The organism is Shewanella corallii (assembly GCF_023349125.1).
GTDB lineage: Bacteria > Pseudomonadota > Gammaproteobacteria > Enterobacterales > Shewanellaceae > Shewanella > Shewanella corallii.
Map to the genome: position 1 here is coordinate 461,372 of NZ_JAKIKT010000002.1, position 115,343 is coordinate 576,714.

Below are 115,343 nucleotides of genomic sequence, written 5' to 3' on the forward strand. Positions count from 1 at the left end.
AATAATCTTGTCACCGGGAATATAAGCAACAGAGGCTTTGCCATCTATGGTGATGAAGTGATGCTCACAGGTACTGGTCACGCTGATGTCAGTCACCCTAACCATCTCCTCCACCTGCATCTTGTTGTCTATGTCGGTGATCTTGGGGAAATTGCGGTAGTCGAGGCCGGAAAATATCTCGTCGACGTACATTTTGGCAATACGATGGGGGGTTTCACACAGACTGTCGTCCTCCAGATCCAGCCCCAGAGTGGAGACCACGTCAGTCATCAGAGTTTTGATCCTCTGGTACTTGTCTGCATTGGTCATGCTGTTTTGCTTTAAAGGGGTTTCCAACCCCTTGGCCAACAGCGCTTCCTGGACAGCTTTGGCCTCGGGGGCCAACTCATTTGGGTTCAATGATGTTTTACTCATCTGTTCTCCCGTTTCAAGCTTCTTTGTCCGCACGGCGACTTTCCAGTGTCAGCGACACCGAGTCAGCAAACCTAAGGGCGTGGGGTTTGTCCACTGTGACTCTTGCCAGGGTCACGCTGGGATGCTCACCGGCAATCGCCAGCAAATCAGCCACAAGCTTTTCCAGCAATTTAAATCGTCCCTCTTCCACATGCTGAATCACCTTCTTGGTGATGGTTTTGTAATTGAGGGCATCGACAACATTGTCTGTCTGAAATGATTTGTCAGCCGGATAGTGGATTTCCATATTGATCACCACGTCCTGCTGTTTCTTTTGCTCTTCTGGATTGAATCCTATGAATGTACGAAGTCTGAGATTGGTTACCCTGATGATGGCGTGGCTGAGTGACATAGAAGCAGTTGGTTTTGTCATTTGTAATACTCCTGCAATACGTCCGGCAGGACACAGAGGATCAGCGTTGCGCGACCTTTCATTCCCTGATGTCACTGATTGAACAAAAAATATCCGGCACAGTTCTAAGATCCGAAAGCCTTCCCCATAACGTATATGTCATTACCCGCAAATGTCCAATATTTAGCAATTTTATGACAGAAAGCACAGCGACTCACCACGACAGCAATCAAAGCGAATCGATACTGGGTTATGCCGGTTTAATGCCCTTCGTATTGGCAATCATCTACTCACTGACAGGCGCCACCGAAGCGGTAAATATCTCCACTCAAGTGTTTGTCAGTTACAGCGCCATTATCCTCTCTTTTCTGTGTGGAGCCCTGTGGCACAAGGTGCGGGTGGCCAATTGGTCCCGACCACTTCTGCTGGTAACCAATATTCTTACCCTGCTTGGTTGGACGTGTCTGGCATTAAGCCCAACGCTGGCGCTGCTGGCTCTGGCACTTTGCTATGGACTGGTGCTGTTGATTGAGCAATGGGCTGACAGGGATGAAACTCAGCAGTACCTGGCGTTAAGGCGCAGGCTGACAGTAATTGTTGTTGGCCTGCACCTACTGTTTTTAATACTGACTTGAGTCAGAATCAATTTATCGCTCATCAGGGAGTAAACAATGGCTCAACTTATCCTGTTCTACGATGGTACCTGCCCACTGTGTGTCAATGAAATGCTGCAACTGCAGCAGGCAGATACCTTGGGCTGTATCCAGCTTGAAGATATATCTTCCCCGGATTTTGTGGCCCGCTTTCCCCAAATTGATCCTGTTGAAGCAAACCTGTTACTTCATGCCATGACACCCGACAACCGAATACTCCTGGGACTGGACGCTACCTGCGCTGCATGGGGGCTCACCGGGAAGCAGCCATGGCTTAGACTATTAAGGCTACCTTTGATTAAACCTGTCGCCGACCTGGGGTATCGTCTGTTTGCTCGCTACAGATATCAAATTTCCTGGGTGCTGACCGGTCAGCGTCGGGGGGAATGCGGTTCAGCAGCCTGTCAGCTTCGAAGGGGAAAGTGATATGAAAGCCCTGATCATCGGTGCCAACTCTGCCATAGGCTCCGCCTTCATGCATCAGTGGCTGCAAGCCTCTACCCAAAACACCTGCATCGCTGTCAGCAGACTGCCCCCCGCCCAGCTTTTGCCCGGCGGTAGTCAGTGGCAATCATGTGATTACTCAGAAGCCGGTATTATCGATTGCTGCGAGGAGCTCAGTGAGGCAGGTCCATTTGAGCGAGTTGTTATCTGTAACGGCCAATTACACAGTGATGAGCTGGCACCGGAAAAAAGGCTGGAAGAACTGTCGCTGTCAGCAATGACCAAGATAATGACCAGCAACACCATGATTCCCGCGCTGTTTGTCGCCAGGCTTTTACCCCTCCTCGATAAGAAAGCGGTCGTGGCCGTGCTCAGTGCCCGGGTTGGCAGTATAGGAGATAACCGCCTGGGGGGCTGGTACAGTTACCGTGCCTCCAAAGCAGCCCTTAATATGATGCTGCAAACCGCCGCGGTTGAGTATGCCCGGCGTAAACCCGGCGCCAAGCTAATGGCATTCCACCCGGGAACCACAGATTCTCCCCTGTCCCGTCCCTTTCAGACCAACGTCCCAGAGGGCAAGCTGTTCACTCCGGAATTTGTTGCAATGCAGCTGCATAAACTCATGTCCGGTCAACAGGCAGATGGCAAGCTGAGCTTTATCGATTGGGAGGGAAAAACCATTCCCTGGTAAATGAAGCAAGTGTAAAAAGGCACAAAAAAAGCGAAGGCATAACCTTCGCTTTTTGCACAACCAACCCAATGGTTACTTAACGAAATCAATACCCAACTGGATATCACCTTTCAGGGTGTCCAGCATGCCGTCACGGGCATTGGTTTCAAACTCACTGATTTCGCCGTAAGGCAGTACTTTCTCAACGCCGTTTTTACCCAGCAGAACTGGTTGAGCGAAGAACTCAGCGTGCTCACTGCCGCCATCGACATAGGCACACTCAACTACGTTGGCTTCACCCTGCAGGCCACGAACCAGAGACATACAGAAGCGGAATGCAGCCTGACCCATAGACAGGGTTGCGCTGCCGCCACCGGCCTTGGCTTCAACGACTTCGGTACCGGCATTCTGGATACGGTGAGTCAGTGATGCGACTTCTTCGTCGCTGAAGGTAACGCCTTCAATCTGAGACAGCAGAGGCAGAATGGTTACACCGCTGTGGCCGCCGATTACATTCAGCTTAACGTCTTCAACGTTCAGGCCTTTGGCTTCAGCGATAAAGGTTTCAGAGCGGATCACGTCCAGCGTGGTCACACCGAACAGACGGTTCTTGTCATAAACACCGGCTTTCTTCAGTACTTCAGCAGCAATCGCTACTGTGGTGTTAACCGGGTTGGTGATGACACCGACCAAAGCTTTTGGACAAACAACTGCAACCTTCTCAATAAGATTACGCACGATACCCGCATTGATGTTGAACAGGTCGCTGCGATCCATACCCGGCTTACGCGCTACACCGGCAGAGATAAGCACGACATCAGCGCCTTCCAGTGCTGGAGTCGGGTCTTCACCGGCGAATCCTTTTACTTCCACTGCAGTTGGGATGTGGCTCAAATCCACGGCAACGCCAGGTGTGACAGGTGCGATATCATACAGGGACAGTTTGGAGCCCGCAGGCAGTTGGGTTTTTAACAACAACGCCAGGGCCTGACCGATACCACCAGCAGCACCAAGTACAGCAACTTTCATAGTTATCTCCGTCTAAGCTGCGGATATATGTGACATACATCCAATTCCATGATGGCGCCACATTACTGTATCGTCACAAAAATTTCAATGAGACTTAAGCCGAATGCCTCCGGCTCAGAGCGGACCGAATTGCTGACACCCGTACACCGTAAAACCTGTGAAACATGCCCTGCAGTGAATTTTTATTCACTGAAAACGGCAATTTGTTGACATATATACGGCTGGTATTCACAATCTCACGGTCGAATGAATAAGATCGAAAAAATATATGACCACAAGCAAAAATCAGGATGAACTCATCAAAGTGTTCAAGGCCCTGCTCAAGGAAGAAAGGTTCGGTTCTCAAAGCGAGATTGTGACCGCACTGCAGGCTGAAGGCTTCAGCAATATCAATCAGTCAAAAGTTTCCCGCATGCTGAGCAAGTTTGGCGCCGTGCGTACCCGCAACGCCAAACAGGAAATGGTGTACTGCCTGCCAGCAGAGCTAGGCGTACCTACCGCCGGCAGCCCGGTTAAGAACCTGGTACTGGACGTTGACCACAACCAGGCCATGATCGTTGTTCGCACCAGCCCGGGTGCAGCTCAGCTTATCGCTCGCCTGCTGGATTCCATGGGCAAGCCAGAGGGGATCCTGGGGACTATTGCCGGTGACGATACCATCTTTATCTGTCCGGCCAGCGTAAAAGAAATTGATACCACGCTGGAAACGGTCAAAGATCTGTTCAACTACAATCAGTAGTATGAGTTCATAGAAAAAACGCGCCCGAAGGCGCGTTTTTTATACCTGTGAACAGGTTTAATCAGCGTATTTGAGCAAGTAATCCAGCGAAGGCGCGAAGAAAGAGGAGCCGGTCAGCGCCTTGGTGAAGTGCATCAGATGATCATGATTACCGGCACCATCGCCGTGTACCATAGATTCCAGCATCTTTTCAAAATGCAGTGATGTGCGGCAAACCGAGATAAACATCAGCCCCTGCTCACGGACGCTGCCAAACGGCATGCTCTGACGCAGAATTTCCATGGATGAGCCATCGGCATGCTTGAGGTTAACTCGCTTAATATGGCTAGTCAGCGGCTTGTCCTCTGACGCATATTCGATATTGTCCTGCTTGGTGCGGCCAATAATGTCTTCCTGCTTCTTGGTAGGCAGACGGTGCCACTTGCTCAGGTTATGGGCATACTTCTGCACATGCACATAACTGCCACCCACAAAGGTCACATCCTCTTCACCCACCAAGGCAACTTCCTGGCGATTGCGTCCCTTGGGATTCTCAGTACCATCAACAAAACCTGTCAGGTCTCTGTTATCCATAAAGCGGAAACCGCGCTCTTCATCAACCAGCTCAACCAAACCTTCCAGCATTTGCGCGACTTCATTAGCCACCAGATGAAGAATATCCAGACGGTCACAACGCAGATGAATAAACAGGTCAAACTCAATAGCAGGTGCATCGCGGTTGCCCGCTTCCATCGCCGGGAACGGCTTTAACTGAGCCGGACGTTCACCTGCGTACAGAGTGTCCCAATAGTTGGCGCCAATAGAAACAAAGCCGTTAAACGCACTGTCGGCATATTGATCGGACAACTCATGAATATATTGGGCAACATTGGCAAGACAGGGCCGCAACTGTTGTTCCACGCCATCATTGGCGTTGAACATCAGGTAAACACTGTGTAAGTTCCCTTCCGCGCAGACTCCAAGTTGTTCACGGGGCATAACCTGATTTTCCATTATTCTCTCACCTTGTGCATTTCATTTGTTTCGGCAACATTGGGAAGCAACTTTACCCCAAACGGCATACATACAGCACACTCAGGTGTAAAAGTGTGAGCCATACCCAATCAGCTGCAGAGTTTAGCGGCTGATCCCTGCCAAACCTCAATAACCAGACGCCTGACCATCTTTACGACTTTCAGACGCACCACGATAAACCCCGGTTTGCGGATCACGACCAATGGCCTGATAACCGCCAAATATTCCCACGCTGTCGCGGATGGTATGTCCCCGCTTTCCCAGTTCCCGACGGGTCTCCATGGGGAAGCCGGACTCCAGGCTGATATAGCCACCGTCAGTCATGGTTTTGCCTGTGGGCTGGGATGAGTTGGAATGAACAATACGGAGGGCGTCTCCCGCCTCCTGCAGGTTCATACCAAAGTCGATTAGGTTAATCATGATCTGAGCATGCATTTGTGGTTGTGTTGCTCCGCCCATCACCCCAAAGCTCAGCCAGGGTTGGCCATCTTTGGTCACAAATGCCGGAATAATTGTATGAAAAGGTCGTTTACCCGGCGCATAGGAGTTGGCTCTTCCCGGAGTTAAATCAAACAACTGCCCCCTGTCCTGCAGTACAAAGCCTAATCCCGGCGGTGTCATACCAGAGCCCATGCCCCGGTAATTGCTCTGGATAAGAGACACCATGTTGCCATAGCGGTCAGCAGTGGTCAGATAAACAGTATCACCATGTTCAAGGTTGGGATTGCCGGCATCAACGCTGTTGGCCGCTTTTTTAAGGTCAATCAGCTGCGCACGTTTGCGGTTGTACTCCTTTGAAATCAACTCCTGCACCGGAACATCAACGAAGTCGGGGTCAGCGTAAAACCTGGCCCTGTCGGCAAAGGCCAGCTTTTTGGCTTCCACAAACAGGTGCACATATTCAGGGCTGGTTTGCCCCATCGCAGCTAAATCATGGGGTTCAAGCATCTGCAATATTTGCTGGGCGGCGATCCCCTGACCATTTGGTGGCAGTTCCCAAAGATCGTAGCCACGGTAATTGACTGAGACAGGTTCAATCCACTCACTGGTATGAGCGGCCATATCTTCATAGGTCAGATAGCCATCCTGGGCACGCATATAGTCAGCAATAGTGCGAGCAATGTCGCCTTTGTAGAAGGCATGGCGGCCATCTGTGGCAATTTTCCGGTAAGTATTGGCAAGGGCGGGATTACGGAAGATTTCGCCGGTTTTGGGCGTAGCGCCCCCCGGCATATAAACGTCGGCAAAGCCATCATACTGAGCCAGCCTGTCGGCGTTCTTTTCAAAGTAATAAGCGATTAGCTCTGAAACAGGAAAGCCCTGCTCGCCATAGGAGATAGCCGGAGCCAGCAGGTCTTTCATCGGCAACTTGCCAAACTTGTTGTGGAGCTCAAACCAGCCGTCGACGGCACCGGGAACAGAGACAGGCAAAGGGCCGTAAGGAGGGAGATAATCAAGCCCTCTGGCTTGCAGTATCTCAAGCGTCAGGGATTTTGGGCTGCGACCTGAGGCGTTAAGGCCATAGAGTTGCTTGTCTTTGGCACTCCAGACAATGGCAAACAGATCGCCACCAATACCCGAACCCGTTGGCTCAACCAGTCCCAACATGGCATTGGCCGCTATGGCCGCATCTATGGCATTTCCGCCCTGCTTGAGAATATCCAGCGCCACCTGAGTCGCCAGCGGTTGACTGGTCGCCGCCATACCATTGGTGGCATAAATTTCAGAGCGGGTGGCAAAAGATTTCCCGGTTATCCTGTCCATCGCCCAGCCAGGTAAGGCCAGCAATAAAGCAAGCCATACCCCTCTCCTTATGATTGTTTTCATCGTCACTATCACTGTGCAATTTGTGCACTTTATAAGCTAACACAATGATGTAAAAACGAAACAAAAGGATGTAACAAGTCGACTTAAAAGATAACCAGAGGGTGCGCTTCGGCACGGATCTGCACTTTCTGCCCCGGCAACAACTGAGTTAACTGACTGCGGACTTCCAGTAACTGGGAGGCAATCTCCACCTGATAGTGACAGAAATTACCCAAAAAGCGTCTGTCACGAATCACGCCAGCGGCAGCATCATCCGGTTCCAGCGTCAACTGTTGGGGCCTGAGCAGCACTTCTCCGCTGTATTGAGAAGGCCAAGTCAATTCGCTGGTGCTGACAAGCTGGCCGAGCGGACTGTCAACATTGAAGCCATCAACCACCTGCACAGGCACGTAATTACCCCGTCCCAAAAAGTCGGCAACATAGCGTTCTGCAGGGCTGTAGTACAACTCTTCTGCGGTACCATGCTGGACGATCCGGCCCTCTTTGAATAGAGCCAGCTTATCGGCAAAGACAAAGGCTTCATCTTTACTGTGAGTCACAAACACCGCGCTCACCTTGCGGCTTTTAAGGATGGCGCGGATCTCCATCATCAACTCACCGCGAACCTGGCTGTCGATATTGGAGAAAGGTTCGTCGAGCAACAGCAACTTGGGTTTACAGGCAAGTGCTCTGGCAATCGAGACCCTTTGCTGCTGACCACCGGAAAGCTCATGGGGGTAACGTTTCTCGAGCCCTTCGAGTTTGACCAGAGTCAGCATCTCTTCCAGCAGTGCGCCACGGCGGAAGCTGTCTTTCTCTGTCACACCAAACAGGATATTGTCGGCCACTGTCAGGTGCGGGAACAGGGCATAATCCTGAAAGATCATTCCAACACCACGCTGCTCGCTGGGGGTAAAGTTCCCCTCGCCATTGAAGCACTGTCCCTGCACATGGATACAACCCGAGGAGACAGGCTGTAGTCCGGCAATGGCTCGAAGCAGAGTAGTTTTACCACAACCGCTGGGACCAAGCAGCGCCAGTATTTCTCCCTGTTCCATCTGTAAATCCAGTCCATCCAGAACCCGGACGCCCTGATACTCACTGTTAACTCCCGTGATGGATAATGCGGTCATACTTAATTTTCCTGCTCCAGCGAGCGGTTCAGATAGATCAAAGGCACCAAGCCTACCAAGACGATAACTATGGCCGCCAATGCACCATATTCCAACTGCTCATCAGACACATACTGAAAAACATAGGTGGCCAGATTCTCATAGCCAACAGGTCTCAGCAAGAGCGCTGCGGGCAACTCCTTCATAGCTTCGATAAACACCAGCAGCATACCGGCAAACAAGCCTTTTTTCAGCAATGGCAGGTGAACCCTGCTCAGCAGTCCCAAAGGCTTTTCTCCCATAGTTACTGCCGCCATATCCATGGAGGGGGAGATACGCTTATAGCTGCTCTCCAGGCTTCCTATGGCGATAGCTGAAAACCGAATACAGAAGGCAAACACCAACGCAAACAGGGTGCCGGTAAAAATCAAACCCGGCCCCCTCTGATCAAACAAAGCATATAGATCATTGACCCCAAAATCGGCCAGCGTAAGTGGTGCCAGTACGCCAATTGCCAGCACAGTCCCCGGCAGAGCATAGCCGAACGAGGCGAGTCTGGCAGGCAATGCATCCCTGTCGTCAGGACTGATCCTTTGGATAAACAGCAAGATCAGGGCTATCGCCATACAGAGCACACTGACCAAAGCTGACAATAACAGGCTATTAGCACTGTACTCGAAAAACTCAGGAGTCCAGCTGTATTCGAAATAGTCCAATGCATAATCCAGCAAGATACCAAAAGGCAGCAAAAACGCCAGCAACAACAGCAGGGCGCAATAGCCGGATGCAGCCAGAGACTTTACGCCAGCCAGCGCATATCGCTCCAAACCAGAGTGAAAACTGTTCTTCTGGTAAAGCTGCTGCTTACGGCGGGAGAAACGCTCCATCCCAATAAGAGCAAACACCACCAACAAAATAATCACCGACAACTTGGCCGCCGCACTCAGGCTGCCATGCCCAAGCCAGGTATCGTAAACCGCAGTAGTGAGTGTGGGCACCGCAAAATAGCTTACGGTAGCGAAGTCTGCCGCGGTTTCCATGGCGACAAGGGCTACGCCGACAGCCAGTGCGGGTCTTGCCATAGGCAGATTCAAGCGCCAGAAACTGCGCCATGGACTGCAGCCCATCACCCTGGCGGCATGAATAAGACTGGCAGACTGCTCCATAAATGCGGTGCGGGCCAGCAGGTAGATATAGGGAAACAGCACCAAAGCCAGCATCACTGCCGCGCCACCAAGGGATCTGACTTCGGGAAACCAGTAGTCGGCCGGTGACTGCCAACCAAACAGCTCTCTTAACGCCTTTTGAACCGGCCCGGCATAATCCAGCATGTCTGTGTAAACATAGGCCACGATATAAGCAGGCATCGCCAGTGGCAGCAACAGAGCCCATTGAAAAACGGATCTGCCGGGGAAGTCACAACGGGCTACCAACCAGGCAGCGGGTGTCGCCAGCAGCAAGGCACCAATGCTGACCAGCAAAATCAATAACAAACTGTTTTGAATATAGGTGGGCAGGACGGTTTCCATCAAATGACCGAAAACAGCCTGATCAGGCATTAAGGCCTGGATAACCAATGCGATAAATGGGGTGAACAGCAAGCCTGCCAGTGTGAAAGCAGATACAGACCAGCGTTTGGGAAGTCCGAGAATCATAATTGTTATTTACCTGGTACAGCCCGGCTCCAGAAGGAAACCGGACTGTACGCTAACAACAGGCAAATGGCAAAGGCCTCAGAGGTCGAACTGCACCTCATCCAGCAGTCTTACCGCTGCCTTATGGTTGTCTGCCAAAGCCTGAATCGCCAGTTTGTCAGCTTTGAATTTACCCCAGGATGCGACCAGTCCGGATAAAGGCACGCCAGCTTTAACCGGATACTCGTAGTTCACCTCAGCATAAGCGGCCTGCGCTTTATCGGAGGAGAGGAACTCCATCAGCTTGACGGCATCAGCTTTGTTGGGGGCGTGCTTGGTCAGCGCCATGCCAGACACGTTAATGTGTGAGCCACGGTTATCCTGGTTAGGGAAGTTGATCTCTACCGCCTCAGCCCAGGCAATCTGCTTGGGATCGTTAACCATCTTGCCCAGATAATAGCTGTTGCCGATGGCGATATCACACAGACCTTCTTTAACGGCTTTAACCTGAGCTCTGTCATTCCCCTGAGGGCGGCGGGCCAGATTGTCTTTTACCCCTTCCAGCCACTTCTTGGTTTCAGCTTCACCGTGATGAGCAATCATGGAAGCCACCAACGCTATGTTGTAAGGATGCTTACCGCTGCGGGTACAGATTTTGCCTTTAAACTCTGGCTTTCCCAGGTCTTCGTAGTCCAGATCCAGCTTGCCCAGGCGCTCTTTGGAGGAGTAAACGTTACGCACACGCATGGTCAGGGCGTACCAGTCATCTTCCGGTGAACGGAACTGAGCGGGGATGTTTTGTTCCAGCACCTCGCTGTCAACCGGGGCAACCAGGCCCTTGTCGACCAGCTCCTGAAGGCGGGAGAAGTCAGAGGTCAGAACAATATCGGCGGGAGAGAGTCGACCTTCGCGGGCGATACGCTCTGCCAAACCATCTTTGGCAAAAACCAACTCGACTTCAGTACCGGTTTGTTTGGTGAAGTCCTTAAGAATAGGTTCAATCAGAAACGGTTGACGATAGGAATAGACGGTCAGCTTATCTGCTGCCACTGCGGACCAGGAGATTACTCCAGCCAAACATACAACACCGGCTCTGGTCATCTGTTTTACCAACTTCATTCCCTGTTCTCCCTCATCAACTAAATATATTTCGGATGATTAATATAATGATAATAGTTATCAGTAGCGCTAAGAGTACAAAAACTTACTGATACCAGCAAGACGAATCCATCAAAAGCGGCCTCTATTGTATTCTTTTTGAACGAAGTTCCGGAGAGTAAAGCGGGCTATTCAGTTAACCCGCTGAAGCAGAATATAGTGGATTATGCAGGGCGGGTTTCCCTGAAAATTGATTCCTTACTGATATGGTTCAGCCAGAGCGCCGTAGCGGGAGCCAGGTTACGCCACTCAATGGAAGGATGGCGAAAGTCCAGATAGTCAAGCAAACATACCAGCGCGATACGCTCTGCGGTGATCTCATCACCATTGAGTAAGCCTGAGTGATCTATTTGACGCAGGCCCCTTAGCAGGGCTTGCTCAAAGCGTCCTTTCCAGAAGGGAGAGCTATTCCCCTCTTCCGCCCGCATTTGCTCCTGTCTGAGCGCCACCGCACTGTCCAGCATGCCTTTTAACATAGAGAACAGGCAGTGCCGGGACCAGTAACCATCTGCCGGAGCAAACAGTTGGCTCTGACCATATTCCACGTCCAGAAAACGGCAAATCACTTCAGAGTCATAGAGCGCACTGCCATCTGCCAGCATCAGACATGGCACCTTACCAAGGGGATTGGCCTCGACGAACTCCTCATCATTATCGAAAGGGTTGGTTGAGGTCAGTTGGATATGGTTCAACTGCAGCAGTTCTATCATCACCCTGACCATTCTGGCGTAGGGCGACGCATCTGAATAATAGAGTTTCATCAAAGCCACGACTCCCTCACCAATATTTTTCCATGGTGATCTGACCCGGGGCTCTGCGCAGATTCTTTGCCAGCCCCCTCTCCTGCAGTAGCTCCAGCGCTCCTGATACCATCCCTGGATTGCCGCAAATCATCACCTGACTGTCCTGTGCAGACAAGGTAACGCCTGCTTGCTGCTCGATACTGCCATCTGCGAGACCATCCGGAATACGGCATTCCAATGCCCCCGGCATCTGCTCCCGGGTAACACAGGCGACCAGTTCAAGCTGCCCATTATGCAGCTGGGCCAACTCCTGAAGTCGCTGCCAGTACGCCAGGTCCTCTTGCAATCGAACACCATAAACCAGAACGATACGCTTGAACCTTTGCCAGGGCTGCTCTGTTTCAAGCATAGAGACAAATGGCCCAACGGCAGTGCCGGTCGCCAGTAACCATAGATGCTGGCCCATATCTGCAGGGAGTTCATCCAAGGTCATAAAACCTGCGGCCTTGGTGGAGATTTCAATCTGATCGCCTGAGTTCAAATCGTGCAGCGACGGAGACAGTTGGCCATCCTCGACCCGTACTGCCAACACCTCCAAATACTCCGCGTCCGGCGCGTTGACCAGGGAGTAAGCTCTGGCAACACGCTTACCTTCACGCTCCTGACTGAGCTTGATAAATTGCCCTGCAATAAAAGGCTCAATATCTGCCGCCAATCTGAGGGTAAAGAGTTTGTCATTCCAATCGATGCGCTCAATCACGGTTGCGCTTGTCCACATTTTCCTGTCTCCGCACTGAACAGATGGTTTCAGCATAAGCCTTTAAACCTTAGACAAAAACCCTTTTATTGCATGGCTTTATTCAGGGTTAATCAAGTTTAAGGATTTAGTCACTGTGCAAGCGATAGCCAGGGGATGGCTTAAAATCGGCAATGTAGAGCAGGACAAAGACGGGATAAGTTGGATTTATCTGGTTCGCGGACATGAGTTCAGAGGCCAAATCGGGAAGCGCTGCCACTGCCGGCGATCACCAGACTCAAACTGGCATCCCATTCCAACTGCAGTTTTTGATGGGATAACTTGAGTTGTTCGGCCAGGCCGGGATGAGCGGCCATAGACTCTACCGCGCTGATAGCCTGACGATAGCCGGTATCCAGTGCCACCCCAAGTGCCATCACAGCCGACATATCACCATATCCCAAACTTCCCTGCTGGCGTACCTGTTCGAAGCCATATTGAAGAGCACTGGCAAACAGGGTGTCTGCAGAGTCTGGTGCAAATGCATATCTGGCTGCACGATTGCTAGCCGAGACAGACAGAGCCTCATCTACGGCCTGACGGATAGTGGCGAACGCCTGCATCCAGGGGGCGATTTGCGGCGGGGTTTCGCGACCGTCAACAGACTCACTGTCCTTCGATAGTAAGGAGCTTTCAGATGATGCTTTAGCGTCATTGAGGGTAACGGCAGCCTTAACATCTGATGATGTTATCCCTGTTAACATTGAAGCCCTCCTTACATTACCCACCAGTGATTAAGCGGTACTTAATATATCGGCCTGATAACGAGTTTCTCCAGCAAAAAATAAAACTGCGAAAAGCACCCCGAACAAGCCAGACACATCAGCGTAAAACTTTGGTAACAAACAAAATTAAATCAACCTTTTAGGTGAAATTGATTTGAAAGTAACCAGACAAGCCATTATGATTGACAGCGTTTCGTGCACGAGGTCACATTCTTCGTTTTTTTGCGACACCTCGACATTCAATTAGGAACACATGGAATATGAACGCCGTAGTATCAAATCCTCTCAGGGAGTCTTCCCAGAGCAGTTGCAAAAATTGCCGCCGCTTCACCGAGTTGGAAGGCGCACTTTTGTGTTACCGCGAGGGCAGCATCACCCCTCTTGAACCCAAAAAGCTTGAACTGTTCAAACCGGGAGCTGCCTGCGAAGCCTGGCAGGCAAACAAGCAAGCTCGCTGAGTAAAAACATTCCTGAATAATGAAACACCCCGCAACTGCGGGGTGTTTTGTATCTGTTGTCTCTACCAATAAAAAAGCCGCAGTCATCGGGGCATGATGACTGCGGAAAAGGATGAGAAGCAGATAAAATACACAGTTATAAAAGGTGGGGAAGCGAGTGTTCAGACCGTTCGCAAGCCGAGTGTGGTTTGCCTTGGTTAGATACCGCTTTGCTTATTCAGCCTCAACCACCAACATGCTCTATATCTATTGTCCCTGCCAATAAAAAAGCCGCAGCCATCGGGGCATGATGACTGCGGAAAAGGATCAGAAACAGATAAAATACACAGTTATAAAAGGTGGGGAAGCGAGTGTTCAGATCGTTCGCAAGCCGAGTGTGATTTGCCTTGATTGGATATCGCTTTGCTTATTCAACCTCAACCACCAACATGCTCTGTATCTATTGTCATGCGCAATAAAAAAGCCGCAGCCATCGGGGCATGATGACTGCGGAAAAGGATGAGAAGCAGATTAAAATACAAAAAGGGGGAAGCGAGTGTTCAGACAGGCTCAGGCAGGACTGACATATTGAACGCGGTATGGCTCGATTGTGCATTGCTGCGCATACCCAATGTCAATCCGCGGGTTGAAACCTTTACCCCGGCAATCAGCTGGGTGTAAACATCATTCAACATACCTTGTTCCAAACCACGAAATGCCAAAGTGCGGCGAACCGAATACCAGTCACTGTCCATCACTGACGACTGTCCTTCAACAGCCACTGTCAAAGCAATATTGTCCATATCAACCTCCCTGAATCACTCGGGACCCATTATTGAGGTTAGTTACTGAACACAAGCTGTACGGAAGTTATTCTCTTTCCCGGCTTTGATGCTGCATCTGCCATAGCCCGGCATAAACGCCACCAACAGCCAGTAGTTGCTGATGCTTACCCTGCTCGACAATCTGACCACCTTTAAGCACCAGAATCCTGTCTGCATCTACCACGGTAGACAAGCGGTGCGCGACAACCAGTGAAGTTCGCCTGGCTGAGACCTCTTTCATGGCGGTTAAAATGGCTTGTTCAGCACCACTGTCCAATGAAGAAGTCGCTTCATCGAATACCATCACCGGCGCCCCCTTCAGAATCGCTCTGGCGATGGAAACACGTTGCTTTTCACCGCCTGACAGCTTCATACCACGTTCACCAACCCGGGTTTCCAGCCCCTTGGGCAGCCGCTTAACCAGCTCCTCCAGATGGGCAAGTTGAACGGTTCGCCGTATATCTTCATCAGACGCTTCGGGTCTGCCATAACGAATATTCTCAAGCAGAGTATCGTTAAACAGCACGGTATCCTGAGGCACGATACCGAACTGCCTGCGCAGACTTTGCTGCTCCATCTGACGGATATCGACCCCGTCCAGTTGAATGCTTCCACCTGTGACATCGTAAAAGCGGAACAACAATTTAATTATCGTGGACTTACCACCGCCACTCTCCCCCACTATGGCGATCTTCTCGCCCGGCATCAGCTCGAAACTGACATTGTCGAGTATCTGCCGCTCACCATAGGCGAAGGAGACATTATCAAAAACCAGATGTCCCTTACCGGCGCTCGACTGAGGGTTGTCTGTATCCAGAATTTGGGGACGCTCATCAAGCAGCGAAAACAGGCGCTCTATATTGGCCAGCGCTCCACGGATCTCCCGGTACACGAACCCCAGGAAATTAAGGGGCATAAACAGCTGCATCATAAAGGCATTAACCAATACAAAATCACCTATGGTCATATCGCCGCTGATCACGTCCGATGCCGCCAGCCCCATCATCACTGTCATGGCTGAAGCTATGATAAAGGCCTGGCCTGCGTTCAATGCGAACAGAGACAAGCGATTATCACGCTTGGCCTTTTCCCATCGTCCCAGGGCTTCATCATACTGTTTAAACTCGTACTCTTCGTTGTTGAAGTACTTAACCGTTTCATAATTGAGCAGGCTGTCTATCGCCCGGGTATTACTGGTTGAGTCAGCAATTGCAGCTTCCCGGACATATCCGGTTCGCCATTCAGTGGCGATAACCGAGAACACCCCGTAGGCAGCGACTGCCACCAGGGTTACTGCAGCAAATACCCAGCCGTAGTTGTACCAGAAAATGCCCACTACCAGCCCAATCTCAAGCACAGTGGGAACAATATTAAACACCATAAAGCGCATCAGAAATGACACGCCGCTGCTGCCCCTCTCAATATCCCGGGAGAGACCACCGGTCTGCCGGTCAAGATGAAACCCTAAATCCAACGAGTGCAAATGTCGGAAGACATTCAGTCCCAATCGTCTGATGGCCCGCTCAGTCACCCGACCGAACAGGGTATCTCTGACCTCACCGATAATGGTGGAGAGAAATCTCAGTCCGCCATACGCCAGTACCAGAGCGATGGGGACTGCGACCGCCTGAAGTTTTTCCGAGTCCAGCGTATTAACCAGATCCTTGAGCACAAAAGGCATGGTGACACCGGCCAGTTTGGCCGCCAACAGGCAGAGCATCGCCAGCCCAACACGCAGCCGGTATTCCAGCAAATAGGGCCACAACAATCTCAGTACCTGCCAGTGCAGTCTGTCTGCGGGAGCGTTGTCCAGATATCGGGAGGGACGCATAAAACCTGCCTTTGATCAATACGATGGAATACTCAACTCAGGAGCATGATGCCAGATAGCCGGGGAAGGTGCGATAGCCTGTAGCAACCGCTTTTCAGCCACAATCCCAGGACAATGTCGAATATTGCACCAATTTTCATCACCTGGCAGCGCAAATCCCCTGTACCGCCTTGTAATAACTGGAGTTCAACAGTGAAATATTTCTCTTCTTTGGTATTATCTGGCGATTAATAATCTGATACCCTTCGGTGACGCCTGCATAACACAAGCAACTACAGGCGATAAAAATTAAAAAATCCTCTAATAACAAATTATGGTTGAAGGACGTTTTATGTTGGACTCCGCTAAGGTTCAATACCCACCGTTGCCGCTGCTAAAAACCTGGGTATGGATGATGATTGAATCTGATAACCCCGAAATTCGAGAAAAAGGTAAGAAAAATCTGATTGCCTCGTTCGGTAGCCTGGCAAAAGCCAATGAGTACATCTCCCAGCAGTTGAAAAGCGCTTAATACCTTTCCCCTTTAGAAGATAGGTTTAAGCCGCTCGCGCGCCTTTTAAACTCGCTGAATGATTTAATTCAAAGGCTGATTGATAAATTGAAAGAGGGGCCTTAGCCCCTCTTTTCTTTATCTGTATTATCCAGCCTGTTCTCTTCTGGCCAGAATGCTGGCATTTAAACCGGCCAGCAACTTTTCTGTGTCCGGCCAGCCGATACAGGCATCAGTAATGCTTTGCCCATAGGTCAAAGGCTGTCCGGGCTGATGATCCTGGCGCCCTTCCACCAGATGACTTTCCACCATCACCCCAAAGATTGACTGCTCACCCGACGCAATTTGGCTGCCAACATCCTCAGCCACCAGCATCTGACGCTGATACTGCTTGGAGCTGTTGGCATGGCTGAAATCAATCATCAGGTTTGGGTTGAGCCCAACGGTAGCCAGTTGTCCGGAGATCTGCTTCACGTGCTCAGCACTGTAGTTGGGCTCTCTGCCGCCGCGCAGAATAATGTGACAATCCGGGTTACCTTTGGTGGACACAATCGCCGAATGGCCGTATTTGGTCACAGACATAAAGTGATGGGGAGCAGCGGCTGCACCTATAGCATCTATGGCAATTTTAATCGTGCCGTCGGTGCCATTTTTAAATCCGACCGGACAGGAGAGACCGGACGCCAACTCTCTGTGCACCTGAGACTCAGTGGTTCTCGCCCCAATTGCACCCCAACACATAAGATCCGCCAGATACTGAGGGGTAATCATATCCAGAAACTCACCGGCGGTCGGCAGGCCAGCGTGATTCAGGTCCAGCAGTAACTTACGGGCTTTTCTCAACCCCTCATTCAGCTGGAAACTGCTATCCATGAAAGGATCATTGATTAACCCCTTCCAACCCACAGTGGTCCGTGGCTTTTCAAAATAAACCCGCATCACGATTTCCAGCTGGTCCTTATACTCCTCACGCAGTGCCAGCAGGCGCTCACCATATTCAAGAGCTGCTTTCGGGTCATGAATAGAGCAGGGACCGATCACCACCAACAGGCGGTCATCACGGCGGGAAAGGATATCTGATATCGCTTTGCGGGAGTTGAAAACCGTCGCAGAAGCCGCTTCCGAGGCAGGAAATCGTTCCAGAATGGCGACCGGGGGCAACAGCTCTTTGACTTCATTAATACGCACATCGTCATTCTGGTAATACATAGGGAACAGGTCTCCTTGGCCTCTTTATCATTAACAGCCAATTTAACGAGTCCCCCACCACAATGCAACGCAATCACTATTTATTTCAACATGAATCGATAACCAACTGTTTTTATTGATTTAATATTTTTGAAACAGTCAAGCTTCTCAGCATCTATATGCTGCGAACCGCATAGTTTTTCATCGCTTTAAGCTTATATTGGTACCTTTGCTTATCTTCTTCATCTGTCGCCAGTTTTATTGCCCGACTCATGTTGAACTCAGCTCTATCCCTGTCACCCAGCTGCCAATAAGACTTGGACAGGCCCAGAAAAAATTCGGGTTGATAGTCAGCCAGCTTCACCGCCCTCCTGTACCAATCCACCGCTTCGGAATAAGCTTTTCTGGTGTATGCCTCTTCCGCCATATCAAAGTAGTAGAACGGGTTACGGATACGGGCAAGCTCCAACTTTCTGTGAATTTGAGACCACTCCTCCAGCCTTCCCTGCTCGCCCAGCAAGAGTGCCAGATTGCTCATGGGGTTTAAGTGATCGCCCGGCAACGCCATGGCATACCGATAAACCCGTTCCGCCTCGTCATCCATGCCAGCCCTGCGATAAACAACCCCCAAAGTGTTAATGGCGGAGATAAAGTCAGGTTTGAATTGAAGGCTGGCTTTGATCAGGGCATAGGCTCTGTCCAGATCGCCGTTTACCAGAGCTTCTGCCGCCAGATTGTTGTAAAACATCGCGGTGACTGTACTGCGATTGATCCTGTGACTGGTATATCCCCGAATCGCCCTTTCCGGCAGGAAATCCACCAGTATTGAGCGGGAGGCAAAGGTCAGACTGGTGCTGCTCTCAGGGGCGTAGAGCTTGATATTGATGTGACCGTTAATCAGATAAAACTGCCCCCATTTATCCCAAATCGGCTGAACCTCCACCTCCTGATATTGCACCGGCACATTCAGTGTGTCGGCCAAAGCAGTGGTCAGCAGTACCAGGCTCAGGCAATTGCCCTCACGACGGGCATAGGTCTCGGTCGCTCCACGGGTCAGGTGATCTCTGTACTCAAAGCCGCCGTCACGTTCACGGATGAACTCGCTCAGCCACTCATGGGCATTGTGGCTACCCTTGTAACCGAGTTTATCCCGCTCATAACGACGCCGTACCTCGGACGCTACTGAAGGGGGGAGTTTGAATATAGTGTCTGCTGCGGGCAACACCTGTTCGGTATCAAAGTGTTGGTCCAGAAACAGGCTTTCCACCTGTGCCCGATAGACAGGTGTCTGGGCAGACTGACATCCTGCCAGCATCACAACTGTAAGCAGGGTAAATACGCGAAGCAGCATACTTCCTCCTCTGGGTCCACAGGACCGGTTGGAATGGGTATCCAGTGTTGCCGCCCGACGTTTTACCGCCAATAAGCTATGTTGACAGCCCTTGCAGAATAAAGGCCGAACAGCACCGATAAATTAAATTATGGTTCACTTTATCACCATATGCTGATCTGCCCGGATTTGAAATGTAATTAATCGTTATCAACCCGAACGGCTGGCTTGAAACGCTATAAAACCTGGTTCAGCGGTTTTTGGGGGCGGGGATACGTTGATATTGCAGCTTCTGTTGCAGCTCGGACGTTCTGGGCTGAGGGTATGGTCGATAGTACAAATCGCCGCAACGATAGTGTCTGTAGGGCTGAACCAGCAACACACATCCAAGGGGAAGCGATTCAATCAACTCAAGTTGCTGTTTTAGTCTTTGCTGCTCCTGCCATTCATGATCTGCCTTTTTGGCATCTCTGACAGCGAATGGGTCGAAAGGCTCTGTCTTGTCATGAACCTTAATATCACCGGCAAAAGCCTGGCATACCAGCATCCAGCTCAACAGCAATAACCCGGTTCTCATCACGACGCTCCGATCAGTATATCTGTTGGCAGCTTAGCACAAAAAAAGCAGGGACAAGCCCTGCTCAACTAACTTCTGATTGTTCGGTATCAGGCTGATTTTACCGATACAAACTCAGGGTAAGCATCGATACCACAGTCTGAAGCATCCATTCCCTGATACTCCTCTTCCTCGCTGACACGAATGCCCATGGTGTAGTTGAGTATCGCCCACACTACCAGTGAAGCACCGAATACCCAGGCAAAAATAACTCCCGCCCCGAGCAGCTGGGCGGCCACAGTAGCTTCAGGGTTCGACAGAGGCACCAGCATCAGTCCCAGGAAGCCCACTACACCATGCACTGATATTGCACCTACAGGGTCATCAATTTTGATGCGGTCAAACCCAACAATAGAGAACACCACCAGACCACCGGCGATCGCACCAATAGCAGCGGCCAGGCCGAGGGATGGCGACAGAGGGTCAGCAGTAATAGCGACCAGACCCGCCAGTGCACCATTCAGTATCATGGTGAGGTCAGCCTTGCCCCATGTCATCTTACATACCAGCAAAGAAGCGATGGCACCAAAGGCTGCAGCTGAATTGGTATTCACAAAGATCTTGGCAACTGATGAAGCGTTGTCGGCATCAGACACCATTAACTGAGAGCCACCGTTAAAGCCGAACCAGCCCATCCACAGGATAAAGGTGCCTAAAGTCGCCAGCGGCAGGTTGGAACCCGGAATGGGGTTAACCTGACCATTGGCAGCATATTTACCTTTGCGGGCTCCCAGCAGCAACACACCGGCAATAGCTGCCGCAGCGCCGGCCATATGCACAATGCCACTACCGGCAAAGTCAACAAAGCCAGCTTTGGACAGGAAGCCGCTGCCCCAGGTCCAGTAACCTTCTACCGGATAGATAAAGCCTGTCAGTACAACGCTAAATGCCAGAAAGGCCCACAGCTTCATACGCTCGGCGACGGCACCGGATACAATAGACATGGCTGTCGCCACAAACACCACCTGGAAGAAGAAATCAGACTCCAGCGCATGGTCGGCATCGCCCGACTGTGTGCCTATCAGCGCCCCCAAACTGGGCAACCAGCCCCCCTCGGTATTGTCTACATACATGATGTTGTAACCCACAATCAGGTACATGATGCAGGCAATTGAGTAAAGGCACACATTCTTGGTAAGAATTTCAGTGGTGTTCTTTGAGCGCACCAATCCGGCCTCCAACATGGCAAAACCAGCCGCCATCCACATCACCAGTGCACCTGAAATCAAAAAGTAAAATGTATCAAGGGCAAACCTCAGTTCAGTTACTGTCGCCCCAAGTTCTGTTAGCGTTTCCATCTTATTGCCCCCAATTTTTTATAATGCTTCAGTATCTGTTTCGCCGGTACGAATACGGATCGCCTGCTCCAGCTCAGTGACAAAAATTTTGCCGTCACCAATTTTGCCGGTACGGGCAGCTTCTGTTATGACCTCAAGCAGGTGGTCGAGGTGCTCATCCTTGGTCGCTATCTCCAGCTTCACCTTGGGCAGAAAATCTACCTGATATTCCGCTCCCCGATATAGCTCGGTATGCCCCTTCTGCCGACCAAAGCCTTTAACCTCTGTCACTGTCATGCCCTCAATGCCCAGACCTGCAATCGCTTCTCTGACGTCATCAAGTTTGAATGGCTTTATAATCGCGCTGACCAATTTCATCCCGCCCTCCGGTTTGTTCTCGTCCGTTGTTTGAGCAAGTGCGTTACAATCTTTAAGCCATAAATAAAATCAATTTATTAACAATAAGTTAAGCGAACACCACAACACCAGGCTGAATACAATTGCACCAAATTCGTGCATTTATGCACCATCAGGCATCAGGTTTTGCACTGGAAAATGACATGTAAACGCAGTAGTTTGGGGGCTGGTTGAATTAAGGGGGTGAAGAGATGTTGAAAGCAGAGGATTGCATACTGGCCATTGTGGATGTGCAGGGAAAACTGGCTCAGGTTGTCGACAACAGCGAAGCCCTCCACCAAAAATTGAGCACACTGATCCAGGGCGCTCAGTTATTTGAAATTCCCACACTATGGCTTGAGCAACTTCCCGAAAAACTGGGCCATACCACGCCGTCGCTGGCGGAGCTGCTTAGTCTGGAAAACCAGCCCATAGCCAAAGAGCACTTCAGTGGATGGCAGGCGGAAGGGTTCCGCCGCAGTCTTATCCAAAGTGGCCGCAAACAGGTTATCCTCGCCGGCATTGAAACCCATATCTGCGTGTATCAAACCTGCCGGGATCTGCTTGAGCAAGGCTATCAAGTTCATCTGGTATGTGACTGCGTCTCGTCCCGAGCGCCTGAAAACAAACAACTGGGAATTGAGATGATGCGGGATTATGGTGCCAGGCTGCAAAACGTTGAGTCATTGCTGTTTGAACTGCAGCATATCGCACAGGGAGACAGATTTCGGGCTCTGCTGAAACTGATAAAATAGCAGGCTCAAATCTGGATGACCGTGCTAAACTGCCGCCGTTTGACAATCCAGCATTGAGGAAATTGCGATGACCAGTGAACTGATCATTGAAGATATTCAGGAAGGCGAAGGCAAAGAAGCGGTAAAGGGTGCGCTGATCACTGTGCACTATGAAGGCTTCTTGCAGGACGGCACCAAGTTTGATTCTTCCCATGACAGAGGTCGCCCTCTGCAGGTGGTTATCGGCACAGGCCGGGTAATCAAAGGTTGGGATCAAGGCATGATGGGTATGAAAGTGGGTGGCAAGCGCAAGCTGTTTATTCCATCACATCTGGCCTATGGTGAGCGCCAGATGGGTGACAAAATCCCGGCCAATTCAGATTTGACCTTCGAAGTTGAAATGCTGGAAGTGCTGACCCGCGACGACTAGTCGTTTGGCTGGGCACAGGCTCTCAACTGATAGATTTAAACATACCGGCCTGAGTGCCGGTATTTTTATCTTCATTAATCAAACATAATCCGGCCCGCAGACAAACTCAGGCATGATAACAGTCAGGTTCATTGCTCTGGCTCGCTTTTTATGTCGGATAAACACCTTTCCCGGGGTATTTCATTTCTTTTCAGCAGGCTGCCTCCAGCTGAAACCTGGCTGCATGCCATCGTTATGTCAGCTGTGCTGCTGCAACTCCTCTCATCCTTCTTTATGCATGTCCATGTCGACACGCCATTGACCAAATTAACTCCAGTGGATTGGTACCATGTGTTTGCCGGATTGGGACTGCTGGTGTTGGCTCCTGTGTTTATGGCACTCTTGCTGAAAAGGCGTCACCTCAGGGATCTGTATCCCTGGTTATTTGGGCAATTTCAACAGCTCAAAACAGACCTTCGCATACTTAAAGGTCTGTCCCTGCCCGATGCTCAGCCCGGCGGGCTCGCCGCTTGCCTCGAAGGGCTGGGACTCCTAGCTCTGCTGCTGGCGGTATTCAGCGGCGCCTTCTGGTTAGCAGGCATAACCCTGGGCTGGCAGACTGCCCCAGACCTCCTCGGCCTGCATAAAGCTCTGGTTGGTCTGATTGAGGCCTATGTCTGGGGACACGGCGGTTTCGCCCTGCTTCACCTGCTTGTCTGGCGTCGTCACCACTGACACAAAACCCTTTTATCCTGAACTTAATAACGTTAATGTTCAGGGGTTACAGGAATGGAGTGTTATGGAAAAGTACGAACAACTATTGGTTTCATTGCGACGGGTGATCCGCGCAATCGACATCCACTCAAAACAGCTGAGCAAATTTGCCGGCCTGACCGGACCACAATTGATGGTGATAAACAAAATCTCTCAATTGGATGGCCCTATGGCAAAACAGGTTGCTGAAGAGATCAATCTGAGTCCTGCTACTGTAACCAATATTATCGACAGGCTGGAATCCCGGGAACTGGTGATTCGTGTTCGCAGTCAAACAGATAAGCGTAAAGTTCATCTGTATTTGAGTGAGCAGGGAAAAGAGTTGCATAAAGCTGCTCCCAAAGCCTTGCAGGAGCACTTTATCAAACGCTATCAGGCGCTGGAGGAGTGGGAGCAAAGCCAACTGCTGTCGGCCGTGGAGCGTATCGCTTATATGATGGACGCAGAAGACCTGGACGCAGCGCCAGTGCTGGTAGTAGGAAATATTCATTCTGTGGAAAATCAGGACAACGACAAAAACTCATCATCCTGACCCAGCTGGCGCTCACACCAAGCTCAATAGCGGGTGCTGAGTGCCTTACTCCACACATTCATACTTTCGATATTCCCGTTTATCAGGGCGTTGTTTATCAAGCGCCCCTGATACTGATACCCCTGGCAGGCAAAAGTCCGGTTTATGCCAATAGAGGCGGCGCGGGCTGTGGTGAAGGCCAACCTGAAACCTTCATCAACCAGCCGCTTTTCCATATAGTCCAGCAACAACCCCGCCAGGTGGTTACCTCGATACTCAGGCAAAGTCGCAAAATCAGCCATCTCCACCGCCAGATTTTTTGGGTCAAGCTCGGCTGATGCCAGCGCAATAATCCGACTTTGGTGCCTCACACCAAAATAGAGTACCCCTTCTTTCATACTGTTCCGTAAAAACCCGGCATCAGAAATAGGATAGGGATAGTCAGGGAAAATTCCCCGATATAAGTGCGCCATTTCATTGGCAAAGGCCGGAGTCATGGGTACCACCTGCCAGTCATTGGCAGCTCTGAAGGGCTTTAATTTGGCAATAGCTTGCTTTAGAGCCTTATCATTGTTGGCTTCTTTGGGGTCGAATCGACGGTCAGTATCCGGATAAGCCGCGAGAAACAGCGCATCTTCGTCAACCCCCAGGCCATGGGAACCAAAGTATCCGGGCAAGCTGGCTTCTTCCACAAAACCATGCTCAAAAAAGGGTTCAGCATCACTCTGCCTGACCCTGGCAATCACCTTGCCCAGGTGATGCTCGTCAGCCAACTCCTGCATTAAGTTTGGCATGGCGCTGGGGGAAGCCTTGCCCATAGACATGAGATAGACTCTGTCACTGTTAGGGCCATAATGTATCTTGGCCCCACTTAAGTCTCCAAGCTGGTCACATTGACGATTATTCAAAGAACACCCTTTCCTCTCTACACATACTAGCTATATTTTACCAATATTCACAAAGAGACTCTACTAAACATACCACTTAGACCAATTGAATTTTAGCTTCAACACCCTTTCCCAAATTGATAACCAAACACAAGCATGTTATAAAATGCAAAATAAAATTTCCAAGGAGCGGACATGAATAAATTTATTACATCATATGTAAGTGAGCTATATGTAGTCCTAATCGGAATAGGGCTAGCCAATGTGTTGTTCAATATCGAATTCTCATATACTAATATAATTCCATTACTTACAGCATGTCTTGTCACTTTATATATCTCTTTTTATTGGTGGGATTGGGTAAATCATATTGAAAGTAATTTCATTGAAACCATGTCAGAGTTCATTATAGATTTCCTAATCCTTATCTCACTATTTTTTCTATTCATAAACTATAACTCTCCAATACTACTAGCAACTAACTTGCTGTTAATTTCACTCTTGGATCTATTATGGGTTTTTCATTTCCAAATCCATAAAAAGAAACTAGACTTAAAATGGATCTCTAGAAAAATAATTGTTACCAGCATATTTTCTTTATTAGTGACTACGATTTTTTATTCACAGAATCAATTTGATGAGAAGTTACTCTCATTTATTGTAATGGGTGTTTCCATTATCGTTAAGAAAACTTTTTTCAAAGATATTGCTACCAATATTGACACTATAACCTTCAGAAAAGCGAGAAAGTCTGACACGAGAGAACTTCAGTTTATAGCTGCCGAATCAAAGCTATCCAATAACAACTCAGATTCATTCATTATTAACAATCCAGACTTCAGCATTCTAAACGACAACCAAAGCAGAATCATTGTTGCCGTAAAAGACAGAAAGATCTGCGGATATTTAATTATGGACGACTTTAAAGACATGGAATATGGAGAAGACCTAAATTATTTAATAGAAGATGAAATGGCCAGCATCAAAAGCCAGTCAACGATGATAATAGAACAAATAGCCGTAAAGAAAAGCCATCGTGGGCAAGGAATTGCTAAACATCTTATAAATCACGCGATACATCACTGTAGTAGTATAAACTTAGTATCGTTTGTAGCAATCGCCCCTCATAAAAATTCGCCATCTATTAACCTCCATGAAAAGTTGGGATTTGTAAGGATAGGTAAGTTTTCAAGTGACAATTTCAAAAGCATAGAAAATTACCAAAGCATTTTATACAGCTACAAGCGTTGTTAAATATAACTTTATAAGCTGTTTACGAATATCAACCTGTGTGGAAATCTATCAACCACGGTTTTCACACAAATCGATAGAGCTTTGATCGCAACAATATAGAAATCAAATCAACATTAGTATGTTCCAATCCAGAATGTCATTTTATTTACACCCTTATGCTCTACATAGCCACCTTATTTCTTATAAGTTCCTGTGTCAGTTCATCGTCCTGCTATCCAATACAGATCATCTAACTAAAGCAATATGCATATCATGCCTAGTTGTGCGTTATAAACAACTAGACTGATAGATTAACTAGACACAAGGGTTAACTCATTTTAACAACAGGTTTACACTCGGTGAAGGAAGCGAAGGGATAAGGAATCACAATGAAAGAGATACAGGATCTCACCAGCCTGCTCCGGGGGAAGACCCCGATTATTGTAGTGGAAACCCATGAAGAGCAGCGATTGCTGGAGTTGCTTAAACGGGTTGCCAGTTGCCTGTACAAGCCATTGTTCTGCTGGTCCATCACCACAGGACTGAGCCGGATAGACAGGGATATGGGTACCCAGAAATTCAACGCAGACCCAGGCGATCTGCTCAGGCATATCAAAACCACTGATCAAGAAGGTATTTATGTGCTGTGTGACTTTCACCCCTTCCTCAAAGACGCTCCCATCAATGTGCGGTTGATTAAAGAGATCGCCATGGAGTTCGAATCCAGCCGACAAACTCTGGTACTGGTCAGTCATGGAGTTGAGATCCCGCCAGAGTTTCAGCGTTACTGTGCCAGCTTTAGCCTGCGCCTGCCGGGCAGAAACCAGCTGGCCAACCTGATTGCTCAGGAGATTGCCGAAGTACAGAATCAGGGGATGCAATTGACGGTTGAGCCAGGCGCGGCAGAGCAGCTGGCCGATAACCTGCGAGGGGTTACTCTGGATGATGCCAGGCGTCTTATCCATAACGCCATTGTTGATGATGAGGCCCTGACCAAAGCGGATCTGGACAAGGTCAACCGTGCCAAGTTTCAGCTGATGAATATGGATGGCGTGCTCAGGTATGAGTATGACACCCGCAGCTTCGCGGACATTGCAGGCATGGATGCACTGAAGCACTGGCTCAAACTGCGAACTCCCGACGACAGCCGCGCGCAAAGAACAACCCAAAATGCGCTCACGCCCCCAAAGGGCATAATGCTGCTGGGAGTACAGGGGTGTGGCAAGAGTCTGGCAGCCAAAGCGGTCGCCGGGATTTGGCACCGTCCGTTACTCAGACTGGATATGGCGGCTCTATATAACAAATACATAGGCGAAACAGAAAAAAACCTGAAACAGGCATTGGAGCTGGCAGACCTTATGTCTCCCTGCGTACTCTGGGTGGATGAGATAGAGAAAGGGATTAGCGGTGGCAGCGGTGACGAAGGCACCTCCAAGCGTATTCTGGGTACCCTGCTGACCTGGATGGCAGAACGTAAGTCCGATGTATTTCTGGTCACTACCGCCAACGACATTCAGGCGTTGCCACCCGAGCTTATCCGTAAGGGCAGACTGGATGAGATCTTCTTCGTGGACTTGCCGGACAAAACCAGCAGAGAAAAGATTCTGTCGATTCACCTCAGTCGCCGCCGGATTTCACTGGAGCCATTTGATCTGCAGCAGTTGGCGATGGTCAGTGAGGGATTCAGTGGCGCCGAACTGGAACAGGTGGTGATCTCTGCACTCTATGCCAGCGCCAGTCAGGAGCAGGGCTTGAGTCAAAACAGCTTATTGGAAGAGCTGGCGGCCACCCGTCCTATTGCTGTGGTGATGGCCGAGAAAATTACTGCCTTGCGGCAATGGGCCAGCAATCGCGCTATTAATGCCCACACAGGCAGTTAATCTTCCCCAAAAAAAGACCCCGCACCTGGCGGGGTCTGGAACTGATACTGCTGACAATCAGCTTATTTGGGGGGCTTGTATCAGTTGCTTAACTCACAAACTTAATCAGTAAGTTGCTTCACGCTTCCTGGCTTCTTCATCCCACTTAGGTGTAATTTCCTTCAGGAACTTCTGCTTGTCTGCGTTCATCTTGTCCATATCCATACCCAGAACTTCCTGAGCCTTGGCCTTGGTAGAGATGTCAGGTACAGCTACCGGACCATTCACACCATGCTTGGCCAGTACATGAGCCAGTTTCACACGGGCATCGGCAGACTTGTCTACTGAAGTGCCCAGAATACGCAGAGCTTCTTCAGGAGCGTGAGCAGCAACACCATGGGAGGCAATTGCATAGTCCCAGCGCCATTGAGCGTGACGGATATCCTTCAGGATTGGCGCCATTTCAGCTTCAGTTGCACCCACTTCCCACGCCTTGGCGGCTTCAAAGTGCGCTTTAACCAGCTGTTGTTCAGCAGTCAGCTGCAGAGACTTAACCTTCTTCTGACGCTCTTTGGTGATGTCCATGATGAACTCTTTATCCTGGGTATGACAGCTGCCACAGGTTTCATCAAAGCGATCAAATGGGTTACCCACTTTGTGGTCGGTAAACTTACGGCCCTTCTCATTGGTCACACGTGGCATGTGGCAATCAGTACAGCTGACATTGTTCTTACCGTGTACACCCTGCATCCAGGTTTCATAACCAGGGTGCTGAGCTTTCAGCATAGGCGCCTTGGACAGAGCATGAGTCCAGTCAGCAAAGTCCAGTGCATCATAGTAGGCTTCCATATCTTCAACGGTAACGCCTTTATCCCACGGGAACTTCACCCAACCTTTACGGCCTTCGCCTTTCTCGAAGTAGTACTCTACGTGACACTGGGCACATACCATGGACTGCTTGTCCTTACGGGACGCCTTGTCGAATGGCATATCAATGGCTTCGAGTGCGCGCTCAGCAAATGGACGGGAGATACGCAGCTTTGGCGAACCTTTAACATGACAGTCACTACAACCGATGGAGTTAACGATTTCTGCACCACCGCTACCCAACTTACCAGCAAAGTAACCAGCTTCGCCCTGGTCTTCCATCAGACGAGGTACGTCAGGGCTCTTACAGCTCCAGCAGGCCATAGGCATAGGGCCATCGGTATCAGTCATTGGCGCGCCGGTACGCAGAGTATTACGCACGTCTGTAACTGCATAGATGTGACCACGGGCTTTGTTGTAGTCTTTGGCAAAGCCGTAACCGGCCCACAGGATCACCAGGTTTGGATCCTCAGCCAGCGCATCAACAACTTCTTTGCTTTCACTGGTGTCATGCCAAGTGGCATATTGATCTTTAAATCTGTCTTTGTAGACTTCGTTGCGCGGCTCAGTTTTGTCACTGGCCATGGCGCCTGCCGCCATAAAGCTGGCAGCAATCAGGGCACTTAATGCAAAGGTTTTTCCTGTCGCTGTTCTCATCACTCTCTTCTCCATCTCAGTGCAGGTTATTCGGTGCAACCCGCTTTCTCTGGAGTTAAAGTTAGAGCTGGTACAGGGGCAAAAATATACCCCCTTATAGGTATCCGGGGTAAAGTTTGCGTCAGATCAACATCTACGCAAGATTTAGATCACATTTTCTGCTTTTTCACGTTAAGCCGTAAGCACTTACTAATCCAGTAGATGTTAAATTGCGTGGTGATGAACGCGCAAAATCACAGAGAGAAACCATGAAACAAACCAGTTTGACCTCGACCATTTTGGGCGTGATGTTAGTGCTGATTCTACTGTCCAGCGGCCTTGCCAGTTTCGCGCTGGGCAATCTGGTCTACAGCCTTGGAGATAGTCGCGCGATTAATGCCTCAGGCTCTTTACGGATGCAAAGCTACCGTCTGATGTTCTACGCCAATTCAGGCAGCAAAGAGGCAGATAAGAAGATTCAACAATTTGAGGACACGCTCTACTCTGACGATCTTAAGCACGCAATCTCCTGGGCCGCCCCGGCAGCACTGGGCGCCCAGTACAGCCTGGCGGTGGACAAGTGGCAAACCATGAAACAGTTTATCCAGCAGGAAAACTCCCGCAGCTATGCCGCCTCCCTGAAAGACTTTGTCGACACCATAGATCTGCTGGTACTGGAGATGGAGCACCATGCCGAATTCAAACTTAAAGTGCTGGCCATCAGCCAACTTATCGGACTCGGCGTCATGCTGCTTATCGCTTTCATCGCGGTACGCTATACCCGTAAGCGTGTCGTACAACCACTGCAGCAGATGATGATATCAGCTGAAACCATCTCAAAGGGCCAGTTCGAGCTGGAAATGCCGAAGACAAATTACATAGAGCTCACCGCCCTGAGCGATGCCTTGCAAAGTACGGCCAGAGAACTGTCAGCGCTGTATCGCAATCTGGAGTCTCAGGTTGAAGATAAAACCCGGGAATTGAGTCAGGCTCACCTTGAACTTACCCTGATGTACGACAGCCTGTTGATGCTGCATACCCGTCCACTGGACAGGCAATTACTGTCAAAGCTGATGCAAAAACTGAGAGAAACTCAGCAATTTGATGCTGTTCGTCTGGTGCTTATCGATGAAGATGATTCAGAGGAGATCAGCGATGACAACGGCTGGCCAAGGATATCGGCACCAAGCGCCCGCTTTGCTGTCAGATATGACAATACTGAGCTGGGCTTTCTGGATATTAACACGACACATACGCCCAACCAGCCATTGCTTATCAACTACGCCATGATGCTGGCACGCTCCATTGTTATCCATAACAGTGGCGAGCAAAGACAGCAACTGGCCCTGATGGAGGAGCGAGGCATCATAGCCCGGGAGCTTCATGACTCTCTGGGTCAGCTGCTCTCCTTTCTCAAAATCCAGATAAGTCTGTTGAAAAAGTCACTCAACAAAGAGTGCCGCAGTGAAATCGTTGATGCCCAGATGAGTGAAATTAATGAGGGTATTAATACGGCTTACGCGCAGCTTAGAGAGCTGTTGGCTACCTTTCGACTGACTACCAAGGAGCCAAACCTGAAAAGAGCCATGGAGGCGATGCTGGAGCAGCTGCGTGGCCAGACTGAGATTGGCATCACTCTGGACTACAAGTTGCCGGGCACCCAATTGGGCGCCAACCAACATATTCACATCCTGCAACTGACCAGAGAGGCCACTCTTAACGCCATTAAGCATGCCAATGCCACTCAGATAGCGATAGTGTGTGAACCAGGTGATGATGGGCTGTTATATATCCATATTAGCGATAATGGCATAGGACTAGCCCATATTAGGGAGAGGGATCAACACTTTGGTATAGGCATCATGCATGAGCGTGCGAGCAAGCTAAGCGGTGTGGTAGAATTCACCGGCAATGCTGAAGGCGGAACCACCGTCAGCCTCAGTTTTCCACCCCAGGAGACCTCGCAATATGAGTAAACCATATTCCGTATTGGTCGTTGACGACCACCCGCTGCTGAGACGCGGCATTTGTCAATTGATAGCCTCTGATGAGGATTTTACCCTTTTCGGTGAAGCCGGAACCGGTTTGGATGCCTTGGCTGCGGTGGCAAATGAAGAGCCGGATATCGTACTCCTCGACTTGAATATGAAAGGTATGTCGGGTCTGGATACTCTGACGGCACTGCGTCAGGAGAGCGTCACGGCAAGGGTGGTAATCCTGACAGTTTCAGATGCAAAACAAGACGTTATCAGACTAATGAAAGCTGGAGCCGATGGTTACCTGCTCAAAGATACTGAGCCGGATTTACTGCTTGAGCAACTTAAGCAGGCCATGCAGGGACACAGAGTTATCAGTGATGAAGTGGCTGAGTTTCTTTATGACCTTAAGGCCAGCCAGGAAGAAAGCAGCTGGATAGATGCCCTCACTCCCAGAGAACTTCAGATTCTGCAGCATCTAGCCGAAGGCCTGAGTAACAGAGCGATATCCGAAGAGCTTCATATCAGCGAAGGCACGGTAAAAGTGCACGTTAAAAATCTGCTGAGAAAAGCTAACGCCAAGTCCAGAACCGAAATGGCAGTGCGCTATTTAAATCAATAATCTGCGCCTTTCTAATAATTAAGCGCTAAGACTTAAGAATTATATTTCTTTTGGGATCAAAAAAGGCAGCTGAAGCTGCCTTATTGAGGATATCTCTTTTGGGTGTACTTTAACTCCCCAGAAACTCCCGCCAACTTTCCAATACCTGCTGTAAGTCTTCCAGCCCACAATTGGCTATCGACTCTGCATCATAAAGATTCATAAACTCCTGCAGGTCATGATCCTCTTCAATTCCCAGCACATTGGCAGCCACCACGGCTTGTTCCTTGTCCATTTCCAGCGTGAGATCGCGCCCGACCAACTGATAATGTTCCAACTCACCGGCCTGTAGTTGGGCAATAGCCTGCAATACAGCACTCAGCTTTGCCTCATCTTTACCCAACTCTTCAGACAACCATCGACCCAGTGCCTCATGATCCATACTGAATAGTGCCAAAACCGAACCATCAAGCGAGTTACGACGAAATTCGTAATCCATTGGGAAACTCATTTATCTCCAGTCTTACCTTGGTCCGATTTTACCCCAAAGCCCCCGTCCTGCCTACGTTATGAAGTATCTATAATCTTCTGGCGGCCACATGTGCCAGGAGTTAATCTAACGAAATCTGCCGACTAAATAGTGAGTTATCCATGTCCAAGAGCTTCGTTATCAGTCTACTGATTAATCCCCAAACCGGGGCCGTTAATGAAGTGTCTCAGGATGAGATACAAAGCTGGCGTCCCGAGCAAGGGATCCTCTGGTTGCATATGAACTACCGCAACCCGGCTGCAAGGGATTGGCTGGCGCAGGCTGGATTACCTGCAACAGATACCCAGACGCTCCTCGACCATGACACCCGCCCCAGAGTAGAAGCATCGGCCGCACGGATCCTTATGACATTAAGAGGCATAAACCTTAACCCTGAAAGTGCTCCAGAGGATATGGTTGCTGTCAGGCTATACGCCGATAAGCAGCGCATCATCACCTCCAGCGACCGTAAGGTGAAATCCATTGGCGAGCTGGCTGAGCAGCTGTTGAAGGGAAACGGCCCAACAAGCCCGGGCACTTTTATATTGGAACTGTGTCACCGACTGACCCTGCGTAAGGTGAATCAGATAATGGATATGGAGGACAAACTGGCTGACCTTGAAGAGCAGGCCCTGCAGCAGTCTGACCATAATCTAAGGTTGAATCTTGGAGAGCTCAGACGCCAGGTGATTGCTGTCCGCCGCTATCTTGCGCCGCAAAAAGAGGCTTTTTTCAGTGTGATCAGTACCGCCAGCTTGATGAGCACAGAGGAGAGGTCCCGTATGCGGGAGATCTACAATACCCTGCTCAGAGTCATTGAGGATTTGGATGCAATTCGTGACCGTGCACTAGTGACCCAGGAGGAGTTGTCCAATCAATTAACTGAGCAGCTGAATAAGCGGCTGTACTTTCTATCTCTGGTCACAGCCATATTCCTGCCGCTGGGATTCCTCACCGGCCTGTTGGGCGTCAACATAGGCGGTATCCCAGGCACCAACGACCCCAAAGCCTTTACCTACTTCTCCATTGGCCTGGGTGTGCTGATAGTCATACAGATATTTCTGCTTTATAGCTTTCACTGGCTCAAAAAATAAAGGCGCCATCGGCGCCTTTATTTACACAATTCAGTAATCTGGATTACTGGGCAGCTTCAGCTGGCTGGTCAATACCCAGCAGCTCTACTTCAAATACCAGAGTAGAGTTGGCCGGAATAGTACCGGTATCACGCTCACCATAGGCCAGCTCAGATGGGATAACAAACTTGTACTTGGAGCCCACTGGCATCAGCTGTACACCCTCGGTCCAACCCGGGATAACACGGTTCAGCGGGAACTTAATTGACTCACCACGCTTGTAAGAAGAGTCGAACTCAGTGCCATCGATCAGGGTACCGCGATAGTTCACTTCCACAGTGTCGGTCGCCGCTGGCTTGTCACCGGTACCTGCAGTGATCACTTCATACTGCAGACCTGAGTCTGTGGTAGTAACACCTTCTTTCTTGGCATTCTCTTCGAGGAACTTCTTACCCTCTTCCAATGTCTTGGTTGCCAACTCCTGAGCCTGAGCAACACGCTTGTCATTCAGCTTCTTGTCCAGACCCTGCAGAACAGTTTGCATATCTTCTTCAGACAGCTGCATCTTGTTATCCAGGCCATCGGTAAAGCCCTCAATAATCAGCGCGCGGTCAACCGGCATACCCAGTTTTTCCTGCTCAGCGATCTGGCTTTGCATGTAAGCACCGAAAGAAGCACCAATGCTGTATGACTCTTTCTGTTCCGGGGTTGTCAGCGTAGTTGTTGCAGCGGCTTGCTCAGTCTGAGCAGTCTGTGCAGGAGCGTCTTTTGCTTGTTCTTGATTACATCCAGCCAGACCAGCAACTGCCAGTGCTACCAGTGAAAATTTGTATATTGCTTTCATCAATACTTCCTCAGCATCCATTTGCCGTTAAACTAATCAATATATCGATGTCGTGTTACTTCAAAATGGTCTCATTTATGATCTTATTTGAGCCACAACAACATTTTGAGGTAACGCGAGAATTTGCCACTTTACCCCAGTTAACACAGAGATACCAATGACAATCTGTTCATTCGTTGGTAAGGGTAGGGTGAGTTAACAGACACTCCTGTCAGGGAAAAGTTCGGAGTTTGTCCATGCAAAAGTTAGTTTTACTCCTGCTGTCGTTCAGTTTATTGCAGGCATGTCAGCCAAAACCAGAGGAAGTGGTGGAGCTGACCCAGGAGCCTCTGTACGCAGCCAGCCTCACCCGTAACGCCGAAGGCGTGCTCCTGAGTATGGCCAGTTCAGGCCTGGTTTATTGGGACATCACCAGTCAAAGTCCTATGTATCAGTGGCGTCATGGTGATGACAGCAGCAATATTATTGCCACCGCTGTGTCTGCAAACAGTCAGTTTGCCGTGTCGTTAAGCCGGGATTCAGTCGCGCTGTGGAGTATTGCGGACGGGCAATCCCGGGGTTGGTGGTCACTGCCGGCCTCAGGGCAAAGCGTGGCGGTTGCCGACAATGGTGCCCTGCTGGTCGGGCTGACCGATGGCAGTGTACTGTCGTTGGCCGCCAATCAGGACAAGCTGATTAAATACCTGGGCCATACCGAGAAGGTTAACAGCGTGGCTATTTCGGCTAATGGCAGTCTGGCACTGAGTGGTGGCAACGATAATATGGTGCACCTCTGGAATCCTTCCAGCGGGCAACCGGAGCAGAGTTGGCAACTGAACTCAAGAGTCGTTAAGGTAGCGCTCAGTGATGATGGCTTATTGGCATTTGCCAGTGACAGCACCAATGATGCCAGGATCTGGGATGCCGTCGACGGTGAACTAAAAAGCAAACTCAACATCAAAGTAAGACAAAAGACCTTCAGCGATGCCAGATTTGTTAAAGCCAACAGAGCTTTGCTGACAGGAACACCGGCGCGGGAAGTAATACTTTGGCGAACTGACAGCGGTAAAAAACTGGGCAATTGGCAGGTGGCTGTCACAAAGAAAGGGCAAATCAACAGTGCCGTTGTATACTCTGTCGCGATTAAAGGTATCAACCAGGTCGTCAGTGTCAGCAGCAATGGGCTGCTGGAAGCCTGGGACATGACATCCACAACGAGGTAACGGATGAACGACGCATTGCAAACCCAGCTTGATGAGCTGGAAACCCGTATCGCTTTTCAGGACGGGACGATTGAAGAGCTGAATATGGAATTGATCAAACTCAATGATCTGGTCGCCCGTCAGCAATATCAAATGCAATTGATAGTCGACAAGCTGCGCGCGATTGAGCCCAGCAATATGGCCAGCCAATCGGAAGAGACACCACCACCTCACTACTGATTTCAGGGAGAGTCATGGCATTGCAACCCATTGCAACAACCGGAGATGAGATTCTTGGCCAGCAGGCCGTCGCGGTAACTGTGTTTGACAGGCAATTGCATAACCTGGCTGATGACATGATGGACACTATGCTGGCTGCCAATGGTGTGGGTATTGCTGCGCCCCAGATTCACTACCCTCTGGCCATGTTTATTATGGCCTCCCGCCCCAACGACAGATATCCGGAGGCACCTTTAATGGAGCCACTGGTGCTGGTTAACCCAGAGCTTATTGGCGCATCGGTCGAGCTTGAAAGTAGTGAAGAAGGTTGTTTGTCAGTGCCCGGCAAGAGAGTCAATCTATTCAGGCACACCTGGGTGGATGCGCGTTATCAGGATCTTCAGGGGCAATGGCATCGCAGTAAGTTTGAGGGATTTGCCGCCAGAATCTTTCAACATGAGCTTGATCACCTTAAGGGCATTACTCTGTTGGAGCGGGCCAATGAGCCTGAATTACAGGCATGAAGTGGACAGCCATCAAGCACCTTTGCCTGGGGCTGTTAACCATGACTATGCTGGCTGGTTGTGCCGGCAGCAGCCTGTTTGTTAGTTATCCCAGTCAAATGGCGCCAGTGCGCCAGGCACTCAACTCCCAAAACCCAAAAGCTGTTCTGCCTGAGCTTCAGCAGGCTATTGATGGCCAGGATGGTTTGCTTTATGCCCAGGAGGCAGGCCGGGTCGCCCAGATAAGCGGCGACTTTAAGGCCAGTGAAAACTACTACCAACGCGCCATTGCTGACTATCAGCACTTCGATGACAAAGCTGTTATCAGTGCGTCAGAACTGGGCGCAACCGCCAGCAGCATACTGCTCAATGACAATGCTATTCCCTATGAAGGCCCGGCTTTCGAACGCATAATGCTGCATCAATATCAGGCGATGAACTATCTGTTTACCGGTGATTTTGAAGGCGCACTGGTGGAAGTCAGGCGGGCCAATGAACTGCAGGCAAGGGAGCAGAAAAAGTATAACTCTGAATCTGTGGTCCGGGATATCAATAACGGTCAGGTATCCGCGGAAATGCGCAGACTGGACGGTATGGCAGGTGGGGTGGAAAACTCCTTTCTTAATGCCTACAGCTATTATGTGACCGGACTTTTATATGAACTCCTTGGTCAACCCAATGATGCCTTTATCGACTATCGCAAGGCTGAGCGCCTGGCACCGGGTAATCCCTATCTGCAGCAGGATCTGGTTCGGCTGGCAAAACAGCTGCAGATGCCTCAATACCAGGACTTCAAAAAGCGTTGGGGGGAAGCAAAGCCGATACCCGCGTCAGACGGGCAACTGATCGTGCTGATTGAGCGAGGTCTGGTGCCGGGTAAAGAGAGCTTTACCGTGCCATTTACCATAGATGGTTATTGGCAGAGGGTCACCCTGCCCACCTATGCAGGACGAGGCGCTCCGGTGCGGGCGGCATCCATCTCGGGAACAGGCAAGCCCATCAAAGCAGCACCTTTGGCCAATATAGATGCCATGGCTATCAGAGCCCTTAAAGAACAAATGCCAGGTATTGTGCTGAGGCAAGCCGCCAGAGTGGCTGCAAAGGCCGAGATGAATCAGAAAGCCGGAGGCAGTAACAACCAGCGCCAGGATGACTTTGCCGGTGTCGCTATGCAACTGTTCAATCTAATCTCCGAGCAAGCCGACAGACGCAGCTGGCTGACCCTGCCACAACAGGCACAAATTGCACGGGAGTCGCTGGCTCCGGGGCAGTACCCACTGAAGTTGGACGCCAGTCACACCTATCAGGTGGATATCCAAAAGGGAAAAACCACCCTGGTTTGGGCAATCGACACTGGCAATGTGATCCGCTTTTATTCAATAATCATCTGAAATCATCTGATTTTACGAACCACAGGACTGAAGAATGAAACATGCAAAACTGATATTGGTACTGGCAGCAGTGGTCGGACTTTCCGCCTGTCAGTCCCGGGTAGAATATGGTGATGCCACCGCTGTTGAAACCGTTAATGAGAATTTTGGCTCCAGCGATCTGCAGGCCATCACAGCAAAAATGGTCGACAGTATGCTGACCTTCCCACCTGTGGTTGCCCTGACCGCCAATGAGCGTCCGGTTATTTTTGTAGACAGAATTAAAAACAAGACTTCTGAGCATATTGATACTGAGTCCGTAACCGACTCCATCAGCAACCAGTTGCTGCGCTCAGGTAAGTTCCGCTTTATCGATATGACCAAGGTGGATGCCGTTCGCAAGCAGCTGGATTACCAGAACAACTCCGGCATGGTTGACCCCTCCCACGCCATCAAGTTTGGTCGTCAGATTGGTGCCCAGTATATGCTGTACGGCAACCTGTCCAGCATAGTGAAGCAGGATGGCAGCACCAAGGATGTGTACTACAAGATGACGATGCGCCTGATGGATTTGGACACAGGTTTGATTGAGTGGTCTGACGAAAAAGAGATCCGCAAGACTAAATCCAAGTCTTTCCTCGGCCTCTGATAGCGGCTGCCAATCCATCCAACGCAACCATCCTTCGGGATGGTTGCCCTTATTACAAGAATAATAACGAATCATGCTCCGGCTGTTGTTGCTCCCCTGCCTGTTGGCACTCCTGTCACTGACCGCATGTCAGTCGACACAGAAATCCACTCCCACTCTTGATACGCCGGATGCCGCCAGAGCGGCAGCGCTCAGTCGTTCTTCACGTCTGTCTGACGTAAATTATCAGTACCAGCTGACACTGACTTCAGACGGCTTTAATGGCAAAGCCGATATCAGTTTTAGTTTGACAGAAGTGACAGCTCCGCTCTCTATCGATGCTGTGGGTATGCAGCTGAGCGGTGTCACCATCAATGGCAGCTATCTTTATCCTGACTATGACGGTAAACAACTGACCCTTTCCCCGGCATTGCTGCAAAGTGGCGAAAACCAATTGCAGCTGAGTTTCAGTGGCAACTATCAGACTGAGGGCAATGGCCTGATCAGCTATATTGATCCGCAGGATGGACAGCAATATCTCTATAGTCATTTTGAGCCAGATGGTGCCTCCCATCTGCTGCCCCTGTTTGACCAGCCGGATCTGCCCGCCCGGTTTACCCTTGAGGTAGTGACGCCCCCCCAGTGGCAAGTAATAGGAAACAGCCAGCCGCAAGCCTGTCACAACGAACAAACCGGGCATTGTGTAAAGTTCAGCACTCAGCCACAGCTGCCATTAAGCCCACATAACATGTCCCTGCACGCTGGCCCATTTGTACATTGGCAACGCCAGGGAGAACTGCCTCTGGGGCTATACGCCAGGCAGTCCCAACAGCATCTGGTGCAATCGGACATCTGGCTTGAGAAAACTCAGAGCAATCTGCAACAGCTTCAGCAAGTGTTGGATACCCCATTCCCATTCGCCAAATATGATCAGTTGTTGATGATGCAGGATGACAACAGCCTGTTCACCGAGCCACACAGTGGTGCGGCATCTGTGGCCTTTATCCGCAGCAGTGAGCCGGACAAAACACTGCTCAGGCAACAGCTGGCACGCCAGTGGTTTGGCAATATGGTCAGCATTGACTGGTGGCACAGCCGTTGGCTCTCTGATGCCATCAGTCTCTATCTGGCTGGCTCTGAAGCCAGCGCTATCGTCGGCAGTCAGGCGAGGGATTTGGCATATCAGACCGACGAGCTGCAGATGGGAGGCCATGCCGTTGGTGAGCCCGCCCACTATCTGTCGGGTGACCCGATTATCCGTACCAAGGCTGTAGCAGCACTGAAACAACTTGAGCTGCAAATCAGAAAAGACAAGCTGCTGCAGATAATGAAAGCATTCTTGCAGCAATACCAAGGCAAAGCCGCTGGGGCCGGGGCTTTTATCTCTATTGCACAGGCAACAGCAGGGGTAGATCTCAGCAAATGGAAACAGGATTTTATCGATACCCGCGGCGTGAACCGACTGCAGGCGAGAGTAGATTGCCGGGAAGGGGTTGTTGAGACTCTGACTCTGCAGCAATTACCCGATAGTCAGGGTAAGCTGCGCACTCAAAAGCTGATGCTCGGCCTGTATCACACAGATCGCAGTGGTGTTCATCTGGACAGACACATACCTGTGTTAATCCAAGGCCAATATACCCGGGTCGATGCAGCCGCTAACCTGGTTTGCCCGGACTTCATCTGGCCCAATGAAGAGGAGCAGGCTTATCTCAGGGTGATCCCGGATGAGCACAGCTTATCTGTATCTGGGATGAAGCTGGGCAGGATACACAACAAACAGACATCTCTTCTGCTGTGGCTTTCCATGTGGCAGTCACTGTTGTCCGGTGAGTTAAGCGCCGAGGATTACCTGGCCAAGGTCTTACTGAACGCTCCTGAGATGACGGATGCTGATACCAGTGAGTTGTTACAACAGCATTTGCTGGCGCTTAAGCAATATATTGCGGCCTCCAACTCAGACAACGCCTGGCTGATTGACGCCATGGCGCAGTTGAGTTTACAGCGGGCAATGGAAACCTCTGCATTCCCTGTCCTGCAGCAAAACTGGCTGGATACTTATATTCAACTGGCAAGAAGCCGGGAGGCACTGGACCATCTTCAGCAGTGGCTGGAGCATGTAAAGGGGCCACTACCGCCGCTGACCGAAGAGCAAAAATTTCGGGCTCTGCTGCAACTGACCCGCTATGACCATCCGGCAGCCAACAAAGAGATTCAAAAATTCAGAAAACGCCAACAACTCACAGAATTGCAAAGCCTGCAATTGAGAGCTATCAGCCCCAAGGCTTCTGAAAAACGGGCGTTGCTGGCAAAACTACCTTTACTCAGCGAGGCTAACAGGGAAGCAGTAATGTCGGTTTTATATCCGCCAGAGCAGCAACTGCTAAGCCAGGCCAGTGCCGATCAGAGACTGGCGTTAATTCAGGATGACTCGTTACCACTGGGAATGAGGGAGCAGATGGCAGCTAATCTGCCCTATCGTTCCTGTAATCAGGATTCAGCAGATAAGCTGCAACGCTTGAGTAAACAAAGCTCCCAGCGCGCTATCGCGGGATTGCTTGAGCGCCAGGCTTTATGGGTTGCCCAATGTGTCAGGATTAACCAATCTCTCTAGTTTTTTCTCTGCTTGATTTTTATGGGGTGAACTTCCGCTTTAGGCTTGTTCATCTCACCATACCTGTCACCCACCAGCTTCCAGTGGGTGTCAGGGAGTTTGAAAAAATAGAACCTTTGCTTGTTCGCATCGGTAACAAACCCCATACCGAAACGCGCAACTTCATAATGAATGTCGTTGACATAATTCGAGTTAAACCTTTGTCTGTCGGTTAACTCAAGAATATCCTGGCGACTGAGAAACACACCATCATCATAGTGGCCCACCCTGTCATAGAGCCACTGGGCAAAGTCCTTCGCACATTTCATTGTCACTCTCCCCTGCCACCGCGCCGGGACGAAACGGTGAGCTTTTGAATAGTGAATGATTGCGCAGAATTTTTATCTTGCCACACCTTGTCTCAGGACAATATTTGACTGCCTGAGACGGCACAATCTGCTTGAGCCCCGGTTGCCACAGATTTACCATGATACATCCTGATACACCCGGTGACTGCCTTTTTCTTTCCCTCACTGTTTGTCACTGGTTTCTCCAAGGAGGTCCCATGGACCAAACCGTTTTTGATTACCTCTGGCATATTGTCAGTACTTTCAGTGGCATGGTCTGGCAGATATATTGGCCACTGGCGTTCGGATTAATGCTCTCTTCCCTGCTCAGACACCTGTTACCCGTGGATAAGGTCGCACAACATCTGGGGCATACCAGCCCCAAAAGTCTGGCGCTCACTACTTTACTGGGCATGCTCTCCTCCTCCTGCTCTTATGCGGCCGCCTCTCTGTCGAAAACATTGATTGCCAAAAAAGCCAGCTTAAGCAATGCCATGGCCTTTTTAGTGGCCAGTACCAACCTGATCCTGGAAATGTTTATTGTGCTGGTAACACTGCTGGGGTGGCAGTTTTTATGGGGGGAAATAGCCGGAGGCATACTACTGATTATTCTGGTTGCAGTTTTGTTCCACTTCTTCCCCAAAAAACAGGAAACGGCGCTACGTAATAAACTGGCGGCGGAATCCAGCCCTATGCTCATGGCACATCACCATATGGATAGTCAGCCAGACAGTTCAGCAGCGCAACCCCAGGGTTCGACTCAGAAAGAATCGATGGAAATGCAATGCGGTATGGCCGATATGGATCAGGGTGAGCGCAAGGAAATGACCTGTAGCCAACAGGCTGATGCCGAGACCAAGCCGATGCAATGTGGCTCTCATGACACCGCATCGAAAGAGATGACCTGTGGCATGAGCGAGTCCGGCGAGATGCGCTGCGGGATGGCTGCAGGCGCCCCAACCGAAAAAGAATCCTTCTATGAAAAAATCAGTCGCAGCTCTGGCTACTTTCAAATGGACATCGCCATGATAGGCAAAGAGATCCTCATTGGCGTGGTCATCTCCTCCCTGCTGATTGCGCTGATTCCCGCTGATTGGTGGCGGCAACTGTTTATCTCCAGTGGCAATGCAATGCCAGCCATAGTGCACTCCCTGCTGGATGTGGTCATAGGTATTTTCGTGGCCGTGATTGCCTATGTCTGCTCAGTCGGAAATTTATTGCTGGCCGCCGCCCTTTGGCACGGCGGTATCTCATTCGGTGGCGTCATGGGCTTTATTCTGGCGGATGTGCTGACCATTCCCATGACCCGGGTTTATCGAAGCTATTATGGTAAACAGCCGGCACGCTGGATGGTCGGCCTGCTGTTTATCGGAATTTTGCTGACAGGTATCTTGCTGGATCTGACGCTGGGGCAGATGGATTGGAGCGCGTCCAAAGAGACACTCAGGACTCTGCATCAGTCAGGTTTTGGCTTGAATTTCACCACGGTGATGAACCTGATCTTTATCCCTCTGTCTATCTGGTATTACCGGCTGGGTAAAAAGACCAATGGGGCATCGGGCATGAGCATGTAACTTCATATAACCAGAGTATCGGCCTGAGGGTGATCCCTCGGGCCACTTGCTTGGTACTTATCATCTGTGTCATCCCCGAGTTGGAGCATCCCATGGAGTTACCCAAGCCCTTTATTAAAGCCGAGCAGGAGATGCAGCGCGCCGGTGTCTGGCCCGGTATTCTCTATCCTTTGATGAAACATCTGGGTGAGCCAATCCGGCCATTTCCCTACCGACCTTTTATTCTGAACCTGACCCAGACGGCGCTTTGGGTAACACTGGTATTTGCTCTGGTGATGTACTTTGGTTTCTGGCAACAGAAAGGCATTCCCCTGGCATTGGTGTTTATGGTGGCAGCCCAGGTCGGCATAGTTGCAGGTATTCTGGTGGGTCTCTATGGCGTGTTGCTGGCAAAAAGAAAAAAACTCAGCAGTTGGCAAAGCCTTTGTCAGCAAGACTCATCTGACTAACGACCTGTTGGTAAATAAGGTTATCGGCAAAAGCGTTTACTCCAATCCCGTGAACTCGAGTTAATGATAGTAGTTCTCATTTAAATCGGGCGTAGACTGTGTCCAATCTTCCTATTGTGACACGCCCCTGGATCCCTGATGTCAATGTTAGCCACGCCAAACTCTTCGCTGATTAACCCCGCTCTGGCGACGCCTTCTTTGCAGCGGCAACAGCCGACTGCCAAGCGCAGCAAAATGATGCTGCTGGGCCCGGCATTTATCGCAGCTATCGGCTATATCGACCCGGGTAACTTCGCCACCAATATCGAAGCGGGTTCCAGTTTTGGTTATCGCCTATTGTGGGTAGTGCTCTGGGCTAACCTGATGGCAATGTTCATCCAATATCTGTCGGCGAAACTGGGCATTGTCACAGGCAAAAACCTGGCGCAGCATCTGGGTGATAGATTGCCCCGCTGGGCGGTCGTGCCCTACTGGCTGCAGGCAGAATTGATTGCCATGGCCACAGATTTGGCTGAGTTTATCGGGGCGGCCGTGGGCTTTCAGTTGCTGTTGGGCGTTTCTCTGTTTGAAGGCGCTGTGATAACCGGCTTGCTGACGCTGGGCATATTACAGCTGCGGCGTTGGGGCCAAAAGCCAATTGAAGCCATCATTGGCGGCTTACTGCTTTTGGTCGCGGCTATCTATGTCGCTCAGCTCTTGTTGAGCCATCCTGCAGCGTCGGGCATGGCGGCAGGCTTGTTGGTTCCCGGGTTCGACAATGGTCATCAGGTGTACCTGGCTGCAGGCATACTGGGCGCAACAGTCATGCCTCATGTCATCTATCTGCACTCAGCCCTGTTTGAAGGGCAGCAGGGTCAATCAATCAGATCCCGGCTGCGCGCCAGCAAGCTGGATGTGTCTCTGGCCATGACGATTGCAGGCTTTGTGAACGTAGGGATTATCACCATGGCGGCCGCTGTGTTTCATTTCTCCGGTCATAGTGACATTGCCTCCATTGAGAACGCCTATATGACCTTAACGCCCATGCTGGGTAAGGGCGCTGCGCTACTGTTTGGGCTGTCGCTTATCGCCTCAGGCCTGTCCAGCTCAGTGGTAGGGACTTTGGCCGGTGAAGTGGTGATGCAGGGCTTTGTGCGCTTTAGTATTCCTGTGTGGGTCAGGCGTCTGGTGACCATGCTTCCCGCTTTTGTCGTGATAGCCATGGGCATAGACACCACCAAAATTCTGGTGATGAGTCAGGTGGTCCTCAGCTTTGGTATAGCTCTGGCTCTCGTTCCTCTGCTTAAGTTCACCGGCAACAAAGAGCTGATGGGCGGCTTTGCCAACACAAAACTGCTGAAGTGCACAGGTGTTGCCATAGTTCTTCTGGTGGTGGTGCTTAATGCTTACCTGCTGTTTACCCTGTTGCAGTAACGACTTTGTTTGATGCTGTGACGGTTTATAATGTCATTATAAATGCTCCGTAAATGTCTGGGTTAAGCGGCAATTGATGGGAAAAGTTACAACTCCTGGTGGAGTTTGGTATACTCCGCCGCCGCCCAGCGCCTGAAGGCAATCCGGGCAATCGGTTTCGCAACCATTTTTGCAATAATGGGATAAGTAGATGAATTTTGAATCCTTCAGTTTTGCCCCTGAGATCCTGCAAGCAGTATCTGAGTGTGGCTATAAAACCCTGACGCCAATTCAGCGCCAGGCGATCCCTGCCGTGCGCCGGGGTCAGGATGTGCTGGCCAGCGCCCAAACAGGCACAGGTAAAACAGCCGCCTTCTCCCTGCCTATCCTGCAGAAGATGGTCGAACAGCCAAAGCCTTTGGTCACAGGTCAGGTACGTGCGCTCATTCTTACGCCAACCCGTGAGCTGGCTGAGCAGATCGCCAATAATCTGAAAGCTTACAGCAAGTACCTGAAGCTCAATGTCCGCCTGATGACAGGTGGCAAGAGCGCCGATGCTCAGGCCCGTAAGCTTAAGCAGGGTACTGACTTCCTGGTGGCAACGCCGGGACGTCTGCTGGAGCAGCTGCAAGCCTGTAACCTGAGTCTGGCCAATATCGATTATCTGGTGATGGATGAAGCTGACCGTATGCTGGATATGGGCTTTATCAAAGATATTCAGCGTGTACTTCAGGTGTGCGCCAAAGATCGTCAAACTCTGATGTTCTCTGCAACCTTCTCAGGTGGTGTGCGTAAACTGGCAGACGAAATCATGCCACGTCATGAGGTGATCACTGCCGATAAGCGCAATACTGCTGCTGCCACAGTAAGCCAGGTCGTTTACCCGGTTGAGCAGCGCCGCAAGCGAGAACTGCTGTCTGAGCTGATTGGCCGCAAGAACTGGCACCAGGTACTGGTATTCTCAGCCACCCGTGAAGACTGTGAGCAGCTGGCCCGTGAACTCAACCTTGATGGTATTCCAACCGGCGTTATCCACAGTGAGAAGGCTCACGGTAACCGTCGCCGCGCCCTGAAAGAGTTTATGGAAGGTAAGCTCAGAGTATTGGTTTCCACCGAAGTCGCTGCCCGTGGTCTGGACATCCCGGATCTGGAATATGTAGTTAACTACGACCTGCCATTCCTGGCTGAAGACTATGTGCACCGTATTGGCCGTACCGGTCGTGCCGGTAAGTCCGGTGTCGCAATATCCTTCGTCAGCCGTGAAGAAGAGCGCATGTTGGCAGATATTGAAAAGCTGATCGGTCAGCGCATTAAGCGTATGACAGTGCCAGGCTATGAAGTGTCGCGCCGTGAGTCTCTGCTTAAGCACCTGCAGCGTCGCCGCTTCAGCAAAACACTGCGTGAAGATGAAGCTGTTGCCCAGATGGCTGCAGAAAAGAACATGTCCGGCCGTCGTGTGAAAGTAAAAGTGGGTTCTTCCGGCATCAAGCCAAAGAAACTCAAGTAACCGACCAAAGTGACTGTATATGAAAAAGCCTCCAACCGGAGGCTTTTTTACTTGCTGCAGGCCAGTGATGAATTCTGGTTATCGCATGTAATTCCAACACTGCCCTTCTGGCTGATTTGTGGTTCCTCATTCAGGGGGATAAACCGGGAAAACGCAACAACCCCAACCACACTGAGAAACACTATCCCCACCACCATATCAACCAGCGAAAAACCTTTAGCCATCCTTTAGCAACCTTTGCAACAAGCAAAAAACAGGAATCATATTACTGGTACTTGAGCCCAAGTCGAGAAATGGATTGCCAAATCGCAAAATTCAGATGGGAAAACCAACAAAGCGCGGCTTTTTAAAGCAGTAAACCATGAAGCCAACACCTGCACAGAGGCTTTCACTTCAAGATTCACTTATATTTGGCCGAAGCAAGTGCAACATACTCGCAACACATTAATAAACTGAGATAAAAAAACGCAGCCTGAGCTGCGTTTATCATTGGGTCGGTCAGGGGATAAGCAGCGACAGCCCAGGCTGATTGTTACCCGGATATATACGGTAAGCCTTGTGATGCTTAATCAAGGAGGCTTTCTTGTCACCGACACTCAGCAACAAACCATGCTGCAGCGCTGTTTCTGCCAGCATATTCTCTTCAGCGCGAATATAGAGTGTGATGGGCTTTATCAGCTCACCATCCGCAATATGGCCCTTAAACTCAGGCTCGGAAATAATCACACTGGGCAGGCCATCATTATCCAGTTTCAATTTGGCATCTATGGGAGTGTCTGTGATAACCAGAACGTCATCGGCTTTCAGCTGCTCAAGCCAGGCATTCAGGGCATCACCCAATGGCTTCCCGCCCTGTTCGACGGCGCCATACTGATGCTCAATTCGCTCCAATAACGCCTTAAGCTTAGCGCCGGCACCCAGACTGCGGCCATCACGCACCCAAATAGTCAGTTCATTAGCCAGACACTTGGGATAAGTACGCTTTTTCAGCGCTTCAGCCATCCAGTTACACATAAAGTGACTTTCCTGTGCAGCAGTGTGCGCCTTGCGAACCAGTGCGGAGTTGGAAAGTGCGCTCAGACCGTCACGAGCCATCGCCAAAATTGCTTGGTTGTAAGTCATAAAAAGGGGCAAAACCCATACAAGTTAGATCTGCCCCGATCTTATACCAACTTCTTTTAATAGTTGATCTGTTTCAGCAGGAGTTAGTTGTTTGGCAGCAACCCGGCTGCTGTCAGAATAAGCTCAGGCGCAGGCCGTACCTTAAAGTTCGGATTAACGTACTGGAAATGCACCAGTCCCTGCTTATCCAGCATATAGATAGCGGGGACAGGCAACACCAAACGTTTGTGACCATCCCGGTTGCTTCTCACCAGTGACTCCAGCGGCATGCGGCTCAGGTATCTGGCCGAGGTTTTCTCATCAGTAAAAAAGGCCAAACCAAAGGCCTGCGCAGCATCCAGATTGGCATCTGACAGCAGCATATAGTCCAGTTTGTTATCCCTGATGGATGCCTTGAGCTTTTCAGGGCTGTCAGGTGAAATTCCTATCAGTTGGAATCCCATCTCGAGTAGCCTGGGCTCAATTGCCTTCAGTTGCCCCATTTGTGCATTGCAGTATGGGCACCAGCCCCCCCGGTAGAAAAACAGTATGCTGGGCTTTTGGCTTACCAACGCCTTGAGATCCACCTTGTTGCCATCAATATCCCTCAGCGCCACATCAGGCAGGGTTTCACCATTAAGCAAGGGAGCAACAGAGACAGCATCAGGCGCGATCTCCGCTTTGGCGAGCATAGGCAGGCTCAAACTCAGCAGCAGGGAAGTAAGCAGGCTGGTTATCAGTTTATTTCTCATTTTCAGACTCTTCCTGAATCGCAAACAGTATTGTTCAGGGCAACAGACCTGCGGCGCGCTCGATTGCTTTCATCATAGCCCTGAAGATCTGGTGTGGGCCTGTCCATTTCTCTTTACCGGGTTTCATCATTTGCCCATTCAGCCCACTTCCCTCTGTGCTAGTATCCATCTAATCAGAAACTTACAGGGGACATTGTCGATGTCAGCTCAGTACCGCAAGTTACATGACCACTTCAAGCGCATCAGCCATTTCGAACATTTCAACAATCTGGGAGAGTGGGATCTCTGTACCATGATGCCTGACGGTGGCAGCGAAGGTCGCTCAGAAGCCATGGCAACCCTCTCCAGCCATATCCACGAAATGCGTACTGAGGATTGGCTGAGTGACAGCATCCAAAAGGCGATGCAAGAGTCTCTGCCCGCAGCGCAACAAGCCAATCTTGTGGAAATGCAGCGTCAGGTTTCCGAGGCCAGTCTGGTGCCAGCCAAATTAGTCGCCGCCAAGACCAAAGCGGCATTTGCCTGTGAACACGCCTGGCGCGAGCAACGTAAAAACAACGACTGGCAGGGGTTTGCCCCCAACCTAACCGGCGTGATTGAATTGGCCCGGGAAGAGGCACAGATCCGCGCTGAAGCTCTGGGAATTACTCCCTATGATGCACTGCTGGAAAAGTTTGAACCCGGCATGACCACGGATAAGCTGGAGCAACTGTTCGCGCCCCTGCGCAGTGAGTTGCCCGGGCTCATACAGCAGGTCGTCGACAAGCAGGCCGGTGAACCCAACACCTCACTGACTGGCAAGTTCGACACTGCCGCTCAGGAAGCCTTGAGTCGCAAGGTTATGGCCCTGCTGGACTTCGACTTTAATCAGGGACGTTTGGATGTCAGTTCACACCCCTTTTCCTGTGGCGTTCCAGGCGATATCCGTATCACCACCCGCTTTGACGAAGATGATTTCAGCTCGTCATTGATGAGCACAATACATGAGACAGGCCACGCCAGATATGAGCAGGGACTACCAACCGATTGGCAGGGACAACCCGCCGGGATGGCCCGCTCGATGGGGATGCACGAAAGTCAGAGTCTGTTTTACGAAATGCAGCTGGCCCGCAGCGAAGGTTTCCTTGGTTTGATCCGCAATGATATCAATCAGGCCTTTGGCAATGACTATTCACTGGAGCAGCTTAAACACAGTTTCACCCGGGTCAATCGCGGCCTGATTAGGGTGGACGCCGATGAAGTGACCTACCCCTGCCATATCCTGCTGCGCTTCGATGCCGAAAAAGCCCTGATTGACGGCTCACTGGCCGTGAAAGATCTGCCCGAATTCTGGAATGCCAATATGCAGCAGCTGCTTGGGCTGAATACTCAGGGCAATAATAAAGATGGCTGCATGCAGGATATTCACTGGACCCTGGGTGAGCTGGGTTACTTCCCTTCCTACACGCTCGGCGCCATGACAGCGGCACAAATTCGCTATGCCATGGAGAAACAGTTAGGCAGCCTGGATAAGCTGATGAGTAGCGGCCGCATTAAAGACATCTTCAACTGGTTGAGTGCCAACATCTGGTGCAAAGGCTCTTTGATGAGCACAGATGAATTGATGACCAGTGCGACAGGAGAGGTCCTCAAAGGTGAGTACCTGCTGACTCACCTGAAACAGAGATATCTTGGTTAAATACCCAAACAAAAAAGCGCAGTCGTATGCAACGGCTGTGCTTTTTAATGGATTCAAGGGAATTTAGCTCTCGCCTTCCTGCAATATTTTAGGAGACGAAGAACTTCCTCCATCTACTGGGGTTTCATCCATTTTCTGAATAATCTCCATCGCATCATCAGCCAGTGAGTTATTCCCATTCAAGAGGTCACCCAATTGCCCGGACTCTTTGTTGACCAGCCCAAGCTCTCTGAGCATTGCATCGACAACCGGCGCATTGGCTCTGTAATTTAAAGCTGCACTGGTAATTTGCTCAGCAATACCACTCTGTGAAGTTTGGTTGTCCCCTCCAGAGCTCAGAGTATTCCCTCCCGCACCGTATCCCTGGAGAATTTTGATGCCATCAATATTCTCTAAAGGCTTAACAGCACTTTCAACTATCTCAGGCAACACCTTCAAAATGGCGAGCGACTTCTGCAGCTCAATCTGTTCATCTCTCAACACGTTCTCAGCTTCATACAATGCCTGCTTACCTGCAGCATCAACCGCATAAATCTTCTCATCAGCCTCAGCCTTAAGCTTTTTGGCATCCGCGTCCGCCCTCGCTTCTGTCAAAATTGCTGCCGATCTGTCTTCAGCGGCACGCTTTTCAGCTTCAGCCTGAACGGTTACACCAACCGCTTCCCGCTCTGCTTCTTTACGGGCATCAATTACCTCGATCTCTTTACGGCGGTTTGCTTCTGCAACCTGACGAACTGTGATAACTGATTCTTCTTTTTCGACCTTGAGTTTCTCCGCCTCTGCTGCTTTCGCCCGGGCTGCAGACTCCTCTTCTGACTTGGCGGCTACTGCAATTTGCTTCTCCTGCTCAGCAACTTCGAGATCTCTGTGTTGCTGAATACGAGCCTGTTCAATTGCCTTACGCTTCTCAATTTCACGCGCTTCAACATCTTTGGTCTTTTCGATCTCAGCTGATTCAATCGCCCTTTCTTTGGCAATTTCAGCTTCCCGTTCTTCCCTCTCTTTCTGCTCTCTCTGCTTAGCTATCTCAGCTTTTTGCTCAGAGCGCTTAAATTCCAGCGCCTGCTGCTGAGCTAATTTGGCTTCTTCTTCGGATTTTTGAATATCCAGAGACTCTTTTTCTGCTTCCAGGTTTCGCATTTCAATTTTGACCCGGTTTTCCTGCTGAATATCGTTTGTCTCTTTACGCTTCTCTTCAATAATCTTCGCCAGTCTGGCTCGGCCTTCTGCATCAAATGCATTGTTTTCGTTGAAGAACTGTAGCTCTGTCTGATCGAATCCCGTCAAAGAAACCGATTCCAACTCCAGCCCGTTCTTTTCCAGATCATTGGCAACATTGTTCTGAACACGCTGAACAAAATCGGCTCTTTGCTCATGCATTTCAGTCATATTCATTTCAGCTGCAACGGCTCTGAGCACATCTACAAACTTGGACTCCATCAAACGCTTTAGCTCTTCTACCCTTATAGTTCGACTCCCCAGAGTCTGTGCAGCCATAGATATCCCCTCTGCATGGGGCGCTACACGCAAATAGAAGTCAGCCTTAACATCAACCCGCATTCTGTCCTTAGTGATCAAGGCATCTTTCTGAGTCTTCTCTACCTCGATTCTCAAGGTGTTCATGTTCACTGCGATGATTTCATGGAGCACAGGCAATACAATCGCGCCGCCGTCCTTGACCACTTTTTCACCGCCGAATCCTGTTCTTACGAACGCCATTTCTTTGGTTGCGCGGCGATATAGCTTGGCGAATATAATGCCAATAACAAACATGGCCAACAGAACCAGACCCGCTATGGTCAACACAAACGTCAACCCTGTTTCCTCCGGTAGAATATTTTCCATTTCTATTTACATCCTTTTTATCAGAGTTAATCAGACAGCGAATTTTCGAATCTCGCTGCAATCCATATGTTTCCGTCTTTTCTTAACAACACCACATCCGTTCCTTTGGCCAACTGATCGTCAGAATCCGGCTCTGCCAACACATAGTGCTTCTGTTGACTTTCATCCCTAACCACAACTTCAGCTGGCTTGCCGCGTGAAGCGGTCGCCAGCGTTACGGTTCCTACCGCTCCTTCCAGGGAGTCAATTGAGATCACCGAACTTTCATTCTTTGGCAGGAGCCGGGCCAGGGAGCTTCCCAAATACCTACAGCCCAGTAGCAGTCCAATCAAGGCCACGGGAATTGCCAACCAGGAGGGGAGTAAACCGCCTGTAACAGCGGCAGTAAGATAGTTCACAGCCAGGCCTGTAATGGCAAATGAAGAACTGGCCAGTACAAACCAAATCAATAAAGGGAGTCGATTAAGGCAGAGCCAACCGGTAATACCAGTAAAACCAGTGGCGCCATCTGAGTCTATATCCGAGTCAAGAGACAACAGGTCATCAAACAGGCCCGATAGGCTCAGTCCAGTGACCAGAGATAACAGCTCAATAAGCCCCAGTAGAATTACAATTGAAATTGCAACAGTAAATGGCAGATTGCCATCCAGAAGAAAAAAGCCAAGCATCACTCATCCTTGAAACCACTCAACCGAGGCAACCTTTATGCAACATTTGTCTTTTTTTGTCGAGTCGGACATAGCTACTATGGGCTACTCCCCCATCCGACAATTCGGTAATTACACGATATCTTCTCATCCTGAGTTAATTCACTGTACTTGCTCATTGCCACGGCTATAATCCGCGGCCAGGTTAACGATTATTCATCAGGGTATGCAGATCCGTTCTATTCAGGCTTCCGACTGGGAGGCCATTATGACCATTCAATCAGACACTTATCACGCATTTGAACCAGAGCCTCTGGAGGTTATGCAAAGTAAGTGGTTACTGTCACCCGAGTCCTGTCTGGTGGTCGAAGTTAACGGACATATTGTTGGCTATTGCCTGGCACATCCCTGGCAAGGCGAGCCGCCCTCCCTTAACCAGTCAGTCCCGGCGTCCATTCCTGCTGCCGACACCCTGTACCTGCACGATATGGCCTTCGCCGCAGCTGCCAGAGGCCTGGGGGCCGGCAAGATGGTGTTGGCCTGCCTGGTTGAGTACGCCAGAAGCCAGTCTCTGCCTAACCTGTCACTGGTGGCGGTTCAGGGCGCCAACGGCTACTGGGAAAAACAGGGCTTTGAGCACGCAGATACCACCAAGTGCCTGGGCACTTACTGTGATAATCCAAGCTATATGAGACTGGTGCTCTAATGTCACCGACGCTCACCACAATTGGCCTCTTATGTCTGTCCAATATGTTGATGCTGTTTGACTGGATCTGAAAACCATAAGCGCGGTGTACTTTATCTTTCGCAGTGAGTTCTAAATCAGGCACACCTAAACTCTCACTTTCGGGCCATGTTTGGGTATAATTGGCGCCGTTTAAGTCTATTTTGCAGTTTGTTTTAAGGAGCCATCATGGCACGTCAGGTTGCTTACACCTTCAAAGGTGAAGCCAAAGTTATTAATTTTGCCTACGACAAGTATCACGACATGTTTGAGGCCGCCGCCGCAGCCGAAGGCATTGACCTGACCCGCTTCCTGGCGATGGAGCAGCAGGTGGCCATGACCTCCAAAGGCAATAAGGCTGTGCGCGACTATCGTCTTAATGAATTTGCCCGTATGGGGTTCAAAGATATCCACTTTGTCCGCGAGGAAGAAGAGTAATTCCGTAAGAGGCAGGGATTGGGTACACTCCTCGGAGTAAAACCAATAAAAACAATAACAACAGGGATGATTTTATGCTGAATCCAGAACACGCCAATTTCCCCCGTGCCGGTTTCTTCCGCCGCATGGGTGCTATGGTTTATGACCTGATGCTGGCGGTGGCCGTGTACATTTTTGCAGGCGCCATCGGCTTTGGCATCTTTACCCTGCTGGTGAAAGCAGGCCTGGTGGGCATGCAGGGGCAGGAGCATATTTCCGATCTGCTTAACAACACCCCTTTGTATTCCGGCCTGTATCAGGTTTACCTGCTTATTTGTGTCGCCACCTTTTATGCTCTGTTCTGGAGCCGGGGTGGTCAAACACTGGGGATGCGTGCCTGGCGCCTTAAAGTCCAACACCCCAATGGTCAGAACATCAGTATCATTACCGCCTACGCCAGAGTTGTTTGGTCTCTGTTGGGACTGGGTAACATTGCCATTCTGATGTCAGGGGAAAAACTGGCACTGCAGGACAGCATGACCCGCTCAGAAGTCGTGGTACTGTCCAAAGAAGCCAATCAGATGCGTAACTGGCACGGCGCCTGATACCTCTTCTGGTTTACTTACTGCGGTAATAACCGGGCGGATAAGGCATATGGGCCTTGAATGCCTGAATAAAGGCGCTGCTGGACTCATATCCCAGCGCCTCTGCAATTTCACTGTTACTTTGATTGGCCCCCAACATCTTCAGCGCCATCATTACCCTGACTTTTTGTCTCCAGGCGGAAAACCCCATACCAAAAGCCTGATTGAACAATCGATTCAATGTCCGGCTCGATGCCCCTACCTGACTTCCCCACTCCTCCAGTGAATGGCTTAATCCCGGCTGCTGACACAGGGCATTCACGATAGGGGATAAGCGTTTGTCCTGAGCTTTGGGCAAAAACAGAGGGTTCTCCCTGGCGCTGTGCAATCTATCCACCAACACCATCAGCAATCGCTGATTCTCCTCACTCATGGCAAAATCGTCCTGCCAGCTAGTCACCTCACCCAATAAGGCCTGCAACAGACTGTCGACCTCCAATGCTTTGACCCTGGTGCCCAGCTTACTGCCCCACCCGGCATCGATATACAGACTCTGCAGCTGACCACCGTCCCTGCAGGTGACGCAGTGCTCTATTCCGGGCGGTACCCACAACGCCTGATGTCTGGGTACCACAAACTCCCCCTGCAGGGTCTGGATGGTTAATACCGTATTGTCGCTGTACATGAGTTGGCCAAAAACGTGAGTGTGGGGTAGAACCCGCTGCAACGGGTGCAGACGGACAACTCTGGGTTGCACAGGTCTGGACAGGTGTGCCGGGGATTGCGCTTGCTTGTCTCGCCAACTCATATTGTCTGAATAGATAAACTTATTGTCATAAATTCGATATTAAGACAACGGAGGTTCGGGGTAAACTGGGTCTATTCACAATCCAACAACATCACACCATGAGCAAATGGAAAACCCCCTACGGCTTTCTGGCAATTGCCACTGTCATCATGACCCTGAACTTTTCCGCCTGGAATGCCATGCTCAACAACTTCGCCATAGAGGTGGCCAGCTTCGATGGTGCCCAGATAGGCATTTTGCAGTCGCTGCGGGAAGTTCCGGGCTTCCTTGCCTTTACCGCCGTATTTGTGCTGCTGGTGGTTAAGGAACAAACCTTTGCCCTGTTGAGCCTGTGCCTGCTTTCTGTTGGCGTAGCACTGACCGGCTTCCTGCCCAGCATGTATGGGCTGTTTGCCACCACAGTGTTGATGTCAATTGGCTTTCACTACTTTGAAACTCTGAACCAATCACTGTCGCTGCAATGGTTTTCGCGGGCCGAAGCACCTGCCAAATTGGGCAAGCTGATGTCGGTTAAGTCCTTCTCTGCCCTGCTGGCTTTCAGCATGGTGTGGCTTGGATTTACCGCCTTTGATATCAGCTACAAGGCCATGTACCTGCTGGCCGGCAGTCTGGGCCTGCTGATGTGTCTGTATCTGGCCCTGATGATGCCCGCATTTCCCGAACGCACCCCGCAAAGGCGCAAACTGGTATTGCGCAAACGCTACAGCCTCTACTATCTGCTGACCTTCCTGTCAGGTGCCAGAAGACAGATTTTTATGGTGTTTGCCGGTTTCCTGATGGTGGAGAAGTTTGGCTACAGCGTGGCGGATATCACCGCTCTGTATATGCTCAATCATCTGGTGAACTTCTTTATTGCGCCGATGATTGGCCGCTGGATTGGCCGGGTGGGTGAGCAAAAAGCGCTGACCATAGAGTACTTGGGCCTCATAGTGGTGTTTGTTGGCTATGGCCTGGTCAACAATGCTGAGATGGCCGCCGCACTGTATGTGATTGACCATCTGTTCTTCGCCCTGTCGATTGCCATTAAAACCTACTTTCAGAAGATTGCCGATGAGGGGGATATCGCGGCTACCTCAGGTGTCAGTTTTACCATCAACCATATCGCAGCCGTTGTTATCCCGGCACTGTTTGGCTTGCTATGGCTAGTGAACCCCTCCTGGGTCTTTTATCTGGGCGCTTTGCTGGCATTGATGAGTCTGCTGGCCAGTCAGTTTATTAACCGGGATTTGGCTAAAGGACCATTGGAGCTTGCGGCAGAGCATTAGTGATTGAAAGTGGTGGGAACAGGTAAACAAAAGGCGCTCAATGAGCGCCTTCTTCATCAGAGAATGAGTTAATTAAAAGCGCCAGATCAATGAGGCTCTGATATCCCGGCCAGGATCCAGAGTTCCTTTAGCGACGATATTGTTTTCGCCGTAACTGGCGTGGTCGCGATACACCTTATCAAACAGATTATTGACTGCCAGATTGAGCTGCAGGCTCTCATTGGCCAGTGGCTGCCACTGCAGGTAGATATCATGCAGTGCATAGCCTGGCTTTTCCGGGTAGCCCTCAGCCACATCAGTCAGTCTCTCGGTAAAGCGTCCGGTGTAACCGGCCTGCAAATAATCGGAAAACGCCCAGCTCAAGTTAGCCACCCAATTGTCACCTGTGGCCGTCCCCAGGCTCTTACTGTCATCATTCAGGGGCTGATCGTTCAGCTCTGGCCTGACATGGCTGTAACCTATGCTGGCGCTCAACTGCTGCCAATCATAAACAGCGCGCAGGTGATAGCCCTTACTGTCCAGCTCCCCCACATTCATTAAGTATCTGTCACCACTACTGTCTGTCGAAATTTCCACGGCATTATCAATTTTGGTGCGATAAATCTGGGCCGACAGCCTCAGGTTCTGCCAACTGTAATCCACCCCAAGCTCAAGATTCTTCGCTTTTTCAGCTTCCCTGTCCGGGTGGCTGGAGGGGCCATCCAGACGGAAAATCTCCCTGACCATAGCGCCACGCAATGCCTCAGCATAACCCGCATAAACCTGGAGGTTGGTGAGCAACTGATAACTGGTCGAAATATTGGGACTAAAGCCGGAATGGCTCAGCTCTGTGCCCTTACTTTCGGTCAACTCGTAGTCGTCATAACGGCCACCGGCGCTTATCTGCCAGTCTGAAGTCAGCTGCCAATCGGCTTGCGTATAAAGCCCCATGACTCTGCCTTCGTCAGTGTCGCTGCCATAGGTTGGGCTCGATAAACTGCCCTCATCCTCGCGCCAGTCCACACCATAAGTCAGGATGACATCACCTATTTCACTGGCGTTACGAACATCCAAACCGGTACTGTCCACTTCACCCAGATAGTCTCCCCAGGGACCTTCAATATGCTCCAGCGACACATGGTTTTGGTACAGCACAGCATTCAACGCCAACAGGGGTGACTCAGTATCCAGGCTGTAGCCGATATGGCTGGTTCTGCGTTTCACTTCCTGGTTAATAGCCTGGTTTTTAAAGCTCTCTTGCCATTGAGGTCTGTGGTAACGGAATGCCTCATCGACTCGACTGTCAAATCCCACTTTAATCGTTTGAGAGTCACTGATATCGGCCACCAGCTTGGCAAAGCCAACATGCTCTTCAGACCCGGTGTGAGGCTGGGGAATGCCATTGCCATCCTCAAAATCATCGTGATCATTGTATTGATAGCTGGCCAGCACACCTATGTCGTCCGTGAGCAGTGCGGCGCCACTGATGCTGGTTTCCAGGCCATCGGTATTACTGAAGTAGGAGGCTTTAAGTGCTCCGGCAAAACGTTCGCCATCAGACACCATTGCAGCTGGCTCCTTAGTGGTAAAACGGATAGCGCCACCAAGCGCACCTGGGCCATTGGTCGCCCGTCCTGCTCCAGGAATCACCACCACAGATTGCAGCAGGTCGGCCTCCACGGCGATACGTCCCTGATGATGGTAAAGATAAGCAGGTTGCGGCACACCATCTATGGTGACATTCAGCAAGGTGTCTTCCAGCCCCCGCACATAAACCTTCTGGCTTACCGGGCTGCCGCCGCCGACATTGATCTCAGCATTTGAACTGAAAATATCACTCATGCTGTTGGCGATATCCCTTTCAATGGTATCTGAGTTAACCACCACCTCCGACGCCGATAGTGGCGTTCCCATGACCTCAATGACTTCCGGCGTCTGTTCTGCCATCACCGGTCCAGACAAAGCCAGGGTCACTCCCAGACTCAGGGCTGATCTTTTTGAACACCACATAAGCACATCCTTTTATACAAATGAAAACGATTCGCGATCGCATTATCAACATATGTATCTGGATGTAAAGCGTTTAGCTAAAATAGTCTTGTAGTCTGGCAACATACCAACAACGCAGGGTTATTAGTGCAGGCATGAAAAAGGCGCTCATTGAGCGCCTTTTATTGGAGTTTTCAGCCTGGGGTTACCGCCGGATAAAGTAGAGTGCCACCCCGGTAAACAGCAGGCTGGGCGCAATAGCGCCAATAGCCGGAGGCAGTTCATACACCATACTCATGGGGCCAAAAATCTCATTACAGATATAGAAACTGAAACCGGCAACCACGCCAAGCAAAACACGTGCGCCCATGGTCACCGTACGCAGCGGCCCAAACACAAATGACAGTGCTACCAGCATCATGACAGCGACAGTAATCGGCTGCATGATCTTGCGCCACAGCGCTAACTCATAGCGGCTCGGGTCCTGATTGTTGACCTTGAGGTAGTCCAGATAATCCACCAGCCCCTCAATAGACAGTGCTTCAGGCTTAATGGACACAATATTCAACTTATCCGGTGTCAGTGTTGAGTGCCATAGCTCGGTATCCAACTCCTCCATACTGACCTTATCCGGGGTGATCTCGGTATGAGTTACATTACGCATCTGCCAGGCATCATTCTGAAACACTGCAGATTCAGCATGGATAACATCGGTCAGGGTTTGGTCAGCGTCAAACTTATATTGAGTAATATTGCCCAGCTGATTCATATCAACCACTTCGCCAATATTCACAAACAGGTCGCCGTCTTTGGCCCAAATTCCCCTGTGGGATTGAATAAAACTGCCACCGGAAACCTGCTTGGCCTTCATATCAATGGCTTTCTGTTCAGCGACCGGTGCCCCCCATTCTCCCAGCGCCATCACCAGCAACATCAGCGGTACTGCGGTTTTCATCGCTGACATGGTGATTTGCAACCGTGACATACCGGATGCCTGCATCACCACCAACTCTGAGTTGGATGCCAGCATACCCATGCCGATCAAAGCTCCCAGCAGCACAGCCATAGGGAAGAACATTTCAATATCACGGGGCACCAGAAACAGCACATAAATGGCTGCGTCACCCATACCATAGGCACCACGTCCAACGTGTCTGAGCTGATCCACCCATTTGATGATGCCGGACAGGCCGGTCAGAACCAGCAGGCAAAGCGCAGAGGTACTGAGCAGGACACGCGCGATATACCAGTCAAGTATCTTCACGACGCCACCTTCTTGCGTTTGAAAAATCCGAACACCTTCATCCCAACAGGTCGCTCCTTGCCCAGTAGCATAAAGCCCATTATCAAGGCCGTTATATGTATCCACCACATGCCGAGGAAACCGGGAATCACCTCGTCCTCAAGTGCCTTACGCCCCGCCACCATCAGGCCGAAATAGCCCAGATACAGCAAGATAGCCGGCAGCATCTTGGCGAATTTCCCCTGACGCACGTTGACCCGGGACAGGGGCACAGCAATCAGAGTCAACAGGGGAATTGCAATGGGTATCGCCAAACGCCAGTGGAACTCAGCATTGGCTTCCGGGGTATCCAGCTTCATCAGTTCGCCGATTGGCAAGGCGGACATCTTACGGCGACGCTGGTCCACAGGCTGCTCTTTAATCTGCATGCCATAGCCACCAAAATCGATTATCTGGTAGTTCTTCGCCATGGGGGAGCCCTGATAGCGACTGCCATCAGTAAGTTCAAGATGCTGACTGCCTGAACTCTCTTCCACCACACGGCCATCTTTGGCAACGACAATATTGGTCATACCCGCCTGCTCATCCGGATCCGGCAGCTGGGCCACAAACACATTATTCAGGGTGTTGTCTTTGCCAATTTTCTCGACAAACAGCACGGCACGGCCATTGGGGCTGGTCTGGAATCGCCCCTGCACCAGCGCCGCCAATCCGGCGTCAGATTGAGCCTGTTCCAGCACCTGATTCTGCTTTTCTTCTGCCCAGGGCGCCACATAAACAGACAAATAGCCCGTTAGCAGCATGTTTGCCACCGCCAGTAACAGGGTCACCCGGGTGACATACCACTCACTGACACCAACGCCGTGAAATATCACCATTTCGTTTTCAGCGTACATTCGGCCATGGGCCAGCAGTATCCCTAAAAACAGGCTGAGGGGCAGTACCAAAACGGCCAGACTGGGCAAATTAAGCCCAAGCAGGGTCATCACTAATGAGGCGGGGAATTCTCCATCGGAGGCATCTGCCAGCACTCTCACGAAATGCTGACTGATAAAAATAGTTAACAGTACCAAAAGTACCGCGATTTGCGCCTTTAAAACTTCTCGAATCAGGTATCTAAATACAATCACAGGCTGAATCCGGTATCTAAACTTATCATTTTACTGGTAACAGACGGACTTTCATGTAAACTGTTTACTTTTGATAGTTTTCTGACCAGCTCCCACGGTAGCCGACAGGGTTTAAATGTCAAATGAAGCCTTCTACAGGGAGTTGAAGTTCCCGGAGAAATCTTCTGGAACGGGCCTAAAAAGGTAACCGCCAGGTGCAGGCCCCATCACTCAGTCAGGAAACTTAGCCAGACTGATTTTCCGCTCGCTGACTGACAGCGAACTGGCTTATCACATCATGGTTTGGCTAACAATCGGCAGACTCACCGCGCCGTGCCGAACGCAGGTACAAGGCGGTATTATCTAATAAATATAAAAATTTGTCTTTAAGAATCTAGGAGTGCTCATGGAGTTTAGCGTAAAGAGCGGAAGCCCCGAAAAACAACGCTCGGCCTGTATTGTGGTTGGAGTTTATGAGCCCCGGCGCTTATCAGGTATCGCCGAGCAGTTGGACAAAATCAGCGAAGGTTACATCAGCAATTTGCTGCGTCGCGGCGATTTGGAAGGGAAGCCGGGCCAGATGCTGCTTTTGCATCATGTACCAAATGTTCTCAGTGAGCGCGTACTACTGGTTGGTTGTGGTAAAGAGCGGGAACTGGACGAGCGCCAGTACAAGCAAATTATCGCCAAAACCATCAATACTCTGAACGAAACCGGCTCCATGGAAGCAGTCTGCTTCCTGACCGAACTGCACGTCAAAGGTCGCGATACCTATTGGAAGGTACGCCAGGCCGTCGAAACCACCAACGCCAGTCTGTACAGCTTTGACGCGCTGAAAACCCGCAAAGGCGAGCATCGTCGTCCACTGCGCAAACTGGTATTCAACGTTCCAACCCGTCGTGAACTCACCGTTGGCGAGCGCGCTATTGAGCAAGGTGAAGCGGTTTCTGCCGGTATCCACCTGTGTCGCGACGTGGCCAACATGCCACCGAATATCTGTAACCCGGCTTACCTGGCCTCTCAGGCCCGCCAAATGGGTGAACAGTATGACAAGCTGGACGTGACTACTGTCGGCGAAGAGCAGATGGCAGAACTGGGCATGAACTCTTATCTGGCTGTAGGCCGCGGCAGTGCCAATGAGTCCATCATGACAGTGATGCACTACAAGGGCTCTCTGAATGCCACTGAAAAGCCAATTGTACTGGTTGGTAAAGGTCTGACCTTCGACTCCGGCGGTATCTCCCTGAAGCCGGGTGAAGCCATGGATGAGATGAAGTACGACATGGGTGGCGCAGCCGGCGTTATCGGTACCATGAAGGCGATCTGTGAAATGGACCTGCCGGTGAATGTGATTGGCGTTTTGGCTGGCTGTGAAAACATGCCATCCGGCACCGCTTATCGTCCCGGTGACATTCTGACCACAATGTCAGGTCAGACAGTGGAAGTATTGAACACAGACGCCGAAGGCCGTTTGGTGCTGTGTGACGTGCTGACCTACGTTGAGCGTTTCGACCCTGAAGTGGTTGTTGATACTGCAACTCTAACCGGTGCCTGTGTGATTGCCCTAGGTAAACACGCCTCAGGTCTTTTCTCCGGTCACAACCCGCTGGCCCATGAACTGCTGAACGCAGGTGAGCAATCCGGTGACCGTGCATGGCGCATGCCACTGTGGGATGAGTATCAGGAGATGCTGGAAAGCCCATTTGCCGACATGACCAATCTAGGTGGTCGCCCTGCAGGTTCCATTACCGCAGCCTGCTTCCTGTCCCGCTTCACCAAGAAGTATCACTGGGCGCATATCGACGTTGCAGGTACAGCCTGGAATAGTGGTGCCAACAAAGGTTCAACCGGCCGTCCGGTACCTCTGCTGACTCAGTTTGTGATTAACCGCGCTGGCGTAGGTCACGACGAGTAATCACACTTGTCAGTACACAGAAAAGCGAAGCTCAGGCTTCGCTTTTTTATTGTCTGAACGATATGAACAGTTCAGTCACTGCGCCCTTTTACATACCTGGGCAAGCTATCTTCTATTCTGTGCCAATCAAGGGCGCTGCTGGTATAAATGTGATAATTGGGACTAACCGATTCCGGGTTATCCAACGAGGCAATACTTAGAGTCAGATAGTCAGGATACTCCGTATGCCGAAAGGTTAGGGTCGAGCCACACTCAGCACAAAACCCTCTTCGTACCGTGTCAGAAGAGGCAAACTCTTTCACCTGCCCTTTAAGCCATTGCACCTGCCCGACTTTGAAATCCATCCAGGCCGAAACCGGCGCGCCCGTTTGTTGCTGGCACAGGCGACAATGGCAGTAGTCTGCATCGAAAGGCTCCCCGTCAATGCAATAACGAATTGCCCCACATAAACAACCACCGGTTAATTGCAGCGTCATCATCATCTCCTTTAAACCTGATAAAGATTGCCTACTTTCGGACCATGCAAGGTTCATATGCTTTGGGATATGGTAAAAAACCAGTCATCCCAATGGTTTGAACATGACTTCCACCAAATACCTTTTGCTGCTGCCCTTTGTATTCTCAGGTAAAGCTTTCTGCGCTGAGATCCTGGAGTTTTATCCCAACTGTATACAGGAAGACAGTGTCACTGTGACCAAGAATAAACATCATTTCAAACCTCTTGCTACTGACGTCGATATCCGTGATTTAGACGAGATGAGCAATTTGCTGAATGAACTAACTCAAGAATCCGGGGCAAAGGGTTTTGAGGCTGTCATATTGACACGAGCAATCTCACTAAAAAAAGAGAGAAAAATAAGAGAGGCTGGAACCAAGTACAAAACCAGTGTGACGGCCAAGCTTGCAAATCTATGTTCAGATGACCGCAGCAATAGCGAGATGCCACTGGTTGTGAAGATTAACGACAGGAAAATTTACAACAATAACCTCGCTTCAGGCCTGATGTTTGAGATTAATCTGGAAGTTGACTTGAACAACTACCGGGCTCCAAAACCTGTCAGCCTGGATGTCACCGCCAATCAGGCATTTGGTATCCAACTGGGAACTGCGGAAGCCACTCTGTTGCAAACTCTGGGTGACCCGGATTATAAATTTGTACTGACTCAGGGAATCAGAAACCTATATGGCTACGGTAGAGGACTCTGGTTCCAGGTTGAACGCGGACAGGTCAATCAGATCCAATATGGCGGGGAGCTGCTCAGCGCAGACCTAAAGAATATGCTGCCGCCGGACTCTCCTTTCGACAGTCGGGGCTGGACCGTGAATGGCACACGGGCAGACAATCAAACGATTGAATCTTTGGATACAGTACTGGAAAGCTGGGAATTACAACAAGATAACAGCTGGCAGATTGTCGACGGAAATAACCGCTTAACCCTCAAAGTTGAAGCTTTTCACCCGGACGATATCAATACCCCCGAATACAAGGTGAAAGGCTTTACTCTGACCTACAAGGACAAAAAACAACGCAGGCACCAGCAAGGCCCGTTTTCCTGGAGTACAGACGGTTCACTAAAATGGTTTGAGCTACATAGGTTAACTGAAAATAACGCTATTCCAGCGCCCGATTTCAACTATGAACGAAATTATTTGCGGGATGCTCAAGGCCAGATCTGGTATTTGCTCAATGGCCACATCCTGATGGGCGTAGATGAAGGCCAGGTTTCCCACCTTAAGCTGCACCCCAACTGGCTGGTCAATCGCCAGCAGCAAGATATCAGCGCGTATCTTCAGGCTTTGGGACTTCCCGTCAACAAAGCTGAATTTTCAGAAGTCTACCCGGATTATCTGGATTACTACGACCGTTATGAGGCCTTCTCTGAGGGATTGGATATTGCCATACAATTTGACTCTGACAGCCCCACAGCATCCGTGGAAAGCGCCACCCTGAGTTTTTAGTGAGTGTTAAGCTCAGCCTTCCCGAAAAAAGCGTGGCAGCTTAAGCCACGCCAAACATCTCAACTGATAGAGTCAGCCCATAAACCTGTCTGCAAAGTTGCTGACATTGGAGACACTGGCACCCGCCATCAAAATGACAATGGCGGCGCCGATTGCGCTCAACCACACAGGATGCTGGTAGTTACCCACAATCTCTTTACGTCTGGCAGCCAGCAGCATAACTGCCAATACCAGGGGCAGAATGATGCTGTTAACCAAACCGGCCAGCATCAACAGAAATACCGGCATATTTACCAGCACAGTGCCAATACTGGTCACCAAAATAAAGCCTACACACCAGGCCTTTTCATTGCGGGCCACCACGGGAAACAGGGTTTTGACCAGAGAAACCGCCATATAGGAGTTACCCACTACCGAGGTAATGGAAGCCACAAACAGCACCAAACCGAAGATATGGTAGCCCAGACCACCGGCTCCGGCACGGAAGGCATCAGCAGCCGGGTTGGCACCATCCAATACGGCACCGGTCGCAATCACACCCAGCACAGCAAAGAACAATAACACCCGAATAATCACAGCAATGGAAATACCCGCCCAGGCCGCCTGCTTAATTGCGCCAACCTGCCCTTCCCCCTGCAGACCCACATCAACCAGACGCTGTGCACCCGTGTAATAACCGCCCACAGCGCCACCGACTATGGTCAGGGTTGGCAGCAACATGCTGGCATAGTCTGAGGGGAATACAGCAGCGGTAAAGGTTTGCTGCATAGGAGGCAGATTGGTCATGGCCACATAAGCGATCAGCAGAATCATCAGTAGCCCCAGATATCTGGCCATCTGATCCATACGTTTGGAAGCGTTGTGCATTAAAAACAGGGCGCTGCCCACCACCCCGGTAAACAAGGCGCCCCAGGTGGTATCTATCCCTGTCAGCACATTGAGTCCAAGCGCAGAACCACTGACATTGCCGAAGTTAAAGGCCACGGCTCCCAGCGCCAGCAAAGTACCAATCACATAGCCCAGCCCAGGTGCAATACGGTTGGCAATATCCTGAATTCGCAGGCCGGACACGCCGACAATACGCCACAGGTTCATCACAATACCAAAGGTGATAAAGGCAGAGATGAGCACCGGAAATGCCATATCCATCTTGTAGATATTGGTAAACACGGCAGTTTGCGTCAGAAACCCTGGGCCGACAGAGGTAGTCGCCATCAGGAAGGCAACGCTGAAAATCGCTTTACGTTGGAAATCGCGGTCTGTATCCGCCACAGAAGAAGCAGGATTTACAGATTTTGACAGGGAGGATACGGACATCAGAGGATCCAATTAGTTGTTCTTTCTACTTATAGAAACAGAAAAAACAACTGACCGGAGATCAGCTGTTTATCAAGCCGGTGACTCCGCAGGGCTTGAATTTCGGCGTATTCTAGTGACCAAGCCAGCCTGTGTCCAGCAGCTTTTTAAAGAGAAATCAGCTCAATAACCCGACAATCTCGGAAGTCACTATTTTTGTTAACCACCTCACCTTTATACCGACTGATTTAGCCCACAGCTCACAAAAAAGAGCGGCCTGAGCCGCCCTTTCAATCAAACCTGTTGGCTATATAGTCTCAGATTATTGAGCCCCAGCAATATAGGCATCCACCTGCTGCTCAAGTATCGCCAGTGGCATGGCGCCATTCTTCAGTACCACATCATGGAACGCCTTGATATCAAACTTATCGGCCAGTTGCTCCTGCGCCTTCTGTCTGAGTTCTATCAGTTTGAGCATACCTGTCTTATATGCTGTGGCCTGCCCCGGCATCACAATGTAACGCTCAACCTCTACCACCACATCAGACATGGCCATACCTGTATTGGCCGCCATATAGTCTATGGCCTCTTCCCGGGTCCAGCGCTTGTAATGCAAACCTGTGTCCACCACAAGGCGCACGGCACGAAACAACTCAGCCTGCAAACGACCCAGGTTATCCAGAGGATTTTGCTGGAAGCCGGCTTCCCAGGCCAATTGCTCTGAATACAGCGCCCAACCCTCAGAATAGACGGTAAAGGGCAGCATGGTTCTGAAGGTCGGCAGACCTTCCAACTCGCGCTGAATGCCTATCTGAAAGTGATGACCCGGTACAGCTTCGTGATACGCCAGGGTGCGCATGCCATATTTTGGCGTGGCCTTAATGTCATAAAGGTTGGCGTAGAAGATACCCGGCTTGGAACCATCCATCGATGGGCCGTTATAGTACGCACCCGGAGAGGTCTTCTCCTTAAACAGCGGGATACGTTTTACTTCTACTGGGGCTTTTGGCTTAACGGCAAACCAATCCCCCAATCCAGCATCTATCTCGGCAATCATGGCGGTGTAATCATCCAGGATCTGCTGACGCCCGGCATCGCTGTCTTCGTAATAGAACCTGTCATCTTCCGCCAGCTCTGCCATAGCGACTGTAAAACCTTCAGACACGTCATAACCTTCGGCTTTCAGAATACCCAACATCTGCGTCTGAATACGGGCAACTTCAGCTACACCAATATCGTGGATGGTAGCGGCGTCCATATCTGTGGTGGTGTGGTGCCTGAGCATATAGGCATAAAACTCATCACCATCGGGCAACTTCCAAACGCCATCGTCAGTAGTGGATTTAGGACGCAGCGCCGTGTAGTAATCAATAAAGCCCTGATAGGCAGGCCTGACATCAGATTCAAACACAGCTTTGGCCTGTGCCAGTATCTCATCCCTCTGCTCAGGGGTGATCTCATCCACTTCTGCCATTTTTTCCTGCAGCGAGCTATAGAGAATATTCTCCTCCACCGGCGTATCAATAAAGCCCTGCATTTCTGCCAGCACTTTATCTATCACAAAGGTGGGCGGAATAATCCCCAGTGACTCTCTGTGCTTAAGCCCTTCACCGATCTGGGCAAACTTCTCGTCCACCTTGCTCAGGCGGGCAACATAATCTTCAGCGTCTCTGAGCTCAGTGATCTGGTGCGCCGATTCCATAAAAGAGGGAAATCCACTTTGAACACCGAACAATTGATTCAATGGATAATTATGAAACTGCCACCTCTCGCCCTCGGCCATATCGTTAAGGAAAAACAACAAAATTGCCTTGGAGAGCTGCTGTGACTCAGTTAAATCCGCATCATCGTAAGACTCAAGGGTTATGATTTCCTGCTTAAGGTCTTCAAATCCCTGTTGCTGAGACGCCATTGAGGCATCATCCAGATCATCCTGATGGTATTTGATCCCCATAGGTTCCAGCATGCGAATCTGGCTCAGCATCTCTGGGCTGTCGAGAGCAAACTCTAAAAATACACGCTCAAAATAATGGTTAATACTGAATGGCTTAAACCAAATCAGGTTCACAACAAATAGAGTGATAACAGTCAATACAACAAGAAGTGACCATTTAAGGGTTTTTAGTATCATGGCGCACCCGTATGGTTGATAAATATCTGATTCAGAAAGATGACACAGGGCTTAGCAGATTAGAACCAAATAAGGTTAAATAAATGTAACCAGTCACTTGGGTGTTAGTACTCAGCAAGATTGGTAGCCCGAATGGCTTATACAATTTGAAGTGTAAAACTTACACAATGCCCGTTTGTTGTCATAGAGCTATCTGAAAGGGGTATCGGTCATGCGCCTATCATTGTTTACTCTCCTGTCATTGCTGACTATGTTGTTGATGTCAGGCTGCAACCCCAGACCTGATACCTATGTTGACTTCACTGCGGCCGTCGGCGACAACCAAACCTATCAGCTTTATTACGCTGAGCGGGAGTTTCTGGGAGAGCGGTCAGATTATCCGCAACTGAAAGACAGAGCGCATGGCGTAGTCACATACACTTTGACACAGCAAACGGCCGATACCCTGGTTTTCGAGGTATCCCCTCAGCTATTTCAAGCCCGGCTTCAGAGCACTTACCAGGCAATCAATACCCGTGATAATGAAGGGTTTGGTAAGGATCTTGGCGACTATTTCCTTGCAGGCTTTACCCTGACCTTGAGTAAACATACTGGCAAGGTACTGGAATTTGTCGCCAGGGGGCCAATGCCGGACCACCCGGATCTGACTGATATTGGACGAAAGCAGCTGGCAATCAATATCGACTTTGGCCATAAAATCCTGTCTGCCGTGCCCCTTCTCAATCACTCTGATGCAAATATCGACAAGGCGGCCAGATCAAGCCACTACCGTCCCAGTAGTGCAAGGGTCGTTGCCTACACGGATGACTATCTGGTGGTATCACAACAAAGACCAACGGGCTCCAGAATCTACTACCACTATGGAGAATGGCGGGTAAACAGGACTAACGGTTGGATACAGGCAAGCGCCAATATCAACCTTGAAGAGCTGGCCATGGGCCAGCGCAAAATCAGTACTCACATTACCGCCCCTATCAATGGCCCATCTATATTTCCGGGTTTTTTCCCCGATCAAGCGTTGGAAAGCCAGTTGCTCGACAGTGAGCCTGTGCCCGGTGACGACGCAACCGGGATGTCATCACTCAGCTTTGATCAGTTGCCTCATACCAAAGGGGTATGGGGCTCTAACCCATACTCCCAAAGAGAAAGCCTGCAGTTTGTACACGGATTCGCCTCCAGGCCATTGGTCGGTAGACTCACTCTCAGTGATGTAACGCCTTTGGATGAAAATTTGCAGCCACTGCCTTTGGAAACCATCGCCCTGCCAGCGAATGCAAACCGATTTTATGGCGGCATAATTCGTTCAGATACAGACCTGCTTACTCTCTCGAGGACGTCAGAAGATGCTTCCCAGAGTGTCGCTGGCTACCGCGCCAAGGCGACTTTCATCCCTGGGTCAGTGACAAGCCACAGCATAGATTTCGATGATCTGCTTGGTGATACAGAAAAGATTGAAAACACTCAGGTCAAACTGGATGAAGTGTATGGAAAGTACATTGTCACGATTCAGCAAACAGAAAATCAGGCGTTACAATTGCTGCAAACAGGGCTTAAGGGAAAGTACTTCGCCTTGCCCTCTCCACCTGAGGGTATGCCTAACTGGCTACCTTTCTGGGAGGGCGGCCTGATTGCAGGAGTCAGGACGACAGGCTTCGCGGGATTGAGGTACCAGATTGAATTTGATGAGCTGCCCAAGCAGCTGCACTTTGCCCATATCGACCTTGATAGCGGGCAGCAGGCTTCCAGCTCATCCAGGGAGCTGACCTTTATGCTAAACAGGAACTATCAGTATGAGCCTGACCTGCCCCCGATAAATAGAGAGCGCAGATTCTACAGCCAATATGGCAGGCTGACCCCACATCAAGCTGAACATCAGGCCACCAGTGTTGCCAAAATCCATCCCTACATTGATTACGACTATCTGGCCATGGATATGAGCACGCCGCTTGCCAGCATCTGTACGCCACAAATTGACGGTAAACCGGAACAAACTATCGAGCGGGTGTACGGTAACTATTACGCTCAGGGAAGTATCTACTACGAACTGCCCATCGAAGACATGCCCGATAAAGAGTTTATCATAGTGGTTCACTGCGAAGGCGAGCTTAGCAGCAAGCGATACCCAGTGCCGGATACCGACACTCCCTGGCTGGTCGATGTCTCGGCCTGGATTAAGCCCGAACTGTTGGATAAAGCCTACAACGAGTTTACCGACCGCATGGAGTTTCTCGATGCTGCTGGCGAGCCACTTCAGATCAGAGGCGTGAAACCCACTAATAATCGGCCATTAACGCTTCGGGAACTCCTGGTGCAAGGCAAATATATCAGCGTCTATGGTGATGCTAATGAGGTTGTACTGTTTCAGCCTACCGGCGAACCTGTGACACGCAAATTTGCCATCGACCCAACGCGCTGAAAACCCATTGTATTGACGTCAAATAAGTCCCGATAACTCCCTTGTTCAGTCGAATGGGTGACTGTCTGCATCTTGTCTATACTTGAGAAGGGGAAACGCCCCCGCCAGGCCAGGGCGCATTCCGCCGCCCTCTACTTGAACTCAAGCAAATGGGAAATGTCATGGATCTCAAACATACTGCCCTGATCCTTATCGGCTATCAAAATGACTATTTTGCCAATGACGGCATATTGCACGGCGCACTGGAAAACTCAGAGCAAGTAGGGTTGATCCTTAATAACTCTATGAGCTTTGTAAAAAAGCTGCTGCCGACGCCGGCCCAGGTGGTATTGACGCCCATTATCTTTACGCCCGACTACTCTGAACTCAGCGAACCCATTGGGATTTTAAAAATCATCAAAGAGAACGGGGCATTCAAGTCCGGGCAACCAGGTGCGGAAACCATTAGGGAGTTAAGAGAGCTGGATGACGAGATCTTAACCTTGCCCGGCAAACGTGGACTCAGTTGCTTTTCCAATACCGAGTTGCATCAAATTCTGCAGGAAAACCAGATTACCGATGTGATTATTGCCGGTGCCGTCACCTCACTTTGCATCGATAGCGCCGGACGGGAAGCTGCGGAACTGGGCTACCGGGTGACCATACTCTCTGACTGCACTGTGGCCAGAACCAACTTCGAGCAGGACTATTATCTGAAAGAGATTATGCCCATGTATGCCAATGTTGGTAGTTCCGGAGAGATAGCTACCCAACTGGGCCTCTGAATGCAAAACAAACTCTCGGGACCAACTCCCGGCGAACTGCTGTCGCAGGCTCAGAACAAATTAATTGAGAATCTGCAGGCTTCGGAAAAGCGCTATCAGGATCTGGTAGGGCACCTCAGAGATGTGGTGTTTCATCTGGATCTGGACCTGAAGTGGACCTTTTTAAACCAGGCCTGGTTCACTCTGACCGGGTTCACTGTGGGTGAATCTCTTGGCCAGAAATTTGATCTTGGAGTTGAGCCCGAAGATGCAGCCAGGTGTTCCATGGGGTTTTCCGACCTGCTGTCAGGAATCAAAACCCAGATCACTGAGGAGATCCGCTTCTACCACTCTGATGGCGACTGTCACGTATTCGAGTTATCAGCCAGAGCCGTCAAAGATGAAACAGGCCAATATGCCGGGTTTGCAGGCATACTGTCTGACATCACCGCCCGGGTGGAGGCTGAAAACAAGATCACCTTTATGGCCTACCATGACTCCCTGACAGGCGTTGCCAACCGCAGACGGCTTATGGAGCATCTCAGTCGCGAACTTATGGGGCCAAGGCCCTCACCTGCCGCGCTCATCTACATAGATCTGGACAACTTCAAACAGGTCAATGATCACCATGGTCATGGGGTTGGTGATCAACTCCTTTGCGAGGTCAGTCAGGCTCTTGGTGAATACACACCCAACCAGTCAGATCTGGTCGCCAGAATGGGAGGAGACGAATTTGTCATATTTCTTTCCAGTTTGGATCCCGACAACCCACATAGCCAGCTGATAGAAGTCACTGAGAATATTCGCAAGCGGCTGAATAAACCCGTGCTGATGGGATATCTGAGCACTCAGATTACCAGCAGTATTGGCGTCGTCATGTTGGACAAGTCCGATATTCAATACTCAGAGATATTTAAATTCGCCGATGCGGCTTTGTATTGCGCCAAACATACAGGTAAAAACCAGGTTCGCTTTTATGATGATGAACTTGAGCAAAGCGAACGTTTACGCCAAAAACTTGAACAGGAACTGGCTGATGCCGTCCTTCGACAGGAATTTACACTCTACTTTCAGCCCCAGACAGACAAAACCGGCAAACAGATAACCAAAGCTGAAGTCCTGTTGCGTTGGCTTCATCCTCAAAAAGGGATCATGACTCCCAGAGATTTTGTTCCCCACCTGGAAGAGTATGGTTTAATTATTCCTGTGGGTAATTGGATCCTTGAAGAGAGCTGTCGCCATCTTAAGAAGTGGCAGGAAGCGGGAAACAACGAGCTCTGCCTGTCGATCAATGTCAGTGCCAACCAGTTTAACCACCCCGATTTTCTTGAGTTCGTTGAACAATGTCTGCGTATCCATAACATCGACGGACACAAGCTCGAATTTGAGCTCACTGAAGGGATAGCGATTGCTGACGTACCAGCAACTATCAATAAAATGAACACCCTGAAAAACCTGGGAATACGTATCGCCCTGGATGATTTTGGCACAGGTTACTCATCACTCTCATATTTAAAACACCTGCCAATCAGCACTCTCAAAATCGACCGTTCTTTTGTGCAGGGCCTGCCCCACGATGGCTATGATGCTGCAATTGTAGAAACCACTATGGTGATGGCCCATCACCTTGGACTAACCGTGGTGGCAGAGGGTGTGGAAAATCGTATTCAACTCAACTTTCTGAAAAAACTGAATTGTCACTTATACCAGGGCTATCTCTTCCATAAGCCAATGGCAGAAGAGGAGTTCAGCAAACTGATCCTCTGAGCCATATTCTAAGCGGCATGACTAAATTGCTTTAAGTAGAATTTAACGACAGGAATAGAAGCAATGTCAGAACCTTTAATGCAGGTTGTCTATGTATCCTGCGCCACTAAACCCTTTACTGAGGGCGAACTGGAAAGTTTGCTGACCTCTGTCCGGTTTAACAACCAGCGCCTCGGAGTCACTGGTATGCTCCTGTATCGAGAAGGAGATTTTATCCAGGTGTTGGAAGGCCCCGAGACCACAGTCACTGAGTTGTTTCAAAGAATCCTGTCAGACGCGCGTCACTCAGGTGTATTTGAGCTGCTTAGCAAACCTATCAATCAGCGGGAATTTGGCGAATGGAGCATGGGCTTTCGACGCATCGACCAGCAGCATATTCCCGGATATACCAAAATGATGAACAACCCGGATGATCAGCAACTTAAAGTGGAAACAGCCAGTCAGGCGCTGGCACTGATGCGCAACTTTGCCAGCATGAAGGGTTAAGTCACTGCAATTGCTGCCCACGGCTCGTTAAGTCACATGCACAGCAGTTATAAACCACATCGCGATTCCTTTAAGCGATAAGCGGTCAGAGCCTGTTATCACACCGCCAAAAAGTGTAATATCCCCTCCTTATGTCCAATCTCTACAGGGTACGGCTGAGGCCATGAGCCAGGCTATTTTTCATCTACTGCCAGCAGAGCAAACCATGTCCGTCATTGAGCGACTGACACTGACAGCCTGTCAGCTGGCCAGTCAGCACTACCGTCAGGGCAATGAGGTCTATATCCACTGTCAGGACAAGACTCAGGCGTATGCGATTGATGAACAACTGTGGCAATTTGATGCCAACAGTTTTGTACCCCATAACCTTAAGGGCGAAGGCCCTATGACCGGCGCACCGGTGGAGATCGGCTTTGACCGAATCGGCCCCAATAAAAAGCGCGCGGTTCTGATTAATCTTGCAGACCAAAGCCCCGCATTTGCGGTAAACTTTGGCCAAATTGTCGATTTCGTTGCCAGTGACAACGCCCACAAGGCGATTGCACGTGAACGCTACAAGCAATACCGGACCATGGGCATCGCCCTCAGTACCCGGGATCTGGCAACCGAGCCTCTTAATTTAGTTTGAGAAACGTAAGCTCCCATGGAAAAAACATACAACCCGCAGTCTATTGAACAGGCTCTCTACCAGGTTTGGGAAGAGAAAGGCTATTTCAAACCCCACGGTGACCAGAGCAATGGCAACTATTGCATCATGATCCCGCCACCAAACGTCACCGGCAGCCTGCACATGGGACACGCCTTCCAGGACACCATCATGGACACCCTGATCCGCTACCAGCGTATGAAGGGCAAGAACACCCTGTGGCAGGTTGGTACCGACCACGCGGGTATCGCTACCCAGATGCTGGTTGAGCGTAAGCTGGAAGCCGAAGAAGGCAAGAACCGTCATGATCTGGGCCGTGATGCCTTTATGGACAAGGTGTGGGACTGGAAAGCACAGTCCGGTGGCACCATCACCCGTCAGATGCGTCGTCTGGGCGCCTCAGTAGACTGGGACCGCGAGCGTTTCACCATGGACGAAGGCCTGTCTGCTGCTGTGCAGGAAGTGTTTGTTCGTCTGTATGAAGATGACCTGATCTACCGTGGCAAGCGCCTGGTTAACTGGGATCCTAAGCTGCACACCGCAATTTCCGATCTGGAAGTGGAAAACAAAGAGAAGCAGGGCCACATGTGGCACTTCCGTTATCCACTGGCTGACGGCGCCCTGACCGCCGATGGTAAAGATTACCTAGTGGTGGCGACTACCCGTCCTGAAACCATGCTGGGTGACAGCGCGGTTGCCGTACACCCTGATGATGAGCGTTACCAGTCACTGATCGGTAAAGAGATCATTCTGCCTATCGTTAACCGCCGTATCCCGGTTGTGGCCGACGATTATGTTGACATGGAATTCGGTACCGGCTGCGTGAAAATCACCCCGGCTCACGACTTCAATGACTATGAAGTAGGTAAGCGTCACGCCCTGCCAATGTTCAACATCATGACACTGGACGCCGCTATCCGCGCGACTGCTGAAGTGGTTAACACAGATGGCACCATCAACAACGAGCTGGATGCCAGCCTGCCAGAGCGCTATGCCGGTATGGACAGATTCAAAGCCCGTGACGCTGTGGTTACTGAGTTTGAAACTCTGGGTCTGCTGGAAAAAATTGATCCTCACGGACTGAAGGTGCCTTATGGCGACCGTTCCGGCGTGGTGATTGAGCCACTGCTGACTGACCAGTGGTACGTGGCTGTTAAGCCAATGGCCAAGACGGCGATTGAAGCTGTTGAAAACGGTGATATCAAGTTCGTACCTCAACAGTACGAAAACATGTACTTCTCCTGGATGCGTGATATTCAGGACTGGTGTATCTCCCGTCAGCTGTGGTGGGGTCACCGTATCCCTGCATGGTACGACGAAGCAGGCAAGGTATATGTAGGCCGCGATGAAGCCGAAGTACGAGCCAAACATAAGCTGGGCGCGGACGTTACGCTGCGTCAGGACGATGACGTACTGGATACCTGGTTCTCTTCTGCACTGTGGACCTTCTCCACCCTGGGCTGGCCAGAAAACACTGAAGATCTGAAGACCTTCCACCCAACCGACGTGTTGGTGACAGGTTTCGACATCATCTTCTTCTGGGTTGCCCGTATGATCATGATGACCATGCACTTCATCAAAGATGAAGACGGCAAGCCTCAGGTGCCATTCAAGACAGTTTATGTGACCGGTCTTATCCGTGATGAACAGGGCAACAAGATGTCCAAGTCCAAGGGTAACGTACTGGATCCATTGGATATGATTGACGGTATCGATCTGGAATCTCTGGTTCAGAAGCGTACCGGCAACATGATGCAGCCTCAGCTGGCCGCCAAGATTGAAAAGAGCACCCGCAAAGAGTTCGCCGAAGGCATTGAAGCCCACGGTACCGATGCGCTGCGCTTTACGCTGGCAGCCATGGCCTCTACTGGCCGTGACATCAACTGGGACATGAAGCGTCTGGACGGTTACCGCAGCTTCTGTAACAAGTTGTGGAACGCCTCTCGCTATGTGTTGATGAACACGGAAGAGCAGGATTGCGGACAGAACGGCGGCGAGATGGAGCTGTCTCTGGCCGATCGCTGGATTACCGGTCTGTTCAACGAAACCGTTAAGACCTTCGATGACCATATCGCCGCTTACCGTTTCGATCTGGCTGCCAACACTCTGTACGAGTTCACCTGGAACCAGTTCTGTGACTGGTACCTGGAGCTGACCAAGCCGGTATTGAACAATGGCACTGAAGCTCAGTTGCGTGGCACACGTCATACTCTGGTCACCATTCTGGAGCAGCTGCAGCGCCTGATGCACCCTCTGATGCCATACATCACAGAGACCATCTGGCACCGCGTTAAACCACTGGCCGGTGTTGAAGGTGAAACCCTGATGCTGATGGGCTTCCCAGAATTTGATGCTGCCAAGGTTGACGCTCAGACAATGGAAGATCTGGAATGGGTGAAGAAGGTGATCGTTGCGGTACGTAACATCCGCGCCGAACTGAACATCGCCCCATCCAAGCCTCTGTCTGCCCTGCTGCGTAACGTTAGCGAACAGGACAAGGCCCGTATTGAAGCCAACCAGGCCTTCTTTACCTCTCTGGCCAAGCTGGAGTCCATGACCATTCTGGCTGACGGTGACACTGCACCTATGTCGACCACTCAGCTGGTAGGCGAGATGGAGCTGCTGATCCCTATGGCAGGTCTGATTGACGTGGCCGCCGAGATGGCCCGTATCGACAAGCAGCTGGAGAAGCTGGCTCAGGATGCCAAGCGCATCGAAGGCAAGCTGTCCAACGAGGGCTTCGTGGCCAAGGCTCCTGCCGCGGTTATCGACAAAGAACGCGCCAAGCTGGCGGAGTTCACCCGTGATATGGATAAGCTGAACGAGCAGAAAGCCGAACTGGCCAAGCTGGAAGGCTAATCAAAATCCAAGTCAAAAAGGTCGCCTGCGGGCGACCTTTTTTATAGCTGGATGCAAACATGTGTTCAAATTTACGCCAACAGCTGCAGTTGGCAACTTCCCCTACCAATTACCTGTAAAAAACAAGTCTATCGCAGGAGTGCAAAACTTCTGTAAACACCTCACTATCTCAGGAAACACCAACAAACAGGTGTTAGCACAGATAACCAAGCGTTAAACCACAAGCAGCGCAATTTCAATGACTTTAATCAATAAAACCATATTTTCGGCGTGACTAATTTCTCAATTCAGGGCAATATTTGCGCCAGCTTAAATAGGCATGACTGAGACTGAGTAGATGACGACCAAACTCCCCCGGATTGTAATTGTAGGTGGTGGCGCGGGTGGCCTGGAACTGGCAACCCAGCTTGGACATAAACTGGGCAAAAAAGGCAAAGCCGAGATCTTGCTGGTCGACCGCTCCCGGAGCCACATATGGAAGCCTTTGCTGCACGAAGTAGCAACGGGTTCGCTGGATTCAGATTTGGATGGTGTCGTTTACTCTGTTCATGCAGTAAAGCACGGCTATCAATTTGAGCTGGGCGAATTTTGCGGCTTAAACACTCAGGCCCAGACTATTACGCTGTCAGAACGCTTTGATCACGAAGGCCGCCAGCTCCTGCCCCAAAGAGAGATCCATTACGACAAGCTGGTTTTGGCTATCGGTGCAGTCAGCAATGACTTTAATACCCAAGGTGTTAAGCAGCATTGTCATTTCCTGGATACTCACAAGCAAGCGCAGGAGTTCCATGTAGAGCTGCTGGACAACTTTACCCGCATGCACCAGTCAGACTCTCAACAGGCGTTGAATATCGCCATTGTCGGTGCAGGAGCAACCGGAGTTGAGCTGTCTGCAGAACTGTACCATGTTGCCGAGCTACTGAAAGGCTATGGCCTTGGCAAAATGACCAGAGATAAGCTGAAAATCTCCCTGATTGAAGCCGGTCCACGTATTTTGCCTGCGCTGCCAGAGCGCCTCTCTGCCTCAGCCCGTAAAGAGCTGAGTCTGCTGGGTGTCGAAGTGATGGAAAATACCCGCATCAGTGAGGCGACAGCCGAGGGGTTTGTCACCAGCGAAGGTCAACTGATTAGAGCAGACATGATGTTATGGGCTGCTGGCGTAAAAGCTCCGGATATCCTGACTCAGATAGAAGGTATCGAGCTGAATCGTGCCAATCAAATTCTGGTGGATACCCAGCTGAAGATGAAAGGCAGTGATAACGTGTTTGTATTGGGCGACTGTTGTGGCTTTATGCAGGAAAACGGTCAGTGGGTTCCGCCAAGAGCTCAATCAGCCCATCAGATGGCGCAGCTGCTGGAGCACAATATTCCTGCTGAGCTCAATGGCAAACCACTGAAGAGCTATCACTACCATGACCATGGCTCTCTGGTGAACCTGTCACGTTACAGCACAGTTGGCAGCCTGATGGGTAACCTGAGCAAGAACAGCATGTTTATTGAAGGCAAAATTGCTCGCTTGATGTACATCTCCCTGTATCGTATGCACCAGTTGGCGATTCATGGTTATGCACGAAGTTTCGCCCTGTTTATTGCAGAGCGATTGCTCAAAGCGGTTCGCCCCCGCATGAAGCTGCATTGATGCCGACAGTAATCAGAGATAAAAAAACAGGTGGCCATGGCCACCTGTTTTGTCTTGTATTGTCTGAAATACGGCTTACTTATTTGCCAGCGCAGGCTCAATGGTCTCTTTAAACCACTTGGTCAGAATTCGGCGCTCGTAAGGGAAAGGATCGCTGGTAATAGGCTGAATGCCGAACAGGAAGCTCATATCATTGATGTTCTCACTGCCCTGCTTCACGACTCTGCCATTTTGCTTGAGCACATAATCAAAGGCGATACGTGGAGGATAAAGATCCGATACCACGCGCACATCGTCAGGACCGGCACCAAATGTAGGTTGAACATCGCCCGCCAGATCCACATTGGTCACCATCAAATCCAGCTGCATATCTTTGCCAAGATGCTCATTGGCCTCCTGGCCGAGTTCATCAGTCAGCTCGGTGAACAGATACTTTTCAAACTTGGATTGCAACCAAACAGTAGATTCGATGTCACTGTATTTTGCCGGATCCTTCCAGACAATATAGACATTACCGTCACGGGTGAGAAAGTTTTCGACCGGGGCATCTTTGCCATTGTCAGAAGTAGAAGTACAACCGCCAACTGCAGCGGCTAAAACAAGACTCGACAGCACATATCTATATTTCATTTTTAGCTCCTTAAGCCAAATATTCACATAACCACATGCAAAGTGTCAGGAGTAAGCTCACTCAAATTTGATCACTTTTCAAGCAGTTTTAAGGCGAATATACCACTTAAAGAGTAAGGTTAAGCCGATAAATTCACTATATTTAAAAGACTTAACCTTAAACACCAGCAGATAACAAAATTTCAGCAGTTCATCAAATGAATTTGTCGATAATTTTGAATATACATTAATGCCTAATGCACTGGTGTGGCTTCCGGTCCCGCAGCAAGTTGCTGCAGCTGCTGCAACGTAATGGCCAACTTCTGTACCGACACCCGCACCGGCGCAGGCAGAGCATCAAACTCAACGCTCAACAGCAGGTTCTTCACTTCAAGACCCAGCTCAGTGTCCCCTTCAATACTCAGGCGGCGCTGGAAGAACAAGGTGTCGGGATCTTCTTTACCGGCGACGACCAACAGCAACTCCTGAGACGGTGCCCGAAAACACACTTCAGCAGCGGAAGCTTCGAAAGGTGAGATATGCCAGCCACGGTCATAGCTGACCAGAAATTCCAGTTGCAGATCGGAAATCTGAATCGCCACCTGTCGGCCAGCCAAAAACTCCAGTTCGCCATCCTTTTCCTGTTCGGCCAGCACCTGCTGCAGCATCTGCCTAATCAACTGTGATTTGACCGCAAAAGGTACCAATGCCAGAGGTTTGGCCGCCAGCTTCGGCGCCCACTCAAGAAATCGTTTCGCCACTCCGGCCTTTAGCCCTGTCGCCATAAATATCTATCCCTTATTTCTAATCGTATGATTTAAATACAGATCAGAGAATTCTAACTGAGCTTTCAAAGCCGAAACCTGTTTTACGTCAATTCCTGAATCACAAAACCCCCCTACACTCGGACAGCAATCACAGAATCACAATTGTTGATGTGGTCTTGGTACAAACTATGACCACAGGGAGTTACACCTTATGGAACTGCTGTGTCCAGCCGGAAATCTGGCATCTCTCAAAACCGCTATCAATGCCGGTGCGGATGCTATTTATCTGGGTCTGAAAGATGACACCAATGCCCGCTCGTTCGCCGGCCTCAATTTTACCCCGGCCAAGCTGGCAGAAGCGGCACGTTATACCCACTCTCAGGGGCGCAAGATATTTTTAACCCTGAATACTTTTCCCAAGCCCGGTGAAGAAGGCCGTTGGTATCGTGCGGTTGACTTAGCCGCTCAGGCCGAAGTTGATGCCCTGATTGTGGCTGACATCTCACTGCTGGAATACGCCAGCAATCGTTACCCCCATATTCCACTGCACCTGTCAGTTCAGGCCAGCGCCACCAGCGCCAAAGCACTGCAGTTTTACAAACAGGCATTCAATATTGAACGTGCCGTCCTGCCCAGAGTGTTGTCGATGAAACAGGTCAGGGATCTGGCCAAAGAGCAGGTTGTCGACCTGGAGGTATTTGCCTTCGGCAGCCTGTGCATTATGGCTGAGGGCCGTTGCCACCTATCCTCCTGGGTAACAGGCCAGTCCCCCAATACAGGTGGTTCCTGTTCTCCGGCTAAGTATGTGCGTTGGCAAGAGTGTGGCAATGAACGCCACACCCGCCTCAATGAGGTCCTGATAGATAAATCCAGTCTGGATGAACAGATGGGTTACCCGGTTGTTTGTAAAGGTCGTTACTGCACAAAGCAGGAGCAACAGGGAAGCTTCTTACTGGAATCCCCCACCAGCCTCAATACGCTCAGTCTGCTGCCAGAGCTGCACCAGGCAGGAATAGCGTCACTAAAAATCGAAGGCCGTCAACGTAGCCCGGCTTATGTCGAACAGGTTACCCGGGTATGGCGTCAGGCCATTGATACTCTGTTGAACAATCCACAGGAGTTCAATGTGCGCAGAGATTGGGATCAGGCGCTGGCCAAGGTATCTGAGGGGCAAATCACTACCCTGGGTGCCTACGAGCGAGCCTGGCAGTAAGGAAAGAAAATGAGTTCAACATTGAAATATTCTTTGGGGCCAGTTCAATATTGCTGGGAAAAACCGCAAGTCGAATCCTTCTATCAGGCCGTGGCGGCGTCAGATATTGAGCTGGTCTATCTGGGTGAAGTGGTCTGCTCTCGTCGCAGGCAGCTAAAGTTCAACGATTATCTGGATATAGCGCATCAACTGAAAGACGCTGGCAAGCAGGTGGTTCTTTCAACCCTGACACTGGTTGAAGCCAGATCTGAACTGGCCGAGCTGAAAAAAATTGTCGACAACGGCGAGTTTATGGTGGAAGCCAATGATATGGCGGTTGTGCAATTGGCCCATGAACAAGGACTTCCCTTCGTCGCCGGTCCGGATATCAATCAATATAACCTGCAAACTCTACAATTCCTGCATCGCTGCGGCATGCAGCGTTTTGTTATGCCGGTGGAGCTGTCAGCCAACTGGCTGAAGCAGGTACTGCAACACAAAGAAACTCTTGGGTTTGAAGCGGAAGTTGTTGGCTATGGTCACCTGCCACTGGCCCATTCAGCCCGCTGCTTTACCGCCAGAAATATGGGTCTGGCTAAAGATCAGTGCGATACCGTCTGCAGTCGTCACCCCAGCGGCTTGCTGCTTGAGACTCAGGAAGGCCAGTCACTGTTGAGACTAAATGGCATCCAGACTCAGTCTGCAGCTTGCACAGATCTGCAGGACTTCAGAGAAGAGATGACCGACCTAGGCGTTGATTGGTATCGCATCTCGCCCCTGGGGCCTGAATCGCTGGATTACGCCATGGCACTCATCCGGGGGGAGCATGCACCACGGCCAGAGTTGGCCTGCAACGGTTATTGGCTGGGGCAACCTGGAATGAATAACCTGAGCGCCTAACACCTCTTGTGTACACCTTGGCCAGTCTGAGGGCTGGTCATTTTACTACAGCCATATTAACCAATAATGAAGGCGTAACATATTGTAAGAAAGAGGCTTTCAGACCTTCTCCTAACTTTCCTTTCCCATTAAAACTGATAAACTCGTCACATTTTTATACTCCAGTTCATATTCCGTCGTATATCAGGGAGTAGATATGACGTTCAGGAAAGCAAACCACGCAGGTGAAGTCCCGGTCACCGACAATGATGAGTTAATCTCCACCACGGACGCCAAAGGCATCATTACCTATGTTAATGATGATTTTGTTGAGATCTCCGGCTTTAGCCGTGAGGAGCTGATTGGAAAACCCCACAATATCGTCCGCAACCCGGATATGCCTGCGGCTGCATTCAAAGAGATGTGGAGCAAGCTAAAACAAGGGCAAACCTGGCGCGGCATAGTTAAAAACCGTTGTAAGGATGGCAGCTTCTATTGGGTTGATGCCTTTGTATCTCCCATCTTTGTCAACGGTCAGATAACAGGTTTCCAATCGGTTCGCCGTGCCCCACAGCGAAACTGGGTCTCCAGCGCTGACAAGATATACGCCAGACTGAATCAGGGAAAACGTATTCCCATGCCCCTGACTCTGATGCAAAAGCGAATGCTCAGTGGCGTGATGATTACCACAGCCTTGCTGGCCTGTGGTGTGCTCTGGAGCTGGGGCGTGATGCTGGCAGGCATACTGATAATGAGCCTGAATCTGGCCATATTTTATGACGAAGCATTCCGGATACCCGCACGTTTGACTCAGCTGCAACAGGATTATGATTCCATCAGTCGCTGGATATATTGCGGTAAAGACACCTCCTCAGTGCTGGACTTCCAACTCATGCTGTCTCAGGCCAAGATGCAGGGTATATTGGGGCGTACTCAGGATCAGGCCGGAAAGTTGACCGAAATAGCCAACGAACTGGCGGTCGCCACACGCCAAACCCATGCCAGCCTTGATGAAGAAAAACTGCAGATGGTGCAGATAAGTCAGTCAATGGAAGAGCTGCAAACCACAATTTCTGAGGTCGCTGGCAACACCAACGCCACTTCCGAGCATATTGAAGAAGCGTATCGTGATTGCGCCACCAGCCGCGATAATATGCAAACCAATAATCGCAATATGGGCATGCTGGCAGATTCTGTCGCCGCAGCAGCTGCCAGCGCCGAACTCCTTAATAAAGAAGCCGAACAGGTTGCCAATGCCATGGGGGAGATCGATGCGATTGCCGAGCAAACCAACCTGCTGGCGTTGAATGCCGCCATTGAAGCCGCACGGGCCGGTGAACAGGGACGAGGGTTTGCCGTCGTGGCTGATGAGGTCAGAGCGCTTTCAAGCCGCACTCAGCAATCCACTAACCTGATATCCAAAAGTGTCGACAAGATGTTTACCATGCTCACTGACTGGGCCAAGCAGATGAATGACTCCAGGGCCCAGGCAGAAAAATGTGCGCTGGATGCTCAGGCTTCCAGTGACAATATTCAGTCTGTGTATCAGCGCATCAGTGATGTACACGGGTTTGCCCACCAGAATGCAGTTGCAGCCAACCAGCAGACCCAGGTAGTGGCAGAGCTCACCGACAATATCCATCATATTTCTGCCCTCAGCGAGGAGAACCTGCAGGCCGTTAATATGATTGAACAGTCAGCCTATAAGCTGAAGGAAAGCGCCGAAAAAGCCAGAGACTTGCGGCATACCTTTGGTTGATCGACCTGGCAGCAGGTAACCAAAACAAAGACCCCGCAATGTCGGGGTCTTTTTTATGCGCCATCCCTGCCGACAACGACAGCATAACCATTCAAAGGCAAAAACCAATCAGATTATTTAACACCGCAAGAACAACAAGTTAACACCATGATATATATGCATTTTTTTGGTGTTTTTATGATTTTTTCAGGTAACATATATCCAGTCACCTAAAGAGAATATTTATTCTTGTTAGCGACAGGCAACTGCTATTTTATGGATTTTACACTGCCGCGCTAAGGGGTTAACCTTGCAACCACTTTTGCATAATCTACTGCATTTCCATGCAAAGTGGCTGATATCCCAGCTTATGGGGATACCCGTTTTTTGTCGGCAATCAAGGGTTTAGAACTCGTGGAAAACGTTAAACAAAATTATAATATCAAGACGATGCTGACCTTTATCGTCCCCTCCTTTATCGGTCTGCTGCTGTTTATGACACCTGTCAGTTATGACGGTGATCTGACAATTCCTATCGCTGTGCTTGCCAAGGGACTTAAGGCCTGGTTGGCTGAGTATCTGCCTTTGATGGTCACTGTGATCGTGGTGATCACCGCGCTGGCCACCACGCTGACCAAGGCATTGAAACCTGCCGCCGTAATGAACAACAGCTTTTTCAAGAACCTGCTGGATGTTTCCCCTGTTTGGTTTGTGGTTCGTCTGCTTGGCGCTGTGTTCATCGTCATGACATACGGCACCATGGGGCCCGACATGATTACTTCAGGTGGAACCGGCGCACTGGTACTGAATGATCTGCTGCCAATTCTGTTTTGCGTATTCCTGTTTGCCGGTTTGCTTTTGCCCCTGCTGCTGAACTTCGGACTGCTTGAGCTGTTGGGTGCGCTGCTGACCAAGATTATGCGTCCGGTATTTAACCTGCCAGGTCGCAGTGCCATTGACTGTATGACCTCCTGGCTGGGTGATGGCAGCGTTGGTATTCTGCTGACGACCAAGCAGTATGAAGAGAAGTTCTATACCCAGCGTGAAGCGGCGGTTATTGGTACCACTTTCTCAGCGGTATCCATCACCTTCTCTCTGGTGGTGATCTCTCAGGTGCAGCTGGAGCACATGTTTATTCCTTTCTACCTGACCGTATGTCTGGCGGGTATTCTGGCTGCAGTAGTGGTGCCACGTCTGCCACCATTGAGCCGCAAAAAAGACCTGTTTATCGATCAGAGCGAGCGCAAAGAAGACGATGAAGTGATCCCTCAAGGATACACAGCTTTGTCATGGGGTCTGGACCGGGCCCTGAGCCGCGCAGAAAACGCGGGCGGCGTGAAGCACTTCTTCGTCGATGGCAGTAAAAATATGATCGACATGATCTTCGGGGTACTGCCTGTTGTAATGGGCATAGGCACCCTGGCGTTGATCATTGCCGAATATACGCCAATCTTTGGGTGGTTGGGTATGCCATTCATTCCACTGCTTGAACTGCTGCAAATCCCTTATGCGGAAGAGGCATCAAAGACGATTGTTGTAGGCTTTGCCGATATGTTCATCCCGTCTATTCTGGCCGCCCAGATTGACTCTGAACTGACGCGCTTTGTAATTGCGACTCTGTCTGTGACCCAGCTTATTTACATGAGTGAAGTAGGTGCTCTGCTGCTTGGCAGCCGTATTCCAATTAAAGCCTGGGAGCTGTTCCTGGTGTTTATTCTGCGAACTCTGGTCACTCTGCCGTTTATCGCTTTGATGGCGCACATTTTCTTCTAAACCTTAAAAGGCTTCCCCCGGGAAGCCTTTTTTTCGTCTGACTCGCAATATCCCCCCCAGCTTCTAAACTTTAGAAGACTATTCCTCGGGAGATATACAGTGAGAACCAGAAACCTGTTTATTGCCTTATTCATCACTATTCTACTGCCGATAACTCAGGATGCCTGGGGCAGCTTTCCGCCCAGATTCAGCCAGCTGGATATAGAAGATGGCCTGTCGATGAATACAGTCAACGACATTATTACCGATGAACAGGGTTATCTCTGGATAGCGACCCAGTCAGGGTTAAACCGATATGATGGTAAGGACATCACTATTTTTCAGGCCGATGGCTCTCCATCAAGCACCTCTGGTGATGACATAGCCCACCTTCATCTATCCCGGGATGGTGTACTCTGGCTATCCACCGCCAGTGACGGTCTCAATCGCTACAATCGCACCCAACAATCCTTTTCACATTACCTGCCCAAGAATACCGGACTCCCTAAAGAGAACATCACAGATCTGGGTGAGGATAATGTGGGGAATCTCTGGATTGCCACCAGTGATAAGGGCGTGTTTGTATTCTCGCCTGAATCTGAATCTGTCATACGTCATTACAGCAGTCCGGAAATCCCATCCGATCATGTCACCTCTGTGCACCTGCACAATGATCGTCTCTGGATTGCCACCCTTGGCGGGCTGATGAGTTACAACCAACAAACGGGTCTGATGGAGCACAAGCAGGTTCATGGTCAGATCCTCAGCATCACCAACGAAGGCTACGATACCCTTTGGCTGGCCGGCAATCAGCTGCTTTATGAATATCAGCTTTCTGTTAATCAGCTGGTTGACCGCAGTGATTGGTTACCGGATATGCATGGTGGCGCGGAGATGTTGGATATCAAGGCGGACATCTATGGCAACCTTTGGCTGAGTATCCGTAATCAGGGATTGGCACAGATCAATGACAAAGGCACCCAAATACATCAGCCCAACGCTATGGATGCAGGTAGCCTCTCCAGTACAACACTCGGGCCACTGTGGCTGGACAAGGAAGCTCAGCTTTGGATAGGTACAGATGGCAGCGGAGCCAACTGGCTGAACCTTGTTGCCGACTCCTGGCACCATATCCGTCCGGGTGCTCTCAGAAATCAGGATATTACAACCCTCAACACACGTGCTATTTACCGGGACTCCCAGGGTATGCTTTGGGTTGGAACCAGTCAAGGCCTGTATCAGGTTGTAGAAGAAGGTCAGAACATAGTCGACTTAACACCCTATGACAGCCCCTGGGAAGGTCTGAGCAACAGCTTTATCAGCTTTATCGGTGAAGATGCCGAGGGCAAACTCTGGATCGGTACCCGTGGCAGCGGTTTGCTGGTGTTAACCAACAAATATGAGCTGCATCGACATTATCGCAATATACCTCAGGACCCCACCTCACTACCTGCTGACTCACTTTATCAATACTTTATGGATGACAATCAGAGGTTGTGGTTTACCACCCGGGGAGGCGGCGTAGCAAGGTTTGTCGGAGAAGGACAGGGCTTTGTTACCATCAAAGACAGGTTCGGCAGCAATGAAACGTCGGACGTACTGCAGGATGACGAAGGCAACATATGGGTGAGCTCCTACGGCGGCGGGCTGGCCCGCATCAGCAGTGATGGCACCATCACCCGTTTCAGCGAAGACACCGACCCGGCCATCCCCAGTAAACATCTGATGACTCTGGAGACCATAGGAAACACTATCTGGGCCGCATCATCCGATGGCATATTTTCATTCAATCCGGACACGGCCGAGGTCAAGCTCTTCAATATGGACAATGGCCTGCTGAATGACGCCGCCTACATGATGCACAAAGACAACTTCGACCGCATCTGGGTTGGCACAGCATCGGGATTGAGTCTGGTTTTCCCTGAAACCGGCGTTATTAAAAATTTCTCTATCAATGACGGAATACAGGGGAACGAATTCAATTTCGGCGCCAATTTTGAAGAGAGTGACGGCACCCTCTACTTTGGCGGCACCCATGGTTTTAACCAGATCCTTGCCGGGCAACCCCTTAATTCAGTTAAACCCGCAGCGCCAATTATCGAGTCGGTTCGACTGATGAGCGATACCTTTTGGCTGGATCAGCTGGCAACCCCCTTCGAAGATGGTCTGTCGGGTATCAAGCTGAACTACGATACCAATTTGTTCACCCTGTTTTTCCACTCCCCCTCCCTGAAAGACGGCAGTTACCTCAACTACCAATACAGACTGCAGGGATTTAATGACAACTGGTTTAAGGTTCATAACAATCAGGTCAATTTCACCGGCCTGGCTCCGGGAACCTACCTCTTGCAACTGAGAGCTGCCAACCTCAGTCATGAAGTCAGTGACATCACTCAATTGCATATTCGCATTGCACCTCCCCCCTGGCAAAGTTGGTGGGCTTATGGTCTTTACGCACTCATGATAATGAGCGTACTGGGGCTTATTCTGTATGTCTGGCAACAGAAGTTCACCGTTCAACAGCAACTCTTGCTGCAGCTGAGTCGAAGCGAACAGAGGCTGCAGTTGGCCCTGTGGAGCAGTGGCGATGAGTTCTGGGATTGGGAGTTAAAAGACGGCAAGGTTGTTCGCAGCAACACCTTTCTCCGGTACCCGGGTGAAGAGGCTAATTTAAAAGAAACTGTTATGGCCACAGTGCACCCTGACGATCAGGAAGCCGTGGTAAAAGCCATTAAAACCTGTCTACGGGGGAAGTCTGAGACCATACATGTGTGTTATCGGGGACGGGCCAAAGATGATGAACAATGGATATGGGTAGAACTGAGAGGAAAAGCGACTGAGAGAAATTTTGATGGCACCACTGAGCGCATGACAGGCACCATCAAGAATATTCAGGCCCTGAAAGATACCGAAGGAGAGCTACGCCTGCTGAATATGGAGCTCGAGGACAGAGTTGACGCCAGAACCCGGGAACTCAGCGCCAGTCAGGACAACCTTCATACCATGGTAGAAGAGCTGAAACTGACACGGGAAGAGTTGAAAGACAAAGAGAAAATGGCGACATTGGGTGGTCTGGTCGCCAGTATTACCCATGAGATGAATACTCCCATTGGCGTCTGTGTGACCGCCTCATCCAACTTGCTGGAGCGTATCAGAGAGTTTAATCACAGCTATCAGTGCAATCAGGTATCAGAAGGGGATTTTGCGCAGTATCAGGAAGATGTCGAAGAGTCCTGCCGGCTCTTCCTCACCAATATGAACCGTATATCCAAACTGATGAACAGCTTCAAACATGTGGCAGTGGATCAATCCCATGAAGAAGTATGCCAGTTCAACTTCAACAACTATCTAATGGAAATCCTCCAGTCCATGGAGCCTATGCTGAAGCGTACCCATCATCACTACCAGATAGATTGCCCGGACAACCTGTGGCTTAAAACCAACCCAGGGGTCTTCTATCAAATTGTCTCCAACCTGTTCAACAACTCGATAATGCATGCCTTTGAAGAGGGTGCGCCCGGCAAAATGAACCTGTCAGTGACCCAACTGGTGGACGGGATAGAACTGCGTTACCAAGATGATGGCTGCGGCATGCCTCAAGAGGTAAGGGAACAGATCTTCTGCCCTTTCTTTACCACCAAACGCGGACAGGGCGGCAGTGGTCTGGGCATGAATATCGTGTTCAACCTGGTGACTCAGGTATTGGGAGGAGAGCTGAAAGTCTACTCCAACCCGGGGGATGGCACAGAAATACTGATAAACCTGCCAGCCAACCTGATGATAGATCAACCGCGTAAAGAAGCATGACGCCGTCCTGCGACGGTCATTTGGCTGTCATCTGAGTGTCACGTTTCAGTCACCCCGCGTCGCTATTATTGGTCGGTAATTTCGGCGCCTCATTACAGGCGCCTGTTGCCGGACAGGAAGCGCCCCATGTTTTTTACCGTCGATCAGTTACTCGAAGATAATCTTCCCAATATAAACAAACATCCTCTGATTGCCCGCCCCACCAAAGCCATGCTTAAGTACCTGCTCCATGAAAAGCAGTGCAACGAAATCGCTGATCAGTTCGCACACTTTCAAGGCATAGATTTTGTCGAGCAGGTACTGGAAGCCTTCGACTTCAGCTTTACTCTTGTTGACAGGGAACTGGAACATATACCCACATCTGGAGGCGTGGTGATATTTGCCAATCATCCCATTGGCTCGCTGGATGCCCTTGCCATGATCAAACTGATCAGTGAAGTCCGCAGTGATATCAAGGTGGTGGCCAATCAACTGTTAATGGCGCTTGAGCCTCTGCACTCAATTCTGCTTCCGGTCAATAACATGCAGGGAGGAACACCAAAACAGCATCTGGCTGCCATCCACCAGCATGTTAAGTCAGGAGGTGCCCTGCTGATATTCCCCTCCGGCGAGGTGTCCAGACTGCGCCCCAATGGTGTCCGGGATACCCGGTGGCAAACCGGCTTTTTGAAGATAGCCAAAACCTGCCGGGCCCCCATGTTGCCCATTCTGGCCAATGCCCGAAATTCCGCCGCCTTTTACGGTGCCTCTATGCTGTTTAAGCCATTGGGAAGTTTACTGCTGGTTAAAGAGATGTTTAAACAACAAAATCGCAGTATGCCAGTGCGGGTCGGCGGCCTTATTCCCTATGAGAGTATTGAGTTACTGCAGGGAAGTCTGCCGGAGCAGGTTAGTAAACTGAAAACTCACCTCTACCGCACAGGGACCCACAAACCACCATTGTTTAAGACGCTCGCTCCCATCGCCCATCCCGAGTCCCGCAGCGATCTCTGGCATGCATTGAAGCAATGTGAACTGCTTGGCCATACCCAGGATAATATGGCGATTTACCTATACCGGCATAAGGGAACTAACCCAATCATGCGGGAAATAGGTCGGCTGCGGGAAGTTGCCTTTAGGGCTGTAGGGGAAGGCACTGGTAAGCGTCGGGATATAGACAGCTATGATAAGGATTATCTGCACCTGGTGTTATGGGACAAAGATGCAATGGAGATAGTCGGTGCTTATCGATTTGGTTGTTGTGACAAGATTCTGCCCCGCGGAACTGATAGCAGCGGTCTATACAGCCAAACCCTGTTTCAGTATTCAGATAAGTTCAATGAGATATTTGCCAAAGGGCTGGAGCTTGGGCGCAGTTTTGTTCAGCCCAAATACTGGGGTAAGCGCTCACTGGACTATCTCTGGTTTGGTATCGGCGCTTTCCTGGCCTGCAATCCACAGTACAGATATTTGTTCGGTCCGGTCACCATTAGCAACGATATGCAGCCTCTGGCGCAGCAAATGATGGTGCACTTTTACCGCAAGTATTTCGGTGCTGAGGGCCTGGCCACTGCCAATCAAAGTCTACAGTTCCCGTTGGCGTTACAATCCAGTCTAGATAGTCAATACAGCTCAGACGACTACCTCGAGGGATTCAGGGTGCTCAAGTCCAATATGGCTGCGCTGGGTGAGTCCATTCCGACGCTTTATAAACAGTATGCCGAAGTGACAGAAGCTGGTGGAACCCGTTTTCTCGACTTTGGTGTCGACCCCGACTTTGGAGAATGTATCGACGGCCTTGTGCTGGTTGATATTGAAAAGCTGAAAACCAAAAAGCGCGCCCGATATATAGACAGTCATAGGCTTGGCAAAACAGAAGAGGTCAGCTGAATCTGTGATCATCACAGCGGCTGACATAGTTGAAACGATTGTCTTTGGAGCAAATCAGCCTGACCTATCGCAGACTTTCACTTCATCTACACCTAGCGAAACTCCAGCAACAGCTTACGGTAAATGTGATAAAGGGAGACAATATCTTCCAGCCTGGCATGCTCATTAACCTGATGAATCGTGGCATTGGGCAGTCCCAATTCCACTACCTGAGTTCTGTCAGATGCCAGAAAGCGACCATCGGAGGTTCCACCGGAAGATGACAAACAGGGATACTTTCCGGTTTCACTCAAAACAGCCCTTTCCACTTTGGCTATCAGACTGTCATCCAGACCAGCCGGGGTAAAATAGGGCTCACAATATCTATCCCACTCCAATTGCCAAAGGGTATCCTGCCTGCCTCTTAGCCTTTCAAACAGTGCCAACTCAATAGTCCGTTTTATTTCATTAACCGAGTATCTGTGGCTGAATCTTACGTTAAAACAAAGCTCACATTCCCCAGGCACAAGATTATCAACGAATGCACCTGAGTTAATCCAGGTCGCCTGCAAACTGGTTCCCGGAAAGTCGTCACAGCCAATATCCCAGGGTATAGAGGTTAACGTCGCCATCACCTCTGCAGCCATATCAACAGCGTTACAGGTGTCGCCGGGGTAAGCCACATGCCCCTGCTTCCCTGAGAGTCTCACTCTGCATGAGATGGCACCTCGGCGACCAATACGTATGGTGTCTCCACTCTTCTGGGCCGCAGTTGGCTCGGCAATCAGACAATAGTCGGGCAAAAGGTCCCGAAATTTGAGCTTCTCAACAATCTCACGGGTACCAAATTCAGCCTCCCCCTCCTCGTCACTGGTCATCAAAAACTGATATTGCAGTCCAGAAGGGACCCCGTATTGTTCAATATGGCTCTCCATCGCAGCCAGCATCACGGCCAAGCCAGATTTCATATCCACAGAGCCTCGCCCCATCAACAGACCTTCATCGATGACTGCATCAAATGGATTGTGACGCCAACGTCGGCTATCCCCAGGTGGAACCACATCGGTATGACCGGCAAACGCCAGTCGTCTTGGGCCCTGCCCCAATACGGCCAGAGTGTTGGTCACCCCCTCTACCCGCCAGCAGTCTATACTGAAGCCAAGCGCAGCAAGCTTTTCATTAATCCAGTCCTGACAACCTCCATCCTCAGGAGTTACAGAGGGAATACTCACAAGAGACTGGGTATATCGGACGGCTTTATGGTCTGACAACGCCTTACATGAAATGGAATTGGTTGAGAGTTGCGGCACAGGGACGTCCTCGTGGAACTGTTATTTTGCTCCTATTGAATCCCAAACAGATGACAAAGCCGTGAATCCCACCCGGGTAACCCTGTTCAGGGAGGAAACTATGCTGACGGTCAGAGAGATAATGAGCACCAGAGTCATGACACTGGATATGGATGACAGGCTTGAGCTGGCGAGGGACCTGCTTGATCAAGTGGAGTTTCACCACCTTCTGGTCACAGATAAACGACGCGTGGTCGGCGTTCTGTCTGAAAGAGACCTGTTTAAAGCCATTAGCCCAAGCCTGGGGAAGGCAGCTGAAAACCAAAAAGACAGAAACACACTGAATCTCAGAGTTCATCAGGTGATGTCCCGTCAGCCTGTGACTGTCGCACCGGATAGCGACATCAAGACCGCAACTGAACTGCTGCTGAAGCATTCAATTGGCTGCTTACCTGTGACAGCAGATAAGCAACTGATTGGAATTCTCACCTGGAAGGATCTGCTGGCAGCATTTATTCATTAACCTTATCAACAACCCACTTGTGAGACTCAAGTCAGGGGCGTATGCTGATTTTGAGATTAAGCCTCTAAGTTGTTGGCTTGGTTTAAATAACACCACAATTTGCGATAAAGATCACACTTTACGCATTTCACATTAACAAGTGATTTGTGACGCGCATCTCACCACAAAATTAACCAACAGGAGTTATTTTTCTGAAATGCGGTCAATCGGGAGCGAATAGTGCCCAGCAGCATCTGCTGTAACCGCGGGCAGATAGAGTGCAATTTCGCTACAGAGCCCGGCCGACTAATAAATTTATCTTAATACAACAAGACTAAAACACCATTTACGCAATGGTTTGCATAAATTCTCGGTAATCTGACAGAGTAAACCCGGCTCGCTGGAAGCAGGCTGAAACAGGGAGAATTTGGCATAAATGCTGTCATTGTTCATCTGATGTAAACAGGTGAACCGCTATACTTTTTCATTTTTTTTCACAACATATCAAATCCCATTCATACCGACCGCCATATCCGTTCATATCGTTGAACTATAGTTCGATGATTAGAACCGTGAATCTATTGGAGACTAACCAGTTATGGCGACCAATACCCCCTCCGAGGGCACCGAAGATCAGGTCAAGACCAGCGAGCTGAAAGCACTGGGCTTTATCGTGGTTGTGCTGTTCCCCCTGCTGGCCGTCGGCTTTGTCGGCTTCTATGGCCTGTGTGTATTCCTCTACAACACCTTTGGCGGCATGCCAGGACACAACTAATTCCACATCCACATCCGAATTCGAGGACGCTTTATTATGAAGTGGTTGATCAACCTCTGGCGCACCCTTAATCGCCCTGCGCGTTACCTGACGCTGGGGACAATCAGTATTTCAGCATTCATTATGGGCGTGGTGTTTTGGGGCGGCTTCAATACCGCGCTGGAAGCCACTAACACTGAGCAGTTTTGTATCAGTTGTCACACAATGAAAGACACCCCCTATAAAGAGCTGCAGGAAACCGTGCACTGGTCAAACCGCAGTGGTGTAAGAGCCACCTGCCCTGACTGCCATGTGCCTCACAATTGGACCCAGAAGATGGGTGTAAAAGTCGCTGCTGCCAAAGATATTTACGGCGAGATTTTTGGCGTTATCGATACGCCTGAAAAATATGAGAAGAAACGACTGGAAATGGCCAGCCGCGTCTGGAAGCAGTTTGATAAAACCAATTCCCAGACCTGTAAAAATTGCCATGACTATAAGTCTATGAATTGGGACAAGATGAGCCCATTGGCAGTGAAGCAGATGAAGCAGGCAGCGGAGAAAGATCAAAGCTGTATCGACTGTCACAAAGGCATTGCTCACCACCTGCCGGATATGGGTACTTCCCGTGCTCCTGAACTGATTGCTCAGGTAGGCCATGGCGTTTCCCCTGTTGATGGACAGGAATACTATTCAGCTCTGACCAAAGAGCTTTTTGAAGGTCCTACCGGCGACAAAGATGCCGGTTTGCTGAACATCGCCACTGAAGTGAAAGTGCTGGAAACCCAGGGCGACAGAGTCAAAATCAGCATCGAAGGTTGGCGTAAGCGCATTGGCGCAGGTCGTGTGATTTACAAAGACTTCGGCGTAAACATTTTGACTGCCCAGCTGACCAAAGAAGCGGCCAAACATGAAGGTACTATCCGAGTGTTTGAGGACAAGCAGGATCCTATGACAGGCCTGACATGGCAGCGTGTTGAAGTGGATATCTGGACCAACAAGAACTATCTGTTGCAAAACCCGGATATGTTGTGGAGTTATGCGAAAGATACGTACAACACAGCCTGTAGTGTTTGCCACACTCAGCCTGCACCGGCTCACTTTGATGCCAATACCTGGCCTGGTATGTTCCAGGGCATGCTGGCCTTTGTGAACATGGATCAGGACACCACTGCGCTGGTACAGAAGTACCTGCAGGAACACTCCTCAACTTTCGATAAGTCTGGCCACCACTGATAGGATGCCTCTGATGACAATGAATAGAAGACACTTTCTAAAAGGCTTGCTGTCCGTATCATGCGTTGCCTTGGGCAGCACTTCGGTTCTGAAACCACTGACGGCAATGGCAGGAACCTTGAGTGAGCCCAAAGAGGACTGGCTGGTCACCGGCAGCCACTGGGGCGCATTTCGAATCAATCGTAAAAACGGGGTGATAGATAAGGTATTGCCATTCGATACTGACAAGTACCCCAGTGACATGATCAACGGCATCCGTGGCCTGGTATACAACAACAGCCGCGCCCGCTACCCCATGGTCAGACTGGACTACCTGCTCAAAGGCTGGGACAGCGATACCACCAAGCGCGGTGATTTTCGCTTTGTTCGTGTAACCTGGGATCAAGCGCTTGAGCTATTTATCGATGCCCTCAACACAGTGCAAACCCAATATGGTCCTTCCGGTCTGCATGCTGGTCAAACCGGCTGGCGTGCCGTAGGTCAAATGCACTCCTGTACCAGCCATATGCAACGCGCGGTAGCCATGCACGGCAACTTCATCAAGAAAGTTGGTGACTACTCCACAGGTGCTGGCCAGGTGATTATGCCTTATGTGTTGGGCTCGACTGAGGTATATGCTCAAGGCACCTCCTGGTCGCTGATTCTGGAGCACACTGACACTATCGTGCTTTGGTCAAATGACCCTTATAAAAACCTGCAGGTGGGTTGGAATACAGAAACCCACGAGTCCTACTTCTATCTCGCAGAGCTAAAGAAGAAGGTTAAAGAGGGCAAGATTAAGGTTATCAGCATCGACCCTGTGGTCAGCAAAACCCAAAACTACCTGGAAAATGTTGAGCATCAATATGTAAACCCACAGACAGATGTCCCTCTTATGTTGGGTATTGCCCATGAGATGGTCAAACAGGGCTGGCATGATGCTGACTTTATTCAGGGTTACAGCCTGGGCTTTGATGAGTTTCTTAAATATCTGCAGGGTCAATCAGATGGCGTAGAGAAGACCCCAGAGTGGGCCAGCAAGATCTGTGGCATCAGCCCAGAGCGGATCCGTGAACTCGCTAAGGTGATGACCACAGGCCGTGTGCAAATGATGATGGGCTGGTGTGTTCAACGTCAGCAGCATGGTGAACAGCCATATTGGATGGCCGCAGTACTGGCAACCATGATAGGTCAAATCGGTCTTCCTGGCGGCGGTATCAGCTATGGTCACCACTATTCTGGGATTGGTATCCCTGCGTCCGGTGCCGCTATGCCAGGCGCTTTCCCCCGTAACCTTGATGAAGGCGTCAAACCGATTTTCGACAACAATGACTTTAAGGGATATAGCAGTGTTATTCCTGTCGCCCGCTGGATAGATTCAATCCTTGAGCCGGGTAAGGTGATTGATGCCAACGGTAATAAGGTCACGCTACCTGATATTAAAATGATGGTGTTCTCCGGTTGTAACCCGTGGAATCACCACCAGAACCGTAATCGCATGAAAGAGGCTTACCACAAGCTCAAGTGCGTAGTAACCATTGATACCAACTGGAATGCCGGTTCACGATTCTCTGATATCGTTCTGCCAGCCTGTACCACGCTGGAACGAAACGATCTGGATATCTACGGCGCTTACGCAAACCGCGGTATTCTGGCCATGCACAAGATGGTAGAGCCTCTGTATGAAAGTCTGTCTGACTTTGAGATCTTCACCCGCTTCGCCCGTAAGCTGGGCAAAGAGAAAGAGTACACCCGTGGCATGAACGAGCTGCAGTGGCTCGAGTACCTGTACAACGGATGTAAACAGGCGAATAACGGTCAGTTTGATATGCCTGATTTCGCCAGTTTCTGGAAGGCTGGCTACTATGATTTTGGCCCAGGTAAGCCTTGGGTTCGTCATCAGGCGTTCCGGGAAGATCCTGAAATCAATCCACTGGGTACCCCTTCCGGTTTGATTGAGATCTACAGCCGTAAGATTGCCAGTTACAACTACGACGACTGTCCGGGTCACCCAACCTGGATGGAAAAAGTTGAGCGTAGTCATGGTGGCCCAGGCTCCAAGAAGCACCCTATCTGGCTGCAGTCCTGTCACCCTGACAAGCGCCTGCACTCTCAGATGTGTGAATCAGACGAGTTCCGCGCGACCTACACAGTGAAAGATCGTGAACCTTGCTACCTCAACGCCAAGGATGCCAAAAAGCGTGGCATTAAAAACGGTGATATTGTGCGTGTGTTTAACGACCGTGGTCAGCTGCTGGCAGGCGCTGTCATCTCTTCAAACTTCCCTGAGGGTGTTATTCGTATTCAGGAAGGGGCCTGGTACTCTCCCGTGGGTAAAGACGGTGCCAAAGCCGGAGGTTGGGAGATTGGCGCATTGGATTCCTATGGTGATCCCAATACTCTGACACTGGATATAGGTACCTCTAAATTGGCACAGGCTTGCTCTGCGTACACTTGTCTGGTTGACTATGAGAAATACACAGGCAAGGTTCCTGAAGTCAGTGGCTTCAGTGGCCCAATTGAGGTTTCTGTATGAGCCAAACGGAAGTAAACCAAGCTCGCAGTCTGGTTTATAACCTGTTCTCCTCCCTGTTTGCATGGGAGATTAGTGAACAAAGACAAAAGGAATTGACCAGCCCGGATGCCATGGTGTTTTGGGATATGCTGGCACAGGATCCAAACATGGCCAGGCCAGTGCAGATCCTGTTGGCGACATTGACGCAGATGACCACAGAGCGTCAGCGGCTGGAGTTGGCTGCAGATTTCTGCGGCCTGTTCCTGGTCGGAGATAAAAATGCTGCTTCTCCCTACGCCAGTTTGTATCTCAGTGATGAAGACAGACCCACCATTTTTGGTGAGCAACACCATGTGATGTGTGACTTCCTTCGTCAAAGCCAACTGCAGGTTCAGAGTGATTTTAAAGAGCCTGCAGACCATCTGGCAGTGATGCTGGCGTTTATGGCACAACTTTGTGTGACTGCTTCAGATGAGTCTCAATTGGCGTTTCTGGAAACCTGCATCGATTCATGGCTTGCTGCCTTTGTCGATAAGGTCGATACCTGTGACCCAGGGCAGTTTTACAGTGCGCTGGCGAAGATGACTCTGCAATGGGTCAGAGATGATATCTCAGCGCTCAAACAGCTCTGAGACAGAGAAACGAAAAAAGCGTAGCTTCGGCTACGCTTTTTCATTTCAGCTCAACCCGCCCTGAATCATTTGGCTCACAGGAACAGTTTTCCCAAAGCCTGACTCATTATCTGTTCTGGTATTAATCCTGTGGTGATGCCGAAAACAGATACCCTTCACCATGTACAGTAACAAACAGATCGGTGGACATCTTGTTTCTCAACCTGCGGATAATCACGTCTATGGTTCTGTCATTGACGTCCTGATTACGATGACTGGTTTGCTGCATTAACCGCTCTCTGGTGAGCACCTGTTGAGGATGCAGCGCAAATACCACCAACAACTCAAACTCTGCCTTGGTCAGCTTGATAAGGTCTGTGCCTTTACGTAACTTGCGGCTGTTTAGCTCAAGTTCATAATCTTCAAACTGGATCAGGTTATCCTGGCGGATATGCTGCTGGGCTGCAGCAGACTCTGCTTTACGCACCAGAGCAATACGCCACATCAAGTTACGCAGCCGAACCTGCAACTCCCTCAGCTCATAGGGCTTACCGATATAATCGTCCGCTCCCATCTCCAAGCCTATAATTCTGTCTATAGGTTCAGCTCTATCGCTGATGAGCACTATGCCAACATTCGATCTCGCCCTGAGCTCCCGGGTGATATGCAGTCCTTCGGCACTGGGTTGGTTCACATCGAGTAATACCAAATCCACATGCTGTCTGTTGAACTCATACCAAAGTTGTTCTGAATCCGTCACGCCAATAAGGCGATATCTGTTAGGCTCCAGGTGTTTTTCCAACTTGGGCAGCAGCATACAGTCAGTATCAAAGATAAGAATATTGTACATATTTTTCTGCTGTTTATCAGTGCTTTTCAGCAATTTTATTCATAACTATTCATAATTTCACGGTGTTTTTGTTTAAATTTAGTTTAAAGATGAAAAGTGCTGTAGAAATTCAATCTCCGAAAAATGCCCTCTTCTGAGTCAAAATGCGCTTAAAAAGCAGATGAGGACAGGCATATTTTTGCACCTTGGCAGCGATGAGATATGCTTAATTAACAAACAAGTTGATGCAGAAGAGAAATCTGGATGACTGAAAGGCGACACTACACACGGATACTGTTCGAGGCACCAGCGGAACTGCGTCAGAAGAACGGTGTCTGGGATACGCGGATATTGGATCTGAGCTTAAATGGTGCGCTGGTTGAACGGCCAGCGGATTACTCCCCCTGTGGTTATTCCGTTTTTTTGAGCTTTTACCTGCCGGACTCGCAGATTGAAATCGATATTGAGATGCAGCTGAAGCACATGGATGAAGAGACTGTGGGATTCAAATGTCTGCACATAGATGTGGAAAGCATCAGTCACTTAAGACGCATGCTCACGCTCAATAAGGGGGACGCCTCCTTACTGGACAGAGAGCTCGACCACTTTGTGGCCGAGCGCGCAGGCTCCCGCTATTGAGTCATTCAGTCCAGGTCGGTCAGGGCATCCAGAGCTTCGGTTAGCTTGTTTACACCTATGACCTGCATACCTTCAGGGCTCTTTTTGGGGACGTTGGCCTTAGGCACTATCGCCCGCTTAAAACCGTGTTTAGCGGCCTCAAACAAACGCTCCTGACCATTGGGTACAGGACGTATTTCTCCACTTAACCCCACCTCACCAAACACCACCATATCCTGAGGCAGTACCCGGTTGCGAAAACTGGACACCATGGCCATCAACAGCGTTAAATCAGCACTGGTCTCTGTCACCTTAACGCCGCCCACCACATTAACGAACACATCCTGATCAGACATCTGTAAACCACCATGTCTGTGCATAACCGCCAGCAACATCGCCAGTCGGTTAGCATCCATCCCCACAGCGATTCGTCTTGGATTGGCCAGGGCTGAGCTGTCTACCAACGCCTGCAACTCCACCAACATGGGGCGGGTTCCCTCCCAAATCACCATCACCAGAGAGCCTGAAGCCGCTTCACTACCACGGGACAGGAATATCGCCGAGGGGTTGGCAACCTCACGCAGACCACGTTCAGTCATGGCAAACACGCCCAACTCATTGATGGCGCCAAAGCGGTTTTTGTGCGCCCTCAAGGTTCGGTAGCGACTGTCACTGTCACCCTCAAACATCACGGAGCAGTCGATACAGTGTTCCAATACCTTGGGGCCGGCCAGGCTACCATCTTTAGTCACATGGCCAACCATAATCACTGCAATACCATGCTGCTTGGCGAATCGCGTCAGATAGGAGGCAGATTCCCGCACCTGAGAGACACTGCCTGGAGACGACTGCACATCACTCATATGCATCACCTGAATCGAGTCGACTACCATGACCTTGGGCTTTTCTTTCAACGCGACATCACACAACTGCTCAACGCTGGTTTCCGACAACATGCGCAACCTGGCCGTTGGCAGGCCCAGGCGATGGGCACGCATGGCAACCTGTTGCAGCGACTCTTCGCCGGTGACATACAGAGCCGGCAGAGTTTCGGCCAGTTGGCAAAGTGTTTGAAGCAGCAAGGTACTTTTACCTGCACCTGGATGACCACCGATCAAAATGGCCGAACCGGGCACGATCCCGCCGCCCAGAACACGGTCAAACTCCTTAAACGAGCTGCTGAGTCTCGGTAATTCATTCAGGTCAATCTGATCCAGGGTCTGTACTTCACTGCCACTGGAACCGGCATAGCCGCTGAAGCTATTGCCTCTGGCTGGAGTGGCGCTGCCCAACCGAACCTCAGTGATGGTATTCCATTCTTTACAGGCACTGCACTGTCCCTGCCAACGGGGAAAGTCCTGGCCGCACTCGTTACAGACAAAAGCCGTTTTATTTTTCGCCATGATTTTAATAAATTTTCGTATAAACTTTAATAAAGTAACCGGGTTACCCGCCGACATTAACAGGTGATTACCGGCATTCAAACTAAAACCAAAAAGAAGTGAACATGAGTATCGAGCTGCAAACCCAACTTATAGAGCAACTCAAACCCCTGCTGAAAGAAGAGCACTTTCAGGAGGCGTTCGATCATTTGACTGCAGACGAGTCCACTTCCACACGGTTTCTTATCAAGATGGAACTGAATCGCATTTCAGCTCCTTGCACCCGAACCATTGACCTGAGGGATCGCAGTGACCTGCCCTGCCAGGAATTTCAACAAGGCGAGCAGGCACATTTCCTCGACGCCCCTTCCAAAGAGATTTTCGAGTCAAGTCTCGCCCTGTATCAGGGAGAGTACACAGTAGGTGTCTATGAAGAGGTCATAGAGAGTTTCAAGACCCGGCGCCAAAAACAAAATGACCAGAAAGCCAAAGAAAATGACGTCCCGAAGGAAGAGGAGAACTCCTTACTGGTGCCGGGCATCATTATGGGCAACTATTGTAATCGCAATGAAGTTCGCCTGACCATGGCAGTTAAAATTTCCGCCAGTCAACTTAACGGGCCGGAACTGCAAGGTAACACTCTGGACCTATCAGTCAATGGTGCCAGGGTGAAACTCTCCCCTGCCAACCGAATCGACATGAGCAAGCCAGTCCATATCAAACTGCATTACATTGATGAAGAACATCTGTTTGATGAGCTGGCCAGAGGCATGGATTATGAGATTATCAGCTCAGAGGATACGGATGATAACACTGCAGTACTGAGGTTGAAGCGGGTTGATACTTCGGCAAACCTCACTAACCTGCTCGACAGTTTCATCTCAAGTTACCGGCAAAAGTACAAACTGGATATCAATGATATTTATCAGTCGGCCATTGCCATGGGGCTTGAGCGACAGTATCTGCCCAGACTACCCCACTTACCACTCTACGTGGGAAATAAGCACAACGAGCCCTTTATCAGCCATATGTTGCTCAGCCAGGACAACCATGCTCTGGTGAACTACTTCTTTGATGAGAATGATAAAGGCCAGATGACCTCCATGCTGACGCCTACCCGCCTTCGCAGAATCATCACTGAACCCAAGAATCCGGCGCACAGGCTGTTTTTCAGCTTCACTCATACTGTCAAAGGCTGTATCCACTTCTATTCTGCGACTTTGGCTGAGCTGAAAGCCAAGAAACTGCTGCCTTTGTTTCTTGGGTTTGGGGCTAAAAAGAATGGATGGCGGATTTTCAGAATAGGCTGCCAAAAAGTAGACCACAATCAGCCTTACCGTAATGCCTCCATGCCTATGGATGACAGAGAGTACTCAGAGATGACGGAGCACAAGTTATCCAGGATATCTCATGTACTTGAACTGATAGATTGCACTCAGTCCGCAGCCGCAGGCCATTATAAAGCCTGGTTTAATGATCAGGATGTCAATCAGCTGAAAATATTTGCCCAGCGTAAGGTGCGCAGCCATCAGGCTCAGTTGGTGTCACTGCAATTCAATGAACGCAGAGGTGAAGCCAGATTTGCCTTTAAAACCCTGGTCACTCTGACTCAAGGAGATAAAACCTGCCACGCGGTAACACAGAATATTTCCGGCAAGGGGATGCAACTGACCATGGATCACCCGGTGGAGTTTGATGAAAAATCCACTGTCATCCTGGCTTTCCCTAAACTGCAGCCGTTGGCAGGCAAAGTTAACCTGTCCAATCTCCCTTACCGGATAGTTCGTACCCGTAAAAATGGCGTCACTATCCACCTCGCCGCCGAAATAGGCCATGATATTCACGTAGGCGTTGAATTTATCAGACGCCTGATCAAACACAATGCCGACAAACTGGAGCAGTTAACGGAAAATAACAGCGAGATAAAAGAGCTCGCTGACGGCATGAAAAACCTGCTGATGCGTAAGCTCTCCTCCGTCCCCCTGTTTGTCGAAAAGACGGCTAAGTCCGGCAAGCTCAGTGCACTTGGAATTGGACCTGCCGCCAATGAGCTGACAGATATGTTTGCCGCCAGCAGTGGCAAACACCTTGAGTTCGATCTGACGCCCTTGTTTGGAGAAGAGAGATTCAAACAGTGGGTGATGAGCAGTATCAGAGAAAGCCGCCCGACAGACGGCCTGAAGACCTTTGAAGTATTTATTGAAATAGCCCGTCAACCCAGAGGTCAGGTGGAGCTCTATTGCTATCCTTTGGATGAGCTTGCAGACAGAGATGAGCAGTTGGCAATGATTCAAAGGTGCCAGCGTAATGGTCAATTCCGCGCCCTGAGACTTTATATTGGCGCGGCTGCCAAGCCGGATATGTACTATATTCGCAAAGAGATGGACTACATCACTGTACAGGCACCACACAAAGCCAAAAAGGTGGAAAACATGATGTGGCATCTGATTGGTGTTGGCGAGTTACTGGACATCACCATGGAAGTGCAAATGCGCTTCCCGGAACTACATGGACAAATCGCCAATAAAGGGTAAGCCTCACCCCTTTATCGCTTCAATGGACTGGGATAGATACCAGTCCAACACTTCCGGGAAATGGTCTGACTCAGCATCCATATGGGTCAGCATACCGGCATGATCATAGTCATGCCGATAACCATTGGCCCGACTCAGCAGGGTATACTTCGCCTCTGAGATACCACATTCAGCAATGGTTCGCTGGATATCCGCAGGATTACCCAGCACAGTGTCATTCTTACCCGCAATAAACCAGCTCGGTGGCCAATGGATCTCTTTGGCCGCGGCACCATAGTCAAAGTTATCATCAGCATCCAGCCACTCTCCGCTGACCCAATGAATGCTCTGCTGCAAAGAGGCACGACTTTCATTGTCCATCCCCATTCGCCATTTATCCGCTGCCAGATAACCTTCTCTTCTGGCCAGTGCAGGAGCTACACGATTCCAGACCAAATCAACCATCAACCATTTCTTCAATGAGCGGGATTTAATGGCTCGTTTGGTGCCAAACGTCAGCAGGGAGGCAACACTCTCTCTAACGTCGGCAAAACGTATCAGGCAGCTGGTCATTAAAACTCCCCCCCAGGAATGGGAACACCAATGCACTTGTTTACCCGGATGTTTCGCCAGAATAAACGACTGTACCAGCGGCAGCTGCTCCCGAATCACCTCTCCCTGCCCCAGTTCAAATCCGCGACTTAACCTGGGAGTACTCAGACCCCGCCCAGCGGTATCCAGCACATATACGTTGAATCCGGCTTTAGCCAGAAATCCTGCCAAGCCCTTCCCTGATTTGCTATAAAACACCTTGCCATTGGACATGGCACCATGAAGCATAAGGACAGGAGGCAGGTCCTGATTTGCTTCGGAAGGAGACACCTGCCTGAGATGTAATTGACCATCCCGGTAGGGCAGAAAATGTGATTGCTGAATCATGGAAGCCACAAGCATAAATGTAAAAAGCAGGTGAACATCACCCTACAGTGCCGGGCTTCCAATCTCAAGAGTGTTTACTCTAACTCAGTCTTTCAATGCCAATAGGTATGGCAGCACCCTAAGATCCAGATTATCAATGGAAGCGCAGGCTTCAGCTTTCAGCTTAGGCTTGGCGTGAAAAGCAATTCCCAGAGCGGCAGCCTGAATCATGGGAATGTCGTTGGCACCATCGCCAATCGCCACCTGTTGACGGTGAGGTATGGCAAACTCTACTCCAAGCCGGGAAAGAACGGACGCTTTGTATTGAGCATCGACTACAGTGCCAGTCACGTCGCCGGTTAGCTTGCCATCATCCACCACCAACTCATTGGCGAAGGCCGCAGTAAGAGACAGCTTGTCTCTCAGGTAGTTCACAAAGGGGGTAAAGCCACCGGATGCCAGAGCAATTTGCCACCCGTGGGACTGCAGTTCCTTCACCATAACTTCAAGACCGGGCATCAGAGGCAACTCCTGACACAACGCATTGATAATGCTCTCATCTGCATCTTTCAGCGCCGCCACTCTTTGTCTCAGGCTCTGCTCAAAGTCCAGCTCACCCTGCATAGCACGCTCAGTAACCTCAGCCACCTCATCGCCCTTACCAGCCATTTTGGCAAGCTCATCAATGCACTCAATTTCGATAGCTGTTGAGTCCATATCCATCACCAGCAATCCCGGTCCAGACAAAGAAGGGAGAGTATTGCATACGTCCAACCACTCAATTCTATCACTCAGGACGCCGGGGCGTGGAACAGGCGACTGACAGCCCAGTTCAATGCCAGCCAGGCTGTTTTGCCTCAGCAGCGGGCACAGGCTTATCTCTTGCCCTGCCTTTGACAACCATTGGCAAACCGCCTCGGTGTCGGCAGCGGGATCCCATATCAATCTGTATCGGTAGGGGAACTCGCTGGCGGAGGTTTCATGATGCAGCGCAGAGTGGTCTGCTGAAGCGTGTTGGATTTGATTGAACCAGTCAGGCAGGGGAGCAGAGGTGTCCATACTCAAGTCTATCTCTCGGGCTATTGTGAGAAGCCTATTAATTTATACAAGATGCCCAAAGAATCATTTATCATGGCGTAATACAAGCAAAATCTTTTCATGGAATACCTGTGTTTTTTCTAAGCGGCCTGAAAAAAAGTCACAAGTTCACCCGTATTCTGCAACTGGCAGTGGCGCTGGCTCTGATAGCCGCACTGGTTCAGCTGTGGCAAACCTCACTGCTGCAAGGACAGGCGCTGCTGGAGTCGCAAACTGAAAAGATGGCCCGTTTGATGGTGCAACAAACGGCCTACAGTGCCGCCCCCGCGTTGCAACTGCAAAATGATGAACAACTGCAGTGGCTGACAGAAGCTCTGGTGGAAGACCCCAAGGTGATGGCGGCAACCATCTTCAGCGCGGATGGGCAACGCCTTTCATTTGCTCAAAGCCTGTCTGAGCTGGAACTGGAGCCTGGTTCAGAAGAGCTGGAGCAGCTCCTATTGCCCTACCCTCCCTATGTTGAAGCCGTCTATCAGGATGATACCAATCTGGGCTATGTGGAAGTGTATCTGGCCCCCAAACTCTTCTTTAATGAAATCAAGACTGCCCATCAGCTGAATATGGAGCAGCAGCAGGTGATGCTGGTGATTGCCGGTCTGATTGGTTTCCTGTTGTCCCGCACTTTCTCATTTAAGCGAGCAGAGCTTGACCGACGTAAAGCCCGGGCCAAACGAATAAAGAATTCAGCCAGTAGCTCTGAAGACAGTACCGAAGAGCTTAAAGAGTCAGAATAAAAAAAGCCCCGCATTGCGGGGCTTTTTTGAAGCGAACAACAATTACAGAGTAATTGCAGCGTCCAGAGTCATTTCAATCATTTCGTTGAAAGTGGTCTGACGCTCATCAGAAGTGGTCGCTTCGCCGGTGCGGATATGGTCGGAAACAGTTACTACACACAGAGCACGGGCTCCGTACTCATGAGCAACGCCGTAAAGACCGGCAGCTTCCATTTCTACGCCCAGAACACCCATCTTCTCCATGGTGTCGAACATGCTTGGGTTTGGCGTGTAGAACAGGTCAGCAGAGAATACGTTACCTACACGTACCTGAGTACCACGAGCTTTGGCTGCATCGACTACAGCAGACAGCAGGTCATAGCTGGCAATAGCAGCGAAGTCCTGGTTCTGGAAGCGGATACGGTTAACCTGAGAATCAGTACAAGCACCCATACCGATGATCACGTCACGTACTTTTACGTCAGTGCTGATAGCACCACAGGTACCCACACGGATCAGGTTCTTCACGCCGTAGTCTTTGATCAGCTCAGTCGCATAGATAGAGCATGAAGGAATACCCATACCAGAACCCATTACAGAAATGCGTTTGCCTTTGTAGGTACCGGTAAAGCCCAGCATGTTACGTACATCGGTAACCTGCTCAACATTTTCCAGGAAAGTCTCAGCAATGTACTTGGCACGCAGTGGGTCGCCAGGGAACAGTACTGTTTCAGCAAAAGCGCCATCGTTGGCGTTGATATGTGGTGTAGCCATCTAAATAACCCCTGTATTGGTTGTCATTATGGCCGGCGCCTTAACGCCGGCTTTTTGTATTCATTAAAGAAATGATTCGCCGTATTCCATTGGCTCCAGCTTGAAGTAGCTGGCAATGGACTGGCCGATATCTGCAAAACTGTTGCGCTTACCCAGAGAGCCTGGTTTCAGACCGGCGCCCAGCGCCAGTACCGGCACATGCTCACGGGTGTGGTCGCTGCCCGGCCAGGTTGGGTCGCAACCATGGTCAGCTGTCAGCAACAGCAGGTCATCGTCACTCAAGAGCGCCAGCAGTTCAGGCAGGCGGGAGTCAAAATACTCCAGTGCACGGGCATAACCGGCAACATCGCGACGGTGACCATAGTGAGAGTCAAAATCCACAAAGTTGGTAAACACTATAGTGTTATCGCCAGCCTGCTTGATCTGTTCCAGAGTCGCATCGAACAGTTCATCCAGACCTGAAGCCTTCACCTTTTTGGTGATACCACAGTGGGCATAAATATCGGAGATCTTACCTACGGAAACCACTTCACCACCAGCCGCTTTCAGTTTATCCAGCACTGTCTTTGATGGTGGCTCTACCGCGTAATCACGGCGGTTACCGGTACGGGCGAAATCATCAGCCTTGGTACCGACAAACGGACGGGCAATAACACGGCCGATATTGTATGGCTCCAACTCCTCACGGGCGATTTCACACAAACGGTACAGCTTCTCCAGACCAAAGCTCTCTTCATGGCAGGCAATCTGGAATACTGAATCCGCGGAGGTGTAGAAAATCGGCTTACCGGAACGCATATGCTCTTCGCCCAGCTCTTCCAGAATCGCAGTACCGGAAGCGTGGCAGTTGCCCAGATACTCTTCCAGACCAGCGCGGGCAAGGATCTTGTCAGTCAGTTCCTTAGGGAAAGAGTTTTGCTTGTCAGAGAAGTAACCCCAATCAAACAGCACTGGCACGCCAGCCATTTCCCAGTGGCCACTTGGAGTATCCTTGCCTGAACTCAGCTCAGCTGCGTAACCATAGGCACCAACGACTTCAGTATCACCGAAGCCTGCAGCATACTCACCGGTACTCTCTTTGGCGGCCATTGCCAGGCCCAGCTTGCTCAGGTTAGGCAGGTTCAACGTGCCTTCACGACCGTCATTGGCTTTGCCTTCGGCACACATGCGGGCAATAGCACCAAAGGTGTCAGCACCAACATCACCGAATTGGGCAGCGTCTGCCGAAGCACCGATACCGAAAGAGTCCAGCATCAGAATAATGGTACGTTTCATCTAACTTCCTCTTACAGATCCGCAGCACGGATCTTGCGATAGACCTGTGGATACTGCTCAGGTGCAGAGTCTGCCACAGTAATTGCTTGCTTAACCGCGTTGGCCGCAGCAGCAAAGTCATCCTCTGACTGGGCATGGACCACAGCCAAAGGCTTGTCTTGATCGATTCTGTCTCCCAGTGCACATACCTGGGACAGTCCAACACTATAATCCAGTGCATCACCGGGCTTGCGACGGCCGCCACCCAGGGTGACAACAGCCAGACCCAAACCACGGGTGTCCATACTGTGGGCAAATCCCATGGCATCGGCGTACACAGGGCGGATAATCTTAGCCTGAGGCAGATACTTGTCAAACGCTTCCACAAAATCGGCTGGTCCACCCAAGCCGGAAACCATACGGCCAAAACGCTCTGCTGCGGCACCATTATCCAATACCGCATTCAATTTAGCGGTGGCGTCGGCCTCATCGGCAGCCAATCCGCCCAACACCAGCATTTCACTGCAAAGCGCCATCGTGACTTCATAGAGTCGTGGGTTACGGTATGCGCCGGTCAGAAAGTTAACCGCTTCCCGCACTTCCAAAGCGTTACCGGCACAGGACGCCAGGACCTGATTCATATCTGTCAGCAGCGCCGTGGTTTTGGTTCCTGCGCCATTGGCGACGGCAGTAATACTGCGTGCCAGTTCCTCAGATGCCTCATAAGTTGGCATAAAGGCGCCACTGCCCACTTTGACATCCATCGCCAGTGCATCCAGACCTGCAGCCAGTTTCTTGGACAGGATAGATGCGGTAATCAGGGAGATAGACTCAACGGTGGCGGTATTGTCGCGGATAGAGTAAAAACGTTTATCAGCAGGGACCAGATCGCCGGTTTGACCAATAATGGCGACCCCAACCTCTTTCACTACTTTGCGGAAGGTTTCACTGTCAGGCTCAGTCTGATAACCGGGAATGGCGTCAAACTTATCCAGAGTTCCACCGGTATGACCCAGGCCACGGCCCGAAATCATAGGTACATAGCCACCACAGGCAGCAATCATGGGACCAAGCATCAGGCTGGTCACATCACCCACACCGCCCGTGCTGTGTTTGTCGACTACCGGACCGTTAAGGCCCAGAGAGTCCCAGTTGAGCACAGTGCCTGAGTCCCGCATGGCGGTGGTCAGCGCAATACGCTCATCCATATTCATGTCGTTGAAAAATACAGTCATACCCAGAGCAGCAATTTGCCCTTCGGATACGCTGTGGTCGGTAATGCCTTTTACAAAAAACTCAATCTCCTGGCGACTCAGCGCCTCACCATTGCGTTTCTTGCGAATAATTTCCTGTGCCAAAAACATCCATAGCCTCCGGAAAACTGTACACCGAATGGTTCAAACCAACACAGTCATTCAGAGCCCGCAAAGCAGGCTCCGAACGTACGGATTCAAAATGCTATTAGTAGCCCTGAGTCTGGGCAGGGGCGTCGCTCAGCTCCAAAGTGTGCAGCAGTGCAGCCAACAGACTGGATGCGCCAAAACGATAGGTACGTGGGCTTACCCAGTCGCTGCCCAGGATACGCTCGGCAGCGCCCAGGAACTCAGCAGCAGCAGCGGCATCGCGTACGCCACCAGCAGGCTTGAAGCCAACCTGAGTGTTTTTCTCTTTGATCACACTCAGCATGATTTCAGCGGCTTCCAGAGTGGCGTTTACAGGCACTTTACCGGTAGAGGTCTTGATGAAGTCAGCACCTGCATCGATTGAGATTTCAGACGCACGACGGATCAACGCAGGGTCTTTCAGCTCACCGGATTCGATGATCACTTTCAGCAGTACGTCATCACCACACTCTTCTTTACAGGCTTTAACCAGCTCAAAGCCTACCGTTTCGTTGCCATCCATCAGTGCACGGTATGGGAACACTACGTCAACTTCATCGGCACCATAAGCAACGGCTGCACGGGTTTCCAGTACCGCAATAGCAATATCATCGTTACCGTGCGGGAAGTTGGTAACTGTGGCGATCTTGATATCTTCAGCACCCAACTCCATCAGAGTCTTACGGGCGATAGGAATAAAACGTGGGTAAATACAGATAGCTGCGGTGTGACCTGCTGGAGTCAATGCCTTATGGCACAATTCGATGACCTTCTGATCGGTATCATCATCATTCAGGGTAGTCAGATCCATCAGCGCAATGGCTTGTTGGGCGGCTTTTTTCAAATCGCTCATAGTTGCTCTCCAAAGCATAAATCAAATGAGTAAAAATTTTGTCTGACACACGCCTGAAAGCAGCTGAATTAGCGTTATTTTTTTGGCCGAGCCTTCAAGCGATGCCAGGTGTTCAACAACTGACAATAGTATTCAAATTTGATAACGAGTATCACGACTTGAATCCATGAAGACCGGAAGGGGGGAACTAAAAGCAAAAGCGAGCGTTCCAGCCATTCCGCGAAAAATCCTTTTTAGCGCGAGGGGAATCATAAACCTTACTTAAACGAGCTCTATCAATATAAACCATGCTTAACTAAAGTTTAAGCCTGCAGATCACATTCTGTGCCTGCAAAGAAGCCGCCAAATGGCGGCTTCACAGACTGCAACTTAGAACTTGTAAGAAGCAGAGAAGTAGTGGCTAACACCGGTAGATTCTGCGCCGGTAGCACCATCATCAGTCAACAGGTAAACGTCTTTATAAGCCTTCAGACCGTAACCCAGAGCAAACTGCTCAGAGTGCCAGAACAGACCCAGGAACGCTGCGCCGCCGCTTGCAGATTTAACCTGAGCGGTAGGTGCATAAACCGGATCAGCACCGAACTGCCAATCAACATAACCCTGGAAAGACACGAAAGAACCGTTGTCGAAGTTGTGCAGAGGCTTGAACCAGTTGGCAGAGAACTGGTAACCGTTCCAGTCCTTGGCATTCAGGTCATACAAAGCGTACAGGTTCATACCTGTAGTGCCCAGCCAAGGTACTTCAACGTCAGCACCGATACCCCAGAAAGAGTTGTTCACATCATCAACTTCTACAGAGTAAGGCTTGCCAGTTTCTGGGTCGATAACATTGTCGCCGTTGTTGTCGGTAACAAACAGTTCAGCAGTACGACCGCCGCCCCAGTTAAACTGAGTAGCAATGTAAACTTCTTTAACCGGGCCGAAAGACAGATCCTGACCAGTCAATGCGTCCAGAGAAATGCGAGGAGAGAACTTCATGAACATCTTAGGGCTGCCAGACTTATCGCTGGAATCACGCTCAGATGGGTTAAACACGTCTACATAACCGTACAGGTGGAAGATACCGCTACGGCCGCCGAATTCCATTTCCAGGTAGTCATGACCGCTACGTGGAGAGAAGTCTGGCTTCTCGTTCAGCGCGTACATGTAGTTGAACTGCATCCAGGAAAAATCATTCTTGTGGATGTCGTCAGAGTAGTCAGCAGCGCTTGCCACACCGGTCATACCGGCAGTCAAGGCAGTGGTCAGAGCCAGAGTTTTTACAGCTTTCATCATCAACCCCATTGGTGTAGGTGTTCTGCTTATTTAGCAGCGTGTTATTTTGCGCCCGCATTTTACCCATTTAGACGCAAATCGCAAACACTAAATTCGCAGATGTGAACAAACCGTTAATCCATATATCAGTAAAGTTGCAACCATGCTGAAACCCAACATGGGCGCGCAACTTCCCGGCTACTTATTGTTCTTGTTATTGGCTGAAACTTGCCGCTGAAAGCTCCAAAGATGGAGATATATAAAAAAACCGGGCCGAATAGCCCGGTTCAGAGGTACTTACATTACAGTGCCAGGAACAGACCGGCGATAGTCGCACTCATCAGGTTAGCCAGAGAGCCTGCAATTACCGCACGGATACCCAGCTTGGCCAGATCATGACGACGGTTAGGCGCCATAGCACCCAGACCACCCAGCAGAATCGCAATAGATGACAGGTTAGCAAAACCACACAGTGCGAAGGAGATGATCGCCTGAGTACGGGCGCTCATGGCCGCACCAGTGCCTTCCACACACAAAGGCAGGCCTTTAGTCACATCTGCAGCTACCGCGGTACAAGCCTGAGCCGCGTCGTTGATGTAAGGCGCAAAGTTCAGGTAGGCCACGAACTCGTTAACAACAATCTTCTGACCGATAAAGGAGCCTGCAACCATGGCTTCTTGCCAGGGTACACCGATCAGGAAGGCCAGAGGCATAAAGATGTAGCCCAGGATCAGCTCAAGGCTCAGTTGTGGGAAATCGAACCAACCACCGATACCGCCCAGGATACCGTTAATCATGGCAATCAAGCCTACGAAAGCCAGCAACATAGCACCTACGTTCAGAGCCAGGTGCATACCGGATGACGCACCGGCAGCAGCTGCATCCAACACGTTGGCAGGTTTATCAGCATCTTCAGGCAGGTCCTTCATTTCATTGATGGTTTCCTCGGTTTGAGGGTGCATCAACTTGGCCATCAACAGACCACCCGGAGCCGCCATAAAGGAAGCCGCAACCAGATACTCAATAGGTACACCCATCTGCGCATAACCCGCCAGTACGGAACCGGCGATAGACGCCAGACCACCCACCATGATGGCAAACAGTTCAGACTGGGTCATGGTTGGAATAAATGGACGAACAACCAGAGGGGCTTCAGTCTGACCAACAAAGATGTTGGCAGTCGCAGACATTGACTCAGTACGGGAAGTCCCCAGAGCTGCCTGCAGAGCACCACCGATAATACGGATAACCCACTGCATGACGCCAAGGTAGTAGAGCACGGCGATCAGCGAGGAGAAAAAGACAATAACAGGGAGCACATTTACGGCAAAAATAAAGCCCAATTTAAATTGAGCCAAATCACCGAACAAAAAGTTAATACCATTCTGAGCGTAACCAATTACCGACGACACAGCGTCAGAAACAGACTTCAGAATATCTTTACCGACAGGAACATATAGTACGAAACCACCGAAAGCTGCCTGGATTGCCAGAGCACCACCTACGGTACGGACGTTGACCGCCTTACGGTTATTGGAAAGTGCATAACCAATGGCGAGCAACACGGCAATGCCGACCAAGCTCATAAGAATATTCATTTACCATCACCCTTCTGTTAACATTTATTGTTTATGTTGTTAACCAACCTATTTCCGAGCTGGATTATATCGAAACAGGCGGGGAAAATCGCTATTTTGGCGGGATTTTTGAAGTTTAATTTCAAAAATTAACCTATACAGAACAATAGGATATTTTACTGTTCAGGCAAATTCAGCTAAACCTCAAATAGTTGAGTGACATTGCCAGCCAATTGTTCTTTCAGCGAGACAACACAACACTCTCTCAGTCTGGCGATTTCTTCAACAACCTGCAACAGGGTAAGTGGGGTATTCCGGGTCACACCTTTGGGAGCCATAGCAGGAGAATCGGTTTCCGGAAGCAACAACTCCAGCGGCAGATTTGTAACACAATGGCGCAGTTTTTTGGCATTGGGATTTAACACCAGTCCGCCAACCCCTATCTTAAAGCCCTTATCTGCAAACTGTCTGGCCAATTCCAGACCGCCACCAAAGCCATGAATCACACCCCGAACGCCCGGAAATTGCTTAATCGTTCGCAGTAAAGGCTCCGTGGCTTTAACACAGTGCAATATCAGCGGCAGGTCAAACTCCCGGGCCAGCGCCAGATGTTGTGTTAAGTACTCAAGTTGGACAGCCAATTCCGGCCCTTTCAAGCCATCCAAACCGGTTTCGCCAATTGCCACCAAACGTGTGTCTGTCGACGCTTCATTTAAAGCCTGCTGCAGTGCTTGTATATGGATTGGCAGATTCTCTGCATCCATCCACCATGGGTGCACACCCAAGCCGTAGAAAAGTCCATATCGGTGGGACAGCTGCTGCACTCTGGACCAATTGTCCAAAGAAACTGCGGGCAATATCGCCCCCTTAATACCGACATCTGCCATCTGTGCCAGCAGTTGTTCTCTGTCATTGTCGAACTCAGCAAAGTCCAAATGGGCATGGGTATCAATCAGCATTCCGCTTTCCATCCTCAAGCAAGTGTGCACTTAGCTCTGGTTTCTCGCCGTTTACGTGTTTAAGCTCAGGATCATGCAACACAGGCGCACAACACCTTTTGGACTCAGGCGTCAAACCCATGCTGTCGCACCAATCACAGTATTTCGCCCAGGCTTTCCTTAACCAGTTCATATCGTCTCCGCAGCCACACTGCTATTTCCGGATGAATCACAGAATAGCAAAAAGGCAGCCTGAGCTGCCTTTTTATCATGAAGATTACGAGATTAATGCTCGCGGGTCTTGGCGAACTCTATGTCTGGGTAACGTTCGGCAGATAGGTTCAGGTTAACCATGGTTGGGGCGATATAAGTCAGACTGTCACCACCATCCAGCGCCAGGTTGGTAGAGCACTTGCGACGGAACTCTTCCAGCTTACGCTCATCCTTGCTGTATACCCAACGGGCTGTTGCTACGTTAATCGCTTCATAGATAGCTTCAACGTTATATTCAGACTTCAGACGAGCCACAACCACTTCAAACTGCAGCACACCAACAGCGCCCACAATCAGGTCATTGGAATCCAGCGGACGGAATACCTGTACCGCACCTTCCTCCGACAACTGCACCAGACCTTTCAGCAACTGCTTCTGCTTCAGCGGGTCCTTCAAACGAATACGGCGGAACATCTCAGGGGCAAAGTTGGGGATACCGGTAAACTTGAGGTCTTCACCCTGGGTAAAGGTATCACCAATCTGGATGGTGCCGTGGTTATGCAGACCAATAATGTCACCTGCAAAGGCTTCCTGAGCACGTTCACGGTCACCGGCCATAAAGGTCACTGCATCGGAAATGCTGACCATTTTACCCAGACGAACATGCTTCATCTTCATGCCCTGAGTGTACTTACCAGAAACGATACGCATAAAGGCAATACGGTCACGGTGCTTGGGATCCATGTTCGCCTGGATCTTGAACACAAAGCCGGAAAACTTCTCATCGCCCGCTTCAACGGTGCGATCACTGGTTTCACGTGGCATAGGCGCAGGCGCCCACTCAGTCAGTCCATCCAGCATATGGTCGACACCAAAGTTACCCAGTGCAGTACCGAAGAATACAGGCGTCAACTCACCGGCCAGGAACAGCTCCAGGTCAAACTCGTTGGAAGCGCCAACCACCAGCTCCATCTCTTCACGCAGGGTTTCCGCCAGGTCGCTGCCTACCGCTTCGTCCAGCTCTGGGTTGTCCAGACCTTTAATGATGCGAACATCCTGAATGGTATGACCATGACCGGTCTGATACAGAATGGTCTCATCACGATGAATGTGGTACACGCCCTTGAAAGACTTGCCACAG

At 50.3% G+C, this 115,343-nt stretch carries 104 protein-coding genes (2 of these 104 running past the window's edge); 53 read left to right on the forward strand and 51 right to left on the reverse strand.

All coding sequences use genetic code 11. From position 1 onward, the window contains the following. Window positions 1-414, reverse strand: partial view of a GTP cyclohydrolase I FolE gene (folE, locus tag L2725_RS07315; protein ID WP_115135990.1) — the 5' portion only. The gene continues 255 nt to the left of window position 1, outside the view; 414 of the gene's 669 nt are visible here — the first part of the coding sequence; its start codon is at window positions 412-414; its stop codon lies beyond the left edge, outside the window. A 13-nt stretch (window positions 415-427) separates the two neighbouring features. Next, window positions 428-826, reverse strand: coding sequence for a dihydroneopterin triphosphate 2'-epimerase (gene folX, locus L2725_RS07320; protein WP_249248337.1), 399 nt, complete (start codon window positions 824-826; stop codon window positions 428-430). 173 nt (window positions 827-999) lie between these two features. Between folX and L2725_RS07325 the strand changes: the two genes are divergently transcribed. The 3 genes from L2725_RS07325 to L2725_RS07335 are packed head-to-tail and all read left to right on the forward strand — an operon-like array spanning window position 1,000 to window position 2,593. Beyond that, entirely contained in the window at window positions 1,000-1,440 is a 441-nt protein-coding gene (locus L2725_RS07325; protein ID WP_249248338.1) for a DUF3429 domain-containing protein, read from the forward strand. A gap of 36 nt (window positions 1,441-1,476) precedes the next feature. Next, complete coding sequence (locus L2725_RS07330; RefSeq protein WP_249248339.1) at window positions 1,477-1,884, forward strand: thiol-disulfide oxidoreductase DCC family protein; 408 nt, start codon at window positions 1,477-1,479, stop codon at window positions 1,882-1,884. A 1-nt stretch (window position 1,885) separates the two neighbouring features. Then, window positions 1,886-2,593: an SDR family NAD(P)-dependent oxidoreductase gene (locus tag L2725_RS07335; protein WP_249248340.1), complete on the forward strand. Its 708-nt coding sequence runs from the start codon at window positions 1,886-1,888 to the stop codon at window positions 2,591-2,593. 72 nt (window positions 2,594-2,665) lie between these two features. Here the strand turns inward: L2725_RS07335 and mdh are convergent, their stop codons facing one another. After that, complete coding sequence (mdh, locus tag L2725_RS07340; RefSeq protein ID WP_248935236.1) at window positions 2,666-3,601, reverse strand: malate dehydrogenase; 936 nt, start codon at window positions 3,599-3,601, stop codon at window positions 2,666-2,668. Between the two features lie 268 nt (window positions 3,602-3,869). Here mdh and argR point away from each other — a divergent pair, with 268 nt between their 5' ends. Next, entirely contained in the window at window positions 3,870-4,340 is a 471-nt protein-coding gene (gene argR, locus L2725_RS07345) for a transcriptional regulator ArgR (RefSeq protein ID WP_115135995.1), read from the forward strand. Between the two features lie 57 nt (window positions 4,341-4,397). Here argR and L2725_RS07350 read toward each other — a convergent pair whose 3' ends face one another. The 8 genes from L2725_RS07350 to L2725_RS07385 all read right to left on the reverse strand — a co-directional run bounded on the left by L2725_RS07350 (window position 4,398) and on the right by L2725_RS07385 (window position 13,307). Continuing rightward, window positions 4,398-5,333 (reverse strand): Dyp-type peroxidase, encoded by a 936-nt coding sequence (locus L2725_RS07350; protein WP_115135996.1) that lies wholly within the window; start codon window positions 5,331-5,333, stop codon window positions 4,398-4,400. Between the two features lie 147 nt (window positions 5,334-5,480). Then, window positions 5,481-7,193 (reverse strand): gamma-glutamyltransferase, encoded by a 1,713-nt coding sequence (gene ggt / locus L2725_RS07355; RefSeq protein ID WP_249248341.1) that lies wholly within the window; start codon window positions 7,191-7,193, stop codon window positions 5,481-5,483. A 71-nt stretch (window positions 7,194-7,264) separates the two neighbouring features. Next, window positions 7,265-8,293 (reverse strand): ABC transporter ATP-binding protein, encoded by a 1,029-nt coding sequence (locus L2725_RS07360; RefSeq protein ID WP_115135998.1) that lies wholly within the window; start codon window positions 8,291-8,293, stop codon window positions 7,265-7,267. A gap of 2 nt (window positions 8,294-8,295) precedes the next feature. After that, complete coding sequence (locus tag L2725_RS07365) at window positions 8,296-9,927, reverse strand: ABC transporter permease (RefSeq protein WP_249248342.1); 1,632 nt, start codon at window positions 9,925-9,927, stop codon at window positions 8,296-8,298. Between the two features lie 78 nt (window positions 9,928-10,005). After that, on the reverse strand, window positions 10,006-11,025 hold the full coding sequence (locus tag L2725_RS07370) for a Fe(3+) ABC transporter substrate-binding protein (RefSeq protein WP_249248343.1): 1,020 nt from the start codon (window positions 11,023-11,025) through the stop codon (window positions 10,006-10,008). A 203-nt stretch (window positions 11,026-11,228) separates the two neighbouring features. After that, the gene (locus L2725_RS07375; protein WP_249248344.1) at window positions 11,229-11,825 is read right to left on the reverse strand and encodes a glutathione S-transferase N-terminal domain-containing protein; all 597 of its coding nucleotides are present in this window, start codon (window positions 11,823-11,825) and stop codon (window positions 11,229-11,231) included. Between the two features lie 16 nt (window positions 11,826-11,841). Beyond that, the gene (locus L2725_RS07380; RefSeq protein WP_249248345.1) at window positions 11,842-12,585 is read right to left on the reverse strand and encodes a ferredoxin--NADP reductase; all 744 of its coding nucleotides are present in this window, start codon (window positions 12,583-12,585) and stop codon (window positions 11,842-11,844) included. A 209-nt stretch (window positions 12,586-12,794) separates the two neighbouring features. Next, window positions 12,795-13,307 carry a hypothetical protein gene (locus L2725_RS07385; RefSeq protein ID WP_249248346.1) on the reverse strand — a complete coding sequence of 171 codons (513 nt, stop codon included), beginning with the start codon at window positions 13,305-13,307 and terminating at the stop codon, window positions 12,795-12,797. Between the two features lie 281 nt (window positions 13,308-13,588). Here L2725_RS07385 and L2725_RS07390 point away from each other — a divergent pair, with 281 nt between their 5' ends. Then, a complete protein-coding gene (locus tag L2725_RS07390; protein ID WP_115136004.1) occupies window positions 13,589-13,786 on the forward strand; it encodes a hypothetical protein in 198 nt (65 codons plus the stop codon). Window positions 13,787-14,325: 539 nt separating this feature from the next. Here L2725_RS07390 and L2725_RS07395 read toward each other — a convergent pair. After that, the gene (locus L2725_RS07395; protein WP_115136005.1) at window positions 14,326-14,568 is read right to left on the reverse strand and encodes a hypothetical protein; all 243 of its coding nucleotides are present in this window, start codon (window positions 14,566-14,568) and stop codon (window positions 14,326-14,328) included. A gap of 67 nt (window positions 14,569-14,635) precedes the next feature. Beyond that, a complete protein-coding gene (locus L2725_RS07400) occupies window positions 14,636-16,420 on the reverse strand; it encodes an ABCB family ABC transporter ATP-binding protein/permease (protein WP_249248347.1) in 1,785 nt (594 codons plus the stop codon). A gap of 331 nt (window positions 16,421-16,751) precedes the next feature. On the opposite strand from L2725_RS07400, the gene L2725_RS07405 reads away from it, so the two are divergent. Beyond that, window positions 16,752-16,931 (forward strand): hypothetical protein, encoded by a 180-nt coding sequence (locus tag L2725_RS07405; RefSeq protein WP_115136309.1) that lies wholly within the window; start codon window positions 16,752-16,754, stop codon window positions 16,929-16,931. Window positions 16,932-17,057: 126 nt separating this feature from the next. Here the strand turns inward: L2725_RS07405 and aroG are convergent, their stop codons facing one another. The 5 genes from aroG to glnK form a co-directional block, all read right to left on the reverse strand. Next, window positions 17,058-18,119 carry a 3-deoxy-7-phosphoheptulonate synthase AroG gene (aroG, locus tag L2725_RS07410; RefSeq protein WP_249248348.1) on the reverse strand — a complete coding sequence of 354 codons (1,062 nt, stop codon included), beginning with the start codon at window positions 18,117-18,119 and terminating at the stop codon, window positions 17,058-17,060. A 154-nt stretch (window positions 18,120-18,273) separates the two neighbouring features. After that, window positions 18,274-19,449, reverse strand: a complete 1,176-nt coding sequence (locus L2725_RS07415; protein WP_249248349.1) for a tetratricopeptide repeat protein — start codon at window positions 19,447-19,449, stop codon at window positions 18,274-18,276. 229 nt (window positions 19,450-19,678) lie between these two features. Continuing rightward, a complete protein-coding gene (locus tag L2725_RS07420; RefSeq protein WP_115136009.1) occupies window positions 19,679-20,005 on the reverse strand; it encodes a hypothetical protein in 327 nt (108 codons plus the stop codon). An 89-nt stretch (window positions 20,006-20,094) separates the two neighbouring features. Then, on the reverse strand, window positions 20,095-21,342 hold the full coding sequence (locus L2725_RS07425) for an ammonium transporter (RefSeq protein WP_249248350.1): 1,248 nt from the start codon (window positions 21,340-21,342) through the stop codon (window positions 20,095-20,097). Window positions 21,343-21,360: 18 nt separating this feature from the next. Then, window positions 21,361-21,699, reverse strand: coding sequence for a P-II family nitrogen regulator (gene glnK, locus L2725_RS07430; RefSeq protein WP_115136011.1), 339 nt, complete (start codon window positions 21,697-21,699; stop codon window positions 21,361-21,363). Between the two features lie 230 nt (window positions 21,700-21,929). Between glnK and L2725_RS07435 the strand changes: the two genes are divergently transcribed. The 4 genes from L2725_RS07435 to L2725_RS07450 all read left to right on the forward strand — a co-directional run bounded on the left by L2725_RS07435 (window position 21,930) and on the right by L2725_RS07450 (window position 24,166). Next, complete coding sequence (locus L2725_RS07435; protein ID WP_249248351.1) at window positions 21,930-22,472, forward strand: hydrolase; 543 nt, start codon at window positions 21,930-21,932, stop codon at window positions 22,470-22,472. Window positions 22,473-22,539: 67 nt separating this feature from the next. Continuing rightward, window positions 22,540-22,881 (forward strand): FKBP-type peptidyl-prolyl cis-trans isomerase, encoded by a 342-nt coding sequence (locus tag L2725_RS07440; protein WP_115136013.1) that lies wholly within the window; start codon window positions 22,540-22,542, stop codon window positions 22,879-22,881. Window positions 22,882-23,031: 150 nt separating this feature from the next. After that, window positions 23,032-23,595 carry a cytochrome b/b6 domain-containing protein gene (locus tag L2725_RS07445; protein WP_249248352.1) on the forward strand — a complete coding sequence of 188 codons (564 nt, stop codon included), beginning with the start codon at window positions 23,032-23,034 and terminating at the stop codon, window positions 23,593-23,595. 64 nt (window positions 23,596-23,659) lie between these two features. After that, on the forward strand, window positions 23,660-24,166 hold the full coding sequence (locus L2725_RS07450) for a MarR family winged helix-turn-helix transcriptional regulator (RefSeq protein WP_115136015.1): 507 nt from the start codon (window positions 23,660-23,662) through the stop codon (window positions 24,164-24,166). A 23-nt stretch (window positions 24,167-24,189) separates the two neighbouring features. Here the strand turns inward: L2725_RS07450 and ablB are convergent, their stop codons facing one another. Further along, the gene (ablB, locus tag L2725_RS07455; RefSeq protein ID WP_249248353.1) at window positions 24,190-25,053 is read right to left on the reverse strand and encodes a putative beta-lysine N-acetyltransferase; all 864 of its coding nucleotides are present in this window, start codon (window positions 25,051-25,053) and stop codon (window positions 24,190-24,192) included. A 174-nt stretch (window positions 25,054-25,227) separates the two neighbouring features. On the opposite strand from ablB, the gene L2725_RS07460 reads away from it, so the two are divergent. Next, complete coding sequence (locus L2725_RS07460; RefSeq protein ID WP_249248355.1) at window positions 25,228-26,286, forward strand: GNAT family N-acetyltransferase; 1,059 nt, start codon at window positions 25,228-25,230, stop codon at window positions 26,284-26,286. Between the two features lie 368 nt (window positions 26,287-26,654). Beyond that, on the forward strand, window positions 26,655-28,145 hold the full coding sequence (locus L2725_RS07465) for an AAA family ATPase (protein ID WP_249248356.1): 1,491 nt from the start codon (window positions 26,655-26,657) through the stop codon (window positions 28,143-28,145). A gap of 105 nt (window positions 28,146-28,250) precedes the next feature. Here L2725_RS07465 and nrfA read toward each other — a convergent pair whose 3' ends face one another. Continuing rightward, window positions 28,251-29,651 carry an ammonia-forming nitrite reductase cytochrome c552 subunit gene (gene nrfA, locus L2725_RS07470; RefSeq protein ID WP_249248357.1) on the reverse strand — a complete coding sequence of 467 codons (1,401 nt, stop codon included), beginning with the start codon at window positions 29,649-29,651 and terminating at the stop codon, window positions 28,251-28,253. 245 nt (window positions 29,652-29,896) lie between these two features. On the opposite strand from nrfA, the gene narQ reads away from it, so the two are divergent. Both narQ and L2725_RS07480 read left to right on the forward strand, forming a co-directional pair. Then, entirely contained in the window at window positions 29,897-31,603 is a 1,707-nt protein-coding gene (gene narQ, locus L2725_RS07475; RefSeq protein ID WP_249248358.1) for a nitrate/nitrite two-component system sensor histidine kinase NarQ, read from the forward strand. Further along, complete coding sequence (locus L2725_RS07480) at window positions 31,596-32,225, forward strand: response regulator (RefSeq protein WP_115136020.1); 630 nt, start codon at window positions 31,596-31,598, stop codon at window positions 32,223-32,225. The genes narQ and L2725_RS07480 overlap by 8 nt, the downstream gene beginning before the upstream one ends. A 109-nt stretch (window positions 32,226-32,334) precedes the next feature. Here the strand turns inward: L2725_RS07480 and L2725_RS07485 are convergent, their stop codons facing one another. Further along, window positions 32,335-32,703, reverse strand: a complete 369-nt coding sequence (locus L2725_RS07485; RefSeq protein ID WP_249248360.1) for a YacL family protein — start codon at window positions 32,701-32,703, stop codon at window positions 32,335-32,337. Window positions 32,704-32,855: 152 nt separating this feature from the next. Between L2725_RS07485 and L2725_RS07490 the strand changes: the two genes are divergently transcribed. Further along, window positions 32,856-33,827 carry a zinc transporter ZntB gene (locus tag L2725_RS07490; RefSeq protein WP_249248362.1) on the forward strand — a complete coding sequence of 324 codons (972 nt, stop codon included), beginning with the start codon at window positions 32,856-32,858 and terminating at the stop codon, window positions 33,825-33,827. 43 nt (window positions 33,828-33,870) lie between these two features. On the opposite strand, the gene fkpA is transcribed toward L2725_RS07490, so the two are convergent. Then, window positions 33,871-34,650: an FKBP-type peptidyl-prolyl cis-trans isomerase gene (gene fkpA / locus L2725_RS07495; RefSeq protein WP_248935256.1), complete on the reverse strand. Its 780-nt coding sequence runs from the start codon at window positions 34,648-34,650 to the stop codon at window positions 33,871-33,873. A gap of 236 nt (window positions 34,651-34,886) precedes the next feature. On the opposite strand from fkpA, the gene L2725_RS07500 reads away from it, so the two are divergent. The 6 genes from L2725_RS07500 (at window position 34,887) to L2725_RS07525 (ending at window position 41,162) form a co-directional block, all read left to right on the forward strand. Then, entirely contained in the window at window positions 34,887-35,852 is a 966-nt protein-coding gene (locus tag L2725_RS07500) for a WD40 repeat domain-containing protein (protein ID WP_249248364.1), read from the forward strand. Between the two features lie 3 nt (window positions 35,853-35,855). Then, window positions 35,856-36,071 (forward strand): SlyX family protein, encoded by a 216-nt coding sequence (locus L2725_RS07505; protein ID WP_115136024.1) that lies wholly within the window; start codon window positions 35,856-35,858, stop codon window positions 36,069-36,071. Between the two features lie 14 nt (window positions 36,072-36,085). Further along, entirely contained in the window at window positions 36,086-36,574 is a 489-nt protein-coding gene (gene def, locus L2725_RS07510; RefSeq protein ID WP_249248365.1) for a peptide deformylase, read from the forward strand. Next, a complete protein-coding gene (locus tag L2725_RS07515) occupies window positions 36,571-37,944 on the forward strand; it encodes a COG3014 family protein (RefSeq protein ID WP_249248366.1) in 1,374 nt (457 codons plus the stop codon). The genes def and L2725_RS07515 overlap by 4 nt, the downstream gene beginning before the upstream one ends. A 34-nt stretch (window positions 37,945-37,978) precedes the next feature. Then, window positions 37,979-38,572 (forward strand): penicillin-binding protein activator LpoB, encoded by a 594-nt coding sequence (lpoB, locus tag L2725_RS07520; protein ID WP_248935260.1) that lies wholly within the window; start codon window positions 37,979-37,981, stop codon window positions 38,570-38,572. Window positions 38,573-38,645: 73 nt separating this feature from the next. Further along, window positions 38,646-41,162 carry a M1 family aminopeptidase gene (locus L2725_RS07525; protein ID WP_249248367.1) on the forward strand — a complete coding sequence of 839 codons (2,517 nt, stop codon included), beginning with the start codon at window positions 38,646-38,648 and terminating at the stop codon, window positions 41,160-41,162. Here L2725_RS07525 and L2725_RS07530 read toward each other — a convergent pair. Further along, window positions 41,159-41,470 (reverse strand): hypothetical protein, encoded by a 312-nt coding sequence (locus L2725_RS07530; RefSeq protein ID WP_249248368.1) that lies wholly within the window; start codon window positions 41,468-41,470, stop codon window positions 41,159-41,161. The genes L2725_RS07525 and L2725_RS07530 overlap by 4 nt on opposite strands. 236 nt (window positions 41,471-41,706) lie before the next feature. On the opposite strand from L2725_RS07530, the gene L2725_RS07535 reads away from it, so the two are divergent. From L2725_RS07535 to L2725_RS07550, 4 genes are all read left to right on the forward strand, one after another. Beyond that, complete coding sequence (locus L2725_RS07535; protein ID WP_249248369.1) at window positions 41,707-43,062, forward strand: permease; 1,356 nt, start codon at window positions 41,707-41,709, stop codon at window positions 43,060-43,062. A 92-nt stretch (window positions 43,063-43,154) separates the two neighbouring features. Continuing rightward, window positions 43,155-43,511 (forward strand): DUF6404 family protein, encoded by a 357-nt coding sequence (locus L2725_RS07540; RefSeq protein WP_249248370.1) that lies wholly within the window; start codon window positions 43,155-43,157, stop codon window positions 43,509-43,511. A 138-nt stretch (window positions 43,512-43,649) separates the two neighbouring features. Beyond that, window positions 43,650-44,924 (forward strand): Nramp family divalent metal transporter, encoded by a 1,275-nt coding sequence (locus L2725_RS07545; protein ID WP_283164226.1) that lies wholly within the window; start codon window positions 43,650-43,652, stop codon window positions 44,922-44,924. Between the two features lie 190 nt (window positions 44,925-45,114). Further along, a complete protein-coding gene (locus tag L2725_RS07550) occupies window positions 45,115-46,410 on the forward strand; it encodes a DEAD/DEAH box helicase (RefSeq protein ID WP_115136032.1) in 1,296 nt (431 codons plus the stop codon). Window positions 46,411-46,457: 47 nt separating this feature from the next. On the opposite strand, the gene L2725_RS07555 is transcribed toward L2725_RS07550, so the two are convergent. The 3 genes from L2725_RS07555 to L2725_RS07565 all read right to left on the reverse strand — a co-directional run bounded on the left by L2725_RS07555 (window position 46,458) and on the right by L2725_RS07565 (window position 48,263). Next, window positions 46,458-46,634 (reverse strand): hypothetical protein, encoded by a 177-nt coding sequence (locus tag L2725_RS07555; RefSeq protein WP_249248371.1) that lies wholly within the window; start codon window positions 46,632-46,634, stop codon window positions 46,458-46,460. Window positions 46,635-46,908: 274 nt separating this feature from the next. After that, window positions 46,909-47,532 carry a DUF2913 family protein gene (locus tag L2725_RS07560; RefSeq protein WP_249248373.1) on the reverse strand — a complete coding sequence of 208 codons (624 nt, stop codon included), beginning with the start codon at window positions 47,530-47,532 and terminating at the stop codon, window positions 46,909-46,911. An 83-nt stretch (window positions 47,533-47,615) separates the two neighbouring features. After that, window positions 47,616-48,263 carry a peroxiredoxin-like family protein gene (locus L2725_RS07565; RefSeq protein ID WP_428985275.1) on the reverse strand — a complete coding sequence of 216 codons (648 nt, stop codon included), beginning with the start codon at window positions 48,261-48,263 and terminating at the stop codon, window positions 47,616-47,618. Between the two features lie 199 nt (window positions 48,264-48,462). Between L2725_RS07565 and L2725_RS07570 the strand changes: the two genes are divergently transcribed. Further along, on the forward strand, window positions 48,463-49,941 hold the full coding sequence (locus tag L2725_RS07570) for a carboxypeptidase M32 (protein WP_249248375.1): 1,479 nt from the start codon (window positions 48,463-48,465) through the stop codon (window positions 49,939-49,941). A gap of 63 nt (window positions 49,942-50,004) precedes the next feature. Here L2725_RS07570 and L2725_RS07575 read toward each other — a convergent pair whose 3' ends face one another. Next, on the reverse strand, window positions 50,005-51,786 hold the full coding sequence (locus L2725_RS07575; protein WP_249248377.1) for a flotillin family protein: 1,782 nt from the start codon (window positions 51,784-51,786) through the stop codon (window positions 50,005-50,007). 26 nt (window positions 51,787-51,812) lie between these two features. After that, window positions 51,813-52,454: an OB-fold-containig protein gene (locus tag L2725_RS07580; protein WP_249248379.1), complete on the reverse strand. Its 642-nt coding sequence runs from the start codon at window positions 52,452-52,454 to the stop codon at window positions 51,813-51,815. Between the two features lie 205 nt (window positions 52,455-52,659). Here L2725_RS07580 and L2725_RS07585 point away from each other — a divergent pair, with 205 nt between their 5' ends. From L2725_RS07585 to L2725_RS07595, 3 genes are all read left to right on the forward strand, one after another. After that, window positions 52,660-53,139: a GNAT family N-acetyltransferase gene (locus L2725_RS07585; RefSeq protein ID WP_249248380.1), complete on the forward strand. Its 480-nt coding sequence runs from the start codon at window positions 52,660-52,662 to the stop codon at window positions 53,137-53,139. Between the two features lie 207 nt (window positions 53,140-53,346). Beyond that, entirely contained in the window at window positions 53,347-53,595 is a 249-nt protein-coding gene (locus tag L2725_RS07590; RefSeq protein WP_115136037.1) for a DUF2960 domain-containing protein, read from the forward strand. Between the two features lie 74 nt (window positions 53,596-53,669). Continuing rightward, window positions 53,670-54,179, forward strand: a complete 510-nt coding sequence (locus L2725_RS07595) for an RDD family protein (protein WP_249248381.1) — start codon at window positions 53,670-53,672, stop codon at window positions 54,177-54,179. Window positions 54,180-54,192: 13 nt separating this feature from the next. On the opposite strand, the gene L2725_RS07600 is transcribed toward L2725_RS07595, so the two are convergent. Beyond that, on the reverse strand, window positions 54,193-54,966 hold the full coding sequence (locus L2725_RS07600; RefSeq protein WP_249248382.1) for an AraC family transcriptional regulator: 774 nt from the start codon (window positions 54,964-54,966) through the stop codon (window positions 54,193-54,195). Between the two features lie 98 nt (window positions 54,967-55,064). Here L2725_RS07600 and L2725_RS07605 point away from each other — a divergent pair, with 98 nt between their 5' ends. Beyond that, window positions 55,065-56,231, forward strand: a complete 1,167-nt coding sequence (locus L2725_RS07605) for an MFS transporter (protein ID WP_249248383.1) — start codon at window positions 55,065-55,067, stop codon at window positions 56,229-56,231. Window positions 56,232-56,303: 72 nt separating this feature from the next. Here the strand turns inward: L2725_RS07605 and L2725_RS07610 are convergent, their stop codons facing one another. The 3 genes from L2725_RS07610 to lptF form a co-directional block, all read right to left on the reverse strand. Next, window positions 56,304-58,220, reverse strand: a complete 1,917-nt coding sequence (locus L2725_RS07610) for a TonB-dependent receptor domain-containing protein (protein WP_249248384.1) — start codon at window positions 58,218-58,220, stop codon at window positions 56,304-56,306. 184 nt (window positions 58,221-58,404) lie between these two features. Then, a complete protein-coding gene (gene lptG, locus L2725_RS07615; protein WP_249248385.1) occupies window positions 58,405-59,463 on the reverse strand; it encodes an LPS export ABC transporter permease LptG in 1,059 nt (352 codons plus the stop codon). Continuing rightward, window positions 59,460-60,572 carry an LPS export ABC transporter permease LptF gene (gene lptF / locus L2725_RS07620; RefSeq protein WP_248935276.1) on the reverse strand — a complete coding sequence of 371 codons (1,113 nt, stop codon included), beginning with the start codon at window positions 60,570-60,572 and terminating at the stop codon, window positions 59,460-59,462. The genes lptG and lptF overlap by 4 nt, the downstream gene beginning before the upstream one ends. A 385-nt stretch (window positions 60,573-60,957) precedes the next feature. Here lptF and pepA point away from each other — a divergent pair, with 385 nt between their 5' ends. Then, window positions 60,958-62,466 carry a leucyl aminopeptidase gene (gene pepA, locus L2725_RS07625; RefSeq protein ID WP_115136044.1) on the forward strand — a complete coding sequence of 503 codons (1,509 nt, stop codon included), beginning with the start codon at window positions 60,958-60,960 and terminating at the stop codon, window positions 62,464-62,466. A 71-nt stretch (window positions 62,467-62,537) separates the two neighbouring features. On the opposite strand, the gene L2725_RS07630 is transcribed toward pepA, so the two are convergent. After that, window positions 62,538-62,948 (reverse strand): GFA family protein, encoded by a 411-nt coding sequence (locus L2725_RS07630; RefSeq protein WP_428985276.1) that lies wholly within the window; start codon window positions 62,946-62,948, stop codon window positions 62,538-62,540. A gap of 97 nt (window positions 62,949-63,045) precedes the next feature. On the opposite strand from L2725_RS07630, the gene L2725_RS07635 reads away from it, so the two are divergent. Then, the gene (locus L2725_RS07635) at window positions 63,046-64,425 is read left to right on the forward strand and encodes a hypothetical protein (RefSeq protein WP_249248387.1); all 1,380 of its coding nucleotides are present in this window, start codon (window positions 63,046-63,048) and stop codon (window positions 64,423-64,425) included. A gap of 72 nt (window positions 64,426-64,497) precedes the next feature. Here L2725_RS07635 and L2725_RS07640 read toward each other — a convergent pair whose 3' ends face one another. Together L2725_RS07640 and L2725_RS07645 are read right to left on the reverse strand one after the other, a co-directional pair. Further along, window positions 64,498-65,742 carry an NRAMP family divalent metal transporter gene (locus L2725_RS07640; RefSeq protein ID WP_249248389.1) on the reverse strand — a complete coding sequence of 415 codons (1,245 nt, stop codon included), beginning with the start codon at window positions 65,740-65,742 and terminating at the stop codon, window positions 64,498-64,500. Window positions 65,743-66,043: 301 nt separating this feature from the next. Beyond that, window positions 66,044-67,852 carry a DUF885 domain-containing protein gene (locus tag L2725_RS07645; protein WP_249248391.1) on the reverse strand — a complete coding sequence of 603 codons (1,809 nt, stop codon included), beginning with the start codon at window positions 67,850-67,852 and terminating at the stop codon, window positions 66,044-66,046. Between the two features lie 211 nt (window positions 67,853-68,063). Here L2725_RS07645 and L2725_RS07650 point away from each other — a divergent pair, with 211 nt between their 5' ends. The 7 genes from L2725_RS07650 to L2725_RS07680 all read left to right on the forward strand — a co-directional run bounded on the left by L2725_RS07650 (window position 68,064) and on the right by L2725_RS07680 (window position 78,408). Then, on the forward strand, window positions 68,064-70,268 hold the full coding sequence (locus tag L2725_RS07650; protein WP_249248393.1) for a hypothetical protein: 2,205 nt from the start codon (window positions 68,064-68,066) through the stop codon (window positions 70,266-70,268). Between the two features lie 161 nt (window positions 70,269-70,429). Continuing rightward, window positions 70,430-71,032, forward strand: coding sequence for a cysteine hydrolase family protein (locus tag L2725_RS07655; protein WP_115136048.1), 603 nt, complete (start codon window positions 70,430-70,432; stop codon window positions 71,030-71,032). Further along, a complete protein-coding gene (locus L2725_RS07660) occupies window positions 71,033-72,778 on the forward strand; it encodes a putative bifunctional diguanylate cyclase/phosphodiesterase (RefSeq protein WP_249248395.1) in 1,746 nt (581 codons plus the stop codon). A gap of 63 nt (window positions 72,779-72,841) precedes the next feature. After that, the gene (locus tag L2725_RS07665) at window positions 72,842-73,264 is read left to right on the forward strand and encodes a BLUF domain-containing protein (RefSeq protein ID WP_249248398.1); all 423 of its coding nucleotides are present in this window, start codon (window positions 72,842-72,844) and stop codon (window positions 73,262-73,264) included. A gap of 163 nt (window positions 73,265-73,427) precedes the next feature. Continuing rightward, window positions 73,428-73,892: a DNA polymerase III subunit chi gene (locus L2725_RS07670; protein WP_249248399.1), complete on the forward strand. Its 465-nt coding sequence runs from the start codon at window positions 73,428-73,430 to the stop codon at window positions 73,890-73,892. Window positions 73,893-73,907: 15 nt separating this feature from the next. Beyond that, entirely contained in the window at window positions 73,908-76,769 is a 2,862-nt protein-coding gene (locus L2725_RS07675) for a valine--tRNA ligase (RefSeq protein ID WP_249248400.1), read from the forward strand. 337 nt (window positions 76,770-77,106) lie between these two features. Further along, a complete protein-coding gene (locus L2725_RS07680; protein WP_249248401.1) occupies window positions 77,107-78,408 on the forward strand; it encodes an NAD(P)/FAD-dependent oxidoreductase in 1,302 nt (433 codons plus the stop codon). A gap of 75 nt (window positions 78,409-78,483) precedes the next feature. Here L2725_RS07680 and L2725_RS07685 read toward each other — a convergent pair whose 3' ends face one another. Next, a complete protein-coding gene (locus tag L2725_RS07685; RefSeq protein WP_249248402.1) occupies window positions 78,484-79,038 on the reverse strand; it encodes a DUF3016 domain-containing protein in 555 nt (184 codons plus the stop codon). 233 nt (window positions 79,039-79,271) lie between these two features. Then, on the reverse strand, window positions 79,272-79,802 hold the full coding sequence (gene ubiT, locus L2725_RS07690) for a ubiquinone anaerobic biosynthesis accessory factor UbiT (RefSeq protein ID WP_249248403.1): 531 nt from the start codon (window positions 79,800-79,802) through the stop codon (window positions 79,272-79,274). Between the two features lie 193 nt (window positions 79,803-79,995). Between ubiT and ubiU the strand changes: the two genes are divergently transcribed. The 6 genes from ubiU (at window position 79,996) to olsF (ending at window position 91,021) form a co-directional block, all read left to right on the forward strand. Continuing rightward, entirely contained in the window at window positions 79,996-80,997 is a 1,002-nt protein-coding gene (gene ubiU / locus L2725_RS07695) for a ubiquinone anaerobic biosynthesis protein UbiU (RefSeq protein ID WP_249248404.1), read from the forward strand. Between the two features lie 21 nt (window positions 80,998-81,018). Further along, window positions 81,019-81,876 (forward strand): U32 family peptidase, encoded by an 858-nt coding sequence (locus L2725_RS07700; RefSeq protein ID WP_249248657.1) that lies wholly within the window; start codon window positions 81,019-81,021, stop codon window positions 81,874-81,876. Between the two features lie 196 nt (window positions 81,877-82,072). Beyond that, window positions 82,073-83,614, forward strand: a complete 1,542-nt coding sequence (locus L2725_RS07705) for a methyl-accepting chemotaxis protein (protein WP_249248406.1) — start codon at window positions 82,073-82,075, stop codon at window positions 83,612-83,614. Between the two features lie 429 nt (window positions 83,615-84,043). After that, window positions 84,044-85,366, forward strand: coding sequence for a YjiH family protein (locus tag L2725_RS07710; protein WP_249248658.1), 1,323 nt, complete (start codon window positions 84,044-84,046; stop codon window positions 85,364-85,366). A 99-nt stretch (window positions 85,367-85,465) separates the two neighbouring features. Beyond that, window positions 85,466-89,152, forward strand: a complete 3,687-nt coding sequence (locus L2725_RS07715) for a two-component regulator propeller domain-containing protein (protein WP_249248407.1) — start codon at window positions 85,466-85,468, stop codon at window positions 89,150-89,152. Between the two features lie 126 nt (window positions 89,153-89,278). Beyond that, a complete protein-coding gene (gene olsF / locus L2725_RS07720; protein WP_487392536.1) occupies window positions 89,279-91,021 on the forward strand; it encodes a bifunctional ornithine lipid synthase OlsF in 1,743 nt (580 codons plus the stop codon). 92 nt (window positions 91,022-91,113) lie between these two features. Here the strand turns inward: olsF and dapE are convergent, their stop codons facing one another. Further along, complete coding sequence (gene dapE, locus L2725_RS07725) at window positions 91,114-92,310, reverse strand: succinyl-diaminopimelate desuccinylase (protein WP_249248408.1); 1,197 nt, start codon at window positions 92,308-92,310, stop codon at window positions 91,114-91,116. 100 nt (window positions 92,311-92,410) lie between these two features. Here dapE and L2725_RS07730 point away from each other — a divergent pair, with 100 nt between their 5' ends. The 5 genes from L2725_RS07730 (at window position 92,411) to torD (ending at window position 97,907) form a co-directional block, all read left to right on the forward strand. After that, window positions 92,411-92,812: a CBS domain-containing protein gene (locus tag L2725_RS07730; RefSeq protein WP_249248409.1), complete on the forward strand. Its 402-nt coding sequence runs from the start codon at window positions 92,411-92,413 to the stop codon at window positions 92,810-92,812. A gap of 577 nt (window positions 92,813-93,389) precedes the next feature. Further along, window positions 93,390-93,566, forward strand: coding sequence for a periplasmic nitrate reductase, NapE protein (locus L2725_RS07735; RefSeq protein ID WP_115136062.1), 177 nt, complete (start codon window positions 93,390-93,392; stop codon window positions 93,564-93,566). Window positions 93,567-93,602: 36 nt separating this feature from the next. Next, complete coding sequence (gene torC, locus L2725_RS07740; protein ID WP_249248410.1) at window positions 93,603-94,781, forward strand: pentaheme c-type cytochrome TorC; 1,179 nt, start codon at window positions 93,603-93,605, stop codon at window positions 94,779-94,781. A 19-nt stretch (window positions 94,782-94,800) separates the two neighbouring features. Further along, complete coding sequence (gene torA / locus L2725_RS07745) at window positions 94,801-97,296, forward strand: trimethylamine-N-oxide reductase TorA (protein WP_249248660.1); 2,496 nt, start codon at window positions 94,801-94,803, stop codon at window positions 97,294-97,296. Then, window positions 97,293-97,907 carry a molecular chaperone TorD gene (torD, locus tag L2725_RS07750; RefSeq protein ID WP_249248411.1) on the forward strand — a complete coding sequence of 205 codons (615 nt, stop codon included), beginning with the start codon at window positions 97,293-97,295 and terminating at the stop codon, window positions 97,905-97,907. The genes torA and torD overlap by 4 nt, the downstream gene beginning before the upstream one ends. Window positions 97,908-98,028: 121 nt before the next feature. Here torD and torR read toward each other — a convergent pair whose 3' ends face one another. Continuing rightward, the gene (gene torR / locus L2725_RS07755) at window positions 98,029-98,736 is read right to left on the reverse strand and encodes a two-component system response regulator TorR (protein ID WP_249248412.1); all 708 of its coding nucleotides are present in this window, start codon (window positions 98,734-98,736) and stop codon (window positions 98,029-98,031) included. Between the two features lie 243 nt (window positions 98,737-98,979). Between torR and L2725_RS07760 the strand changes: the two genes are divergently transcribed. Then, a complete protein-coding gene (locus tag L2725_RS07760; protein WP_249248414.1) occupies window positions 98,980-99,354 on the forward strand; it encodes a PilZ domain-containing protein in 375 nt (124 codons plus the stop codon). A gap of 5 nt (window positions 99,355-99,359) precedes the next feature. Here L2725_RS07760 and radA read toward each other — a convergent pair whose 3' ends face one another. Continuing rightward, entirely contained in the window at window positions 99,360-100,736 is a 1,377-nt protein-coding gene (gene radA / locus L2725_RS07765; protein ID WP_249248415.1) for a DNA repair protein RadA, read from the reverse strand. Between the two features lie 104 nt (window positions 100,737-100,840). Here radA and L2725_RS07770 point away from each other — a divergent pair, with 104 nt between their 5' ends. Further along, window positions 100,841-103,249, forward strand: a complete 2,409-nt coding sequence (locus L2725_RS07770; protein WP_249248416.1) for a PilZ domain-containing protein — start codon at window positions 100,841-100,843, stop codon at window positions 103,247-103,249. 3 nt (window positions 103,250-103,252) lie between these two features. Here the strand turns inward: L2725_RS07770 and L2725_RS07775 are convergent, their stop codons facing one another. Further along, window positions 103,253-104,167 (reverse strand): alpha/beta fold hydrolase, encoded by a 915-nt coding sequence (locus tag L2725_RS07775; protein ID WP_249248417.1) that lies wholly within the window; start codon window positions 104,165-104,167, stop codon window positions 103,253-103,255. 84 nt (window positions 104,168-104,251) lie between these two features. Then, a complete protein-coding gene (serB, locus tag L2725_RS07780) occupies window positions 104,252-105,205 on the reverse strand; it encodes a phosphoserine phosphatase SerB (RefSeq protein WP_249248418.1) in 954 nt (317 codons plus the stop codon). 110 nt (window positions 105,206-105,315) lie between these two features. On the opposite strand from serB, the gene L2725_RS07785 reads away from it, so the two are divergent. Continuing rightward, the gene (locus L2725_RS07785) at window positions 105,316-105,978 is read left to right on the forward strand and encodes an AhpA/YtjB family protein (protein ID WP_249248419.1); all 663 of its coding nucleotides are present in this window, start codon (window positions 105,316-105,318) and stop codon (window positions 105,976-105,978) included. 42 nt (window positions 105,979-106,020) lie between these two features. Here L2725_RS07785 and deoD read toward each other — a convergent pair whose 3' ends face one another. The 9 genes from deoD to prfC all read right to left on the reverse strand — a co-directional run. Then, entirely contained in the window at window positions 106,021-106,731 is a 711-nt protein-coding gene (gene deoD, locus L2725_RS07790; RefSeq protein WP_115136071.1) for a purine-nucleoside phosphorylase, read from the reverse strand. A 63-nt stretch (window positions 106,732-106,794) separates the two neighbouring features. After that, window positions 106,795-108,006: a phosphopentomutase gene (locus tag L2725_RS07795; protein ID WP_249248420.1), complete on the reverse strand. Its 1,212-nt coding sequence runs from the start codon at window positions 108,004-108,006 to the stop codon at window positions 106,795-106,797. An 11-nt stretch (window positions 108,007-108,017) separates the two neighbouring features. Continuing rightward, window positions 108,018-109,349 carry a thymidine phosphorylase gene (deoA, locus tag L2725_RS07800; RefSeq protein WP_249248422.1) on the reverse strand — a complete coding sequence of 444 codons (1,332 nt, stop codon included), beginning with the start codon at window positions 109,347-109,349 and terminating at the stop codon, window positions 108,018-108,020. A 97-nt stretch (window positions 109,350-109,446) separates the two neighbouring features. After that, window positions 109,447-110,220, reverse strand: a complete 774-nt coding sequence (gene deoC / locus L2725_RS07805) for a deoxyribose-phosphate aldolase (protein ID WP_249248423.1) — start codon at window positions 110,218-110,220, stop codon at window positions 109,447-109,449. Between the two features lie 369 nt (window positions 110,221-110,589). Next, a complete protein-coding gene (locus L2725_RS07810) occupies window positions 110,590-111,492 on the reverse strand; it encodes a nucleoside-specific channel-forming Tsx family protein (RefSeq protein WP_115136075.1) in 903 nt (300 codons plus the stop codon). Window positions 111,493-111,776: 284 nt separating this feature from the next. Continuing rightward, window positions 111,777-113,072, reverse strand: coding sequence for a NupC/NupG family nucleoside CNT transporter (locus L2725_RS07815; protein WP_249248424.1), 1,296 nt, complete (start codon window positions 113,070-113,072; stop codon window positions 111,777-111,779). 176 nt (window positions 113,073-113,248) lie between these two features. Beyond that, window positions 113,249-114,010: a TatD family hydrolase gene (locus L2725_RS07820; RefSeq protein WP_249248425.1), complete on the reverse strand. Its 762-nt coding sequence runs from the start codon at window positions 114,008-114,010 to the stop codon at window positions 113,249-113,251. Continuing rightward, the gene (locus L2725_RS07825; RefSeq protein WP_283164227.1) at window positions 114,000-114,182 is read right to left on the reverse strand and encodes a DUF5363 family protein; all 183 of its coding nucleotides are present in this window, start codon (window positions 114,180-114,182) and stop codon (window positions 114,000-114,002) included. The genes L2725_RS07820 and L2725_RS07825 overlap by 11 nt, the downstream gene beginning before the upstream one ends. A gap of 92 nt (window positions 114,183-114,274) precedes the next feature. Further along, window positions 114,275-115,343 carry the 3' portion of a peptide chain release factor 3 gene (prfC, locus tag L2725_RS07830; protein ID WP_248935308.1) on the reverse strand. It continues 518 nt past the right edge of the window, so 1,069 of the gene's 1,587 nt are visible here — the last part of the coding sequence; the start codon falls outside the window, past its right edge — the gene reads right to left on this strand; its stop codon occupies window positions 114,275-114,277.

Bases quoted from the DNA above. Each gene is read 5' to 3' on its own strand.
- L2725_RS07610 (WP_249248384.1), bottom strand. From the start codon at position 58,220: ATGTGGTGTTCAAAAAGATCAGCCCTGAGTCTGGGAGTGACCCTGGCT.
- L2725_RS07775 (WP_249248417.1), bottom strand. From the start codon at position 104,167: ATGATTCAGCAATCACATTTTCTGCCCTACCGGGATGGTCAATTACAT.
- L2725_RS07440 (WP_115136013.1), top strand. From the start codon at position 22,540: ATGACCAGTGAACTGATCATTGAAGATATTCAGGAAGGCGAAGGCAAA.
- ubiU (WP_249248404.1), top strand. From the start codon at position 79,996: ATGGAACTGCTGTGTCCAGCCGGAAATCTGGCATCTCTCAAAACCGCT.
- L2725_RS07650 (WP_249248393.1), top strand. From the start codon at position 68,064: ATGCGCCTATCATTGTTTACTCTCCTGTCATTGCTGACTATGTTGTTG.
- L2725_RS07675 (WP_249248400.1), top strand. From the start codon at position 73,908: ATGGAAAAAACATACAACCCGCAGTCTATTGAACAGGCTCTCTACCAG.
- L2725_RS07480 (WP_115136020.1), top strand. From the start codon at position 31,596: ATGAGTAAACCATATTCCGTATTGGTCGTTGACGACCACCCGCTGCTG.
- L2725_RS07710 (WP_249248658.1), top strand. From the start codon at position 84,044: ATGCTGACCTTTATCGTCCCCTCCTTTATCGGTCTGCTGCTGTTTATG.
- L2725_RS07585 (WP_249248380.1), top strand. From the start codon at position 52,660: ATGCAGATCCGTTCTATTCAGGCTTCCGACTGGGAGGCCATTATGACC.
- def (WP_249248365.1), top strand. From the start codon at position 36,086: ATGGCATTGCAACCCATTGCAACAACCGGAGATGAGATTCTTGGCCAG.
- L2725_RS07640 (WP_249248389.1), bottom strand. From the start codon at position 65,742: ATGTCCGTATCCTCCCTGTCAAAATCTGTAAATCCTGCTTCTTCTGTG.
- L2725_RS07540 (WP_249248370.1), top strand. From the start codon at position 43,155: ATGGAGTTACCCAAGCCCTTTATTAAAGCCGAGCAGGAGATGCAGCGC.
- L2725_RS07390 (WP_115136004.1), top strand. From the start codon at position 13,589: ATGAACGCCGTAGTATCAAATCCTCTCAGGGAGTCTTCCCAGAGCAGT.
- L2725_RS07630 (WP_428985276.1), bottom strand. From the start codon at position 62,948: ATGATGATGACGCTGCAATTAACCGGTGGTTGTTTATGTGGGGCAATT.
- olsF (WP_487392536.1), top strand. From the start codon at position 89,279: ATGTTTTTTACCGTCGATCAGTTACTCGAAGATAATCTTCCCAATATA.
- L2725_RS07825 (WP_283164227.1), bottom strand. From the start codon at position 114,182: ATGAACTGGTTAAGGAAAGCCTGGGCGAAATACTGTGATTGGTGCGAC.
- L2725_RS07760 (WP_249248414.1), top strand. From the start codon at position 98,980: ATGACTGAAAGGCGACACTACACACGGATACTGTTCGAGGCACCAGCG.
- L2725_RS07515 (WP_249248366.1), top strand. From the start codon at position 36,571: ATGAAGTGGACAGCCATCAAGCACCTTTGCCTGGGGCTGTTAACCATG.
- L2725_RS07420 (WP_115136009.1), bottom strand. From the start codon at position 20,005: ATGAGAACCGGGTTATTGCTGTTGAGCTGGATGCTGGTATGCCAGGCT.
- L2725_RS07335 (WP_249248340.1), top strand. From the start codon at position 1,886: ATGAAAGCCCTGATCATCGGTGCCAACTCTGCCATAGGCTCCGCCTTC.
- L2725_RS07370 (WP_249248343.1), bottom strand. From the start codon at position 11,025: ATGAAGTTGGTAAAACAGATGACCAGAGCCGGTGTTGTATGTTTGGCT.
- ubiT (WP_249248403.1), bottom strand. From the start codon at position 79,802: ATGGCGACAGGGCTAAAGGCCGGAGTGGCGAAACGATTTCTTGAGTGG.
- L2725_RS07350 (WP_115135996.1), bottom strand. From the start codon at position 5,333: ATGGAAAATCAGGTTATGCCCCGTGAACAACTTGGAGTCTGCGCGGAA.
- L2725_RS07815 (WP_249248424.1), bottom strand. From the start codon at position 113,072: ATGAATATTCTTATGAGCTTGGTCGGCATTGCCGTGTTGCTCGCCATT.
- L2725_RS07425 (WP_249248350.1), bottom strand. From the start codon at position 21,342: ATGGAAACGCTAACAGAACTTGGGGCGACAGTAACTGAACTGAGGTTT.
- serB (WP_249248418.1), bottom strand. From the start codon at position 105,205: ATGGACACCTCTGCTCCCCTGCCTGACTGGTTCAATCAAATCCAACAC.
- L2725_RS07820 (WP_249248425.1), bottom strand. From the start codon at position 114,010: ATGCTGATTGATACCCATGCCCATTTGGACTTTGCTGAGTTCGACAAT.
- narQ (WP_249248358.1), top strand. From the start codon at position 29,897: ATGAAACAAACCAGTTTGACCTCGACCATTTTGGGCGTGATGTTAGTG.
- L2725_RS07380 (WP_249248345.1), bottom strand. From the start codon at position 12,585: ATGTGGACAAGCGCAACCGTGATTGAGCGCATCGATTGGAATGACAAA.
- L2725_RS07385 (WP_249248346.1), bottom strand. From the start codon at position 13,307: ATGTTAACAGGGATAACATCATCAGATGTTAAGGCTGCCGTTACCCTC.
- L2725_RS07525 (WP_249248367.1), top strand. From the start codon at position 38,646: ATGCTCCGGCTGTTGTTGCTCCCCTGCCTGTTGGCACTCCTGTCACTG.
- mdh (WP_248935236.1), bottom strand. From the start codon at position 3,601: ATGAAAGTTGCTGTACTTGGTGCTGCTGGTGGTATCGGTCAGGCCCTG.
- L2725_RS07680 (WP_249248401.1), top strand. From the start codon at position 77,107: ATGACGACCAAACTCCCCCGGATTGTAATTGTAGGTGGTGGCGCGGGT.
- pepA (WP_115136044.1), top strand. From the start codon at position 60,958: ATGGAGTTTAGCGTAAAGAGCGGAAGCCCCGAAAAACAACGCTCGGCC.
- L2725_RS07530 (WP_249248368.1), bottom strand. From the start codon at position 41,470: ATGAAATGTGCGAAGGACTTTGCCCAGTGGCTCTATGACAGGGTGGGC.
- L2725_RS07660 (WP_249248395.1), top strand. From the start codon at position 71,033: ATGCAAAACAAACTCTCGGGACCAACTCCCGGCGAACTGCTGTCGCAG.
- L2725_RS07325 (WP_249248338.1), top strand. From the start codon at position 1,000: ATGACAGAAAGCACAGCGACTCACCACGACAGCAATCAAAGCGAATCG.
- L2725_RS07465 (WP_249248356.1), top strand. From the start codon at position 26,655: ATGAAAGAGATACAGGATCTCACCAGCCTGCTCCGGGGGAAGACCCCG.
- L2725_RS07810 (WP_115136075.1), bottom strand. From the start codon at position 111,492: ATGAAAGCTGTAAAAACTCTGGCTCTGACCACTGCCTTGACTGCCGGT.
- L2725_RS07580 (WP_249248379.1), bottom strand. From the start codon at position 52,454: ATGCTTGGCTTTTTTCTTCTGGATGGCAATCTGCCATTTACTGTTGCA.
- L2725_RS07375 (WP_249248344.1), bottom strand. From the start codon at position 11,825: ATGAAACTCTATTATTCAGATGCGTCGCCCTACGCCAGAATGGTCAGG.
- L2725_RS07435 (WP_249248351.1), top strand. From the start codon at position 21,930: ATGTTGAAAGCAGAGGATTGCATACTGGCCATTGTGGATGTGCAGGGA.
- L2725_RS07595 (WP_249248381.1), top strand. From the start codon at position 53,670: ATGCTGAATCCAGAACACGCCAATTTCCCCCGTGCCGGTTTCTTCCGC.
- L2725_RS07705 (WP_249248406.1), top strand. From the start codon at position 82,073: ATGACGTTCAGGAAAGCAAACCACGCAGGTGAAGTCCCGGTCACCGAC.
- L2725_RS07490 (WP_249248362.1), top strand. From the start codon at position 32,856: ATGTCCAAGAGCTTCGTTATCAGTCTACTGATTAATCCCCAAACCGGG.
- lpoB (WP_248935260.1), top strand. From the start codon at position 37,979: ATGAAACATGCAAAACTGATATTGGTACTGGCAGCAGTGGTCGGACTT.
- L2725_RS07685 (WP_249248402.1), bottom strand. From the start codon at position 79,038: ATGAAATATAGATATGTGCTGTCGAGTCTTGTTTTAGCCGCTGCAGTT.
- L2725_RS07560 (WP_249248373.1), bottom strand. From the start codon at position 47,532: ATGACTTACAACCAAGCAATTTTGGCGATGGCTCGTGACGGTCTGAGC.
- torA (WP_249248660.1), top strand. From the start codon at position 94,801: ATGAATAGAAGACACTTTCTAAAAGGCTTGCTGTCCGTATCATGCGTT.
- L2725_RS07555 (WP_249248371.1), bottom strand. From the start codon at position 46,634: ATGGCTAAAGGTTTTTCGCTGGTTGATATGGTGGTGGGGATAGTGTTT.
- L2725_RS07770 (WP_249248416.1), top strand. From the start codon at position 100,841: ATGAGTATCGAGCTGCAAACCCAACTTATAGAGCAACTCAAACCCCTG.
- L2725_RS07605 (WP_249248383.1), top strand. From the start codon at position 55,065: ATGAGCAAATGGAAAACCCCCTACGGCTTTCTGGCAATTGCCACTGTC.
- deoD (WP_115136071.1), bottom strand. From the start codon at position 106,731: ATGGCTACACCACATATCAACGCCAACGATGGCGCTTTTGCTGAAACA.
- L2725_RS07635 (WP_249248387.1), top strand. From the start codon at position 63,046: ATGACTTCCACCAAATACCTTTTGCTGCTGCCCTTTGTATTCTCAGGT.
- L2725_RS07645 (WP_249248391.1), bottom strand. From the start codon at position 67,852: ATGATACTAAAAACCCTTAAATGGTCACTTCTTGTTGTATTGACTGTT.
- L2725_RS07460 (WP_249248355.1), top strand. From the start codon at position 25,228: ATGAATAAATTTATTACATCATATGTAAGTGAGCTATATGTAGTCCTA.
- torD (WP_249248411.1), top strand. From the start codon at position 97,293: ATGAGCCAAACGGAAGTAAACCAAGCTCGCAGTCTGGTTTATAACCTG.
- radA (WP_249248415.1), bottom strand. From the start codon at position 100,736: ATGGCGAAAAATAAAACGGCTTTTGTCTGTAACGAGTGCGGCCAGGAC.
- L2725_RS07545 (WP_283164226.1), top strand. From the start codon at position 43,650: ATGTCAATGTTAGCCACGCCAAACTCTTCGCTGATTAACCCCGCTCTG.
- L2725_RS07360 (WP_115135998.1), bottom strand. From the start codon at position 8,293: ATGACCGCATTATCCATCACGGGAGTTAACAGTGAGTATCAGGGCGTC.
- deoA (WP_249248422.1), bottom strand. From the start codon at position 109,349: ATGTTTTTGGCACAGGAAATTATTCGCAAGAAACGCAATGGTGAGGCG.
- L2725_RS07665 (WP_249248398.1), top strand. From the start codon at position 72,842: ATGTCAGAACCTTTAATGCAGGTTGTCTATGTATCCTGCGCCACTAAA.
- glnK (WP_115136011.1), bottom strand. From the start codon at position 21,699: ATGAAATTGGTCAGCGCGATTATAAAGCCATTCAAACTTGATGACGTC.
- torC (WP_249248410.1), top strand. From the start codon at position 93,603: ATGAAGTGGTTGATCAACCTCTGGCGCACCCTTAATCGCCCTGCGCGT.
- L2725_RS07570 (WP_249248375.1), top strand. From the start codon at position 48,463: ATGTCAGCTCAGTACCGCAAGTTACATGACCACTTCAAGCGCATCAGC.
- L2725_RS07575 (WP_249248377.1), bottom strand. From the start codon at position 51,786: ATGGAAAATATTCTACCGGAGGAAACAGGGTTGACGTTTGTGTTGACC.
- L2725_RS07450 (WP_115136015.1), top strand. From the start codon at position 23,660: ATGGAAAAGTACGAACAACTATTGGTTTCATTGCGACGGGTGATCCGC.
- L2725_RS07500 (WP_249248364.1), top strand. From the start codon at position 34,887: ATGCAAAAGTTAGTTTTACTCCTGCTGTCGTTCAGTTTATTGCAGGCA.
- aroG (WP_249248348.1), bottom strand. From the start codon at position 18,119: ATGTATTACCAGAATGACGATGTGCGTATTAATGAAGTCAAAGAGCTG.
- torR (WP_249248412.1), bottom strand. From the start codon at position 98,736: ATGTACAATATTCTTATCTTTGATACTGACTGTATGCTGCTGCCCAAG.
- L2725_RS07400 (WP_249248347.1), bottom strand. From the start codon at position 16,420: ATGCGTCCCTCCCGATATCTGGACAACGCTCCCGCAGACAGACTGCAC.
- L2725_RS07445 (WP_249248352.1), top strand. From the start codon at position 23,032: ATGTCGGATAAACACCTTTCCCGGGGTATTTCATTTCTTTTCAGCAGG.
- L2725_RS07590 (WP_115136037.1), top strand. From the start codon at position 53,347: ATGGCACGTCAGGTTGCTTACACCTTCAAAGGTGAAGCCAAAGTTATT.
- L2725_RS07600 (WP_249248382.1), bottom strand. From the start codon at position 54,966: ATGAGTTGGCGAGACAAGCAAGCGCAATCCCCGGCACACCTGTCCAGA.
- L2725_RS07535 (WP_249248369.1), top strand. From the start codon at position 41,707: ATGGACCAAACCGTTTTTGATTACCTCTGGCATATTGTCAGTACTTTC.
- fkpA (WP_248935256.1), bottom strand. From the start codon at position 34,650: ATGAAAGCAATATACAAATTTTCACTGGTAGCACTGGCAGTTGCTGGT.
- L2725_RS07505 (WP_115136024.1), top strand. From the start codon at position 35,856: ATGAACGACGCATTGCAAACCCAGCTTGATGAGCTGGAAACCCGTATC.
- L2725_RS07330 (WP_249248339.1), top strand. From the start codon at position 1,477: ATGGCTCAACTTATCCTGTTCTACGATGGTACCTGCCCACTGTGTGTC.
- L2725_RS07415 (WP_249248349.1), bottom strand. From the start codon at position 19,449: ATGCTGCTTCGCGTATTTACCCTGCTTACAGTTGTGATGCTGGCAGGA.
- folX (WP_249248337.1), bottom strand. From the start codon at position 826: ATGACAAAACCAACTGCTTCTATGTCACTCAGCCACGCCATCATCAGG.
- L2725_RS07550 (WP_115136032.1), top strand. From the start codon at position 45,115: ATGAATTTTGAATCCTTCAGTTTTGCCCCTGAGATCCTGCAAGCAGTA.
- L2725_RS07485 (WP_249248360.1), bottom strand. From the start codon at position 32,703: ATGGATTACGAATTTCGTCGTAACTCGCTTGATGGTTCGGTTTTGGCA.
- L2725_RS07405 (WP_115136309.1), top strand. From the start codon at position 16,752: ATGTTGGACTCCGCTAAGGTTCAATACCCACCGTTGCCGCTGCTAAAA.
- deoC (WP_249248423.1), bottom strand. From the start codon at position 110,220: ATGAGCGATTTGAAAAAAGCCGCCCAACAAGCCATTGCGCTGATGGAT.
- L2725_RS07735 (WP_115136062.1), top strand. From the start codon at position 93,390: ATGGCGACCAATACCCCCTCCGAGGGCACCGAAGATCAGGTCAAGACC.
- L2725_RS07365 (WP_249248342.1), bottom strand. From the start codon at position 9,927: ATGATTCTCGGACTTCCCAAACGCTGGTCTGTATCTGCTTTCACACTG.
- L2725_RS07655 (WP_115136048.1), top strand. From the start codon at position 70,430: ATGGATCTCAAACATACTGCCCTGATCCTTATCGGCTATCAAAATGAC.
- L2725_RS07670 (WP_249248399.1), top strand. From the start codon at position 73,428: ATGAGCCAGGCTATTTTTCATCTACTGCCAGCAGAGCAAACCATGTCC.
- argR (WP_115135995.1), top strand. From the start codon at position 3,870: ATGACCACAAGCAAAAATCAGGATGAACTCATCAAAGTGTTCAAGGCC.
- L2725_RS07795 (WP_249248420.1), bottom strand. From the start codon at position 108,006: ATGAAACGTACCATTATTCTGATGCTGGACTCTTTCGGTATCGGTGCT.
- L2725_RS07395 (WP_115136005.1), bottom strand. From the start codon at position 14,568: ATGGACAATATTGCTTTGACAGTGGCTGTTGAAGGACAGTCGTCAGTG.
- L2725_RS07730 (WP_249248409.1), top strand. From the start codon at position 92,411: ATGCTGACGGTCAGAGAGATAATGAGCACCAGAGTCATGACACTGGAT.
- L2725_RS07565 (WP_428985275.1), bottom strand. From the start codon at position 48,263: ATGAGAAATAAACTGATAACCAGCCTGCTTACTTCCCTGCTGCTGAGT.